The sequence below is a fragment of the Streptomyces sp. DG2A-72 genome, assembly GCF_030499575.1.
Taxonomy (GTDB): domain Bacteria; phylum Actinomycetota; class Actinomycetes; order Streptomycetales; family Streptomycetaceae; genus Streptomyces.
On record NZ_JASTLC010000001.1, the window covers coordinates 4,179,977 to 4,294,404 of the forward strand.

Genomic DNA, 114,428 nt, shown 5'->3' on the forward strand with positions numbered 1-114,428 from the left:
TGCCGTACCGGTTCGGACAACATGTTTGTGGCTCCTGTCACGATCGGGGACGGTGCCTATACGGCCGCCGGGTCCGTGATCACGAAGGATGTGCCGCCCGGTTCGCTCGCCGTGGCCCGCGGCCAGCAGCGGAATATCGAGGGTTGGGTGGCTCGCAAGCGTCCGGGGAGCGCGGCGGCGAAGGCGGCCGAGGCGGCGTCGCGGGAAGCCGGTGACGAGGGCTGACCGGAAACTGGCGCGTCAAACTCGGCGTACCGTGATAAGTGCACATCCGCACACCCCAGCTGAGACGTCGACCTCTCGCAGCCGGCCGAGGCGTCGTCTCGCAACCCAGCTGAGACACCTCTGAGGAGACAGTGCTGTGACCGGGATCAAGACGACCGGCGAGAAGAAGTTGATGTTCTTCTCCGGCCGCGCCCACCCCGAGCTTGCCGAGGAGGTCGCCCAGCAGTTGGGTGTCGGGGTTGTCCCGACGAAGGCCTTCGACTTCGCGAACGGTGAGATCTACGTCCGTTACGAGGAGTCGGCACGTGGTGCGGACTGCTTTGTGATCCAGAGCCACACGGCTCCGATCAATCAGTGGATCATGGAGCAGCTGATCATGATCGACGCTCTGAAGCGTGCGTCGGCCCGCTCCATCACCGTCATCGTGCCTTTCTACGGTTACGCGCGGCAGGACAAGAAGCACCGCGGACGTGAACCCATTTCGGCGCGTCTGATCGCGGACATGATGAAGACGGCCGGTGCGGACCGGATCCTCACGGTCGATCTGCACACCGACCAGATCCAGGGCTTCTTCGACGGTCCCGTCGACCATCTCTTCGCGCTGCCGCTGCTCGCGGACTATGTGGGCACCAAGGTCGACAAGGCGAAGCTGACCGTCGTGTCCCCGGACGCGGGGCGTGTGCGGGTGGCCGACCGCTGGTGCGACCGGCTCGGTGCGCCGCTCGCGATCGTGCACAAGCGGCGCGACAAGGACGTGGCGAACCAGGTGACCGTCCATGAGGTCGTGGGTGAGGTCAAGGGCCGCGTGTGTGTCCTGGTCGACGACATGATCGACACGGGCGGCACGATCTGTGGGGCTGCTGATGCCCTGTTCGCGCACGGCGCGGAGGACGTCATCGTGACGGCGACGCACGGTGTGCTGTCGGGTCCGGCGGCGGACCGGCTGAAGAACTCCCGGGTGAGCGAGTTCGTGTTCACCAACACACTGCCGACTCCGGCCGAGCTGGGCGGCCACCTCGACAAGATCACGGTGCTGTCGATCGCGCCGACGATCGCGAGCGCGGTGCGTGAGGTGTTCGAGGACGGTTCGGTGACGAGCCTGTTCGACGAGCAGTGAGGGCCGAGCAGTAAGGCTCCTCGAAGATCCTTTTGGGTACGGCCTCCCCTGCCGAGTAGACTGCTGAAGTTGCTCGGCGAGGGAGGCCGTACTCATCGCGGTACGGCTGTCCGTTATCGACGCGCTCTTCGTAGCAGGCCGTTCGTGGCCGGGTGACCTTGTCCGTTCTCACCCATACGAGGAGTGAAAAGCATGTCCGAGGTCAAGATCTCCGCCGAGACCCGCACCGAGTTCGGCAAGGGCGCTGCCCGCCGTATCCGTCGTGACTCGAAGGTTCCCGGTGTCCTGTACGGCCACGGTGGTGACCCGCTGCACCTGACCCTTCCGGGCCACGAGCTCCTGCTCGCGCTGCGTACGCCGAACGTCCTGATCGCCCTGGACATCGACGGCAAGACGAACGAGCTGGCGATCCCGAAGGCCGTGCAGCGTGACCCGCTGAAGGGCTTCCTCGAGCACGTCGACCTGCTGCTCGTGAAGCGGGGCGAGAAGGTCAACGTCGAGATCTACGTGCAGACCGAGGGTGAGCTGGCCCCCGGTGGCAACCTGCTGGAGCACGTCCTGAACGCGCTTCCGGTCGAGGCCGAGGCCACGCACATCCCCGAGTCCGTCACGGTGTCCGTCGAGGGCCTGACGGCCGGTGACTCCATCCTCGCCAAGGACATCCCCCTGCCGAGCGGCACGAAGCTGGCCGTCGAGGACGACACGGTCGTCCTGCAGGTGCTGGCCGCGCAGGCCGAGGAGGCCCCGGAGGGCGAAGAGGCCGGCGAAGCCGGCGCGGAGGCCTGACCGGCGGTTGAGCCGCAGCGCTCGTGCCGCTGATTAAATGGCACCCGGCACAGCCGTATGTATCGGCTCCAGCCGCTGCTCCCTCCCCCGGGAGCAGCGGCTGTTGCACTAGGAGACCCAGACGTGGCTACCGATCCCAACGCCCCTTGGCTGATCGCCGGACTCGGCAATCCCGGGCCCGAGTACGCCATGAACCGGCACAACGTCGGGTTCATGGTGGCGGATCTGCTGGCTGAGCGGATCGGGGGGAAGTTCAAGCGGGCCGGGAAGGCGCAGGCGCAGGTGGTCGAGGGGCGGATCGGGCCACCGGGGCCGGGGAGCCGGCGGGTGGTTCTGGTGAAGCCGATGTCGTACATGAATCTGTCCGGCGGGCCCCTGAACGCACTGCGGGACTTCTACAAGGTTCCGGTGGGCAACATCGTGGCCGTGCACGACGAACTCGACATCGACTACGGCATGTTGCGGCTGAAGCTCGGTGGTGGGGACAACGGGCACAACGGGCTGAAGTCGATGACGAAGGTGATGGGGTCGGAGTATCACCGGGTGCGGTTCGGGATCGGGCGGCCGCCGGGGCGGATGCAGGTCGCGGACTTCGTGCTGAAGGACTTCTCGGCGGCGGAGCGCAAGGAGCTGGACTACTTCGTGGACCGGGCGGCGGACGCGGTGGAGTGCCTGGTGATCGAGGGGCTGGAGCGGGCGCAGAGCACATACAACTCCTGAGGCCGGAGATACGTACGTACAACTCCTGACATTGCCCCCACGGGAGTTGACCGAGCGCCCGGGCATGGCCAATGATCCCCGCCATGCCTTCTGCCGTCATTTCCCACCGGGGCACGGAGACCGCGCTGCGGTTCGGCCGGCTCGCGGCGATGGGTACGGTCGCCGCGCTGATTCTGATCGCCGGTGTGTGGGCGTCGTGGGGGACGGCGCAGTACGTGATGCTGACGAAGGGCCGGGAGCGCGGCACGGTCGAGGTGACGCGGTGCGGTGCGGACACGTGTACCGGGCCGTATACGCCGGTCTCACCGGGGTCGCAGCCCCGGAAGAGTGTGGTCATCGAGAAGACGGTCGCCGTGCGGAAGGGGCAGACGTACACGGTCGTCATGAAGCCCGGCGGCAGTGATGCCGTGCGCTCCGGGCCCGGCGGTGTCCTGTACTCCTGGGCTCCGATGGGTGGTGCGTTGCTGCTCGCCTCGGTGGTGGTGGCGGGCGGGCTGGGGCGGGCGCGGGCGGCGTGGGTCATGGCGGGGAGTGGGATCGCGCTGCTCACGGCCGCTTTTGTGGTGATCTGAGGGGTCGGGGGCGGCTGCGTTCTGTCGGAAAACTGTTCGTTGTCTGTTCGTGATTGACCCGGGGTCAGTCGTGGCTGGATGCTGAGCCGCCCCCTCCACATCTTCCCGCTCACTTCTCGAAGATGGACTGCCCATGCGTACCCTCACGGTCGTGGCCGCGGCCACCGCCTCGCTGTTGCTCGCCCCTTCGGCCCAGGCCACGGACACCTACACCGTCGAGCTGCGGCAGCAACTGCCGCGTACCGCCACCACCCAGGACGGCGGGGCCCCGCAGGAGGACGGCTGCCCCGGGATTCCCGAGGACATGGACGGCTGGCACTTCGTCCTGCCCGGCAACTCCAGCACGTTCGTCAAGCTGACGGTGACCTTCCAGCCCGGTGGCGAACAGGTCGTCACCAGCTTCGGCCCGCCGTCCGCCAAGCACGCCTACGTGGCGTCGGAGCCGGGTGCCCTGCTGACCTCCGCGGTCGCCGAGGTCAAGGGCGGCAGCCTGGAGCTGTTCAACCTGTCGCACACCTGCCCGGCGGGCACGGCTCCCGATCAGCCGGGCGACGACAAGCCGGCCGATGAGCCGAGCGCCACGCCGTCGGCCTCCCCAGCCCCGTCCTCCACCGATGCGGGCACCCCCTCGCCGGGCCCGAGCTCGTCGTCCAGTGAAGGGGCGGCGCCGTCCTCGTCCCCCTCCGCGCAGGGCGGCAGCAGTGCGGGCGACCTCGCCGAGACCGGCAGCGGCGCCCCCGTCGGCCTGCTCTCCGGTGCCGCGGCGGCGCTGCTGGCGGCGGGCGGTTACCTGGTGTTCCGGCGTCGCAAGTCCGCCTGACGTCCCTGTACGACGGTGCCCCCGGCCTCTCCGCAGAGGCCGGGGGCACCGTCGTACCAGGAATGATCAGCCGGTGTTGCGCAGTCCCGCCGCCACGCCGTTCACCGTGAGCAGCAGGGCCCGCGACAGCAGCGGATCCGGCTGCTCGCCGGCCGCCGCGGCGTCCCGCTGGCGCTTGAGCAGGGTGACCTGGAGGTAGGAGATGGGGTCCAGGTAGGCGTCGCGGATGGTGAAGGTCTGCTTCAGGACCGGGGTGGCGTCGAGGAGTTCCTGTTCGCCGGTGATCTTCAGGACCTCGGTGACGGTCAGCTCGTGTTCGGCCTTGATGGTGTCGAAGACGTGCTTGAGGTCGTCGGGGACGAGGGTGTCGACGTAGTGGGCGGCGATCCGCAGGTCCGTCTTGGCGAGGGTCATCTCTACGTTGGAGATGAAGTTGCGGAAGAAGTGCCACTGCTCGTGCATCTCGGCGAGGACGGTGTCCAGGCCTGCTTCGCGCAGCGCCTTCAGGCCGGAGCCGACGCCGAACCAGCCCGGCACGATCTGCCGGGACTGGGTCCAGCCGAAGACCCACGGGATGGCGCGCAGGCCGTCGAGTCCGGCGCCGGAGTCGGGGCGGCGGGAGGGGCGTGAGCCGAGGTGGAGGTCGGCGAGCTGGTCGACGGGGGTGGAGGCGAAGAAGTACGCGGGGAGGTCCGGGTCCTCCACCAGCCTGCGGTAGGCGGCGTGCGCGGCGTCCGACACGACGTCCATCGCGGCGTCCCAGCGGGCCAGCGCCTCGACCGACTGACGCGGGGCCGTGTGCAGGGCGGACGCCTGGAGGGTGGCCGCGACGGTCAGCTCCAGGTTCTCCCTGGCCAGCGACGGCACGAGGTACTTGTCGGAGATGACCTCGCCCTGCTCGGTCACCTTGATCTCGCCCTCCAGGGTGCCCCAGGGCTGGGCGAGGATCGCGTCGTGGGAGGGGCCGCCGCCGCGGCCGACGGTGCCGCCGCGGCCGTGGAACAGCCTCAGACGCACCCCGTAGCGGTGCGCCACGTCACGCAGGCGGCGCTGGGCGCGGTGGATCTCCCACTGCGAGGTGGTGATGCCGCCGAACTTGGAGGAGTCGGAGTAGCCGAGCATGACCTCCTGGACGTCCCCGCGCAGGGCCACGAGCCTGCGGTACGACGGGTCGGAGAGCATGTCCTCCAGGATCGTGTCGGCGGCCTTGAGCTCGTCGGTGGTCTCCAGGAGCGGCACGATGCCGATCTTCGCCCAGCCGGCGTGCAGGTCGATGAGCCCCGCCTCGCGCGCCAGCACGGCGGCGGCGAAGACGTCGTCGGCGCCCTGGCACATGGAGATGATGTACGACTCGACGACCTCGGGTCCGAAGACCTCCAGGGCCCGCTTGACGGTCTCGAAGACGCCGAGGGTCTTCGCGCCGGCCGCGTCGACGGGCGCGGGGGTGGGGCCCAGCGGCCTGCGGGAGCGGAGCTCCTTCGCGAGCAGCTTGAGCCGGTACTCGCGGGGCATGTCCTCGTACCGCCAGGACTCCTCGCCGAGGCGGTCGAAGAGCTGGCCGAGGGCGTGGTGGTGGGCGTCGGCGTGCTCGCGGACGTCCATGGTGGCGAGCTGGAGGCCGAAGGCGGCGAGCGTACGGATCGTACGGTTCATCCGGCCTTCCGCGAACAGTCCGCCGCGGTGCTCCCTGAGCGAGGTCTGGATCAGGGTCAGGTCCTGCAGCAGCTCGGAGGTGCCGAGGTAGTCGCGGCCCGGCTCGTGCGGGGTGCCGGTGGCCAGGCGCTGCTTGGTGTTCTCCAGCTTCTGCCGGACGCAGGTGGACTTGAGCCGGTAGGGCTCCTCGGCGTTGAGCCGCTTGTAGCGGGGGCTGATCTCGGGCAGGCGTTCGATGTCGGCCTGCAACGACGTGAGCAGTTCTTCCGTCGCGCCGGTGTAGCGGATGGAGTTCGACAGGAAGCCGCGCAGCTCGTCGATCATCTCCAGGGCGTCGTTGATGCCGTGCTCGTGCTGGAGGATCAGCACCTCCCAGGTGACGTCGGGCGTCACATTGGGGTTGCCGTCGCGGTCGCCGCCGATCCAGGTGCCGAAGGTGAGCGGGCGGGTGTCGTCGGGGAGCTTCACACCGACGCGCTCCAGTTCGGCGGTCAGGTCCTCGAGTACGTCACCGACGGCGCCGGCGTGCAGTTCGTCGAGGTAGTAGATCGCGTTGCGGGCCTCGTCCGCGGGTTCGGGGCGTACGACGCGCAGCTCGTCCGTCTGCCAGACGAGGTCGATGTTCTCGGCCAGTCGGGTGTCGTAGCGGCGGCGGTCGGCCGCGATGACCGGGGTCTCCAGGAGCGCGGCGATGCGCCGGAGCTTGTTGAGCACCGAGCGGCGCGCGGCCTCGGTCGGGTGGGCCGTGAACACGGGACGAACGTTGAGGTGCTTGACCGTCTCGCGCAGGTGCCCGGGGTCGGCGTCCTTCAGCCGGTCGGCCGTACGGGCGAGGAGTCCGCCCTCGGCGGCACGCTTGGCGCGCAGCTCCCGGCCGCGGTGGACCTGCTCGGTGACGTTGGCCAGGTGGAAGTAGGTGGAGAAGGCGCGGACCAGCTTGGCCGCGGTGTCCAGTTCCGTGCCGCGCAGCAGTTCGGCGGCGGCCTCGCCGTCCTCACGGGTGAGGCGGCGGACCTTCTCGACGAGTTCCAGCAGCTCAGGGCCTTCCTGGCGGACGAGGGTCTCGCCGAGGAGATCGCCCAGCCGCCTGATGTCGGCGCGCAGCTCACTGCTGGTCGTGGTCTGTTCGTCGGCACTGCTCACAGGTGCGGCTCCTTGCAGTGTTGAAGCTCGTCCGGAGGGGGACCCGGAGTGTGGTCGCGCGGCGGGGGCCGCATACGGGCCGGGCATCCGGGAATCAATCAGAGCGGACCGCGCTGTCCGACCGATTCCTAAGGATAGGTGTCCGTGCGGACGCGCAGGCCCACGGGCTCTTGCCGACCGGCGACGCGCTGCCATACTTACGTCGCCGTAGGTTACGGAACCGTAGGGACTCCCGTCAGAGCCCTCGACGACCCTGGGTTCCCAGCCCGGGCACTAGCCTCAACCCACGAACCCCACAGGGGACGCCCCATGACCACGAGCTCCGATGTGATCGACGACGCCCCGAAGGCGCCCAACGACACCCCACTCCCGAAGGCCACGCTCGGCGGCGAGAAGAAGGGGCGCGTCGAGCAGCTCGCGCTCCTCCTCTTCATCGTCGTCCCCTTCCTCGCGCTCGCCGCGGCGGTGCCGCTGGCCTGGGGCTGGGGAGTGAGCTGGCTGGACCTCGGTCTGCTGGTCTTCTTCTACTTCTTCGCCTGTCACGGTGTCACGATCGGCTACCACCGCTACTTCACCCACGGCTCCTTCAAGGCGAAACGCCCGTTGCGCATCGCGCTCGCCATCGCCGGTTCGATGGCGGTGGAGGGCCCGCTGGTCCGATGGGTTGCGGACCACCGCAAGCACCACAAGTTCTCCGACGCGGAGGGCGACCCGCACTCTCCGTGGCGTTACGGGGAGACGCTCCCGGCGCTGATCAAGGGGCTGTGGTGGGCGCACATCGGCTGGATGTTCGACGAGGAGCGGACGCCGCAGGACAAGTACGCGCCGGATCTGATCAAGGACGACGCGATCCGGACGATCTCCCGTCAGTTCCTCTACTGGACGGTGCTCTCCCTCGCCCTGCCCGCGCTGATCGGCGGGCTGGTGACGATGTCCTGGTGGGGCGCGTTCACGGGCTTCTTCTGGGGATCGCTGGTCCGAGTGGCGCTGTTGCACCATGTGACCTGGTCGATCAACTCGATCTGCCACGCGGTCGGCAAGCGCCCCTTCAAGTCGCGTGACAAGTCCGGCAACGTGTGGTGGCTGGCTGTCCTGTCCTGCGGTGAGTCCTGGCACAACCTGCATCACGCCGATCCGACGTCCGCGCGGCACGGTGTGGAGCGCGGCCAGATCGACTCCTCGGCCCGGATCATCCGCTGGTGCGAGCAGTTCGGCTGGGCGTACGACGTGCGCTGGCCGTCACGCTCGCGTATCGATTCCCGCCGTAACACCGAGAACGACAGCTCCCAGCGGGGGAAGGCGACCGCCGAGGCGGCATGATTGACGGTGTGGCGACCGATCCCAGCACCTCCAGCAATGAGAAGCCGCGGCGAGCGCGCCGAACCCGGATGACCGGAGCGGAGCGCCGCCAGCAGCTGCTGGAGATCGGTCGCACCCTCTTCGCGGAGAGGGGTTTCGAGGCCACGTCGGTGGAGGAGATCGCTGCGAAGGCCGGGGTCTCCAAGCCGGTGGTGTACGAGCACTTCGGCGGCAAGGAGGGCCTGTACGCGGTGGTGGTGGACCGCGAGATGCGCCGCCTCCTGGACATGGTGACGAGCTCGCTCACGGCGGGCCACCCCAGAGAACTCTGCGAGCAGGCAGCCTTCGCCCTGCTCGACTACATCGAGGAGTACACGGACGGCTTCCGCATCCTCGTCCGCGACTCCCCCATCCCCCAGTCCACGGGTTCCTTCGCCTCCCTCATCTCGGACATCGCCACCCAGGTGGAGGACATCCTCGGCCGCGAGTTCAAGAGGCGCGGCTTCGACCCCAAGCTGGCCCCCCTCTACGCCCAGGCCCTGGTCGGCATGGTCGCCCTGACCGGCCAGTGGTGGCTCGACGTCCGCCGCCCGAAGAAGGCGGAGGTGGCGGCCCATCTGGTGAACCTGGCGTGGCACGGGCTGGACGGGCTGGAGGCGAAGCCGCGATTGATAGGGCGGCGGAAGAGCTGAATGAATGTTCCTCTAGATTAACCTTGTGGCACAATGCTGGCATGACTGAGATTGCGATCAGTGCAGCCCGCGCCCAGCTCGGCGACCTGGTCCGACGCGCCGCCCACGGCCGCGAGACCATCGCCCTCACCGACCACGGGCACGTCGCCGCCCTCCTCGTCTCCCCGCAGGTGATAGAGGATCTCGAAGACGCCCTCGCTGTCGCGGACTATCAGCGACGCAAGGCCGAGGGCACACTTGGTCCGGGCATCCCCATGGCCGAGGTGCGCAAGCGGCTGGGGCTCGAAAAGAAGTGACCTACGAGATCATCTTCGAGCCGCACGCCCTCGACTCCGCAGCCCGCTTCCTGGAGGAAGACCCGAAGGGCCTGTCCGCGACCCTGGACGCGATCGACGATCTGGCAGACAACCCGCGCCCCGTCGACTCCGTCCCCTACGGTCCCGACATCCGACGCCTGCGCGTGGGCGACTACCGCGTTCTGTACGTCATCGACGACGACGTGATACGCATCCTTGTCACCCACCTCGGCCGGACCTCGTAAACCCACCCTCGCCCTCCTCACATCTCCTTGCGGGCGACGGCGAAGATACGGCGGAACGGGAACGGGGTGCCGTACGGCGTGGCTGGGTAGGCCGTGCGCAGGGCGGTCCGGTACTCGTCCACGAAGGCGTCCCGCTCTCCGGGGTCGTCGGCGAGTGCGGTGAGGACGGGGCGCAGGCCGGTCCCCTTCACCCAGTCGAGCACCGCGTCTTCGCCTTGGAGGAGATGGACGTACGTCGTCTCCCAGACGTCGGCGGTGCAGCCCAGCGCGGTCAGGTGTGCCAGGTAGGTCTCGGGGGCGAGGACGGCGTCGTCGTGGCGGAGGGTGGCGGCGAGGCGGTCGCCGAAGCGCGGGGAGTGGGCGAGTTCGCGCATCAGGCGGTGGCTGGGGGCGTCGAAGTTGCCGGGCACCTGGAAGGCGAAGGTGCCGCCGGGAGTCAGCCCGGCGATCCAGTGCGCGAAACGGTCCACATGCCCGGGGACCCACTGCAGCGTGGCATTGCTGACGATCAGGTCGTACAGCCGTACGGGCTCCCAGGTGCGGACGTCGGCGGGGGCGAAGTCGAGGCCGCCGCCGCCCGGGGTGGGGCCCGCATGAGCCCCGGCTCGGAAAAGCATCTCGGGCGAGTTGTCGTAGCCGGTGATGTGCGCGGTGGGCCAGCGGTCGGCGAGGAGGGTGGTGACATTGCCGGGGCCGCAGCCGAGGTCGGCGATGCGGGGCGGGGCGCCGGGCAGGTCGGGGATACGGGCCAGGAGGTCGGTGAAGGGGCGGGCGCGGTGGTCGGCGTGGCGCAGGTACTGGGCGGGGTCCCAGGTGGGGGCGGACATGGTGGGCCTCCGGGAGGGGAACGACCGTGGCTGACGGGTACCCAGCCTGCCCCGATATTTAGCTTGAAGTCAAGAAGCTTGATGTCAAGAGACTTCACATCGACACAACCACTACACTGATCGTCATGGAGGACGAGGTCGATCGGCTGGTCGCAGCGTGGCGCCGGGAGCGCCCGGACCTCGACGTGGAACCGCTCGAGGTGCTCAGCCGGGTGAGCAGACTGGCCCGGCACCTGGACCGCGCACGTCGGCTGGCCTTCTCCGAACACAGCCTGGAGCCCTGGGAGTTCGACGTGCTGACGGCGCTGCGGCGCGCCGGGACGCCGTATCAGCTCTCGCCGGGGCAGTTGCTGACGCAGACCCTGGTCACCTCGGGGACGATGACGAACCGCATCGACCGCCTGGCCAAGAAGGGCCTGGTGGAGCGGCTGCCCGATCCGAGCGACCGGCGCGGCGTGCTGGTCCGGCTGACCGACGAGGGCCGCGACCGGGCCGACCAGGCACTCGCGGGTCTGCTCGACCAGGAGCGGGCGATCCTGGCGGAGCTGTCCCGCGCGCAGCGGGGTGAACTGGCCGCGTTGCTGCGCCAGCTGACGGCGCCGTTCGACAACATTCCCGGGTAGGAAGTGCGGCGATCGGTCGTCGGTTGTCTGCGGCGCCGTCGTGGCTGGTCGCGCAGTTTCCCCGCGCCCCTAGGGGGCGCCCTCGCTCACCGGCGTTGATCAGGCACTGCTGCTTTCCTCCACCCCGATCCGGCCGGCAGGGCCCAGGTCCACCGGACCGACCCCCGCCCGCCGCGCGAGTGCGACCGCGGCCAGTGTGGAGTGGACGCCGAGTTTGCCGAGGACGTTCTGCATGTGGGTGCGGACGGTGTGCGGGGAGAGGAACAGGCGCTCGGCCACCGCCTTGCGCCCCAGACCCGCGACCATGCAGCGCAGTACCTCCCGCTCGCGCGGGGTGAGGGACTCCACCAGCTGTTCGCTCTCGGTGCGGTGCTTGCGTGCGGCCGTCAGCTCGCGCAGGACGCCGGTGAGCAGGGCGGGCGGCAGATGGGTCTCGTCGCGCAGGACGCCCCGGATGACGGTGAGCAGCCGGGACAGCGAACAGTCCTTGGCTACCCAGCCCGACGCCCCGGCCTGCAGGGCGAGCGCGGCCCGGCGCGGGTCGTCCTTCTCGGCGAGGACGACGATCCGTACGCCCGGCTGTGCGATGCGGACCCCGGCGACCAGGGAGATCCCGTCGACGAGCCCGTCCTCGTTCCCTTCCTGTACGGGTGCGGGACGCACGCCCGGCACATTTCCGCCCAGATCGGCGTCGACGAGCAGCACGTCGAAGCGGCGCCCCTCGGCGACGGGGCGCTCCAGACTGCGCATGGCGGCCGGGCCGCTGCCCGCCGCGGACACGTCGACGTCCGGCTCGGCGGCCAGTGCGGCGGCGAGCGACTCGGCGAAGATGCGGTGGTCGTCGACGACTAGGACTCGGATACGAACCACTGAAAACCCCCACTGGTCCGGGAAAACGACGACCTGTGCGGGTACGACGCCCAGGAATGGTCGCAGTCGCACGGCCGCCGCCGTGCAGAGACTGCTACCCCCACTGCGGGCGTCGTACCCGACTTGTCTCGCCCCCTGATCAGCACCGGCCCCCACCGGTGCTGTTCATCAGAGTACGGGCGGGGGCCGACAGCGGAAGGTAATTTGCAGAACTGGTTGTCCAGCGCGTTTATGGTGAGCCGCATGTTTCGTATCGAGACAGAAGTCGACAAAGAGCGGCGCGACTTGCTTCGTTCCCGCCTCCGCGCCGCCAATACGACGGCCTCACCGATCTTGCGCGGACTGCGCGGAACCCCTGGTGAACGGGAACTTCCGCTCCATGTCTGGGCGTTGGATCACCACGACCGCCTGGCGGGCGGCCTCGTCGGCCACACCTGGACCACCTGGCTGCACGTGACCTATCTGTGGGTGGACGAGCGCCTTCGGGGCGGAGGGCTGGGCTCCCGATTGCTGGCGCAAGCGGAGCACGTTGCGCGCACGGAGCGCGGCTGCCTCAACGCGCGCCTGGAGACCTGGGACTTCCAGGCGCCGGAGTTCTACAAGAAGCAGGGCTACGACGTGGTGTGCGTGATCCCCGACTATCCGCCGGGGATCACGGAGTACACGCTGACCAAGCGGCTCAGCTGAGCCGCCGCGCCCCCGCCGAAGGCACCGCCTCGAAGACACGCGGTGCCGTGAAGCCGGCCGCCGCGAAGGCCTCCCGCACCGCCTTGGTGATGGTGTCGACGTCGGTCGTCTCGGCCAGCACGATCGCGGAGCCGCCGAAGCCGCCGCCGGTCATGCGGGCGCCGATCGCCCCGGCGGAGAGCGCCGTGTCGACGACCAGGTCCAGTTCGGGGCAGGAGATACGGAAGTCGTCGCGCAGGGAGGCGTGGCCCTCGACGAGCACCGGGCCGATCGCGCGGGTCTCGCCGGCCTCCAGCAGGGCGACCGTCTGCTCCACCCGGTGGTTCTCGGTGACGATGTGGCGCACCAGCCGGCGCACCTCCTCCTCGTTGCCGAGCCGGGCGAGCGCCGCGTCCAGGCCGTCGTACGGCACGTCCCGCAGCGCTTCGACGCCCAGCAGCGCGGCGCCCTTCTCGCAGCCGGCGCGGCGCTTGCCGTACTCGCCGGTCGAGTGCTCGTGCTTGACCTGGGTGTCGACGACGAGCAGGCGCATGCCCTCGGCAGCCAGGTCGAAGGGGATCTGCTGCTGGGAGAGGTCGCGGGTGTCGAGGAACAGGGCGTGGCCCGCGGTGCAGCAGGCGGACGCGGTCTGGTCCATGATGCCGACGGGGGCGCCGACGTAGACGTTCTCGGCGCGCTGGCACAGGCGGGCCAACTGCCAGCCCTTGAGGCCGAGTTCGTACAGGTCGTTCAGGGCCAGGGCGACCGCGACCTCCAGCGCCGCCGAGGAGGACAGGCCCGCGCCGGACGGGACGGTCGAGGTCAGGTGGATGTCGGCGCCGGTGACCGGGTGGCCCGCGTCGCGCAGGGCCCAGGCGACGCCCGCCGGGTAGGCCGTCCAGTTCTTGTCCGACCCCGGGTTCAGTTCGTCGACGCGCAGTTCGACGACTCCGCCCTCGACGTCCTCCGAGTGCAGGCGCAGAACGCCGTCCTCGCGTCGGGACACCGCCACGACCGTGACGTGCGGCAGCGCGAACGGCATGACGAAGCCGTCGTTGTAGTCGGTGTGCTCGCCGATCAGGTTGACCCGGCCCGGCGCCGCCCACACTCCCTCCGGCTCGGCCCCGTACAGCTCCTTGAACCGCTCGGCGACACCACCGACGACAGGCTCGCTCATCCCCTGACCCCTGACCTTTCGTACACCGGAAACCCGGCCCTCAACTTACTTGCCGCGCGACTGCGCGAATTCCCACGCGTCCGCGACGATCCCGGCGAGGTCCGCTCGGGACGGGTTCCAGCCGAGCCGCTCCCGGGCGGTGGAGGCGGACGCGACCAGCACCGCCGGGTCGCCGCCGCGGCGCGGGGCCGTGACCTCGGGGATCGGGTGCCCGGTGACCCGGCGGACGGTCTCGATGACCTCGCGGACGGAGAAGCCGTTGCCGTTGCCGAGGTTGCAGATCAGGTGCTCGCCGGGCTGCGCGGCCTCGACGGCCAGCAGGTGGGCCTCGGCCAGGTCGGCGACGTGGATGTAGTCGCGGACGCAGGTGCCGTCCGGCGTCGGGTAGTCGTCGCCGAAGACGGAGATCGCGTCGCGCTTGCCCTGCGCGACCTGGAGGACCAGCGGGATCAGATGCGACTCGGGGTCGTGGCGCTCGCCGTACGCGCCATAGGCACCGGCCACGTTGAAGTAGCGCAGGGAGACCGCGGCCAGGCCGTGCGCCGCCGCCTCGCCGGTGATCATGTGGTCGACGGCGAGCTTCGAGGCGCCGTACGGCGAGGTGGGCGCCGTCGGGTCGGTCTCGGTGATCGGCGTGTTCACCGGCTCGCCGTACGTGGCCGCCGTAGAGGAGAAGACCAGCTTGCGGACGCCGGCCTCGCGCATAGCGCCCAGCAGCGCCATCGTGCCGCCGACGTTGTTGTCCCAGTACTTCTCGGGCTTCACGACCGACTCGCCGACCTGCGAGAACGCGGCGAAGTGCAGGACGGCGTCGAAGGAGGCGTCCAGCCACTTGGCGGCGTCGCGGATGTCGCCCTCGATGAAGGTGGCGCCGGTGGGCACGCCCTCGCGGAAGCCGGTGGTGAGGTTGTCGAGGACGACGACCTCGTGGCCCGCCTCCAGCAGATGCTGGGCGACCACGCTGCCGACGTATCCCGCGCCACCGGTCACCAGGTACTTACCGCTCATGAACTCGCTACCTCTCGCAGTCGCTCGGCCGCGCGCTCCGGCGGCACGTCGTTGATGAACACGTTCATGCCGGACTCGGAACCCGCGAGGAACTTCAGCTTGCCGGACGTGCGGCGGATGGTGAAAAGCTCGAGGTGAAGGGCGAAATCGTCCCTGCTCACACCGTCGAACTCGTCCAGCGCGCCGAACGGGGCCTGATGCCAGGCCGCGATGTACGGCGTGGGCGGTTCGCCCTCGCCGAAGATCCGGTCGAAGCGCCTCAAGAGTTCCAGATAGAGCTGGGGGAATTCTGTGCGCGCCGCCTCGTCGAGCCCGAGCAGATCGGGCACGCGGCGCTTGGGGTACAGATGGACCTCATACGGCCAGTGCGCGGCGTACGGCACGAAGGCGACCCAGTGTTCACCCTCCAGGACGACCCGCTCACCGGCGAGTTCACGCTCCAGGACGGCGTCGAAGAGGTTCTCACCTCCGGTCGCTTCCTTATGAGTTGCGAGAGAACGCAGCATGAGCGTGGTGCGCGGCGTGGTGAAGGGGTACGCGTAGATCTGGCCGTGCGGGTGGCCCAGGGTCACGCCGATCTCGGCACCGCGGTTCTCGAAGCAGAACACCTGGTCTACGGAGGGCAGATGGGACAGCTCCGAGGTCCGGTCGGTCCAGGCGTCGAGCACCAGTCCCGCCTGTTCCTCGGTCAGTTCGGCGAAGGACACGTTGTGGTCGGAGGTGAAGCAGACGACCTCGCAGCGGCCGGAGTCGCCGGCGAGGGAGGGGAAGCGGTTCTCGAAGACCACGACGTCGTACGACGAGTCCGGGATCTCGCTCAGCCGCTCGCCCTCGGAGGGGCACAGGGGGCACTCGTTGGCCGGCGGGTGGTAGGTGCGGCCCTGGCGGTGCGAGGCGATCGCGACGGAGTCGCCGAGCAGGGGGTCCTGCCGGATCTCGGACGTGGTGACGGTCCGCTCCAGCGGACGGCGGTCCACGGCGTCCCGGACCGTGTCGTCGCGCAGGTCGTAGTAGACCAGCTCGCGACCGTCGGCCAGCCGGGTCGAGGTCTTCTTCACTGCGGACTCCCTATCAGGGCCACTCAACCAACCAACATAAGTCAACATATCGAAACACGAGATACCACCACAGTCAACATCACAATCAAACAAAGAGCACCATACGAACTGTCCAATCACTGAACACAGAGGCGTAGGTTCCGCTCTGGATCAGTTCGCGCAACGAAGCGAGTGCTTATGCAAACCCCCACATATCTGGCCGCTGAGCTCCGACTCCCCACCAACTGGCTCGACTACACGATCCTCGGCATCTACTTCGTCGTCGTCCTCGGCATCGGCTTCGCCGCTCGCCGCTCGGTGAAGACGAGCCTCGACTTCTTCCTCTCGGGCCGGTCGTTGCCGGCCTGGATCACAGGTCTCGCGTTCATCTCGGCGAACCTGGCCGCCACCGAGATCCTCGGCATGGCCGCCAACAGCGCGCAGTACGGCGCGTACACCGTGCACTGGTACTGGATCGGCGCCATCCCGGCCATGGTCTTCCTCGGCCTGGTGATGATGCCGTTCTACTACGGGAGCAAAGTGCGCTCGGTTCCCGAGATGCTGCTGCTGCGCTTCGACAAGTGGGCACATCTGCTCAGTTCGGCTCTGTTCGCCTTTGCCGCCGTTCTGATCGCCGGTGTGAACCTCTACGCCCTGGCGATCGTCGTCGAGGCCCTGCTCGGCTGGCCGCAGTGGGTGGCGATCGTGGTCGCGGGCGCGTTCGTGCTGGCGTACATCACCCTCGGCGGTCTGTCGTCCGCGATCTACAACGAGGTGCTGCAGTTCTTCGTGATCCTCGCGGCCCTCATCCCGGTCGTCGTGCTGGGCCTGAAGAAGGTCGGCGGCTGGGACGGTCTGACGGACTCGCTGACGAAGACGCACGGCGCCGACTTCACGACAGCGTGGGGCGGCACCGGCATCGGAAGCGACAACCCACTCGGCGCGAACTGGCTGACGATCGTGCTCGGCCTGGGCTTCGTGCTGTCCTTCGGTTACTGGACGACGAACTTCGCGGAGGTCCAGCGCGCCCTGTCCGCGAAGAACCTGAGCGCCGCCCAGCGCACCCCGCTCATCGCCGCGTTCCCGAAGATCTTCATCGTGTTCCTGGTGATGATCCCGGGGCTGACGGTCGCGGCCCTGATCCCCGGCTTCGGCACCGCCGACTCGGGCTACCAGTACAACGACGCCATCCCGTATCTGATGGAGCAGTTGCTGCCCAACGGTGTCCTCGGCATCGCCGTGACCGGTCTGCTCGCGGCGTTCATGGCGGGCATGGCGGCCAACATTTCGTCCTTCAACACCGTGTTCACCAACGACATCTGGGCCCGGTACGTGGTCAAGGGCCGTCAGGACGAGTACTACGTCGGGTTCGGCCGCCTGATCACGGTGATCGGCGTGTGCGCCTCGATCGGCACGGCGTTCCTGGCGTCGTCGTTCTCGAACATCATGAGCTACCTCCAGACGCTGTTCTCCTTCTTCAACGTGCCGATGTTCGTCGTCTTCATCGTCGGCATGTTCTGGAAGCGCGCCTCCGCGGTGTCCGGCTTCTGGGGACTGCTCGCCGGCACCGTGGCCGCGATGGTGAACTACTTCTGGATCTACAAGGAGGGGATCATCGACATCCCCTCCGACCAGGGCGCCAACTTCGTCTCCGCGATCGTGGGCTTCGTCGCCGGCGCGGTCGTCATGGTCGCCGTGTCGCTGTTCACCAAGCCGAAGCCGGCCGAGGAGCTCCAGGGCCTGGTCTACGGCACCGTCTCGCCCGGCATGTCGGAGGCACCGGCCGTCGGCGACGACGCCTGGTACCGCAAGCCGGCCCTGCTGGGCTGGGGTGCGATCATCCTGGCCGCCGCCTGCTACATCCCGTTCTCGTTCTGACGGCATCCTGGCAAGGGAGTTTGAGAAACCATGTCTGAGCACTCCGGACACTCCGAATACTCCGAGAAGGACGTCCTGCGGGAAGTCAGCGAGTTGCAGGCCAAGTCCGCCACCGCGGCCCGCATCTTCGACCTGCGCCGCATCATCGGCGGCCTGTTCGTGATCTACGGCGTGATCGTCACGATCGCGGGCATCTCCCCGTCCGACGCCGACCTGGACAAGGCCGAGGGCGTCAACATCAACCTCTGGACCGGGCTGGGCATGCTGGCGCTGGGGCTGTTCTTCCTGGCCTGGCTGTGGCTGCGGCCGACGCCTCCGCCGCCGCCGGACGTCCTGCCGGACGAGTCGGCCGAGTGACCTCGCCGGTGAGATCGGGGCCGGAGTCCTTTACGGGCTCCGGCCCCGTTTCTGATCCACTCGGCGCCGTTTCTGACTCGGGCCTCGCTCTGACCTACTCCAGTCCCGTCCCCGTCCCCGTCTCCGGAGCCGAGTGCGGTACCGGACCCGCTCGGTCCAGCAGCCCGGTCCTGGCCGCCAGGGCCGCCGCCTCCAGCCGCGACCCCACGCCCAGCTTCATCAGCACCCGCTGCACATGCGTGCGGGCGGTCGACGGGGCGATGCCCATGCCCGCCGCGATCAGCCGGGTGTCCTCGCCGTCGGCGACCCTGACCAGGACCTCGACTTCTCTGGGCGTCAGCATCTGCAGCAGGCGCTGGCCCTCGTCGTCCGGCTGAACCGCCGGGTTGAGGAGTTCGCTGAAGGCGCCTTGCAGGAGCTGCGGCGCCACGGCCGCCTCGCCCGCCCTGGCCTTCATGATCGCTCGCTCCACGCCTTCGATGCGCTCGTCATGCCGTACATAGCCCGAGGCGCCCGCGGCGAACGCGGCGGCTATGCCGCGCGGTGACGGCACGGGCCCGAGAACCAGCACCGCGACCTGCGGGCGCTCCCGTTTGATCTTCAGCACCGGGTCGAACGTCCCCGGCTCGGCCGGTGCCGCCGTGCCGAGCAGGCACACCTCAGGTGCGCGCGTGATCACCAGTTCCGCCGCGCCCGCGGCCGGTGCCGCCGCGGCGAGCACGCGATGGCCCCGCAGTTTCAGCGCCGAGGCCAGTGCCTCGGCCAGCAGTCGGTGGTCGTCGACCACCATGAGCCGCACTCCCATCGAGCAACCCCCCAGTCCCCCCAATGGATGCCCCACTATGCATGCCCACTGGTCCGCGCGGCCAGAAGCCCCCACCCGGCTCCCCCGCTCTTCATGCCCCCGGAAGCTACACGCTTGTTCGACGTTGCGCTCCCCTACCGGTGAGAAGTGCCCCGGATCGACGGAACTTCTCGCTTTCCGCTCGTTCGAGGGTGATGGGGCGGTACGCGCACGGCCCCGCCTCTGAGCAGGGACGGGGCCGTCAACGCGGGCGAGTGGTTCAGCCGTTCGTGCCGAACGCGATCACCAGGTACCTCTTGTCGTCCGGATTTCCGAGTTCACTCGCGTACACGGAAGACATGTACAGATGCCCCTGCGAGTAGAGGAGTTCGGAGTACTGCGGAGACATACGGGTCTCCACATCCCGCACCGTCTTCACGGCCGGGTTCTCCAGCAGCTTCGTCTCCTTGAAGCTGCCACCGTCGATGCTGACGATCTGTCCGCCCTTGTCGTACGGCGGACGCTTGTACGCGATGATGTTGCCGCCGTCCATACGCAGCGGCGTGATCGTGTACCGGTCGCCCGCGTCCGCGCGCTGCCCGGTCTGCTTGCCGGTGGCCAGGTCGAAGGCGACGATCTCGTTGGTACGGCCGTACTCGCCGCCGCCGTCGTGCTCCTGGGTCTCCACATAGAGCCGGTCGTTGCCCACCACGACGCCCGTGCAGGACTCGATCCTGGTGACGCCGGAGCAGCGGGCCTCGAACTGGTCGCCCGGCACGGAGATGCGGATGCGCAGCTTGCCGGTGCTGTTGTCGATCGAGAAGACGTCCGTGATGCCGATGGCGTCCTTGGAGTCGCCGACCTCGGCGGCCACGACGAGCGGCTGGGTGGACACGACGCTGGCGTACTCGACCCCCTCGGCCAGCTTGTACTCGGAGTTCACCTTCCCGGACTTCGGATCGATGGTCTGGATGTGCAGCTGGGGATTGTCGTAGGAGCCGCACCTGCGGACCGCGACCAGCTTCTCGCCGCCGGCGTACCCGGCGTCGTGGCAGTCCTCGTTGGCCTTGGGGATCCACAGCGGCTTGCCGGACTCGAGGTCGAACGCGGCGCCGCCGCCGGAGCCGCCGGCGGCGACCGTGCCGCCGCTGACGGTGATGTTGTCGAACCGGATCGGCTGGCCGCCGACCTCGGCGGTCTTCGTCCACAGCTTTTTGCCGGCGTCGAGGTCGAGCGCGGCGATCTGGGTGCAGCCGTTCGAGGGCTTCGCCTTGGTCGGCATCGCGGGCTCGAAGGCGACGGCCGTCAGGTTGTCCTCGGTGACGTGCTTGCTGGCCTGGCAGACCGGGCCCGGCAGCGGGATCTTCCACAGCTCGGTGCCCTTGTCGGGGTCGTAGCCGACGATCTCGGCGACGCCGCTCTTCACGTACGCCTTGTCGGTCAGCCACGAGCCGGACACGACGACGGTGGTGTCGTCCGCGACCTTGGGTGACGGGACCTGGAAGAGGACCTGCGAGGAGGCGTCGGCGGGCGCCTTCTCCGTGCCGGCGGGGACGCTGCCGCCGCCTCCCGTGCCGTCGTCGTCCCCGCCGCCGGTGCCGCCGCTGGAGCCGGCGGTGTCGTCCTTGCCGCCCTCGTCACCGGACTGCGAGTACCACACGCCGCCGACGATCAGCGCGATCACCACGACGGCCGCCACGATCACGGCCAGCGTCGTGTTGGACTTCCGCCCGCCGCCGTTCGGCACGGTGGGGTGGGGGTGCTGCGGCATGCCCGGCTGCGGATAGCCGTAGCCGGAGGGCTGGCCGTACGGGTTCTGCGGCTGTGCGTACGGGTTGGGCTGCTGGCCCGGGTAGCCGTATCCGGGCGGGGGCGACTGGGGGTGGCCGAAGCCGGGCTGCGGCGGTGGGGCGGCGGGTGGCATGCCCTGGGGGGCGTGCGGTGGGTGCGCGGGGGGCTGCGGTGCGCCGAAACCGCCGGGGCCCGACTGCTGGGGCGGTTGCGGCTGGGGCGGCTGGTCCTGGGGTGGGCCGAACCCTCCCCCCTGCGGGGGCTGGTGGGGCGGCGGTGGGGGCGGCGGCTGGGTCATGGCGTGGGTACCTCAGGGGAGGGGGACGGCGGGTGCGGCGGGTACTCAGGGGACGGCGGTCAAGGTCATGCCTGGTGCGCGCCTCACTTGCCGAAGGCGAGCATCAGCTTCTCCTTGCTCTCGTCGTTGCCGCTCAGCCGGGTGCTCGCGAGGTAGAAACGCCCGTCGACCCAGTCGAACACGCTGGAGAAGAAGCCGTTTTCGACGTTCGCCGTGCCCGCCGGGTTCTGCAGCAGCTTCGTCGGCGTGTGGCTGCTGCCGGTCACCGGGATCGACACGACCTGGCCGCCCGCGTCGTACGACGGCTGGACGTACGCGATGAGCTTGCCGTCCTCGACCTTGATCGGCAGCATCGGCTCCTCCACCGGGGACTTGACGCGCCACTTCTCCTTGCCGTTGGCGAGGTTGATCGCGACGATCTCGTTGGCGGTGGTGGTGGCGTCGGTGGGCAGGTAGAGCGTGTCGGCGTCGGCGGCCGAACCGGTGCAGCCCTGCAGATCACGCTGGAGGATGGCCCATCCGCACTTGGCGCCGATGTTGAGGTCGACGCCGACCTGCGAGCGGAACTTGCCGCCGGCGCCGAAGGTGGAGATGTTCCACGCCTTCTTGTCCTCGTTGGTGCTGTAGATGACCAACGGGTCGAGGGAGTAGACGCGCGCGACCTTCCAGCCCGTCTGGAACTTCCGGGTCCACTTGGCCTTGCCGGTCGCCGGGTCGAGCTCCTGCACCTCGTCGTGCTCATTGGTGCCGGTGGCATCGCAGGACGCCACGGCGATCAGCTTCTCACCGCCCGCGAACGCGTCCGGGAAGCACTTGTCGCCGTACCTCGTCTTGTCCCACAGCTTGTCGCCGCTGTCGATGTCGTACGCCGTACCGGACTGCGAGCGGCCCACCATCAGCGTCTTGCCGGTGATGGACAACTCGACGTCGAGCGTGCTGTCGAACAGCGCGCCGTCGCCGACCGTGCCCTTCCAGCCCTGTTCGCCGGTGTTGAGGTCGATCTGCTGGAGCTGGTTGCACTTGGCGCGGTCGCTGCTGCCGTTCATGTACGCCACGACGATCTTGTCGCCGGACGACTTCTGCGGCGTGACCGCGCAGATCTTCTGCGGGAAGGTGATCGGGTCCCAGGTCTCGCTGCCGTCGCCGACGTTGTAGGCGAAGAGCTGCTTGTACGCCGCCTTCACCGCCGCCTTGTCGGTGATCCACAGGCCGGGGGCGTCGGCGCCGCTGCCGGGCGCGTCCGGTGCCTCCTTGTACCAGAGCACCTTCGACTCGCCCGCCTGGCGACCCTCGTTGAGGTCCTCCGGGTCGGAGCCGCCGTCACCGCCGCCGCCGTCACCGGAGCCGGTCGGGGCATCGGAGCCCTTCGGGTCGTCGCTCTGCTGGGCGACCGGCTTCTTGTCCTTGTCGTTGCCGCCACTGGTCACCGCGAACACGGTGCCGCCGATGACGACCAGCGCCGCGACCGCGGCGCCGATGACGAGAGCGGGCTTTCCCTTGAAGGGGTTGCGCGAGCCGGGGCCAGGCGCGCCCGGGTACTGCGGCGGCGGGTAGCCGTAACCCTGGGCGGGCTGCTGGCCGTAGGGCCCGGGCTGCTGCTGGCCGTACGGTCCCGGCTGCTGCGGCGGCTGGGCGTACGGACCGGAGGCGTAGGGCCCCGGCTGCTGGCCGTACGGGCCTGGCTGCCCCGGCTGCTGCGGGTAGCCGTACCCCGGCTGCGGGGTGCCCGACGGCGGGCCCTGCGGGGGCGGCGGTGCCTGGGGCGGGCCCTGGGGCGGAGGGGGTGTCTGAGGGGGGCCCTGCGGCGGGGGCGGGGGCTGCGGAGCGCCACCCTGCTGCGGGGGCTGCGGTGCTCCGAAGCCGCCCTGGCGTGGGTCCTGTGGTGCTCCGAAGCCGCCTTGCGGCGGCTGGTTGGGCGGCTGGCTCATGAGCGGTTCCCCCTTCGACCGGTGTGGTGCCACGTTCTGTGCCGTCGCGTCTCGGCCACACCAGCCGTCTCTCAGACTTTTCTCAGACGAGCCTTTCTATCACCCGCCGCCGACAGCGCACCGGCGCTCATCGGCCCCTGTTCCCAAGGGAGGACCGGCCTGTGATGCCCTCGTTATGACCCTTCACGCCCCCTTCACGCACCAGCGCGCCGGGCCCCAAGTGCTACGCGTCCTCGGCGAGTTCCAGCCAGCGCAGTTCCAGTTCCTCCCGCTCGCCGGTCAACTGCCGCAGCTCGGCGTCCAGTTCGGCCACCTTTGCGAAGTCCGTGGCGTTGTCGGCGATCCGGTCGTGCAGCTTGGTCTCCTTCTCGGAGATCTTGTCGAGCTGCCGCTCGATCTTCTGCAGCTCCTTCTTGGCGGCGCGCTGGTCGGCGGCGCTCGGCCCGGCGGCGGACTTCACCGCGACGGGCGCCGAAGCGGCCACCGCCTCCTCCATGCGCCGGCGCCGCTCCAGGTACTCGTCGATGCCGCGCGGCAGCATCCGCAGGGTGGCGTCGCCGAGGAGGGCGAAGACCCGGTCCGTCGTCCGCTCGATGAAGAACCGGTCGTGGGAGATGACGATCATCGAGCCGGGCCAGCCGTCGAGGACGTCCTCGAGCTGGGTGAGGGTCTCGATGTCGAGGTCGTTGGTGGGCTCGTCGAGGAAGAGGACATTGGGCTCGTCCATGAGGAGCCGGAGGATCTGGAGCCTGCGCCGCTCACCACCGGACAGATCACCGACCGGCGTCCACTGCTTCTCCTTGTTGAAGCCGAACGTCTCGCACAGCTGCCCGGCGGTCATCTCGCGTCCCTTGCCGAGATCGACGCGCTCCCGCACCTGCTGCACGGCTTCCAGCACCCGCAGGCCGGGGTCGAGTTCGCCGACCTCCTGGGAGAGATAGGCGAGCTTGACGGTCTTTCCTACGGCGATCCGCCCGCCGGCCGGCTGCGCCTCGCCCTCGGTCCGTGCCGCCTCGGCCATGGCGCGCAGCAGGGAGGTCTTGCCGGCGCCGTTGACGCCGACGAGACCGATGCGGTCGCCGGGGCCGAGCTGCCACGTCAGATGCTTGAGCAGCACCTTCGGCCCGGCCTGGACGGTCACGTCCTCCAGGTCGAAGACCGTCTTGCCGAGCCGCGAGGACGCGAACTTCATCAGCTCGCTGCTGTCCCGGGGCGGCGGTACGTCCGCGATCAGCTCGTTGGCGGCCTCGACGCGGAAGCGGGGCTTCGACGTACGGGCGGGGGCGCCGCGCCGCAGCCAGGCCAGCTCCTTGCGGACCAGGTTCTGCCGCTTGGTCTCCTCGGTGGCGGCGATGCGCTCGCGTTCGGCGCGCGCGAAGACGTAGTTGGAGTAGCCGCCCTCGTACTCGTAGACCGAGCCCTTCTGCACGTCCCACATGCGCGTGCAGACCTGGTCCAGGAACCAGCGGTCGTGGGTGACGCACACGAGCGCGGACCGGCGCTCGCGCAGGTGCTGGGCGAGCCAGGCGATGCCCTCCACGTCGAGGTGGTTGGTGGGCTCGTCCAGGACGATCAGGTCCTGCTCGTCGATGAGCAGCTTGGCGAGCGCGATACGGCGGCGCTCACCGCCGGAGAGGGGGCCGATGACGGTGTCCAGCCCCTGCGGGAACCCGGGCAGGTCAAGCCCTCCGAACAGCCCGGTGAGCACATCCCTGATCTTGGCGTTGCCCGCCCACTCATGGTCGGCCAGATCCCGGATGACCTCGTGGCGCACGGTGGCTGCCGGGTCGAGGGAGTCGTGCTGGGTCAGCACACCCAGCCGCAGCCCGCCGGAGTGCGTGACGCGTCCGGTGTCGGCCTGCTCCAGCTTGGCGAGCATCCGGATGAGGGTCGTCTTGCCGTCGCCATTACGGCCCACGACGCCGATGCGTTCCCCCTCGGAGACGCCGAGGGAGATCCCGTCGAGCAGGGCACGGGTGCCGTACACCTTGCTGACGTTCTCGACATTGACCAGATTGACGGCCATTACTCTCCTGACACGGGGGTCGATCGACCCTCCAGGGTAGTCGGCGGGGCGGGGTGCGGTCCGTCCGGCGGGGTTTCCCGGGCGGCATCGGCCGCTGGACCACCGGCGGCTCCGTCCGCTGGACCACCGGTCGGCCTGGCCGAAACGCGGAGGCTGGGTCCTTTCTGGATTCCTCTGGACTCAGCGGCCTAGCATGATCGTTCGCTTGTGCGATGAGCGGTGATGTCTGCGACCGGGGGTGGCCAACGTGAGCGCTGAGGCGTTGCGGCTGCGGCTGGCGGACCTGGCGGCGACCGGGCAGGGCGACCTGCGTGAGGTCGTGGGGGAGTTCCGGCGGGGTGAGGTGCTGGTGCCGGTGGTGGACGGTGCGCTGCTGTCGGTGGAGGCGGGTGGTGTCCGCTGGTTGCTGGTGTTCACGGATGATGCGGCGCTGGAACGTTTCGCTGGGGCGCGGGGTGAGGCTGTGCCCGAGCGCGTGCCGGTGTATGGGGCGCGGCTGCTGGATCAGGTGATCCCGGAGGCGGCGCGGGTGAGCGGGCCGGTGGGGATCGCGGTGGATGCGGGGAGCGCGGCGGGGATGGTGCTGCCTCCGGTGATGGGGATCGTGGCGGACGCGGTGGCGGTGGACGCGGAGGGGGCGAACCTGTGAGTGGGGGTCACGGGGGCGGGTACCGGGTCGATCCGGAGGCGCTGGCGCGGATCACCCGGGGCATCAACCAGGCGATGGACGAGCTGAAGGAGCTGGGCTTCGACATCGAGGCGAACCTGGGGCGCGGCTTCGACGAGCTGGAGCTGGCGGGCCTGGAGGTGGGGGATGCGAATCTGCGGCAGGTGTTCGCCGACTTCTGCGAGCGGTGGGGCTGGGGTGTGCGCTCGCTGATGCAGGACGCGAATGAGTTCGCGGGGCGGCTGAATCTGTCGGCGGGGATCTATCACGAGCAGGAGGAGTACGTCTCCAGCACCCTGAAGACGGCGTGGACGGCGGCTGCGGGCAACCCCTACCTGACGGCGGAGGAGGCCGGGCAGCGCTCCTGGTCGGACACCTTGAAGGACAACACCGTCTCGCACGTCGCCGGCGCGGACTACAGCGCGGAGTCCTTCGCGGCGGGCGGGGAGGCGGCCCAGCAGGCCTGGGCGCAGGCCGGGCAGGACGTGGAGAGTTCGACGGTGACCCCGGACGCGCTGCTGGACCCGGACACGGACTGGCAGTGGAGCGGCCTGCCCGAGGCCCAGGCGTCCGGGGAGGGTGAGCGCTGATGGGCCTGGGGGATGCGCTCAACAGCCTCGGGGACGGCCTGGAGAGCGCCGTCGACGGCGCGAAGGAGGGCGTCGGGGAGGCCGTCAACTGGGGTGCGGACCGGGCGGCGGACGGGCTGTCGGCGGTCGGCGCGGACGGCATGGCAGAGGGGGTGCGCGACTTCGGCGAGGGCGTGAACAACCGGCTGGGCGGCGGGGTCGCCGAGCGCCAGCTGGGAGAGAGCGAGGACCCGAAGGAGCTGGTTCATGGCAGTCCGGAGGCGTTGGAGGCGCGGGCGAGGCATCTGCGGGACTTTGCCCGGGCGTTTGAGAACGTCGGCAAGGGGATGCGGTCGCTGGATGGCGGGGATGGCTGGCAGGGGCAGGCGGCGGTTGCCTTTCGTGCGAAGTTCGACATGCAGCCCAAGCAGTGGCTGACGGCGGCCGACGCCTGTGCGGAGGCGGCCGGCGCTTTGGAGGCGTATGCGGACACGGTGCGCTGGGCGCAGCAGCAGGCGCAGGTCGCGATCGACGCCTTCCGGAGCGCGCAGGAGGCTTACCGGCGGGCGGCGGACGCGCACAACGCCCGGGTGGAGGCGTACAACCAGGCGGCCGAGCGGTACAACACCGCGCTTGCGGCAGGCCGGGATCCGGGGCAGAGGCCGACCGAGCCCGGCGTGTTCACCGACCCGGGGGTGGCGGGTCGGCGGGAGGCCGGGGAGATCCTGGCCGAGGCGCGCCGCCAGCGCACGGACGTGGCCCGGGACGCACAGCGCCGGATCGCCACCGCCCTGGCGACGGCCCCGCCGAAGCCGGAGTTCACCGACCGGCTCGGCGCGAACGCCGCGGATGCCTTCGTCGGCACCCAGCTGAACTCGGTCCATGTGATGGGCGGCCTGCTCAGGGGCGGCGCGGACATGGTGAAGCTGGCCCGCACGGTCAACCCGATGGACCCCTACAACCTCACCCACCCCGGCGAGTGGCTGGGCCAGTCCAACATGCTGCTGGCCGGGCTGGTGGGGACGGCCGCCCACCCCGAACGGCTGCCGATGTCGGTGCTGGGCAGCGGCTGGCGCAGCGACCCGGGCGATGCGATGGGGTACCTGGCTTCGAACCTGATCGGCGGCAAGGGAGCGGGGGCCGCGGGGAAGGGGGCGCTGCGCGGGGCCGCCAAAGGGGCGGCGACGGGAGGAGCCCGGGAGGGTGTCCGTGCCGGACTGCGGGACGCCGCCCGGAAGCTGTGGTGCAAGACCTTCGGCGGCGACCCCATCGACATGGCCACCGGCCGCATGTCGCTGCCCCAGACGGACGTCTCCCTGCCCGCCAAGCTGCCCCTGGTCTTCACCCGTCAGTTCGAGTCGTCCTACCGGGCCGGCCGCTGGTTCGGCCCCGCCTGGACCTCCACCGCGGACCAGCGCCTGGAGATCGACGCCGAGGGCGTCATCTTCGTCCGCGAGGACGGCTCCCTGCTGGCGTATCCGCACCCCGCACCCGGGGTGCCGGTACTGCCCGTGGACGGCGACCACCACCCGCTGACCGTGGACGGCTACGGCGACTACACGGTCACCGACCCCGAATCCGGCCGCACCTGGTACTTCGCGGCCCCGGGCGGGGACGGCAACGGCATCGCCCTGCTGGAGCAGCTCACCGACCGCTCCGGCAGCCAGTGGCTCACCTTCGAATACGACAACCAGGGCGCCCCCACGGCGATCGTCCACTCGGCCGGCTACCACCTGAAGATCACCACCGAGGGCGGGCGCATCACCGCCCTGCACCTGACTGGCACCGACCACGCCATCGAGCTGGTCCGCTTCGGCTACGACGAGCGCGGCCACCTCGCCACGGTGACCAACTCCTCCGGCATACCGACCCAGTTCACCAACGACGAATCCGGCCGGATCACCGCCTGGACCGACACGAACAACTCGTCGTACCACTACAGCTACGACGAGCAGGACCGCTGCACCTTCCAGTCGGGCGACGCGGGGCACCTGCGCAACACCTACACCTACGACGAGACCGACCCGGAGACCGGCCACCGGGTCACCACCCGTACCGACTCACTGGGCCACACAACCCGTTACCTGATCAACGACCGTTTGCAGGTGGTGGCGGAGACCGCCCCGGACGGCGCGACGACCCGCACGACCTACGACCGCCACGACCGCCCGCTGACCATCACCGACCCACTCGGCCACACCACCAGCTACGCCTACGACCAGGTTGGCCGCCCGATCATGGTCGTCCGCCCCGACGGCCTCTACAGCAGCGTCGGCCACAACGACCAGGGCCTGCCGGTCTCCATGTCCGGCGCGGACGGCACGCATGTCACCCAGCAGTTCGACGAGTTCGGCAATCGCACGACGGCGACCGACGCCTCCGGCGCCACGACCCGCTTCACGTACGACGACCTCGGCCACTTGGCGGCGATAACGGACGCGACGGGCGCGACGACGACGGTCCGCTGCAACACCGCGGGCCTGCCGTTGGAGATCACCGACCCCCTCGGCGCCGTGACCCGCTACGAACGCGACGCCTTCGGCCGCCCAACGAAGGTCACGAACCCCACGGGCTCAGTGACCTGCCTGGAATGGACGATCGAGGGCCGCCTGTCCCGCCGTATCGCCGCAGACGGCACCACGGAGTCCTGGACGTACGACGGCGAGGGCAATTGCACCAGCCACACCGACCCGATGGGCGCCGTCACCCGCTACGAGTACACGCATTTCGACCTGCTGTCGGCCCGCACGGGCCCGGACGGCGTCCGTTACACCTTCGACCACGACACCGAACTACGCCTGACGAACGTCACCAACCCACAGGGCTTGACCTGGAGTTACGAGTACGACCCGGCCGGGCGCCTCGTCACGGAGACGGACTTCGACGACCGCAGGCTGACGTACTCGCACGACGCAGCAGGCCAACTCACCACCAGCACCACCGCCTCCGGCCAGACCATCCGCTACGAGCGGGACGTGCTGGGTCGCGTGCTGCGCAAGGACGCGGCCGGAACGGTCACGACGTACGCGTACGACGCGACGGGCGGCCTGGCCAAGGCAACGAACGCGGACGCGGTCCTGGAGTTGCAGCGGGACGAGATGGGCCGCTTGATATCCGAGACAGTCAACGGCCGCACACTCACGTACACGTACGACACGTTGGGCCGCCGCACCAGCCGCACCACGCCAACCGGCGCCACCAGCACATGGAGCTACGACGCGGCCGGCAACCGCACCGCGCTGACCACCTCCGGCAACACCCTCACCTTCACCCACGACGCGGCAGGCCGCGAACTGACCCGCCACATCGGCGAAACCCTCACCCTCACCCACACCTTCGACCCCCTGGGCCGCCTGACCAAGCAGCAACTCACCGGACCAGCCGACAGACGCCTCCAGCAGCGCGCCTACACCTATCGCGCCGACGGCCACCTGATCGGCATCGACGACCTACTGAACGGCACCCGCCGCTTCGACCTGGACCCGGCGGGCCGAGTCACGGCGGTCCACGCCGCGAACTGGACAGAGCGGTACGCATATGACGAGGCAGGCAACCAGACCTACGCCGCTTGGCCGCAGCCGATGCCGGGCCAGGAAGCAACCGGCGACCGCATTTACACAGGCACCCGCATCACCCGCGCAGGCAACGTCCGCTACGAACACGACGCAGCAGGCCGCGTCACCCTGCGCCAGAAGACCCGCCTGTCCCGCAAACCGGACACCTGGCGCTACACCTGGGACACCGAGAACCGCCTCACGTCGACGGTCACCCCCGACGGCACAACATGGCGCTACCGCTACGACCCTCTCGGCCGCCGCATCGCCAAGCAACGCCTCGCTGCAGACGGCGAAACGGTCCTGGAGCAGGTGGACTTCACCTGGGACGGCACCGCCCTGTGCGAACAAACCACGCACACCCCCGGCACCACCCAGCCGCACATTACCCTCACGTGGGACCACCACGGCCCCAACCCGATCGCCCAGACCGAACGCAAGGTCCTTGCTGATGCGCAACAGGAGGAGATCGACCAGAGTTTCTACGCCATCGTCACCGACCTGATCGGCACCCCCACCGAACTCGTAGACGAACAGGGTGAGATCGCCTGGCGCACACGCACCACCCTGTGGGGCACCACGGCATGGACGGCGAACAGCACGGCGTACACACCCCTACGCTTCCCCGGCCAGTACCACGACCCCGAAACCGGCCTGCACTACAACTACTTCCGCCACTACGACCCCGAAACCGCTCGTTACACCACCCCCGACCCCCTCGGACTCGCCCCCGCACCCAACCCCGCCACCTACGTCCACAACCCACACACCTGGACCGACCCCCTCGGACTCACACCGTGCGGGGTGGGGCATGTCCTGGGCGACACCTCCAAGCTCCAGGGCTGGATTCCCACCGAGGTGCCCGCGGAATCCAAGGCGGTGCTTCAGGACATTCGACAGTTCGGTGTTGAAGCGCAGGGTGCCGGACCACAGCATATGGGACCATCAATACCCCGGCCGTTCGAGAACAGCGGAAAGAACGGCGGATACAAGCTTCCCGAGTTTGACAGCGCCGGGCAACCCATTCGCTATACAGAATGGGGAACCGTCCAGTCGGCGTTGAACCCGAAGCCCGGCGGGGAACGGATCATCACCGGTTCCGATGGCTCGGCATACTACACTCCGACCCACTATCAGACCTATATAGTCATGGAGGTTGGTCGATGAGTGAATTCCCTTGGTGGGCGGAGTCGCCCCCCTGGGTCCACATCGCCGCAAACGATTCACCGGTACCAGCGAGGCAGGCCCTGCCACCGAGCGGATCCATCTTTGTCGCCAGAATGCAAGGACGGGAGATGTCCGATGTCGACAGCGTTTTTACACAGTTCTATGAGAACCTCCGACTTCCGGACTACTTCGGCTGGAACTGGAATGCGCTTTACGACTGCTTGTCTGACCTGAACTGGCTCGCCACTACGCATTTTCTACTGATCGTGGATGACGCTGAAAGCGTTCTCTCCGAGAGCCCTGAGGAGCGCCCAGTTTTCTTCCGAATCCTCCTCAGGTCGGCTGAGCACTGGGCGAATAAGCCCAATTTCCCGCATCGCACGAAGAGTACGTTTCGCGTAATTCTCCTGTGCGACCCTGTAGTGCGCGGCAAATTGAGCGGAGAGGTCGCACGGGCTCAGGAGCTGCTGTGACCAGAGCTTCGGCGTGGGTCACGTCCGCTGACGTGGTGCTGTGACAGCCGCCAGAACCGTCATCATTGACCGGTGACCACATGGATGCGCTGCTACTGGGACGAGGAAGACACCTGGTTCTACTTCGAGGTCAATGCCGAAGGGTGGGTGACTCGGCAGATCGAACTCGAAGGGCCTGAGCTGACCCCGATCGCGGCAGCCTGCCTCGGGGAGTACGACAGCAGGTTCGGGATCACCGCCGAACTCCCCGTCTCCGAGTGGGAAGGCCATGATCCGGAGCAGTTGACCTTCCAGGAGTTCGAGGAGATCTGGGAGACCGCTCGCCGACAGATCGCCCGCCCGGTCGTCATGACTCCAGAAGTGGCGTGAGGAAATGCCATACGACCTGAGACACAAGTAAGCGGCCACCCGATGAGTTAGCCCAAGAATCCGCTGGTCAGTGCAACGACCTGTGTCACGGGCCGCGAGTCCCTACACGGACCATGCCGATCACCGTTCTCAACAGAGCCACCAGAGGTACCTTCAAGGTGTCGAGACTGAAGGACTCCACGATGCCCTACTCGGAGGAAACGGCGGGCGGGCGGATCGGGCAGCGCATCGCCGCAGCGCGCAAGGCGCGTGGCCTGACACAGCTCCAGCTTGCGCAGCGCATCCCGTGCTCGAAGTCCTTGATCGCTCAGGTCGAGCGGGGCCACAAACCGGCCACGCCCGCACTCACCGCCGGTGCCGCACGCGCCCTCGGGGTCCGGCTGGAGCAGTTGACCGGACAGCCTTACGAGGATCCACAGCGAGGCCGGGTGTACGCCACAGTCCCGGACATCCAGACGGCCATGCTTGGCTGGGATCTTCCCGACGAGAACCTGCCCGTGCGGTCGTACGACGGCTTGGCCGCCGACGTCGCGTACGCCTCCGCGCTCGGACGCAAGGCGACGTACGCCAAGCTCGGCCGGATGCTGCCGCCGCTTCTCGATGAGCTGTCGACCGCTTGCCATGCCGCCGAGGGAGCCGACCGGGAGCGGCTGTTCGGGCTGTTGGCGGAGGCGTACTCCGGGGTCACGGCGATCGCGTACACGCTGGGGCTGTTCGACCTGCGCTCCCAGGCCATGGACCGGGTGCAGTGGGCCGCCCGCGAGTCTGCCGATCCGCTGCGCATCGGCCGGACGCAGTGGCAGCGTGCGACGCTGTTCCTCCAGGCGGCCGCGTACGACCGCGGCATTCTTCTGCTGGACCGCGTGCGGCGCGACCTGGGGGAGGACATCGGCCGCATGGACGATCCCACGCTCAGTGTGCACGGCGCTGTACACCTGCGGTCCGCGATGTTCGCCGCGCGGGCCGGCAACCGGCCGACCGCCCATGCGCACCTGGACGCCGCAGCGGAGGCCGCAAAGCGCCTCGGACGGGACGCCAACCACTACGGCCTGGAGTTCGGGCCGACCAACGTGGCCATGCACCGGCTCGGGGTGGCCGTGGAGATGTACGACGGGCCTGAAGTCGTACGCCGGACCCGTCGCACCCGACTGCCCGCCAACGTGGCGCCCGTCCGGGCCGGCCGCTGGTACATGGACGCCGCGAAGGGCTGGCTCGACTACGGGAATCGCGAGAAGGCGTTCGCCGCGCTCCAGGCAGCGCGCCGCGTCGCACCCGAGCAGACCCGGAACCATCCCCAAGTGCGGGAGACCGTACAGACGTTGATCCACCTGGAGCGCTACAGCAAGGAGTCGCTTTCTGGGTTCGCCTCATGGATCGGCATCACGTGATGTTTCACAAGTCGTGAAACTCGCTGTGCGCGCACCACAGCAGCATGAAGAGGTCAGTCCCCGACGAGGTGGTGAGACCTCGCCGGGGTGCCAACGCTGCTGAGGAGCGTCGACAATTGCACCTTGTACCACGGGCTCTCGAACGGGTGAGAACACTCCTGTCCGGTCCCCGCAAGCCCAAGAGACCCAGCCGTGCCCGCACGGCGCACGGCACCCCCGACCAGTGCCCGCAGGCGCCCGCGCCCTCGTTCCGGCCGACGCCGGAGATGTGGGGCGCCGTACTCGAACTCGCACGGATGCGCCGCGCCGGACGCACCCGCGCGCCGCTGGACAATCGCCACGGCCAGGTCGAGACACCCGCCCTCGTACGCGTCTACGTGCTGCCGCCAGGAGAACGCCAGCACACCCTGCGTGCATGGCAGTTGACAGAGGCAGGCCGATGAGTGGAAACAGGGTCGAGTCACATGCACAGTCTGTCGAGCTGCCCATGTTGCGGGCCTACCGTCAGTGGTTCGAACACGTCCTCAAATGCGACGGCTGCAAGAGCGTCAGCCGGGCGCAGGACGGCTGTGAGACCGGACGGGAACTGTGGGGCGCGTACCGCCTCGCGCGGATCGGGGAGAGGTCATGACATGGGGCCGGACGCCGAACTGACGCTCACCCCAGTCGACGCCGAGCACCTGCACGCTGCCCTGTGCCGCGCCCTCGACGCACACCCGGCACCCGCGAACGCGCCCGGCTGCCGTACGCGGGCCGCGCCCGCCGACCCGAATCCGGGCCCCGGGTGGGCGCTGTGACAGCGCTCGATCATCAGCGGATAGCTGCCGCTTCCCGGGCGCTGCCCGGCGCAAGGGCGGCAAACATGGCACCCGTGCGTACGGGCTGCTGCGCCCTGTGAGGCAGTTGGCAGTTGGCCTGCATACCGATGCAGGCCAACTGCCAGCGGAAACGATCAGGAACCCGTGCCCGCGACCGCCGCACGGACCTCGCCAAGGAGGTCGTACATCGTCTGGCCGGGGCAGGTGGTGTCCAGCCAGTTGCGGTGCCCGCTGATCGTGTTCGCGTCCTTCTTGACGCCGTTGACCGGGTTGACGAAGGTGACCTGCGCCTGCGGGTCCAGGCCCTTGAAGCGGGTGATCACCTTGATGAGGCGGATCAGTGAAGCCTTGGCGGCATCCGTGGGCGGCTGGCCGGCCAGGTTGCCGAGGAGGGCGATGCCGAGGTTGCCGGAGTTGAAGCCGGCCGTGTGGAAGGCGGTGACGAGGTTGCCCTTCGCGTCGAAGGCCGGGATGCCGTCGTCGCCGGAGTAGCGGCCCTCGTAGACGGTGCCGGCCTCGTCGATGAGGAAGTGGTAGCCGATGTCGCCCCAGTCGTTGGTTATCGCGTGGTACTCGTAGATGCTACGCACGGTCGCCGCCGGGTCGGGGTCGGCGTTCGAGGTGTCCGTGTGGTGGACGGTGATCGTCTGCAACGGGTAGTACGTCTCGGGCGAGTTGACCTTCCCGTCCTTGTACCGCTTCGACTCGTCGGCGCCCCACGCCGGCCGCGACAGGTACCGCACCCCACGCACGCGGGTCGGCTCGGTCGGCACCCGGAAGGTCTTGCCGGCCCCGCCCGTCGTGTCGATCGCCAGCGAGCGCACCCCGCTCACCCCCTGCGGCGCCTTCAGCTCGTACGCGGTGGCGTCCCCCGCCGCCACCAGCGCCGTGCCGCCGTTCTCGACGGTCGCGCAACCGCCGCCCAGCTCCTGCCACTTGCCGTCCGCGAACCGGATCCCGGCACCGGCCTCCGCGCCGGTCCAGCGGACACCGACGTACGAGATGGCGAAGGGGGCGGTGGTCGCGGCGGTGCCGGTGGCCGCCTCGGTGCGGGTTGCCGGGAATTTCTGGGGCTCGGTGCCGGGCGTACCGGACGCGGTGTCCGAAGTGCCGTCGTCCGAGCCGGAGTCCGTGGCCGCGAAGACGACCGGGGTCAGGGCTGCTCCGGCGGCCACGGCACTGCCGGCGGCGATCACGCCGCGCCGGGAGAGCGAGCGCTTCCTGCGGTGGTCGGGAGTGGGAGATGCAGACACAGGTGTGCCTCCAGGGTCAGTTCACTTGGGGGACGCACGACGCGCGCACTCTGCGATTTGCTACGGCGAGTGCTTGAAGTTGAAAGAACCCTACGCGTCACATCCGCCCCACCTGTATCAACCCAGGCCAAGGAACGGTGAATTCACTGTGCCCGTCGGACAAATGGGGTGCGTTTTGATCCTGGGGAGGTTTCAGATCCTGGGGAGGTTTCAGATCCTGGGGACGCTTCAGATCTCCGGGATGCTTCAGATCAGCACGGTGGCGCCCGGCGCCGGACCCGACGCCTGCCGTACGGTCCGGCACGTGCCGGACGCGAGCAGCGCCTCCGCGACCTTCGACGCCGACTCCCGGTCCCGGGCGGGGAACGCCGTCGTCGGTCCCGACCCCGAGACCAGCGCCGTCAGCGCACCGGCGGCGCGGCCCGCGGCGAGAGTGTCGGCCAGCTCCGGGAAGAGCGAAAGCGCGGCGGGCTGAAGGTCGTTGGAGACGGCGGCGGCGAGCGCGTCGGGGTCGCCCTTCGCGAGCGCGTCGAGGAGTTCCCGGGAGGCGACGGGCTCGGGGATGTCCAGGCCCTCGCCGAGCCGGTCGAACTCACGGAAGACAGCCGGCGTCGACAGCCCGCGCTCCGCCATCGCGAACACCCAGTGGAAGGTGCCGCCGACCTCGAGCGCCGTCAGCTTCTCACCCCGCCCGGTCCCGAGCGCGGCCCCGCCGACCAGACTGAACGGCACGTCGCTGCCCAACTCGGCGCAGATGTCGAGCAGTTCGTCGCGGGAGGCGTTGGTGCCCCACAGCGCGTCACAGGCGAGCAGCGCCCCGGCGCCGTCCGCACTCCCGCCCGCCATACCGCCGGCCACGGGGATGTCCTTGACGATGTGGAGATGGACGTTCGGGGTACGGCCGTACCGCGCGGCCAGCGCTTCCGCCGCGCGCGCCGCCAAGTTCGTACGGTCCAGGGGGACTTGGCCGACGTCCTGACCCTCGCAGGTGACGCGGAGTTCGTCGGCCGGCGTGACGGTGATCTCGTCGTAGAGGCCCACCGCGAGGAACACATTGGCCAGATCGTGGAACCCGTCGGGCCGGGCGGCGCCCACAGCCAACTGGACATTGACCTTGGCGGGAACGCGAACGGTGACGCTCACTGCTGACCGGGCTCCTTGTTGTCGGCGGCGCTCTTGCCGTGCTCGGCGATACGGGCGAACTCCTCGACGGTCAGCGACTCGCCGCGGGCCTGGGGCGAGACACCGGCGGCGACGAGGGCGACCTCCGCGGCAGCGGCCGACCCGGCCCACCCGGCGAGCGCGGCACGCAGCGTCTTGCGGCGCTGGGCGAAGGCCGCGTCGACGACGGCGAACACCTCGCGCCTGGTGGCCGTCGTCTTGATCGGCTCGACGCGCCGGGTGAGGGACACGAGCCCGCTGTCGACGTTGGGCGCGGGCCAGAAGACGTTGCGCCCGATGGCGCCGGCCCGCTTGACCTCGGCGTACCAGTTGGCCTTCACGGACGGGACGCCGTACACCTTCGAGCCGGGCGGGGCGGCCAGCCGGTCGGCGACCTCCGACTGCACCATCACCAGCGTGCGCTCGATGCTGGGGAAGGTCTCGAGCATGTGCAGCAGCACCGGCACGGCCACGTTGTACGGCAGATTCGCCACCAGCGCGGTCGGCGCGGGGCCCGGCAGCTCGGTCACGTGCATGGCGTCGGAGTGCACGAGCGCGAACCGCTCGGCCCGCTCCGGCATCCGGGCGGCGACAGTGGCGGGCAGCGCGCCGGCGAGCACGTCGTCGATCTCGACGGCGATGACGCGGTCGGCGGCCTCCAGCAGCGCGAGGGTGAGGGAGCCGAGCCCCGGGCCCACCTCGACGACCACGTCATCGGGCCGTACCCCTGCGGTACGGACGATCCGGCGGACCGTGTTCGCGTCGATCACGAAGTTCTGGCCGCGCTGCTTGGTGGGACGCACACCGAGGGCTGCCGCCAGCTCGCGGATGTCGGCGGGGCCCAGGAGGGCGTCGGGGGGAGGGCTGCTGCTCACGGCGACAAGGGTACGGGTCGCTGGCCGCGGGCATTCGGGGCGCTCTGGGGAGGGTATGCATGCTGCGGGCCGGTGGGGGCTGGTCGCGCCCACGCGGCGGAGCCGCATATCGATACAGCCCCGCGCCCCTGCGGGGCGCGCTTCACTGCCGCACGATCCACCACGCGCCCAGCGACCGCTCACCTGTGCAAGCGCGACCCACAATGCGGCCACGGACTCGCCCCCCGCCGGACATACAGCCTCTTCGCCCGCTGTGTCTGTTCCGCCGCCGACGCCTCCTGCGGCCGGCCGGTGCCGCCGAGGCTGTGCCAGGTCTCTGTGTCGACCTGGTACAGCCCGCCGTACGTCCCGGAGGGGTCGACCGCGTTCGCGCGCCCCCCGGATTCGCACGCCGCGAGGCCCTGCCAGTCCAGGTGGTCCGCCCCCTGCACGGAGGTGGGCATCGGCTTCGTCCCGACCTTCACGACCCGGTCCCGCGGCTCCCGCACCACCTCGGTCTTCACCCGCCGCGGCTTCTGCTTGACCCCGTTGACGGTCCGGAGCACGAACGTGACCCGCCGCAGCCCCACCTGCCCGGCACGTTCGACGACTTCCGTCCCCTGGAACAGCGAGGGATCGTCCACCCGTCGCACCTGGGCCGGAATCGCTTCCTCCCGGACCTCCTTGGTCCGGGTGATCCGCAGTACGGAGACGGTCTGCCCGTCCCGCGGGAAGCTCCCCGGCGCCACGGAGGTGGTGTCCTGCCCGCGCAGGGTGACCCCGGCCTCCTCGACGACCTCCCCCACGGTCGCCGCGTTCGTACGGACGGTCCGGGCCCGTCCGTCGGCCATGACCGTCACGGAGCGCTCGGTGCGGACGTCCAGCGCGAGCCCTTCACGCCCGATGTGCCGGGAGCGCGCGATGGACACGTACGCGCCCTCCGCACGCACCCCCAGCTGCTTGAGCGCCCCTTCCACCGTGCGCGCCGTCGTCCACACCTCGCGCCGCTGACCGTCGAGGGTGAGCCGCATGGGCCGCCCGTACCGCACGGCGACCTCGTCACCGTTGGCGAGCGCCGCACCGGGCGCGGGCGCCACCTCGTCGTGGACCCCCGTCTTCAGGCCCTGGTCCGCGAGCAGCTCGGTCACGTCATCGGCGAAGGTGTGCAGCGTGCGCGGCTCCCCGTCGACGGTGAGCTCGATCGCCTTGTCCTTGGCGACGAACGCGGAGGTGCCGCCCGCGAGGAAGGCGACGACCAGCGCCTGTGGCAGCAGACGGCGCATGGAGCCGTCCGCGCGCTCGGCGTACCGCGCCTTGCGCCGACGCGCGGACCGCCGATGTGCCCCGGAGCGCACAACGGGCGCGGGCGCCTCCTCATCCGCCCCCTCATCCGCATCCTCATCCGCGTCGTCATCCGCCTCCTCGTCCAACCCCACAGCACTCCCGGCCTGCCGCGGCACCACTGGCTCAAGCGCCTCGTAGGCCGGCGCGTAGGTGTCCCCGTACGCCCAGGCGGCCTCCCCCTGCGCCTCACCGGGCGCCATCCCGACCCCGTACCCCCATGTCTCGGCGCTGTACGGATCGAACGCGCCGCCCGAGGCGTCGTACGCCCCGTACGACACGTACGGCCCGTACGCCGCGTCCACTCCGTACGGCGACTCCCCCGCGTACTGCGAGTCCTGCACGTTCTGCGCGTACTGCGAATTCCGCGCGTACTGCGAGTTGCTCACGCCGACACGCTCCAGAAGGCCAGAGGGGTCCGGATCGGGCCCAGAACCTAGCGGAGCGCCGATCACTCTCCAAAGTCATGCAACTACGCAGAGTAGTAATGAAGCTGTGGTTGCACCTCGGGAGCGTTATCGAGTGGTTATGCGTCAGTAGCCGAAGGCAGTAGCCGTGTTCGAGCCGAGGGCCGCGGCCAGCGTGTCCTCGTCGATGCCCCGTATGGCGGCCATGGCGCGCACCGTGACCGGAATGAGATACGGCGCGTTGGGCCGTCCGCGGTACGGCACCGGCGTGAGGAAGGGCGCGTCGGTCTCCACGAGGACCAGCTCCAGCAGGGCCACGGCGAGGGCGTCGCGCAGGTTCTGGGCGTTCTTGAAGGTGACGTTCCCGGCGAAGGACATGTAGTAGCCGGCGCGGGCGCAGATCTCCGCCATCTCCGCGTCGCCCGAGTAGCAGTGGAACACCGTCCGCTCGGGCGCGCCCTCCTCCTTCAGCACGCGCAGTACGTCCGCGTGGGCGTCGCGGTCGTGGATGACCAGCGCCTTGCCGTGCCGCTTGGCGATCTCGATGTGGGCGCGGAAGGACCGCTCCTGTGCCGCCTTGCCCTCGGGGCCGGTGCGGAAGTAGTCGAGTCCCGTCTCGCCGACGGCCTTCACGTGGGGCAGCGCGGCCAGCCGGTCGATCTCGGCCAACGCCTCGTCCAGCCCCGCGTCCCCGCCGGGCTCGCGCGCTCCCTGCCGGGACCAGCCATCGGGGTCGCCGTGGACGATGCGCGGGGCCTCGTTGGGGTGCAGGGCGACGGCCGCGTGCACGGCGTCGTACGCCGCCGCCGTGTCCGCCGCCCACTGCGAGCCGCGTACGTCACAGCCGACCTGCACGACCGTCGTCACACCGACCAACGCGGCCTTCGCCACGCCCTCCTCCACCGTGCCGGACTGCATGTCGAGGTGGGTGTGCGAGTCGGCGACGGGCACCCGGAGCGGCTCGGGCAGCGGGGGTGCGGCGTTCTTGTCGGACGCGTTCGAAGGCATGCCCCGATCCTACGAAAGGGGCATGCCTTCTCAGCGGGGCCTCTCGGCGGGCCCTCTCGGCGGGCGCTCTCGGCGGGCGCTCGGATCAGCTCGCCTTGCGGTGGAAGACGTTCAGCAGATCGGAGAGGTGCCAGTGGTGGTGTTCCCTGGCGGCGGGCTCCGGCACGTCGACCGGCCCCGCCTGCGCCGGCACCGGACGCTGCCGATGCTCGGCGTCCCGCACGGACGACACCTGCCCCGCCCGCATGATCCGTACGACGTGGTTGTCGCAGTTCTGACACGTGGGCCGACTCAACGGGGACGGCACGATCCGCCCGTCGGCCACATACATGACGAACTCATGGCCGTCGGCGTCCGTGTGGTGCTCTATCTCGTACGACTGCTCCCAGCCGTGCCCGCACCGCATGCAGGCGAAGGAATAGGACTCGTTCACTACGGCGGTCGCCCCGTTGCGAAGGCCGGTCTGCCCTGCGATCTCACTCATGCCAGCTCCTGTTGTCCGCTGGAGAGGACGGGTTGCGTCCCGTCATCCAGTGGACTGCCGGGCCGGAGCGAAAGCACGGGACCTGTCCAGTGTTGGGGCTCATTTGGGCGTTCCTTGCCGAAACGGCCCGGGCGCTTTACCCGCCGATGGGGCGCTCGCTCAGGGGAGATGCGCCCTGCTCAGAGGGTGTTTACGCCTCTCTTACGCCCCTCACGCCCCCCGCGTTCTTCTCACGCCCCCGCGTTCTTCGCGGCCACCACCGCGTCGAAGACCTCCCGCTTCGGCACCCCCGCCGCCACGGCCACCGCGGCGATCGCCTCCTTGCGCCGCTCCCCCGCCTCCTCCCGCACCCGCACCCGCCGCACCAGCTCCTCGGCGTCCAGCTCCTCCGCCCCCGTGTCCGGCGCCCCCTCGACCACGACGGTGATCTCTCCGCGGACGCCCTCCGCCGCCCACGCGGCCAGCTCGCCGAGCCCGCCCCGCCGTACCTCCTCGTACGTCTTGGTCAGTTCGCGGCAGACGGCGGCCCGCCGGTCCGCGCCGAAGACCTCGGCCATCGCCGCGAGCGTCTCGTCGATCCGGTGAGTGGACTCGAAATAGACCAGCGTCCGCCGCTCCCCCGCTACCTCCCGCAGCCGCGACAGCCGCTCCCCCGCCTTCCGCGGCAGGAAGCCCTCGAAGCAGAAGCGGTCGACGGGCAGCCCGGACAGCGCGAGGGCGGTCAGCACGGCGGACGGCCCCGGCACCGCGGTCACCTTGATGTCCTGCTCGACGGCCGCGGCCACCAGCCGGTACCCGGGGTCGGACACCGACGGCATCCCCGCGTCCGTGACGAGCAGCACACGCGCGCCGCCGAGAAGTTCCTGGACCAGCTCGGGCGTACGGGCGGCCTCGTTGCCCTCGAAGTACGACACCACGCGCCCCTTGGGCGTCACCCCGAGCGCCTGGGTCAGGCGCCGCAGCCGCCGGGTGTCCTCGGCGGCGACGACATCGGCTCCCGTCAGCTCTTCCGCCAGCCGGGGCGGGGCGTCGGCGATGTCGCCGATGGGGGTACCGGCAAGGACCAGGGTTCCGGGCGCAACTGTCACGTTTCCATCCTCGCAGCCCTCATGCACGGGACTCCCACAGAACGGTTCCCTACGATGGCGCGGTGACCAGTACAGCGTCGTCGATGGACTCCACGGACCTCCGGCAGGGCCACGCCCTTCGCGACCAGCGGCCGTCGTGGCAGCAGCGGCTGCGCCGTTTCGGCTACACCGCGGGGCCCAGAACCGACATCCGGGACCGGCTGGTGCCGCCGTACACCCGGCCCAGCCCGCGTCTGTGGGCTGCCCTGGGACTGCCGCAGGCGCTGGTCGAGCGGCTGATCCGCTGGTCGGGCTGGGGCGGTCCGCTGCTGGTGACGCTGTTCGCGGGCGTGATCCGGTTCTGGAACCTGGGCAGCCCGAAGGCGGTGATATTCGACGAGACGTACTACGCCAAGGACGCGTGGGCGCTGATCCACCGCGGTTTCGAGGTCAACTGGGACAAGAACGTCAACAACCTCATCCTGTCCTCGAACGGCAACGTCCCGATCCCCACGGACGCGTCGTACGTCGTGCACCCGCCGGTCGGCAAGTACGTCATCGGGCTCGGCGAGCTGATGTTCGGCTTCAACCCGTTCGGCTGGCGGTTCATGACGGCGCTGCTCGGCACGCTGTCGGTGCTGCTGCTGTGCCGGATCGGCCGCAGGCTGTTCCGTTCGACCTTCCTCGGCTGCCTGGCGGGCGCGCTGATGGCGGTGGACGGGCTGCACTTCGTGATGAGCCGCACCGCACTGCTCGACGGCGTGCTGATGTTCTTCGTGCTCGCGGCCTTCGGCTGCCTGGTGATCGACCGCGACAAGACACGCGAGAAACTCGCCGCCGCGCTGCCCGGCGACTCCGAGGGCCGGGTCGGCCCCGATGTGCACACGGCGGAGAACACCAGGTTCGGCCTGCGTCCCTGGCGGCTGCTGGCCGGCCTGATGCTGGGCCTGGCCATCGGCACCAAGTGGAACGGCCTCTACATCCTCGCCGCGTTCTGCTTGCTGGCCGTGCTGTGGGACGCCGGCTCCCGCAAGGTGGCCGGTGCCCGCCACCCCTACCAGGCGGTGCTCCGGCGGGACCTGGGCTGGACGTTCCTGTCGACGGTGCCGGTCGCCGTGGTCACGTACCTCGGCTCCTGGCTCGGCTGGATCCTTTCCCCGACGGACGGCAGCGGCGGCCACTTCCGCAACTGGGCCGCGACCGACGGCAAGAACAGCGACTGGTCCTGGCTGTTCCCGGACTGGTGGCGCAGCCTGTGGCACTACGAGCACCAGGTGTACGAGTTCCATGTCGGCCTGACCTCCCCGCACACGTACCAGTCCAACCCGTGGAGCTGGATCGTCGACGGCCGCCCGGTGTCGTACTTCTACGAGTCCCTCACACCCGGCAAGGACGGCTGCCCGGTCGACGCACGCGAGAAGTGCGCGCGTGAGGTGCTGGCGATCGGAACGCCGCTGCTGTGGTGGGTGGCCGCCTTCGCGCTCCTGTACGTGCTGTGGCGCTGGTTCTTCCGCCGTGACTGGCGCGCGGGCGCGATCGCCTGCGGTGTCGCGGCGGGGTACCTGCCCTGGTTCATGTACCAGGAGCGCACGATCTTCTTCTTCTACGCCGTCGTCTTCCTGCCGTTCCTGTGCCTCGCCGTCGCGATGCTGCTCGGCGCGATCATCGGCCCACCGGGCTCCAGCGACACCCGCCGCGTGGCGGGCGCGACGGGCGCGGGCGTGCTGGTGCTGCTGATCGCCTGGAACTTCATCTACTTCTGGCCACTGCTCACCGGGACGCCGATCCCCATCGACGACTGGCGTTCACGTATGTGGCTCAATACCTGGGTTTAGACAACTCCTCGCACAGCTCCCTCTCCAGCCACTTACAGTGCAGGGACATCAGTACGGGGAGGGAGCGCGGCCATGCGCAAGGGGGTCAAGGCCACCGTCATCGGTGGGGTGTTCGTCGTGATGGTGGGAGGGGCCGGGTACGGCGCCTTCAACCTCGTGTCCGCGCTGAACGGTGACGGCGGGATCGGGGCGAGCGAGCCGGAGCCCGTGAGAACCGGGCCGCCGAGCGGCGACGAGGTCAAGGAGACGACGGGGAAGTTCTTCGCGGCCTGGGAGAAGGGGCAGGCGGCGACGGCCGCGGCGCTCACCAACAACGAGCTGGCGGCCGAGCCGCTGTTCACCGCCTACGGGCAGGACGCGCACATCACCGGCGTCAGTGTCACGCCCGGTGCGGGGACCGGCGCGACCGTGCCGTTCACGGTGAAGGCGACGGTGTCGTACGACGGGAAGTCCAAGCCGCTGACGTACAAGAGCACTCTCACCGTGGTGCGCGGGAAGACCACCGGCAAGGCGCTGGTCGACTGGAAGCCGTCCGTCGTCCACCCCGAACTGCAGCGGGACGACACCCTCGTCACCGGTGAAGCGGCGAGCCCGCCCATCGAGGCCGTGGACCGCGACGGGACCGTCCTGACCGAGGACAAGTTCCCGTCCCTCGGGCCGATCCTGGACGAGCTGCGCGACAAGTACGGCGAGCAGGCGGGCGGTACGCCCGGCGTCGAGCTGGCGATCCGGCACGCGTCCGCCGAGGCCGCCGACACCCCGCTGCTGACCCTCGCGGAAGGCAAGGCGGGCCGGCTGCCGACGACGCTCAGCGCGAGCGCGCAGGCGGCGGCCGAGCAGGCGGTGAAGGGCTACGACGAGTCGTCCGTGGTCGCCGTCAAGCCCAGCACCGGCGAGGTGCTCGCGGTGGCCAACAACCGTGAGGACGGCTTCAACGCGGCCTTCCTCGGACAGCTCGCGCCCGGCTCCACGATGAAGATCATGAGCGCGGCCACGCTCATCGACAACGGGATCACCGACATGAACGGCCCGGCTCCCTGCCCGAACGACGCGACGTGGCAGAGCCAGAAGTTCCACAACATCAAGGGCATGGACCCGAACCCCGACGCGACCCTCTCCGACAGCTTCGCCCGCTCCTGCAACACGGCCTTCGTGAAGTACGCGGACGAGGTCGAGGTGGACTCCCTGACCAAGGAGGCCGAGGAGCGGTTCGGGATCGGAAAGGACAACTGGAAGACCGGCATCCCGTCCTTCGACGGCCGGGTCCCCGCGTCCGGCGGACCGGACACCGCGGCCAACATGATCGGCCAGGGCCAGGTCCAGATGAGCCCGCTGAACATGGCGTCGGTCACAGCGACCGCGATCACGGGCACCTTCCGGCAGCCGGTGATCGTGCCGCAGAAGCTCGACGGCCGTGAACTGGCAAGCGCGCGCGGCCTGTCCGCGGACACCGTCGGCCAGCTGCGCGCCATGATGAACCGCACCGCGACCAGCGGCACCGCGGCCGAGGCGATGTCCGGGCTGGCCGGGAGCATCGGTGCGAAGACCGGCTCCGCCGAGGTCGACGGGCAGAAGACGTCCAACAGCTGGTTCACCGGGTACCGCGACGACATCGCGGCGGCGGCGATGACCGAAGAGGGCGGGCACGGCGGCGACGCGGCCGGGCCGATTGTCGCAGCTGTGCTACGGACCGGCGGCTGAACGGGCGGGGGAACTCACCCGGACAGGACGGGACTCTAGGGTGGTTGCCGTCGTTGATGAGGTGCATGAGGGCAACGGGGACCCTGGGGACTCGCGGAGGATTCGGAAGCTGTGGGAACGAGAAGGCGCGTCGCCGAGCGACGGAACACGAAGAAACCCGCCGTCATCGGCGCGACGATCGCCGTGGTCATCGCCGGCGCCGGAGTGGGCGTCTACGCGCTGTACGGCGCCGGGGCCGCGGCCGACGACCGTACGTCCCCGACGGCGGCGCGCGCCGAGAAGAAGACCGTCAAGACCGGCCCGCTGTCGGCGACCGAGGTCACCACGGCGGCCCGCACGTTCCTCACGTCCTGGCAGCAGGGCAAGGTGACGACGGCGGCGGCCGCCACGAACGACGCCACGGCGGCCACCACCCTGCTCACCGGCTACACCAAGGACGCCCACATCAAGGACGTCACCCTCACCGCGGGCACCCGCACCGGCGACAAGGTGCCGTTCACCGTCAAGGCGACGGTGTCGTACAAGGGCACCAGCAAGCCGCTGACGTACGACAGTTCGCTCACCGTCGTCCGTGACACAAAGGACGGCAAGCCCTACGTCGACTGGCACTCCGCCGTCGTCCACCCGGACCTCGCGGACGGGGACACCCTGGTCACCGGCGCGTCCGGCACCCCGCCGGTCAAGGCGCTGGACCGGGACGGCGGGGAGATCACGACCGCCAAGTACCCGTCGCTGGGCACGGTGCTGGACGGGCTGCGCGAGAAGTACGGCAAGACGGCGGGCGGCAAGGCGGGCATCGAACTGCGGGTGATCCGCGGCAAGGCGTCGAAGGCCAAGGAACTCTCCGACGAGACGGTCCTCGAACTCAGCAAGGGCACCCCGGGCACGGTCAAGACGACCCTGGACCCGGCCCTGCAGGCCGCCGCCGAGGCGCAGGTGGCCAAGAAGGCGAACTCATCGGTCGTGCTCATGCGCCCGTCGACCGGCGAGATCCTCGCCGCCGCCAACGCCTCGCACGGCTTCAACACGGCCTTCCAGGGCTCACTCGCCCCCGGCTCCACGATGAAGGTCATCACCTCGTCGCTGCTGATCGAGAAGGGGCTCGCGTCGGAGGACAAGGCGCATCCGTGCCCGAAGTACTTCACGTACGGCGGCTGGAAGTTCCAGAACGACGACAAGTTCCAGATCAAGGGCGGCACCTTCAAGGCGAGCTTCGCCCGCTCCTGCAACACGGCCTTCATCAGCCAGGCCCCCAAGCTGGACGACGACGACCTCACCCAGCAGGCCCAGCAGGTCTTCGGCCTGTCCCTGGACAACTGGGCGATCGGTGTCCCCTCCATGGACGGCTCCGTGCCGGTCCAGTCGGACGCCCAGATGGCGGCCTCGCTGATCGGTCAGGGCGGCGTCCGCATGAACCCGCTCAACATGGCGTCGGTCTCGGCGACGGTCAAGACGGGCGTCTTCCACCAGCCCTACCTGGTCTCCCCGGACGTGGACAACCGCACCCTCGCCACCGCCTCCCGCACCATGTCCGCCTCCACCCTGTCCCAACTGCGCGACCTGATGGCCTACACGGCGGCCTACGGCACGGCGGCGGAGGCGATGTCCGGCGTCACCGGCGACGTAGGCGCGAAAACCGGCTCCGCCGAGGTCGACGGCCAGAAGAAGCCCAACGGCTGGTTCACCGCCTACCGCAACGACCTCGCGGGAGCGGGCGTGGTCCAGTCGGGCGGGCATGGAGGAGATACGGCGGGGCCGATCGTGGCGGCGCTGCTGAAGATGGGGAGCTGAAGCGCCCCGTAAGGGGCGCGGGGAACTGCGCGACCAACCACAACGAACCCGCAGACGCCACACGGCCTCCCGCGGCACCGCCTAGTGCGCAACCGGCGCCGCCAGGTACGTCCGCCGCAGGAACCGCATCAACGCTTTCGTCTCGAACTGCACCACCGACACCCCCTGCGCCGAGTGAAACTCGACAACCGCCTGCACCCGCCCGCACGGCCACACCCGCACATCCCCCGTGCCGGCCGGCGCCCGCAGCCCCTGTTCCAGCAGCGCCCGCGAGAACGTCCACTCGTGCGACGCCCCCGGCAGGCCGACCCGTACCGAACGCGGGTCGGCCTCGGGGTCGTAACGCAGGACGACAGGAATCGTTTCGCTGTCCTCGATGGGCGCGTCCGTGACGATGTGGGCTCGTGCGTACTGTTCGACTGCAGACATCGGACGGCCCCTTACGCTGCGTTACCCAAGTAAAATATGTGCATCCACTTCCCCTCTAATGTCCCATATTTCGCGGATTACGCCCGCTGACGTCGCACATCTCACGTAGCCGATGTACGAGCCACTCGCTCTTGCAAGAGGTTCGCAACAAGCCACTATCATCGAACGGTGCATGTACCTGACGGATTCATAGACGCCCCCACCTCCGCCGTGACCGGCGTCGTCGCCGCGGCAGCGGTGGCGGTGAGCCTGCGCGGCGCGCGCCGGGAACTCGACGAGCGCACCGCCCCGTTGGCCGGTCTGGTCGCCGCGTTCATCTTCGCCGTGCAGATGCTGAACTTCCCCGTCGCGGCGGGGACCAGCGGTCATCTCCTCGGCGGCGCGCTCGCCGCGATCCTCGTCGGTCCCTACACCGGCGTCCTGTGCGTCTCCGTCGTCCTGCTGATGCAGGGCATCCTCTTCGCCGACGGCGGCCTGACAGCGCTCGGCGTGAACATCACCGACATGGCGATCGTCACGACGGTCGTCGCCTACGGCGTCTTCCGCGGCCTGGTGAAGCTCCTGCCGCGCACCCGCCGCTCCGTGACCGCCGCCTCCTTCGTCGCCGCCCTCCTCTCGGTCCCGGCCTCGGCGCTCGCCTTCACGCTCCTGTACGCGATCGGCGGCACCACCGACGTCTCCCTCGGCAAGGTCGCCACCGCCATGGTCGGTGTGCACGTCCTGATCGGCATCGGCGAGGCCGCGATCACCGCCCTTACGGTGGGCGCCGTGATCGCCGTACGCCCGGATCTCGTGTACGGCGCGCGCGACCTGCGCCAGCGCCTCCAGCTGCGGGTGAACGGCGAACTCGTCGACGCGCCCGCCCCCGAGGTCGCCGTGGCCGCCCGCACCTCCCACCGCAAGGTGTGGATCGGCGGCCTCATCACCTCCCTCGTGCTCGCCGGTTTCGTCAGCTTCTACGCGTCCGCCGACCCGGACGGCCTGGAGAAGGTCGCCGCCGACAAGGGCATGGACCAGAAGGTCGAGGAGCACGACACCGCTGACTCGCCGCTCGCCGACTACGGCGTCAAGGACGTCGAGAACGCCCGCCTGTCCGGGGGGCTGGCGGGCGTGATCGGCGTGGGCGTGACGGTGGTCGCCGGCACCGGCATCTTCTGGGCGGTGCGCAGGCGTCGTACCAGCGAAGACGCTGCCTCTCCTGGTCCCGTCAGTACGAGCGTCTGACATGGGAGCGGGGCACGCGCACCGGCTCTACCGGCACGGGCACTCGCCCGTGCACGCCCTGCCGCCGCACACCAAGCTCGCGGCGGTGTTCGCCTTCGTGGTCGTCGTGGTGTCGACGCCGCGGGAGGCGATGTGGGCGTTCGGGCTGTACGCCGTCCTGCTCGCGACGGTCGCGTGCGTCGCGCGCGTGCCCGCCGGGTTTCTGCTGAAGCGGCTGCTGATCGAGGTGCCGTTCGTCGCGTTCGCGGTGCTGCTGCCGTTCGTGGCGGAGGGCGAGCGGGTCGACGTACTCGGGCTCTCGCTGAGCGTCAACGGGCTGTGGGGCGCGTGGAACGTGCTCGCCAAGGGCACCCTGGGTGTCGCCTCCTCCGTACTGCTCGCCTCCACCACCGAACTGCGCGAACTGCTGCTGGGGTTGCAGCGGCTCAAACTGCCGCCACTGCTCGTGCAGATCGCGTCCTTCATGATCCGGTACGGCGATGTCATCGCCGACGAGATGCGGCGGATGCGGATCGCCCGGGAGTCGCGGGGCTTCGAGGCGCGCGGGGTCAGGCACTGGGGCGTGCTGGCCAAGAGCGCGGGCGCGTTGTTCATCCGCTCCTACGAACGCGGTGAGCGGGTGCATCTCGCCATGGTGAGCCGTGGGTATGCCGGTTCGATGCCGGTGATCGACGAGGTGACCGCGTCCCGGGCGCAGTGGTCGTACGCTCTCGCCCTGCCCGCCGCCGCCCTTGTCGTCTGCGTGTTGGGATGGGCCCTGTGAGTACTGCTTCCCTGGAGGTCTCCGGCCTCGCCTTCGCCTACCCCGACGGCCACCAGGCCCTGTTCGGCGTGGACTTCTCCATCGCGCGCGGCGAGCGGGTCGCGCTGCTCGGGCCGAACGGCGCCGGCAAGACGACGCTCGTCCTGCACCTCAACGGCATCCTGACCGGCGGTACCGGCACCGTGCACGTCGCCGGGCTGCCCGTCGGCAAGCAGCACATGGCCGAGATCCGGCGGCGGGTCGGCATCGTCTTCCAGGATCCGGACGACCAGCTCTTCATGCCGACCGTGCGGGAGGACGTGGCGTTCGGGCCCGCGGCGGCCGGGCTGAAGGGGGCCGAGCTGGAGGCGCGCGTCGACCATGCGCTGGAGCTGGTCGGCATGGCGGAGTTCAAGGAACGGCCGCCGCACCACCTCTCCTTCGGCCAGCGTCGCCGGGTCGCCGTCGCGACGGTGCTCGCGATGGAACCGGAGATCCTCGTCCTCGACGAGCCCTCCTCCAACCTCGACCCCGCCTCCCGCCGCGAACTGGCCGACATCCTGCGCTCGTTGGACGTGACCCTGCTCATGGTCACGCACGACCTGCCGTACGCCCTGGAGCTGTGCGCCCGCTCGCTGATCCTGAGTGAGGGCGTGATCGCCGCGGACGGCAAGACGGGCGAGCTGCTCGCGGACGAGGAGCTGATGCGGGCGCACCGCCTGGAGCTGCCGTTCGGCTTCGACCCGCGGTCGGTGGCCACGGCGCCCGAAGGGCCGTGACGCGTTTCCGTGACGGCCGTCCTCGGGCGTCCGTGACAATGGACGCGTGACGAACCAAGAGGATGCCGGATCGCTGCTGCTGGACGAGCAGCTGTGCTTCGCGCTGTACGCCGCCCAGCGCGCGGTGACGGCCATGTACCGTCCGCTCCTCGACGAGCTGGGGCTCACCTACCCGCAGTACCTGGTGCTGCTGGTGCTGTGGGAGCGCGGCGAGAGCACGGTGAAGGAGCTGGCGGCGGCGCTGCGGCTCGACTACGGCACGCTGTCGCCGTTGCTCAAGCGGCTGGAGAGCGCGGGCGTGGTGCGCCGGGAGCGCGCGGCACACGACGAGCGCTCGGTGGTCATCGCGTGCACGGGGCGCGGAGAGGAACTCCGGGAACGCGCGGTGCGCATACCCGGCGCGCTCCTCACCGCCACCCAGCTCGCCGGCGCGGATGCCACCCGGCTCCGCGCGGAGTTGTGGCAGCTCGCACAACGGGCGCAGGCCGCGGCCGAGCGCTCCCGCTGAGCTCCGGTTGCCGCGGGTTTCCTCCCCCTCCTGCCCACACCCGCCGTTACCGGCAAGTACCTTGTGCGCGATGCACTTGCACACTCCTGTGTTGCCTGCTGCCCCGTCCCATCAGGGGGAGGTCCTGCCATGATCGACGGCACCGAAGCCGACATCCGTCCCGACAGCCGTACCGACACACGCCCCACGAAGATCGTGTACGTCGCCGAGGCCACCGCCCACGGCGGCCGGGACGGCTATGTCACCAGCCAGGACGGCCAGATCGAGCTGAAGGTCGCGATGCCGCCCGAGCTGAGCGGCGACGGCAACGGCACCAACCCGGAGCAGCTGTTCGCGGCCGGCTACAGCTCCTGCTTCCACAACGCGCTGGTCCTCGTCGGCCGCCGCGAGGGCTACGACCTGACCGGCTCGACGGTCGCCGCCAAGGTCGGCCTCGGCCCCAACAGACGGCGTGGTTACGGTCTCGCGGTCGCCCTCAGCGTCTCGCTCCCGGTCCTCGACGCGGACATCGCGGCGAAGCTGGTGGACGCCGCCCACGAGGTGTGCCCGTACTCCAACGCGACCCGCGGGAACATCGACGTGACGATCCTGCTTGGCTGAGGTGAGGGGGAGACCCCGGAGCGAGACGAACCCGGCGAGACGAGGAGTACGCACGTGGACGTGAACGGCACTGTCGCCGAAGGCTTCGAGCCGGTCAGGGACGCGTTCGCAGCGAACTTCGAGGCGCTCGGCGACCGGGGTGCGGCGGTCGCCGTGTACCGGGACGGGCGCAGGGTCGTCGACCTGTGGGCCGGTACCAGGGACATCGACGGCACCGAGCCCTGGCTGCGCGGCACCGCGCAGATCGTGCGCTCGGCGACCAAGGGCGTCGCCACCGCCGTACCGCTGCTGCTGCACCAGCGCGGACTGCTCGACCTGGACGCGCCGGTGGGCGAGTACTGGCCGGAGTTCAAGGCGCGCGGCAAGGAGCGGGTACTGGTCAGGCACATCCTGAACCACCGGTCCGGCCTGCCGGTCCTCGACCGCCCGCTCACACCCGAGGAGGCCCTGGACCCGGCACGGGGCGCCACGGCGGTCGCCGCACAGGCCCCGGTCTGGGAGCCCGGCACCGACCACGGCTACCACGCGCTGACCTACGGCTGGATGCTCGACGGACTCGTCCGGCGCGTGACGGGCCTGTGGGCCGGCGAATGGATCGCCGCGGAGATCGCCGGACCGCTGGGCGCGGACCTGTGGCTGGGCCTGCCGGAAGCCGAGGAAGCAGCCGGCCGGACGGGCCGGGTGGGCCGTATCGAGACCCCCGAACCCGCCACCGGGGCAGGCCCGCGCGTCCGCCCGAAGCGTGCGGTGACCGAGGCGTACGACGACCCGGCCTCCCTCACCCGCCGCGCCTTCGCCGCAGTCACCCCCTTCCCCGACCAGAACGACCCTGCGTACCGCGCAGCCGCCCTGCCCGCGACCAACGGCATCGCGACCGCCGACGGACTGGCCCGCTTCTACGCGGCGCTGATCGGCGAGGTCGACGGCGCTGCACGGCTGTTCACGCCTCAGACGCTCAAGTCGGCCCGCGCCGAGGAGTCGGCGGGCCCCGACCGCGTCCTGGTGGTCAGCACCCGCTTCGGCCTCGGCTACATGCTGCACGGCAGCGCGTCACCACTCCTCGGCCCGGGTTCCTTCGGCCACCCGGGCCGGGGCGGCTCCCTGGGCTTCGCCGACCCGGAGACCGGCATCGCCCTCGGCTATGTGACGAACGGCTTCCGCAAGACCGTGACGGCGGATCCGCGGGCACAGGCGCTGGTACGGGCGGTGCGGCGGGCGACGGCTGCATAGCCCTCAACGGGAGGACAGCGATTCAACGGGAGGACAGCGAGGTCGCGCGGAACTGCCAGATCTGGGCCGGGTCCCGCGAGCGCAGGGCGGTCAGGTCGATGTGCGGCGGGTGGATCCGCAGCGGGCTGCCGTCCAGGGCGAGCGCGGTGCCGGGGGCCCTGAGGTGATGGCCGTTCGTGGCCGTGACGAGGGACCACTCGACGGGGACGGCGTGTCCCACGACCCGCTTGCGGACGCCCCGGGTGCGCGCATAGCCGAGGTAGGTGCCTTCCTTGACGTTACGGATGGTCCTGTTGCCGTTGGCCAGGGGCTGGACCTCCCACACCTGGCCGCCGTCGGCGCCCTCCGGCAGAAGCACGACAGCCCCCTCCGCTTCTGTGAGCGTGAGGAACTGCCAGTGAAAGCGGGAGATCGTGTAGAGCCCGCTGCGCAGAGGCGCGGCGGCGCGGGCGGGACTCGCGGCCGGGAAGAGGGCGGCCAGTCCCACGGCCGCCACGGCGCCGAGCGCACCGCGCCGGCTGATGGATCGCTCTGTCATGCCGCGATCGTGACGCCCGGCCGCCTCCTCGATCCGCCCGGACCCGCTCGGGCGGGCCGATTTCCCTCAGCCGTGTGAGCCCGCCCGGACCGGTGTACCTCCCTGATCAGACGTGAATCGGATGCCTGATCAGACGTGAATCGGATGCGAACTGCGCCCGGACGCCGCGTCGATCTCGGTGTGCGCCTTGGTCAGCATCTGCATGGCGAGTTCGTTCAGTGCGCGAGCCGCGGCGATCTCCTCGCCGACCCGTGGCTGATTCGGGTCCGTGTGGTGGCGCGTGGCGTGCCCATGGGCCCGTACTTCGCTGCCGTCGGGCAAGCGCACCAGCGCCGCCGCCCGGGTGTGGGTGTCGTCCTCCAGGAACTCGAGCTCGACATGCCATCCCACTGTGGTGTGCATCATGACGATCACCTCCGGAACACTTGCTTCCAGGGTGCTCCATCCGGCCTACGGACGCATCCATGAGGCGTGTCCGAAGTCACGCGGACACGCCGCGAGTGACGGATGTCGCACGCCGGACCGCATGACGCCGCCGACAAAACCGCCGCAGTTAACGTCAACAGGGCACAAACTGCAGTATGCGCTGCTGCCTCTCCGCTCCACTGGCGGTCCTGGCCGCCCTCCCCAGTCCCTGCGACATCATGCGCTCCGGCGCACTGCTGGCGCCCGCTCTGCTGCGCGGTGCCCTCACGCGCGCCCAGCGGGCACGCCACGCCTTCCCCCACCACCCCGACGCTCTGGCCGCCGTACACCTCGAACTGGTCACCCTCACCGAGGACCGCGCGATCATCACCTGGTTCACCGGCGTCCCCGGCACCGACGACGGCTGGGGCCATATGCTGCCCGCCTTCACCGAGGGCGAGGTCGTCTACGGCACGCACCCCGGCCGCCTGACCCGCACCGCGTCCGAAGGCCGCCTGACCGCGCACCACCAGGTGGAGATCACCGGCCTGGAACCGGGCCAGACGTACTACTACCAGGCCCGCTCCCGCGGTACGGCCGCCACACCCACGCCCCTGCACCTCGTGCGCGGCAACGCGGTCGGCACCAATCTGCACGGCATCGGCTCGCGCGGCGGACCGTACTCCTTCACCACGCCCCAGCCGCCGCCCGGCCGCCACCTGATGTCCATCGCCCTCTGCAACGACCTGCACCTCGGCGAGACCACCGCCGGCCGGGTGGCCGGAATGCCGATGCTGCGCGGCATCTCGCAGCAGCCCGGGCTCGCCCCGTACCCGGAGATCATGGGCCGGGCCCTGGTCGAGGAGGCGCGGCGGCGCGGCGCGGACGTGCTGCTGGCCGCCGGGGACATCTCGGCGGGCGGCGCGCCGCGGGACCTGGCCGAGGCGAGACAGATCCTGGACGGTTTCGGCGTCCACGGGCGGGACTACTTCGTCGTACGCGGAAACCACGACCGCCCCGGGCCCGCCGGGGACACCTTCCGCGACGGCTTCCTGGGCGGCACGGGCCCCGGCTACCTCACCCACGACCTGGGCGGACTGCGGCTGATCGGGCTCGACACCTACGAGAAGAAGGGCAACGGCGGGGACGCGGGCGGGCTCGGGGACGAGCAGTTGTCGTGGTTCCGGGCGCGGCTGCGGGAGCAGCGGGAGCAGCCCACGCTCGTCTTCGGCCATCACCCGCTGACCGTGCGGGACTCGGTCTTCCCGATGGGGCGCGGACAGCGGCTCGACCGCCGCCAGGCCCGGGCGATCGTCGACGCGTACGCCGCCACGCCGGGCGTCTTCCTCCACCACGCGGGCCACACCCACCGCAACAAGCGCACGGTCCTGATGCGCGCACCGCACGTCACCCAGCAGGAAGTCAGCGCGGTCAAGGACTACCCGGGCGGCTTCTCCCTCCTGCGCATCCACACCGGCGGCTACGCCCTCAACTACTACAAGTGCGGCACCGACCCGGCCCGCGAGTGGAGCGAACGCAGCCGCCGCGTCGCCGGAGGCCTCTGGCCCCACCACGCCCTCGGCCGCTCCCCCGCCGACCGCAACAGCGTGCGCACCCACGACCTGTCCGGGGTCGCCGTCCCGCGCCAACGGACCGCTCCGATGGCTGCACCGCGCGCGGCGGGGCTGTAGCTGTGAGGCCTCACGACGGTCTCACCCCGCGTGCAGCATCAACCCGATCCCCACGACCAGCACCCCCGCCGCCACGATCCGCGAAACCCCGAACCGCTCCTTGAAGAACACCGCTCCGATGGCCGCGCCGACGATGATCGACGATTCCCGGAGAGCGGCGATCGGTGCGAGGGCAGCCCTGGTCTGTGCCCACAGGACCAGGGCGTACGCCGATACGGACAGTGCGGGGGGGCGATGCCGACGGCGGCCCAGGCGTCCGGCACCTCATGGGCGAAGACGGCGGCGAGCACGGTGACGACAAGGGGCGCGCTGCCGCGGGCGATGGGGTAGGCCTGCCCGAAGTCGCCCAGCCGGAAGGACTTCATCAGCAGCGCGTAGTACGCGATGTGAATGGCCGCGGAGAGGAGGAGGTACGGCCATGCGCCCGCCGCCGGTATCGCCACGAACGGGATGATGGCCAGCCCGATCAGCACGCCGCCGCCCGCGATCAGCGTGAATCCGACGAGCTTGTCGGTGATCCGATGGGCGATGGCGTTCCAGCCGGTGTGGGTGACGGCCGCGAGGAGGACGGCGGCGAGGAGGACGGCGGCGAGGAGGACGGCGGCGGTGACCAGGGGGGTCACGGGGTGGGATCGGGTGCGTCCTGGTTGCGGGGGCCTGGTCGGGTGCGTCCTGGTCGCGGGTGTGCTGATCGCGGGTGTCCTTGTGGCGGGTTTCCTTGTGGCGGGTTTCCTGCTCGCGTGCGTCCTGCTCTCGTACGTCCACGAGGGTGCCGCCGGCGTGGGTGATCAGGGTCTTGGGGTTCATGGGGAAGACGGTGTGCGGGGTTCCGGCGGCGGCCCACACGATGTCGTGGTCGAGCAGGGAACGGTCGGCGAGCACCCGGGTCTTCGTGCGGTGCCCGAAGGGCGGCACGCCTCCGATCGCGTACCCGGTCGTCTCCCGTACGACGTCCGCCTTCGCGCGCGTCACCTTCTCGGCCCCGAGTTCCCTCAGCACCAGCTCCACGTCGACCCGCGAGGCTCCGTCCATCAGCACCAGCACCGGCACGCCGTCCGCCGCGAAGATCAGCGACTTGCAGATCTGGCTCAGCTCACACCCGATGGCAGCGGCGGCCTCGGCGGCGGTGCGGGTGGCGTCCGGGAACCGGCGAATGCGGCTGTCGAGTTCACCGAGCCCTAGCTGTTGGAGTGCCTCGGCGAATCGGGGGTGGCTCCGGAGTCTTCGGTGGCGGGGGGTCGTCATGAACGGCACGCTAACTCACAACACCCTTGCTCTTCGCGTTCGTTTTCATCGGTGTCACCGCGCCCCGCGCAGAGCTCGCAGAGGGAGAAACCCCATGTCCCGCTACCTGTTCGACAACACCGACGCCCGCACCCCGGCCCGCTTCTCGACCCTGGAGTCGTGCTACGACCCCGTGTCCCGCCGCCAGTTGGAACTGACCGGCCTGGCCGCCGGCTTCCGGTGCCTGGAAGTCGGCGGGGGCGGCGGCTCGTTGGGGGCGTGGATGGGGGAACGGGTCGGTGCGGAGGGGGAGGTCACGGTGACCGACCTCGACCCCCGCTGGGCCGAGTCCCGGCCCCGGCCGCCGCAGGTGCGCCTGCTGCGCCACGACATCGTCAACGACCCGTTGCCGGGCGGCGACTACGACGTGATCCACGCCCGGCTGGTCCTGCTGCACCTGCCGGAGCGGATCGCCGTACTGGAACGGCTCGTGGCAGCCCTGCGGCCGGGCGGATGGCTCCTGCTGGAGGAGTTCGACTGCACCTGGATCCCCGTCCTCGCGACCCCGGATGAGGATTCCACCGCCCTGTTCACCCACGTCCAGGCCGCGCTGCTGGCCCAGTTGGAGAAGGCGGGCGCCGATGTGGCGTGGGGGCGCCGGGTGCCTGCGGCGATGACACGGGCGGGGCTCACGGACGTCACGGCGACGACGTATGCGGAGTCCTGGGCGGGCGGCGGCGCGGGTATCGATCTGCACCGCGTGAATATGGAGCAGGCGGAGGTGGGGCTTCGGGGGGATGGCGTTACGGAGGGGGAACTGCGCCGGTTCTACGCCCTGCTGAAGAACCCGGGGTTTGTGATCAACTCCTATCCGTTGATCAGCACGCGGGGGCGGCGGCCGGAGTCTGGTGAGGGGGTGGTCGGGTAGGGGAGGGGCGACGACGGGGAGGGCGAATTCCGGTGACCGTGGGGCCGCCCACTTCTTGGCCAGTGTCGTGCTTCCGCGACCCGAGTAAAGGGCGCTCCCTTCGGTCGCGTCGGCTGCGCCGATGGCCCTCCGGGCCACCCTTGACTCGGCTCGCTCCAGCACGGGTGAGAAGCGAGCGAGCGGCCCGGAGAGGTGGGTGGCCGACGTGGGTTTGCGGCGAGGTGGGCTGGGATGCGGGCCGGGGTGGCGAGCGCGTCGGCGGGGTAAGGGCACGCCGGGTGGGCTTGGCGGCGAGCGGCCGGTGAGGGCGGGGCCCCCGGCCCGGTGGGGGCACGCCGCGTGCGCTTGGCTGCGACCGGCCGGTGGGTGGGGCGCAGTCGCGTCTCGCCTGCACGCCGGGCGGACATAGCGACTTGCGGTGCGTGGGTGGTGCCCGGCGCGTCAGCGAAGTGGCGGCACACCAGGCAGGCTCAGCGACGAACGGCCGCTGGGTAGGGCGCGTCAGCGAAGTGGCGGCACACCAGGCAGGCTCAGCGACGAACGGCCGCTGGGTAGGGCGCGTCAGCGAAGTGGCGGCACACCAGGCAGGCTCAGCGACGAACGGCCGCTGGGTAGGGCGCGTCAGCGGAGTGGCGGCACACCAGGCAGGCTCAGCGACGAACGGCCGGTGGGTGGGACGCGTCAGCGGAGTGGCGGCACACCAGGCAGGCTCAGCGACGAACGGCCGGTGGGTGGGACGCGTCAGCGAAGTGGCGGCACACCAGGCAGGCTCAGCGACGAACGGCCGGTGGGTGGGACGCGTCAGCGAAGTGGCGGCACACCAGGCAGGCTCAGCGACGAACGGCCGGTGGGTGGGACGCGTCAGCGGAGTGGCGGCACACCAGGCAGGCTCAGCGACGAACGGCCGGTGGGTGGGACGCCCCGGCCGGGTGGGGACACGCCGGGTGGGCTTGGCGGCTTGCGGCCGGGCGTGGGGCGCGGGCTACCTCACGCGTCACACGGGCCTCGCTAGCCCCGGGTCAGCCGGTAATTGGCAGATTTGGGCCAACCTCTGTGCTGCCGACCCGAGGGCTCGTGGCTCAGGGGTGGCCCAAACGTTCCAATTGCTGCCTGCCGGCGGGCCGGGGAGCGCCGGGTGGGACTAGGCCGGCGCTGCGGTGTCGGTCAGGGGGGCGAGGTCGAACTCGATTCGGACCTCGTCCGCCAGTCGTAGGGCGCCGGCGAATGCCTTGTACGGCTTGATGCCCCAGGTGCTCTGTACGACGGTGGCGGCGCCATGCACGCCCGCCTCGGCGTCCAGGCCCGCCTCGAGGGTGATCGGATGGGTCGTGCCCATGATCGTGAGGTCCCCGGTCACGGTGAAGGCGTGCGGGGTGCCTGCGATCTCGGTCGACGTGAAGGTGATGCGTGGATGCTCCGCGGAACGGAGGATCTTCTCTCTGATCGTCTGCTTGATGTCCGCCCGGTCGTCGTCCGTGAGCGGCTTGAGGCCTCCGACTCCCTCCCGGACCTCCAGGGAGTCGACCTCGATCGAGGCGACCACGGACGACTGCCCGGGATCGGCGACATCGACCGCGACGTCCCCGGACCACCGGGTGACCTCGATCGTCAGGTCATGGCCGGCCTTGCGGCCCAGCCCGGTGCGGCTGGTCTTGATCCGTAGCTGCCCTGTGTCCGAGCCGATGTGGTGCTTTCCGCTTGCAGGGTCCATACGGCCAACATACGTCCGGCCCCTTGCCAGCGCCGCCTGGCGTGCGTCACGAAGACTGCATTGTGGGAGCGCCAGCGGACGGGCAGCATGCGGTGATGACCTCGACGCCCGCCGGGATACATGACGTCACATCCGCCGCCGTACGCCCCTACCGCCCCGCCGATCGCGATCGCCTCGACGACATCTGTGTTCGCACCGCACACGTCGGCGGGGACAGCCGGCCCCACTACGCCGACCCCGGCATCTTTCCGGTGATCTTCGCGCAGCCTTACGTCCATCTGGAACCGGAGCTGGCGTTCGTGCTGGACGACGGGCACGGGCGGGCCGTGGGTTACATCCTGGGGACCGCGGACACCCCTCGCTTCGTCGAGGACTTCCGGGCGAAGTGGCTGCCGAGGGTGGCGGACCGGTATCCGGAGCCCGGCGGTCCGCCGCGCACGCTCGATGAGGAGATCGTCGCGCTGCTGCGCCGTCCCGAGCGGCTGCTGCTGCCCGAGGTCGCCGACTACCCCGCCCATCTGCACATCGACCTGCTCCCGGAGTGGCAAGGGCGCGGCTACGGGCGGGAGTTGATGCGGGCGTTCCTGCGGGCGCTGCGCAGCAGGCGTGTGCCGGCCGTGCATCTGTCGATGCTGACCGCCAACACGTCCGCGAGAGCCTTTTACCGTCGTCTGGGCTTCCATGAGATCGCGGTGCCCGATCCGGGGGCGGTCACGTATCTCGGGCGCAGCACTACAGAAGAGCGCAGCACCACAGAAGAAGGCCGGTGAAGGCCGCCGCCGTCCCCACGGAGCCCTCACCGGCCGGTCCTGGTCAGACGCTGTGCGTCAGACGCTTACCAGCTCCCGTTCCTCGTCCGGATCCGCGTTCTTGCGGTCCTCCGCCGTCCTCAGCCCCTCGCCCTCGACATCCACGTTGGGCAGCGCACGGTCCAGCCACTTCGGCAGCCACCAGGCCTTGCGGCCGAGCAGTGCCAGCACCGCCGGGACGATCGCCATCCGCACGACGAACGCGTCGAAGAAGACCGCGATCGCGAGACCGAAGCCGATCATCTTGATCATGGACTCGCTCGAGCCGATGAAGCCCGCGAAGACCGCCATCATGATCACCGCAGCGGCGGTCACCACACGAGCGCCGTGCTTGAAGCCCGTGACGACCGCCTGGCTCGGCTTCTCGCCGTGGACGTACGCCTCGCGCATCCGGGTCACGAGGAACACCTCGTAGTCCATCGCCAGCCCGAAGACCACGCCGACCATGAAGATCGGCATCATCGACATGATCGGGCCGGTCTCCTCGACGCCCATCAGGCCGGCCAGCCAGCCCCACTGGAAGACCGCGACCACGGCACCCAGCGCCGCCAGCACGCTCAGCAGGAAGCCGAGGGCCGCCTTCAGGGGGACCAGGATCGAGCGGAAGACCGCGATCAACAACAAGAACGCGAGGCCTACCACCAGCGCCAGGTACGGGACCAGCGCGTCGTTCATCTTCTGGGAGAAGTCGATGTTCATCGCTGTGGTGCCGGTGACCAGCACGTCCGCGTCCGTGTCGGACTTGATCTGCGCGCCCTCGTCACGGATGGAGTGGACGAGGTCCTCGGTCTGTGCCGAGGAGGGCTTGGAGTCGGGGATCACGGTGATGGTGAAGGTGTCCCCGGCCTTGTCGAACGCCGCCGGGCTGACGGATACGACACCGTCCAGGCCCTTGATGTCATCGATCGTGGTCTGCGCGACCGCCTTCGGGTCGTCGCTGCCCTTCGCGTCACCGGCGATCATCAGCGGCCCGTTGAAGCCGGGCCCGAAGCCGTCGGAGAGGAGGTCGAACGCCCGTCGCTGTGTCGTGGACGTGGGCTGCGAGCCGTCGTCGGGAAGGCCCAGTTCCAGCGAGGCGACCGGAACCGCGGCGGCTCCGAGGCCGATGACGCCGAAGAGGAGGACGGCGACGGGACGGCGTACGACGAAGCTCGCCCAGCGCGTGCCCATGTTCGGCTTGGTCCGCGCCGCCGCGGACTTCCGGCGGCCGAACAGCTTGCTCTTCTCCCCCGCCGGCTGCACCTTGCGGCCCGCGTACCCGAGCAGCGCCGGGATCATCGTCAGGGCGATCAGTACGGCGATGACGACCGTGCCCGCCGCCGCGAAGCCCATCTTCGTCAGCATCGGGATGTTGACGACCGCGAGTCCGGCCAGCGCGATCACGACCGTGAGGCCTGCGAAGACCACCGCGGAGCCCGCCGTGCCGACCGCCCTGCCGACCGCTTCCTCGCGGTCGCGGCCCTCGGTGAGTTCGGCCCGGTAGCGGGAGACGATGAACAGCGCGTAGTCGATGCCGACCGCGAGGCCGATCATCGTGGCCAGCGTGGCCGTGGTGTCGCCGAGGTCGAGGGCGTTGGCCAGCGCCGTGATGCCCGAGATGCCGATGCCCACGCCGATGAGCGCCGTCAGCAGCGGCAGTCCGGCCGCGACGAGGGAACCCAGGGTGATGACGAGGACGACCGCGGCGACGGCTATACCGATGATCTCGGTGGAGCCGGTCTCGGGTGCCGCCTGGAGCGCGTCACCGCCGATGTCGACGGTCAGACCGGCATCCCGTGCGTCCTGCGCGGCGTCCTCCAGCGCCTCCTTGGAGGCGTCCTTCAGTTCCATGCCGGAGACGTCGTACGACACCGCCGCATACGCGACCGTCCCGTCCTTGCTGACCGCGTTCGCCTTGAACGGGTCGGCGACCGAGGTGACCTCGGAGCCGTCGGACAGGTCCTGGACGGTCTTCTCGACGGTCGCCTTGTTGGCGGCGTCGGTCATCTTCTCCCCGTCGGGCGCCTGGAAGACGACCCGCGCGGTCGCGCCGTCGGCGCTCATGCCGGGGAAGCGCTCCTCCAGCAGGTCGAAGGCCTTCTGGGCCTCGGTGCCGGGGATCGAGAAAGAGGAGGAACCCGCTGCGGGGGCGCTGGCCGCGCCCACACCCGCGAGCGTCAGCAGCGCCACCCATATCAGGGCGACGAAGTGGCGTCGCCTGAAGGCGAGCCGGCCGAGTTTGTAGAGAAACGTGGCCACGAGGGCGTACTCCCGGTCAGGTCGTGGGTGTAACAGGGCAGGGGTGATCAGCCCGATGGGTGGCAGGCGTGATCGGCCCGACGACATGAGCGGTTACGTCAGGTGGGGGCTTGCTGTGGGGAATTACCGGTTGGCAGACCGGTTCGCGGATACACCGAGGGCGGGGAGGACCACGGCGTCGATGTACGAGGTGAGGAAGGCCCGGGTCGGCGGCCGGTCCTCGATCAGGCCCCGGGCGATGAACGCACCGATCATCATGTGCATCACATAGCCCAGCGCCGGGTTGTCCGCCCGGATCTCGCCCCGGTCGACGGCCCGTTGCAGCACACGGCCGAACTCCGCCATTTCCGGCTCGATGAGCTTTTCCCGGAACTCCTGCAGGAGGTCGGGGTTGTTGTGCACGGCCATGGCCAGGCCTCGCATGAGCCCGGCGTTCTGCTCCATCTCGCAGTCGTCCGTCTGCTCCATGTGGGCATGCAGATCACCCCGGAGCGAGCCGGTGTCGACGCCTTCGAACGCACCGTGCTTGCTGTGCCGCACGGCCTTCACGACCAGTTCGGGCTTGCCGCCCCACTGGCGGTAGAGGGTGGCCTTGCTGGAACGGGTGCGGGCGGCCACGGCGTCCATGGTGAGGGCGTCGTAGCCGACTTCGCGGAGCAGGTCGAGCACGGCCTCGTACAGCTCGGCCTCGCGCTCGGGCGTGATCCGACTGCGACGCACCGTTGCGGCCTCAGCCATCCCACTCACCTCCTCCTGCTCCTCGCCGGAGCGACCCGGCTTCGAACGACCCGGCCTTGAACGACCCGGCTTCGAACGACACTGTTTCGTACGTCACGAATGTAACGCAGGCTCCCGCGAAACGAAACCGTTTCGTACGTGTGCTGGGTCACGTGTGTCGGCTCCGCATAAGTTGCCCGGCCCCATCGACGGGAAAAGCATGGGGAGGTGAGCTATCTGCGCCTGCCGCACCTCAGCGGCGACCTGCTGTGCTTCGTGACCGAGGACGACCTGTGGCTGGCCCCTCTCGACGGACCGGGCCGCGCCTGGCGGCTCACCGTCGACCGCACCAAGGCCGGCCACCCCCGCTTCTCGCCCGACGGCCGCCATATCGCGTACACGAGCTGGCGCAGCCTGGTCCCGGAGATCCATGTGGTGCCGGTGGACGGCGGAGCCGGACGGCAGCTGACGTACTGGGGCAGCGCGGACACCCGGGTGTGCGGCTGGACCCCGGACGGCGACATCCTCGCCGTTGCCTCCCACGGCGAGCCCTTCTCCTACTTCACCTGGGCCTACAAGGTGACCCCCGACGGCGACCCCGGCCGCAAACTCCCCTGGGGCCCGGTCTCCGACATCCAGGTCGCCGACCTCGACGGCGAGCGCAAGACCCTGCTCCTCACCGGCACCCCGCCCCACGAACCTGCCGCCTGGAAGCGCTACCGCGGCGGCGCCATGGGCCGCCTCTGGCTGCACGGCGACCGGCTCCTTGCGCACGTGGACGGCCACCTCGAATCCCCCATGTTCGTCGGGGGCCGCATCGTCTTCCTCTCCGACCACGAGGGCGTCGGCAACCTCTACTCGTGCGCCTACGACGGCTCCGGCCTGCGCCGCCACACCGACCACGACGCCTTCTACGCCCGGCACGCCGCCAGCGACGGCACACGCGTCGTCTACCAGTGCGCGGGCGACCTGTGGATCGTCGACGACCTGACCGCCGACTCGAAGCCGCGCAAGCTCGACGTACGCCTGAGCGGCCCCCGCGCGGGCCGCCGCCGGTATCAGGTGCCCGCCGCCCAGCACGTCGACGGCATCTCCGTCGATGAGACGGGCCGCGCGAGCGCGGTGATCGTACGAGGAAGTCTCTACTGGCTGACCCACCGCGACGGCCCGGCCCGCACGATCACCGACACTCCGGGCGTACGGGTCCGGCTCCCGGAGATGCTCGGCAAGGTCGGCCAGGTCGCGTACGTCACGGACGCGGAGGGCGAGGACGCCGTCGAGATCGCGTACCTGCCGCGCGCGACGGGCGACCGCGCCCCCCGCCGCCTCGCCTCAGGCGAACTGGGCCGCGTCCTGGAGCTGGTCTCCGACCCCCAGGGCGAGCGCCTGGCCATGGCCTCGCACGACGGACGCCTCCTGCTCATCGACGCGACGGAGGACGCGGGCGGCGAGGTCACCGAGCTGATCCGCTCGATCAACGGCCCGGTACGGGACCTGGCGTTCTCCCCCGACGGGGCATGGCTCACGTGGTCGCACCCGGGCATCGGCCGCTCGCTCCGCCAGATCAAGATGGCCCGGATCAAGGACCGTTTCATCGTCGACGTGACGAACGGCCGCTTCGAGGACGAGAACCCGGTCTTCACCCGAGACGGCCGCTACCTGGCCTTCCTGTCCTGGCGGGGCTTCGACCCGGTGTACGACGTCCACACCGGCGACCTCTCCTTCCCCCTCGGCTGCCGCCCCTACCTGGTCCCCTTGTCCTCCGCGACCCCCTCCCCCTTCGCCCTGAACCCCGAGGGCCGCCCGGCGGCGGGCGGACTGGACCCGGTGGAGGACGACGAGGGCGGCGACGGCGCGGTGACGGTCGAAGTGGAAGGCCTGGAAAGCAGAGTCACCCCTTTCCCGGTCGCCGCCTCCAAGTACTCGGCGCTGTATCCGGTGTCCGGCGGCGGCCTGGTCTGGCTGCGCTGGCCGATCTCGGGCGCGCTGGGCGAGACGTTCGCCAATCCCGACGACACGACCGGCCGCCCCACCCTCGAATACTTCAACATCACCAAGGCGAAGAAGTCCGAACTGGTCGAGCACCTGGACTGGTTCGCGGTGAGCGGAGACGGCACCCGCCTGGTCGTCGTCGACGAGGGCGACCTGCGAGCCGTCCCCTCCACCGAATCAGGAGACAGCGATACGACCGTCTGGATCGACCTCCGCCGCATCCTGCACGAGGTCGACCCGGCCGCCGAGTGGCGCCAGTCGTACGAGGAGGCGGGCCGCCTGATCCGCGCCTACTTCTGGGAACCCGGCATGTGCGGCATCGACTGGGACGCCGTGCTGGACCAGTACCGCCCCCTGCTCGAACGAGTGGCCTCCCCCGACGAGTTCGCCGACCTGCTCCGCGAGGTACTGGGCGAACTGGGCACCTCCCACGCCTACGTCTCCGCCGCCCGCCGCAACGAGGGCCCCCCGCACTACCAGCGCTGGCAGGGCCTCCTCGGCGCCAACTTCGTCCGCAGGGACGGCGGCTGGACGGTCAAGCGCATCCTGCCCGGCGAGTCGTCCGACTCCAAGGCCCGCTCGCCCCTCGCCGGCACCGGCATCCGCGAGGGCGCGGTCCTGACCCACGTGGACGGCCGCCCGGTCGACCCTGACACAGGCCCGTACCCGCTGCTTGCGGGAGCAGGCGGTACGACGGTGGAGCTGACGTTCACCCCGGCGGAGGGCGAAGGCCGCTCCCGCAGGGTCGCCGTGGTCCCTCTCATCGACGAACGCCCCCTCCGCTATCAGGACTGGGTGGCCAAACGCCGCGCAGTCGTACGCGAGTTGAGCGGCGGCCGCTGCGGCTACCTCCACATCCCCGACATGGGCGGCTCCGGCTGGGCCCAGTTCAACCGCGACCTGCGCATGGAGGTCTCCCGGCCGGCCCTCATCGTCGACGTACGCGGCAACGCCGGCGGCCACATCAGCGAACTCGTCGTCGAAAAACTCACCCGCACCGTCCTCGGCTGGGACCTGACGAGAAACGCCCAGCCGGTGTCGTACGCCTCGAACGCCCCCAGGGGCCCGGTGGTAGCCCTGGCCGACGAGGCGACCTCCTCGGACGGCGACATGATCACGGCAGCCTTCAAGCTCCTCAAGCTGGGCCCGGTCGTCGGCCAGCGCACCTGGGGCGGAGTGGTCGGCATGACCGGCCGCCACCGCCTCGGCGACGGCACCGTCATCACGGTCCCCATGAACGCGGCCTGGTTCGACGCCTACGGCTGGTCCATCGAAAACCACGGCGTCACCCCCGACTTGGAAATCCTCCGCACACCACTGGACTGGGCAGAGGGGAGGCATGCACAGCTGGACGACGCGGTACAACTGGCCCTGGACCTACTCCAGACGTCGCCTCCGGCAACACCCCCGGACTACTCACACGTACCGGACCGCTCAAGGCCAAAATTGCCGCCGCGGTCTTGAGAAGGGGCTGTCAGTGCCGAATGCAAGACTTCCGCGGCATGACAGAGGCGAACCCGAAAGCGGACCTGGTCCACTACCTGCAACTCGCTCGAGAAGCCCTGCACCAACCTGTTGGGGCTGGTCAAACATGTCGCCAGTGTGGAGCTGGGGTATTTCGGCGACACGTTCGGGCGGCCGTTCTTCGACAAGGAACCACCGCCCTGGTGGTACACGGAGGACTTCGAGCCCAATGCGGACATGTGGGCGACCGCCGACGAGTCACGCGAAGAGATCGTTCGGGCTGTACCACCGCGCATGGGAGCACTCGGGCAGCACGATCGAGTCGCCGGCGCTCGACGCGATCGGTCACGTCCCGTGGTGGCCGGAGGAGCGACGGCAGACCACACTGCACCACATCCTGGCGCGCATGATCGCCGAAACCCATCGGCATGCCGGACACGCCGATATCGTGCGAGAACTCATCGACGGGACCGTCGGGTGGGTGAAGGGGAAGGACAACATGCCGCCGGGCGATCAGGACTGGTGGGAAACCCACCGGCGTCGACTCGAGCACGTGGCACGGGAAGCCGGTAGCAGTTGATCCCGACCGGTTACGGCTGCTTCCGCATCCGCCGGTCCATCGCCAGCGAAAGTTCCGCCTCCACCACGCTCCGGGCCAGTGGGCGCAGGCGTTGCAGGTCGTCCTCTGTGGCGTGGCGGAGGACGACGTCGGCGAAGAGTTCGGCGAGGGCGTCGACGTGTTCGCGTACCTGTTTGCCGGCTGCCAGGACTTCTGCCAAGGGGATGCCTTCGCGGACGAGGGCGGCTGATACGTCCAGGAGTCGGCGGCTGACGTGGACGATCTCGTCGCCGTCGGTGCCGAGGTAGCCGAGGTCCATCGCGGCGGCGAGGTTTTCCGGGGTGACCTCGCCCTCGAAGCGGGCGGCGAGTTCCTCGGGGGTGAGGTGGACCGGCTCCTCTTCGGTCGGGGTGTCGACGCCGAGTACGTCGGCGACGTCGCGGCCGTGTTCGAGGGCCTCCGCCAGTTCCGCGATGCCGTTGAGGGTGTGGCCGCGTTCCAGTAGTGCCGCGATCGTGCGCAGGCGGGCCAGGTGGTGGTCGTCGTACCAGGCGATGCGGCCTTCACGGCGGGGTGGCCGGATCAGCTTGCGTTCGCGGTAGAAGCGCAGGGTGCGGACTGTGATGCCGGCCAGGCGGGCCAGCTCCTCCATGCGGTACTCGCGTCGTCCTCCGTCTTCTGCCACGTCGGAAGCCTATGTTGTACCGCCGGTAACTTTCCCATGCGCGACCCCTACCCATCAGTACGGTCCTGCCCTACTCTCCCATTGCGCCAGTGTTCACTGGCGGAGTCGCGAGCGGGTGCGTGGAGGCGGGATGGCCCAGCAGGAGCATGAGCATGTGCGGGTGGCGGTGGTCGGGTCCGGGTTCGGCGGGCTGGGAGCCGCCGTACGGCTGCGGCGCGAGGGTGTCACCGACTTCGTCGTACTGGAGCGGGCCGACAGCGTCGGCGGCACCTGGCGGGACAACAGTTATCCCGGGTGCGCGTGCGATGTGCCGTCCCATCTCTACTCGTTCTCCTTCGCGCCCAACCCCGACTGGCCCCGCACCTTCTCCGGGCAGAGGCACATCCGCGCCTACCTGGAGCACGTCGCCGACGTCTTCCGAATCCGGCCCCACATCCGCTTCAACTCCGAGGTCCAGCGCATGACCTGGAGCGGCGAGCGGCTCTGCTGGGACATCGAGACGAGCAGTGGCTCGCTCTCGGCGGACATCGTCGTCTCCGCCACCGGGCCGCTGTCCGACCCCAAGATCCCGGACATCCCGGGGCTGGACTCCTTCCCCGGCAAGGTCTTCCACTCGGCCCGCTGGGACCACGACTACGACCTGCGCGGCAAGCGGATCGCCATGATCGGGACGGGCGCCTCCGCCATCCAGATCGTGCCGGCCGTCCAGCCCCTCGCCGAGAGGCTCACCCTCTTCCAGCGCACGCCGCCATGGGTGATGCCCCGCGTCGACCGGGCGATCAGCGGCGCGGAGCGCGCGCTGCACAGGGCCCTGCCCTTCACCGCCAAGGCCCGCCGTGGACTGCTGTGGGGCATACGGGAGTTGCAGGTCCAGGCCTTCACCAGGCACCCCAATGAGCTGGGTATGGTGGAGCAGTTGGCCAAGCGCAACATGGCCCGGTCCATCAAGGACCCGGCCCTGCGCGCGAAGTTGACCCCCGACTACCGCATCGGCTGCAAGCGGATCCTGCTCTCCAGCGACTACTATCCGGCGCTCGCCCGGCCCAACGTCGACGTGGTCGCGAGCGGGCTGAGCGAGGTCCGCGGGTCGACCCTCGTCGCCGCCGACGGCAGCGAGGCCGAGGTCGACGCGATCATCTTCGGGACCGGCTTCCACGTCACCGACATGCCCATCGCCGAGAGGGTGGTGGGCGCGGACGGGCGGACGCTCGCCGAGGTCTGGAAGACCGGGATGCAGTCGCTGCGCGGAGCCTCGGCGGTCGGGTTCCCCAACTGGATGACGATCATCGGGCCCAATACGGGGCTGGGGAACTCCTCGATGATCCTGATGATCGAGTCCCAGCTGAACTACCTGGCCGACTTCGTACGGCAGTTGAACGTCCTGGGCGGCCGTATCGCCCTCGACGCCCGGCCGGGCGCCGTGCAGGCATGGAACGACAAGGTCCAGGAACGCATGAAGCGCACCGTGTGGAACACCGGCGGCTGCACCAGCTGGTACCTGGACGCCAGCGGCCGCAACACCACCATCTGGCCGGGCACGACGACCGAGTTCCGGCGGGCTACGCGGCGGGTGGATCTGTCGGAGTACGACGTCCTGCGGGTGCCCGCAGAGAAGAAGGCCGAGGTGGACGCGTGAGCCGTCTGATGCACGTGGCCTCAGGCCCGTACGCCCCACCCGTCCCCGCCCGCGAGCTCACCGCCGTCTCCGCCGACGGCGCCCGGCTGCACGTCGAGGTGCACGGCCCCGAGAACGCCCCCGCCGTCGTCCTCGCCCACGGCTGGACCTGCTCCACCGCCTTCTGGGCGGCCCAGATACGCGAACTGGCCGTCGATCACCGGGTCATCGCCTACGACCAGCGCGGCCACGGACGCAGTCCCGCGAGCCGCGCCTGCAGTACGGACGCACTCGCGGACGACCTTGAGGCCGTACTGAAAGCGGCTCTCGCGCCGGGCGAGAAGGCCGTGCTCGCCGGGCACTCCATGGGCGGGATGACGGTCATGGCCGCCTCCACGCGGGCCGGGTTCCGGCAGCATGCGGCGGCGGTGCTGCTGTGCAGCACGGGGGCGTCGCGGCTGGTCGCCGAGTCGACGGTCGTACCGATGCGGGCCGGGCGGCTGCGGACCGCGCTGACCCGGCGGATTCTCGGCTCCCGGGCACCCCTCGGACCGGTCACGCCGCTGGCCCGGCGGATCCTCAAGTACGGGACGATGGGCCCGGGTTCGGCCCCGCACATGGTCGAGGCGTGCGCGCGGATCGTGCACGCGTGTCCGCGCAAGGTGCGGTACGCCTGGTCTCAGGTGCTCAACCTGCTCGATGTCGCCCACGGCGTACGGGAGTTGACGGTGCCGACGGCCGTCGTCGTCGGCACGGCGGACCGGTTGACGCCGGTCGTGCACGCCCGCTCGCTGGTCGCCGCGCTGCCGAACTGCGTCGGGATCACCGAGCTGCCGGGGCTCGGCCACATGACGCCGATCGAGGCGCCCGAGCTGGTCACCGGGAAGATACGGGAACTCGTCACGACGTACGCACAGGTCAAGGAGGGCGCATGAGCAGGGTCAGCCTGGAGGGGCAGGTCGCGGTCGTCACCGGGGCCGCGCGCGGCGTCGGTGAACTGCTCGCCCGGAAGCTGTCCGCGCGCGGCGCGAAGATCGCGCTGGTCGGCCTGGAGCCGGACGCGCTCAAGCAGGTCGCCGAGCGGCTGCACGGCGACAGTGACCACTGGCACGCCGACGTCACCGACCACGAGGCGATGGCCCGGGTGGCGTGCGAAGTGAAGGAGCGGTTCGGGAAGGCCGACATCGTGGTCGCCAACGCGGGTGTGGCGAGCGGCGGTCCGTTCGCTGACTCCGATCCGGATGCCTGGCGGCGGGTGATCGAGGTCAACCTGATCGGGTCGGCGGTGACGGGGCGTGCGTTCCTGCCGCTGCTGCGGGAGAGCCGGGGCTATCTGCTCCAGATCGCCTCCCTTGCGGCCATCACGCCGGCGCCGATGATGACCGCGTACTGCGCGTCCAAGTCGGGCGTCGAGGCGTACGCGCACAGTCTGCGGGCCGAAGTCGGATACCAGGGCGTGAAGGTCGGGGTCGGGTATCTGTCGTGGACCGACACGGACATGGTGCGCGGGGCCGACCAGGACGATGTGATGCGGGAGTTGCGGCAGCGGTTGCCCTGGCCCGCCAACAAGACGTACCCGCTGGGTCCCGCGGTGGACCGGATCGTCGCCGGGATCGAGCGGCGGTCCAGCCATGTGTACGGGCAGTGGTGGCTGCGCGGGATGCAGGGCGTGCGGGGGTATCTGCCGGGGGTCATCGGAGCGGTCGGGCAGCGCGAGGTGAAGCGGTTCGCTCATCGGCTGGGGGGCATGCGGACGGGGCTGGTCGGTGCGGGGGGCTCCGCCGATGAGCAGGAGCGGGTTACGCGGCGTAACTGATCGACATGCGGAGCGTCACACCGCGTGTGAGGCTGGTCGAGCCCGATCCCCCTCACCCATTTCGGGAGTGAAACCACATGGGCATGAAGGACAAGTTCCAGGACCAGTCCGAGCAGTGGCAGCAGCAGGCCAAGGAGAAGGCGCGTGGGCGCCAGCGTGAGGAGCAGGGGCAGGAGCAGGAGCAGGAGCCTCAGCGGAGTGGCCGGCCGCGCGATGAGGAGACGGAACGCCTCCGGCGGGAGGAAGAGGACCGCTTCAACCAGGACTATGACGCGTAGCCGCGGCGCTCGGCTTTAGCCGTTGACGTGGGGTGCCCTGTTCTTGGGGCGCCCCACGTTGGCGTTTCCCCTTGAAACGGCTAACACGGCTAAGCCGTAAACACAGCCCACGATGCGAACGTAGGTTTGCACTGCCGAAAGTGAGACCGAAAGGCGCCGGCGACTGTCCTACTCCCCGGGCAGGCAGCGCGCCTCGATCCAGTTGTGCACCGAGCAACTGGGCTTCGCGCTGATCGCCGAAGCAACCGATCTCGGAGTATCTGCACGCAGGATGTCTCCCTTCGAGAGGCCGTCCCTCTCGTCCTGGCTGCAGCGTCCGGACGAGTACGACGCCATCGCATGGTCACATGTGGACCGCGCCGTGCGCTCAGTTGCCCATATGTCCGAGCTCACGGAACACGAGCTCCAGATCCTCCAGGACGTTCTCCTGGCACGTTCGAACGGCACTCGGCGTGAGCGCCGTACAACGACAGCCCTGCTCACCGGGGTGGCGGTCGGTGCGGGATGCGATGGGCGCATGTACTTCGCCGTGCGGAAGCGTTATCCCTACGGCGCCTACGCCTGCCGCGCCACCGCCCGAGGCGAGGTCTGCCCGACGCCCGCCGCCATTCGCTCCGACCGGCTCGAGGACTACGTGGTCGGTCGCTACCGCCAGACGGTCTCTGCAGACACCGAGGTGACCCGGGAGGACCTCCTTCGCAGCGGTGTCCGCGTCATCGTCGCCAAAGGCCGCCCCGGAGGAGGGCCTGCCCGCCTGACCGGGCCTGACGCCTCACGCCTGGCCTTCAGCATCGAGGAACCCACCGATGCACGGCAGACCGGCTAACCCCTCTGCGGGGCGGTCTGTGTCGATCGGGCCGCCCCACACCCGTCAGGTCTCGAAGACCACAGTCACAGGAGCGTGGTCCGACCACCGCTCCTCATGGCTGGCGGCCCGCTCCACGAACCCCTTCACCGCCCGCTTCGCAAGGCCGGCCGTCGCCACGGCGAGGTCGATCCTCCATCCTGCGTCGTTGTCGAAGGCCCGCCCCCGATACGACCACCACGTGTACGGCCCCGCCGCATCCGGATGCAGCGCCCGCACCACATCGACGTACTCGTCGAAGACCCGGGACAGCCACTCCCGTTCCTCCGGCAGGAAGCCGGAGTTCTTGGTGTTGCCGCGCCAGTTCTTGAGGTCGGCCTGCTGGTGGGCGATGTTCCAGTCGCCGCAGACCAGGACTTCGCGCCCGTCGGCGGCGGCGCGTTCGCGCAGGCCCTTCAGGTAGGCGAGGAACTCGCCCATGAAGCGGACCTTCTCGTCCTGCCGCTCGGTGCCGACCTCGCCGGAGGGGAGGTAGAGGGAGGCGACCGTGACGCCGGGCAGGTCGGCCTCGACGTAGCGGCCGCTGGTGTCGAACTCGGCCGAGCCGAAGCCGACCTGGATGCGGTCGGGCTCGCGGCGCGAGTAGAGGGAGACGCCGGCGCGGCCCTTGGCGGCGGCGGGGGCGTGTACGACATGCCAGCCATCGGGCTTGCGCACATGCTCCGGCAGTTGCTGCGGCTCGGCGCGCACCTCCTGCAGGCACAGCACGTCGGCTTCGGTCTCCGCGAGCCACTCCACGAAGCCCTTCTTCGCGGCGGCGCGCAACCCGTTCACATTCACAGAGGTCACAGTGAGCACCCGGGCACCCTACCGGCACACTGGACAGAGTCTAGATTTCCATCGCCTCACAAATATACGGTTGTTAGCATGCATATACGTCGCGTCCCGTTCGACCACCCCGACGCCGTCAAGCTCGACGACGAGGTCCAGGCCGAGTACCACGAGCGCTACGGCGACGGCGGCGACGCCACCTCCCTCGCCCCGTCCGACTTCGAGCCGCCGAACGGCGTGTACCTCATCGCGTACGACGACCAGGACCGCCCCGTGGCCACCGGCGGCTGGCGCAGCCAGGACGCGAACGCCGAGGGCAACCAGGACGGGGACGCGGAGCTCAAGCGGATGTACGTCGTCGCGGAGATGCGCGGGCGAGGGCTGGCGCGGCGCATGCTCACCGCCCTCGAGGACGACGCGCGTGCGGCGGGCCGTGTGCGCATGGTCCTGGAGACCGGGCTCCAGCAGCCGGAGGCGATAGGCCTGTACACGTCCAGCGGCTATGAGCCGTGCGAGAAGTTCGGTTACTACCGCCTCTACGAGTCCAGCCGCTGCTTTGCGAAGCAGCTCAACTCCTGAGGAAGGCGAGGACCGCCAGGACCCGCCGGTGGACGTCGTCGGCCGGCGGCAGGTCCAGCTTGGTGAGGATGGAGCCGATGTGCTTGCCGACGGCCGCCTCGGACACCACCAGCGCCTTGGCGATCGCGCCGTTGGAGCGGCCCTCGGCGATCAGCGCCAGCACCTCCCGCTCGCGCGGGGTGAGACGGGCGAGCGGATCCCGGCGCCGGCGCAGCAGTTGTCGTACGACTTCCGGGTCGACGACCGTGCCGCCGGACGCCACCTCGGCGAGCGCGTCCACGAACTCCTCGACCTGGCCCACCCGGTCCTTGAGCAGATAGCCGACGCCGGATCCGTCGCCGGAGTCGAGCAGTTCGGCCGCATAGGCCCGCTGCACGTACTGGCTGAGCACCAGCACCGGCAACCCGGGCCGCTCCTCGCGCAGTTGGACGGCCGCGTGCAGACCCTCGTCCTGGAAGCCGGGCGGCATCCGTACGTCCGTGACGACGACGTCGGGTTCGTGTTCGGCGACCGCCGCCCGCAGGGCGTCCGCGTCGCCGACGGCGGCGACCACCTCGTGCCCGAAGCGGGTGAGCAGCCCGGTCAGCCCTTCGCGCAGCAGCACGCTGTCCTCGGCGAGGACTATGCGGAGGGTTCTCGTGCGGGGCGGCTCGGACGGCAAGGAATCTCCATGCGCAGCAGGGTCGGTCCGCCCGGCGGGCTGGACAGGGTGAGTCTGCCATCGAGGACCGACACCCGGTCGGCGAGGCCGGTGAGTCCGGTGCCCTGTGACATATCGGCTCCGCCGCATCCGTCGTCCTCGATACGGAGCACCAGGCGCCCGCCGTCGTACCGCCCGTGTATCCCGGCCGTCTGCGCCCCGCTGTGCTTGGCGACATTGGCGAGGGCCTCGCGGGCGACGAAGTACGCGGCTGTCTCGACGGGCCGGGGCAGTCGGCCGGGCAGGTCGAGGTCCAGGTCCACCGGCACCGGGCTGCGGTCGGCCGCGTCGGTGAGGGCGGCTTCGAGGCCGTAGTCGGCGAGGACTTTCGGGTGGATGCCGTGGATCAGCTCCCGCAGTTCGGCGAGCGCTCCGTCGGCGTCCGCGTGGGCCTTGGCGAGCTGGTCGGCGAGCGGGCCCGGCGGCGCGTCGAGGCGGGCGAGGCCCAGGGTCAGGGTGAGGGCGACGAGGCGCTGTTGGGCTCCGTCGTGCAGATCGCGTTCGATACGGCGGCGCTCCGCCTCGAAGGCATCCACCAACCGCACGCGGGAGCGGACCAGTTCGGTGACCCGTTCGCTGTCCTCGGCCTTCGTGGTGAGCAGCGCACGCGCCAGCTCGGCGCGCGCCCCGGCGGCGCACCCGAGGGCGTACGCGCCGGGCGCGAGGAGCACCAGCCCGAGCACGGCGACCCCGAAGGCGCCGGGCCAGCTGTCGACGGTCCACAACTTGACCACCTTCGCCTCGCCGTCGACGGCGACGACCAGGGGTGCGCAGGCCATGGACAGCGGAACGCCCGCCAAGAGTACGACGGCCAGCGCGTCCAGCGGCCACAGCACCAGCCCGAACAGCACGGCGTACGCCAGCTCCCGCCAGGTCGCCGCTTCCTTGAGCCGCGTCGACAGCCACGCCCGCAGCCCCGGCACGGCAGGCACCCGATGCTGACCGGCGGCCACCTGCTGCCCGGCGATCCGCAGCCGCCACCGCTCCACGCCCGCCACGGGTATCCCGGCCAGCGCGGTGAGCAGCAGCAGCGGCAGCCCGACGACCACGACGGACAGGGCGGCCCCGACCACCACCCCACTGACGATCACCACCAGGACGACCGCCCCGCACACCGCCCCGCTCGCCAGATAGGCAACGGCCCGCCAGGGCCACGGGGACAGCAGGTACCCGCGGCTGCCCAGCGCCCGCCAGATGTTTCGCATGGGGATCACCGTAGGAGCCCGGAGCGCCCTGGGCGATCGGGCTGCACGGAGAGTGAGAGGTATGCCTGGCCCTACCCCAAGTCTCGGTCCTGCCGCACTGATTCGGACGGCGATCGGGCGGTTTCGTGGACACCACGAAACCGAACGACCATGACTGCGGGGAGAGATGAGACCCAACGCGATCGAATTGCGGGACATCAGCAGGCAGTACGGTGGCGGCGACGGCGGGGTGACGGCGCTGAACCGGGTCTCGCTGGCGTTCCCGCCGGGCACCTTCACCGCCGTCATGGGCCCGTCGGGGTCGGGCAAGTCGACGCTGTTGCAGTGCGCGGCCGGGCTCGACCGGCCCACGTCCGGCTCGGTCAGGATCGGCGACACGGAGCTGACCGGGCTGAGCGAGCGCAGGCTGACCTTGCTCCGCCGGCAGCGGATCGGCTTCGTGTTCCAGTCGTTCAACCTGCTGCCGTCCCTCACCGCCGAGCAGAACGTGGCCCTGCCCCTGCGCCTGGCCGGACGGCGCGTGGCCAGGGCCGCGGTGCGCGAGGCGCTCCACCGGGTCGGCCTCGGCGACCGGGCCCGGCATCGGCCCTCGGAGCTGTCCGGCGGGCAGCAGCAGCGCGTCGCCATCGCCCGCGCCCTGATCACCCGCCCCGAGGTCCTCTTCGGCGACGAGCCGACGGGCGCCCTGGACACGCGGACCGGGCGGGAGGTGCTGGATCTGCTGCGCGGCCTGGTCGACGCCGAGGGCCGCACGGTGGTGATGGTGACCCACGATCCGGTGGCCGCGTCGTATGCGGACCGGGTGGTCTTCCTGGTGGACGGGCGTGTGCACGGGGAGCTGTGCGGGGCGTCGAAGGGGAAGATCGCCGCGCACATGACGGAGCTGGAGGCCCTGCCGTGCTGACCACCACCCTGCACGCGCTGCGCACCCGCTGGACCACCTTCGCCGGCAGCTTCGTCGCGCTCTCGCTCGGCGTCGCGCTGATGACGGTCATGGGGCTGACCCTGGCCTCCTCCCTGGACGCGCCCGGGCAACCGCCGGAACGGTTCGCCGCGGCCCCGGTCGTGGTGCAGGGCCAGGACACCCTGCGCGTCGGCGACCGCACCCAGAAGCTGGCGCAGCCACGTCCAGTCCCCGCGCAGACGGTCGCCGCGCTGCGCACCCTCGGCAAGGTCACCGAGGACTGCGCGTTCGCCGTACGAGCGGAGCGCGCGCCCGGTGATCTGGTGGGTCACCCGTGGTCGACGGCCGCCTTCGCCCCGTACGAACTGAGCGCGGGCCGTGCGCCCCGGGCCGCGGACGAGGTGGTGGCGACCGACGACTGGACCGCCGTAGGGCAGAAGCTGCGCACGGACCACGGGACGGTGCGGGTGGTCGGGACGGTGCGTGCACGTGGCTTCGAGGACGCACTGTTCTACCCGGATGCCCGGGCCGCCGCGCTGTCTCCGCCGGTCATGCGACTCGTCGTGGACGCGCAGGCGTCGGAGGTACGACGGCTGGTGGCTCCCGGCGTGCGCGTCCTCACCGGGGACGAACGGCGGCTGGCGGACGCCGATCCCGACCGTGACGCCGAGGCGCTCACCGCGCTGAACGCCCTGTTCGGCACGGCGGGCGGCGTCACCGCGTTCGTGTCGGTGTTCGTCGTGGCGTCCACGTTCGCCTTCGCGGTCGCCCAGCGGCGCCGCGAGTTCGGGCTGCTGCGCATGGTGGGGGCCACTCCGGGCCGGCTGCGCCGCATGGTCGTCGCGGAGGCGCTGACGGTCGGCGCGCTCGCGTCGACGGCGGGCTGCGTGCTGGGGGCGTACGGCGCCCCGCACCTCGCCGGCCTGGTCGTCGACGGCGGCCTCGCACCGGCCTGGTTCACGATCGGCGACCACAGCTGGCCGTACCATCTGGCGTTCTGGACGGGCCTGTCGGCCGCCCTGTGCGGGTCGGTCGCCGCGTCCTGGCGGGCCGGGCGAACCGGTCCGACGCAGGCGCTGCGGGAGGCGTCGGTGGACAGCGGGGCGAGCGGGATGCGCCCATGGGGCCGTCTCCTGTGCGGGACAGCCCTGCTGGTCACGGCCGCCGTGACCCTGGTCCTGGCGCTGCTGACCGAGCCGGGCGACCTACTGCACCGCAAGACGTACATCAGCCGCCCGATGCTCCTGATCACCGCGGTCGCCCTGCTGTCCCCGGTGCTGGTGGGTCCGCTGACCCGGCTGATCGTCCGGCTGCCCGGCGCGATCGGCCTGCTGGTCCGGGAGAACGCCGCGGCCGGCGTCGGACGTACGGCCGCCGTGGCCGCCCCGGTTCTGGTCACGGTCGCTCTCACGGGCTCCCTGCTGGGCGCCACGGCGACCTTGAACGAGGCACGGGCGACCGAGGCACGGGAGCAGACCGCCGCGGACTTCGTGGTGACGTCCCGGGTGGGGTCTGGGGTGGAGTCTGGGATGACGCCTTTGGACGCGGCGACCGTGCGGCGACTTCGGGAGGTGCCCGGGGCCGAGGTGTCTCCGGTCGCGTCGAGCGCGGTGTACGTCCTCGAGGACGGCGTCGCCCTCATCAAGTCCGAGGCCCACGCCGTCGATCCACACCGACTCGCCGCCACCGCACGCCTGCCGCTCACCGACGGCCGCGTCACCGACCTCGACGACGACTCGATCATCGTCAACGAGGAGTGGTCCCGGCACCGGGTCGGCGAGCACGTGACGGTCTGGCTCGGCGACGGCACCCGACGGTCCCTGCGGATCGCCGGGGTGATGCCGGTGGGAACCGGGGACAACGGGGTGTACATCACGGCGGCGAACGCGCCGGGGGCGGTGGTGGAACGGGTGGATGTGCGGGTGCGGGAGGGGGCGGACAGGGCGGGTGTGGTGAGGGCGTTGCGGCAGGCGGTGGGGTTGCGGGAGGCAGTGGGCGGCCGAGGGCATGCGGCGCACGCTGACGTCGTCACCTCCGACAAGTGGCTCCGGACGGCCTTCCCCACGACCGGCTTCGCCGACACCGACCGAACGACCCGCCTCGGCATCCTGCTCGTCCTCGGCATCGCCCTCCTCTACACCGGCATCTCCCTCGCCAACACCCAGATCATGGCGGCCTCCGACCGCGCACGAGAGCTGACAGCACTACGCCTGGCCGGCGCCACCCGCACCCAGGTGCTGCGCCTGGTCGCCGCCGAAGCCCTGACCGTCGTAGTGATCGGCGCTCTCCTGGGCCTCCTGGTGACCGTCCTCAACCTCCTCGGCATGTGGGGCGCCCTCACCCTGCAGTCCGTGTGGTCACCGATCCGACTCCCCTGGGCGGAACTCGGCGCGGCAACGGGCGCGTGCGCGCTGCTGGCTGTGGCATCCGCGGTGCTCCCGACCGCGGTGGCACTGCGCCTGCGCACATAAGAAATCCCGCCCGAGGACTCGTGAAGATCGTTTCCCGTGGTGTTGAGGCTCCGGTGATAGTGATCCGGTGGGTCGGCCGACGCGGGTGGTGTCAGTGTCCCGGGACTCCGAGCTGACGCGCGGCGGCGTCCACGGTCTGCGCGAGCAGGACTGCGATGGTCATCGGCCCGACGCCGCCGGGGACGGGAGTGATCAGGCGGGCGCGGGTGCGGGCGGTGTCGAAGTCGACGTCGCCGACGTTGCCCGGGTTGTACCCGGCATCGATCACCACCGCGCCCGGTTTGACGTCCTCGCCGCGGATCAGCCGGGGCCGTCCCACGGCCGCCACGACGATGTCCGCTTCCCGGACGAGCGCGGGCAGGCCAGTGGTGCGGGAGTGGCAGTACGTCACCGTGGCGTCGCGTGCGAGCAGGAGCATCCCCACGGGCTTGCCGAGGATGGCGCTGCGGCCGACGACCACGGCGTGCTTGCCGGCTATTTCGATGTCGTATTCGTCCAGGAGTCGCAGGATCCCGCCGGGTGTGCACGACTGGAAGCCGGGCAGTCCAAAGCTCATGGCGGCGAAGGAGTGCATGGTGACGCCGTCGACGTCCTTCTCCGGAGCGATGGCCTCGAACGCCGCCCGTTCGTCGATGTGCGGGCCGGCCGGGTGCTGCAGCAGGATGCCGTGCACCTCGGGGTCGCTGGAGAGGGCGGCGAGTGTGTCGATGAGTTCGGCGGTCGTGGTGGTGGCGGGCAGTGGGATGTGACGGGAGTGGATGCCGGCCTTCGCACAGCGGGTGCGCTTCATGCGGACGTACGTGACCGACGCGGGGTCTTCGCCCACCAGCACTGTCGCCAGGCATGGTGCGACACCTGCGCGCCGTGAGATCTCCGCTGCCTTGGCGGCGGTTTGTGCGGTGATGCGGCGGGCGAGGCCGGTGCCGTCCATGAGCTGGGCCATCTGGGTCGGGGGCATGTCGTCTCCCAGGCGTCGTTGCTGCTCGCCCAGGCGCACGGCATTGACGGTTTCGTCAGGCCGCTCCCCGGTGGTACTCCACCCCAGCGCCAGTCACGGCCCATGCCGCACTGTAGTGGACGGTGGGCAGCCGATACCCCTGATACTTCGCCACCTCGCTGATGGATCACAGACCACGGACAGGGCAGGGTTGCCTCGTGGTGTGGCATCAAGTGCCAGGAGGCTGCCGCGAGTTGTCCTCTGGGGGTGTCGGCGGGAGCCGGGGGAATCATGGCGTCGCACTTCGAGCGTTTGGACCAGGGCGAGTCGGCCGCGCGTGACCAGTTGTCCGGGCTGCACGAGGAACTTGAGCGGATCCACAAGCAGATCGCGGATGCCGAGGACCGGCTGCGCCGATTGGCGATCACGCGGGAGACGCTGAAGTCCCTGCCGGCAGACCCGCCGCCGGCGGCACCTGAACAGACCTCTACAGCGCATCAATCGGCTCCTGCAGAACAGGAGTTGGCCAAGCAAGCGGCCGGTGAGCTGTGGACGGATTCCGACTTCGTGTTCACCACGCGCTGCGGCACACCGTTCGAACCCCGCAACTTCAACCACCGGTTCGTCGACCGGTCGGCCAGGGCGGGCGTCCGCCGGATTCGCCTGCACGACACTCGGCGCGCACTACGCGAGCTCGGCAAGCACCCTGGGAAGCAAGATCGAAAGTAGTTGCTCTACTTCGCTGCTGTACGGCATGACAAAGCCCCTACCGGTGATCACCAGTAGGGGCTTTGAGCTGCGGTGGACCTGTGGGGATTTGAACCCCAGACCCCCTCGATGCGAACGAGGTGCGCTACCGGACTGCGCCACAGGCCCTTGCAACGAGTGAAACCTTAGCACCCCGATCCGGATGCTTGGAAATCCGTTCCTTTGCCGGTCGAGGGGACAGGGCTGGTGGGGCGGGTGGGAGGTGCTGACGCCGGGCGGCGGCGCGTGGCCTACTCGTTCGCCGCGCGCGGCCGGTCCCCGTCCTCGTACTGGTCGAACAGCGGCGTGCGCCCCCGCTCCCGCGCCCGGCGGGCGGAAGCGGCGCGGCGGGCGTCGCTGCGGCCGCCTCCCTCTTCCCTGTCGTCCGCGCGGGCGCCCGTCTCGTCGTGCTCGGCGGCCTCGCGTACGGCGGCGGAGTCGGCGCTGTCGCCACGCTCCCGCGTCCCGGCTCCGGCCTCGCCGTCCCGGGCGACCGAGCTGGAGCGTGCGGAGCTCCATGCGTCCGGTGCGCCGAGGTCCACGTCGGCGGTGGCTCGCGGGGCCACCGGCGCTGTCACATAGGTGGGCAGCGGCACCGGTACCGGGTCCCAGCTGTCGCCCTGGCCCGGCCGCCGTTGCCGCTCGCGCTGCTGGTCGACCCACTCGGCGTGGTCGGTCTGCTCGACGAGGGCGCGGCGGTCGGCGGCGAGGGCCGAGAGGCCGGCGTCCTGCTCCGGCTTGGGCCTTTCGTCGTGCTCGTCGGTTTCCGTGCCCGCGCCGGCTTCGGCGGAAGTACGCCGACGCGGCTGGCGGCTGCGCTCGCGCAGCCGCTGCGCCGCGGCCTCGGCTCGGCGCCGGTCCATCTGATAGGCGAAGCGACGGCGTTCCTGGGCGCGGAGGTACACGATGTACGCGCTGAGCATCACGGCGGGCACGCCGGGCGCCCAGAGGAACGCGAGCCCGCCGACCGCGGCGACGATCGCGCCGAGGGTGAAGGCGAGGAAGAGGACCACCGTGGTGCGCCGGCGGCGCGCGAGGACCTTCGAGCGCCGAGCCCGTGCTTCGGCCGCCTCCGCGTCGGGGGTGCGCCGGGCGGCAGGCACCCGCTTGCGCGTCGACGCGACGGCGGGTTCGGGCGCGGGCTTGGCTTCCGGCGTTGATGCGTGCGTGGATTTGGGCTCAGGCGCGGGCGCCTGCTCGCGCGCCGGTTCCGAGCGCCCTTGGGCCGGCGGTTGAACCGCCGCGCGCGCCTGCGGGCGGGCCGGGGGCATGGCGAAGGCCCGGACGTCCACCGAATCGGTGACCGCGCCCGGGTCGTCGGCGCTGGGCTCCCCCTCGTCGGCGGAGCGCGCCCGCAGGTCCTTGGCGTATCGGCGCTCCATCGCCGCCCGTCCGGACAGCAGCCGGATGGCGGTGCTGAAGCGTTCCGTCGGACGGGCCTCGTTCAGCTCGTCCTGCCTACGGAGCCACATCGGCACCAAGTAGGCGGCCCAGGCCCCGACAATGACTGCGTAGATGAGGCCGCTGCTGCTCACGCCTCACACGGTAGAGGGGTTTGCGTGAGGCCATCTGCCAATTGAGCCGGTGTGTCGCACGATCTGGCTGATATTTCGAACTTTTTTTGTGACCGATGCGATCAGCAGGCCGCTGAGGGTGCGAATTTATTGGCTTGAGCCGGTCATCGGGCGAACAATTTCGAACACTTATTCAATTTCCGGGCTAGGCGGGATTCCCCTGGGTGTTCTGCGGGTTCGTACGCGGCGCTTTCTGCGAGCGCGACCGGCGCCAGCGGCTCAGCAGCCCTTCGGGCACCTCTTCCGCGGTGAGCGCGAAGACGAGGTGGTCGCGCCAGGCTCCGTCGATGTGCAGATAACGCGGACGCAGCCCCTCCTCGCGGAATCCGAGTTTCTCCACGACCCGGCGGCTGGGCCCGTTCTCGGGGCGAATGCAGACCTCGATGCGGTGCAGACCAACGGTGCGGAAACAGTGGTCCACGACAAGCGCCACAGCCGTCGGCATCACCCCTCGTCCGGCCACGGCCTCGTCCACCCAGTAGCCGATGTGCCCCGAGCACATCGAACCCCAAGTGATCCCGGCGACCGTCAACTGCCCCACCAGCCGCCCCTGGTACTCGATCACGAACGGCAGCATCCGGCCCGCGTTCGCCTCGGACCGCAGATGGCGCACCATCTGGCGGTAGGTCGGCCGGTGCGCCATCGGCCCGCTCGGCGTGGGCGGCGGGATCGTCGCCTCCCAGGGCCGCAGCCAGTCGCGGTTGCGCCGGTTGACCTCACGCCAGGCGCGCTGGTCGCGCAGCTTTATCGGCCGGAGGACGACATCGCCGTCCACCAGCACGGCCGGCCAGGATGGGCTGTTCAGCTCGCACCCCCGCTACCGGCGCCGGGTCTGGGGTGGTCCCCGCCGCGGATCTGGTCGACGGCGTGTGCCAAAAGGGGTTCCAGGACAGCCAGTCCGTCCTTCACCCCGCCGGTGGATCCGGGCAGATTCACGATCAGCGTCCGCCCCGCCACCCCGGCCAGACCGCGGGAGAGCGCCGCCGTAGGCACCTTCTCCCGTCCGAACCCGCGGATGGCCTCCGCGATGCCCGGCACCTCGTGGTCGATCACCCTGCGGGTCGCCTCGGGTGTGCGGTCGGTGGGCGAGATGCCGGTGCCGCCGGTGGTGACGATGGCGTCATAGCCCGCATCGACGCCCGCGCGCAGAGCGGCCTCCACGGGGTCGCCGTCGGGGACGACCTGCGGGCCGTCGACCGCGAAGCCGAAGCCCTTGAGGCCCTCGGCGATCAGCGGACCGCCCTTGTCCTCGTAGACCCCGGCGGCTGCCCTGTTGGAGGCGGTGACCACAAGAGCGCGATACGTCATGCTCGGCTCCAGTCGCCCGACTTGCCGCCCGTCTTCTCCTCCACCCGCACGTCCGTGATGACCGCTCCCTTGTCGACCGCCTTGACCATGTCGATCACGGTGAGCGCGGCGACGGAGACCGCGGTGAGCGCCTCCATCTCGACGCCCGTGCGGTCCGTCGTCTTCACGGTGGCCAGGATCTCCACGGCGTCGTCCGCGACCGACAGATCCAGTTTCACACCCGACACCGACAACGGGTGGCACAGCGGGATCAGATCCGGCGTGCGCTTGGCGCCCATGATGCCCGCGATTCGCGCGGTGGCCAGGGCGTCCCCCTTGGGAACTCCCTCGCCGCGCAGCAGCTCGACCACGCGGGGTGAGACGAGGACGCGGCCGCTGGCACGGGCGGTGCGCGCGGTCACGTCCTTCCCGGACACGTCGACCATGCGCGCGGCGCCCGCGTCGTCAATGTGCGTCAGTCGGTCCTGCACAGAGGGTCCGGGGGTCTCCCCCGGGAAGGCACAGTCATGGCGTGTGGCGCTCCCGGTCCGGGCCCGTCGCGGTACGGCGCCGGGCCAGTTGTGCGCGACACGGTACCCCCAACCTGGAGCGCTCAGCGGAGCAGGACCACCTCGACCTCGGTGCCGGGCTCGACGGACTCCATGTCCTCGGGGACCACGATCAGCGCGTCCGCGTGCGCGAGGGCCGCGACCAGGTGGGATCCGGCGCCGCCGACGGGGGTCACCTCGCCGTCGGCGTACGTCCCGCGCAGGAACTGTCTGCGCCCCTTCGGCGAGGTCAGCGCCTCGTCCGCGGTGAGCGTGGCCCGGGTGGTGGGCCGGTGGACGTCGTCGAGGCCCATGAGGGTGCGGATCGCGGGGCGGACGAACAGCTCGAAGGAGACGTACGACGACACCGGGTTGCCGGGGAGCGCCAGCAGCGGTGTGTGATCGGGGCCGATGGAGCCGAAGCCCTGGGGCTTGCCGGGCTGCATGGCGAGCTTGCGGAAGTCGATTCCGCTGCCCGCCTCGTCCTCGTCCCCCACGTGCGAAAGCGCCTCCTTGACGACGTCGTACGCGCCGACGCTCACCCCGCCCGTGGTGACCATGAGGTCGGCGCGGACGAGCTGGTCCTCGATGGTGGACCGGAGCGTCTCGGCCTCGTCGGCGACGGCGCCCACCCGGTAGGCGATGGCGCCGGCGTCGCGGGCGCAGGCGGTGAGGGCGAAGCTGTTGGAGTCGTAGATCTGGCCGCTGCCGAGCTCCTCGTCGGGCTGGACGAGTTCGCTGCCGGTGGACAGGACGACGACGCGCGGGCGCGGGCGCACGCGTACCGAGCCGCGCCCGATGGCGGCGAGCAGCGCGATCTGCGGCGGACCGAGGACGGTGCCGGCTTCCAGGGCGCGGTCGCCGGCCTTCACATCGCTGCCCATCGCGCGTACGTGCGCGCGTGCCTCGGCCGGCCGATACACCTGCACATGCCCGTCGGCGCCCGCGGGGGCCAGGCTGCGTGCGCGCATCCCGGTCACCGGGCCCTCGCCGAGGCCTCCGTCGGTCCACTCCACGGGGACGACGGTCTCGGCGCCGGGCGGCAGGGGGGCGCCGGTCATGATCCGGGCGGCCTGGCCGGGCCCCACCTGGAGCAGGTCGGCCTGGCCCGCCGCGACGTCCCCGACGACCTCCAGGACCGCCGGGAACTCCTCGCTCGCGCCCGCGACATCCGCGACCCGCACCGCGTACCCGTCCATGGAGCTGTTGTCGAACGGCGGCAGGGACACCGGCACCGTGACGTCCTCGACCAGGACGCAGCCCTGGGCGTCGAGGAGTTGCAGCTCGATGGGTTCGAGGGGGCGGACGGTGGCGAGGATGTCCTCCAAGTGCTCGTCCACCGACCAGAGGCGGTCCTGACCGGCGGTGCGGGGCGCGGCGCTGCTCAACGTTGCTACATCTCCTCGGCTACGTAACTGCGAAGCCAGGTCCGGAAGTCCGGGCCCAGGTCTTCACGTTCGCACGCGAGTCTGACAATGGCACGCAGATAGTCACCGCGGTCCCCGGTGTCATAGCGGCGGCCCTTGAAGACGACGCCGTGCACCGGGCCGCCGACCTTCTCGTCCTGCGAGAGCTGCTGGAGGGCGTCGGTGAGCTGGATCTCGCCGCCGCGACCCGGCTCGGTCTCGCGCAGTATGTCGAAGACGTGCGGGTCGAGGACATAGCGGCCGATGATGGCGTAGTTCGACGGGGCGTCGGCCGCGGCCGGCTTCTCGACCAGGTCGTGGACCTTGACGACGTCGCTGTCCTCGGTGGGGTCGACGGCCGCGCAGCCGTAGAGGTGGATCTGCTCGGGCGCGACCTCCATGAGCGCGATGACGCTGCCGCCGCGCTGTTCCTGCACCTCGACCATCCGCTTGAGCAGCGGGTCGCGCGGGTCGATCAGGTCGTCGCCGAGGAGGACGGCGAAGGGCTCCTGGCCCACGTGCGGGGCCGCGCAGAGCACCGCGTGGCCGAGGCCCTTGGGGTCGCCCTGGCGCACGTAGTGCATGGTGGCGAGGTCGCTGGACTCCTGCACCTTGGCGAGCCGGCCGGCGTCGCCCTTCTTCTGAAGGGCCGATTCCAGCTCGTAGTTGCGGTCGAAGTGGTCCTCGAGGGGGCGCTTGTTGCGGCCCGTGATCATGAGGACGTCATCGAGGCCCGCGGAGGCGGCCTCCTCGACCACGTACTGGATCGCCGGCTTGTCGACGACCGGCAGCATCTCCTTGGGAGTGGCTTTGGTGGCCGGCAGGAACCGGGTACCGAGGCCCGCTGCGGGAATGACAGCCTTGCTGATCCTTGGGTGCGACTGAGTCATGCCCGCAACCTTATCCGGTGCCTTTGTGGAGAATCTGTGGCTCCGGTTAATTGGCTCTCATATGAGCGCAATAGAAGGGTACGGGTGGGACCTTTGAGTCACATCGGACGTCCGGCTGAGCCTGACAAGCGAATGTTGCGGCGAGGGTTCATCACGGTGAGAAGCAGTTTGACTGCGGATGACCTGCGGGAAGCCGCCGAGGCTCTGGGCGAGCGCGCGCTCGAGCTGCCCGAGCTGGCACAGGCCCGCACGGTGGCGGCGTACGTCTCCGTCGGAAGCGAACCCGGAACGCTCGCGCTGCTGGACGCGCTGCGCGCGCGGGGCGCGCGTGTGCTGCTCCCGGCGCTCCTGCCGGACAACGACCTGGACTGGGGCTCGTATTCCGGAGCGGACTCCCTCGCGCGCGTCCAACACGGCGGCAGAATGGCCCTCTTCGAGCCCACCGGGGAACGCCTGGGCCCGGACGCGGTGACCGGCGCCGACGTCGTCCTGCTGCCCGGCCTGGCCGTTGACGCGCGCGGCATGCGGCTGGGGCGCGGCGGGGGCTCGTACGACCGGGTACTCGCCCGCCTGGAGCGCGCGGGCGCGCATCCGGCGCTGGTGGTGCTCCTGTACGACTCGGAGGTCGTCGAGCGGGTTCCCGCTCAGGCTCACGACCGGCCGGTGCACGCGGTGGTGACGCCGTCGGGCGTACGTCGCTTCAGTCGGCCATGAACGGATCGCCCATGAACAGGAAATGCCCCTCCACGCGCGCGTGGAGGGGCATTTCAGTGCCTCAGGGCTTCAGCACCAGCGTGTCACTGGTGTTCTCCTCGACTGCCTTGTCCGAGAAGGACCAGTCCAGCAGTTCGCCCTTGGCCCATTTGTTCGTCTGGTCGGTGTAGTGGGAGCTGTAGGCATGCCCTGACGCGCCGGTGAGGTTGATCCACTTCGACTTGTCGAGGTCGCCGAGGTTGACCACCATGCGCATCGACGGCACCCAGATGACACCGTAGCCGCCGGCGGCGTTCCAGCCGGTCGCGTTGACCGTCGCCTCGCCGCCGCTGAGCCTCCAGGGGCCGCGGTTGAGGGCGTACTGCAGGAAGCCGGGGCCTGCGGTGCCCAGGGTCTGGTTCTTGAGGAACAGGCGGTGCAGCCGGCCCCAGTTCCAGGTGTCGATGTCCTTGCCGAGCTTGGCGGTCAGCTCCCAGCGGGCGTCGATCATGGCGCGCTTGAACAGCTCGTCGCGGTTGCCGGCGGCCGGGCGGGTGCCCGAGCGAGGCGTCTTCCACCAGTCGCTGTCCGGGTCGTTCATGAGGCCCCGTACGACCTCGAACCAGCGGTCACCGCCGTCCGGCTGTGCCTGGTCGGCTCCGCGCTGACCGCACTCGCGCACCTTCTGGGTCTCGTCCGCGGGCCCGGTGGTGTTGACCGGGTCGACCCACAGGCACTGGCCCTCGACCCGCAGTTCCTTGGGCAGCTTGTTGCCGAAGGCGAGCTTGAGGATGTTGCGCCAGACCGAGTTGAAGTACGCGGCCGCCGCCGAGTCGGCGTCCTGGGTGTAGTCCCAGCCCTCGAGGAGCTTCTGGGCCTCGCGGACGTCCTTGTCGGCGATGTCGATCTTCAACAGCTGGGGCACGAGCAGCTTGGCGATCTCGCTGCTGTTGTCGAGCTGCATCTGGCGCATGTCGTCGGTGGAGATCTTGCCGCCGTCGTCGATCTTCGACTGGATCAGGTCGGTGATCCGCTGGCTGCGGGCGCCGTAACCCCAGTCCGTGGTCAGCGTGTAGGGGTACTTGTCCTGGTCGATGACGGCCTGGTTGGCGGTGACGATGTAGCCGCGCTTCGGGTTGAGTTCAAAGGGCAGTTCGTCCTGGTCGATGTAGCCGGTCCACTCGTACTTGGAGTCCCAGCCCGGCGCCGGGATCGAGCCGCTGTCGTCCTTCGCGCGCGTGGGGATCTTGCCAGGCAGCGTGTAGCCGATGTTGCCCTGGGTGTCGGCGTAGACCAGGTTCTGCGAGGGCACCTCGAACAGCGCCGCCGCCTCGCGGAAGTCGTTCCAGTCGGCCGCCTTGTCCATGGCGAAGACGGCGTCCATGGTGGTGCCCGCGTCCAGGGCTGTCCAGCGCAGTGCGATGCCGTAGCCGTCCCCGCGGTCGGGGGCGGCGGCGTCGACGGTGGCCTTTCTGCCGACCTTCACCAGCTCGTCGTCGCGGTCGGACAGCAGGGGCATCCCTTGCAAGGTCTCCCCGCCCTCGGTCTTCTCGTCCTGGGTCTCCCGGACGATGATCTTCTTGGAGGTGCCGTCGGCGACCTTGATGGTCTCCTCGCGCGAGGTGAACGGCTTGACCTTGCCGTCGTACAGGTAGCCGTCGCCGGTGAGCTTCTCCAGGTAGAGGTCGGTGACGTCGACGCCGGAGTTGGTCATGCCCCAGGAGATGTTCTGGTTGTGGCCGATGACGACGCCGGGCATGCCCGCGAAGGTGTAGCCGCTGACGTCGTACTGGCACTTGCTGGAGACGGTGCGGCAGTGCAGGCCCATCTGGTACCAGACGGACGGCAGCGAGGCCGACAGGTGCGGGTCGTTGGCCAGCAGCGGCTTGCCGGTGATGGTGTGCTTGCCGGAGACGACCCAGGCGTTGGAGCCGATGCCGTTGCCGTTCACGCCGACGGCCGTGGGGAGGTCGTCCAGGACGTCGTAGAGGCCCGTCAGCTGGGTCTGGAGGGCCGAGGAGGCCGTGCCCGAGGAGGACTGGCCCGTCGTGCCGCCCGAGGACGTTCCTGACGTGCCGCTCTCGCTGTCGCTCTGCTCGAAGGTCTTCGTGAGGTCGTCGTACTGGCCGTCCTGGACGATCGCCTTGTTCCGGCCGTACGGGTAGTCCGGGTACAGGTCATCGATCTGCTTGGGGCCCAGGCGGCTGGTCATCAGGGCGCGGTCGATCTCGTCCTCCATGTTGCCGCGCAGGTCCCAGGCCATCGCCTTCAGCCAGGCCACCGAGTCGACCGGGGTCCACTTCTCGGGCTTGTAGTCGTTGCTGAACCCGAGAGCCGCGTACTCCAGGGAGATCTCCTTGCCTTCCTTGCCCTCCAGGTAGGCGTTGACTCCCTTGGCGTACGCCTGGAGGTACTTCTTCGTGGCGGGCGACAGCTTGGTGTCGTACTCCTTCTTCGCCACGCGGTCCCAGCCCAGGGTCCGCAGGAACGCGTCGTTGTCGACCTGGCCCTTGCCGAACATCTCCGACAGGCGCCCGGAGGTCATGTGCCGGCGCACGTCCATCTCGTAGAACCGGTCCTGCGCCTGGACGTAGCCCTGCGCCATGAACAGGTCCTCGTCGGAAGAGGCGTAGATCTGCGGGATGCCGTTGCCGTCACGCTTGACGTCGACGGGTGCCGACAGGCCGTCGAGCGAGATGGAACCCTTGGTCTGCGGGAAGGAGGCACGGACGGTGCTGATCGACCAGTACCCCCCGTAGGCAACCCCTCCGACGAGGGCCAGCACGAGGACGAGGACGATCAGACGGGCTCTGGGCCCCTTCTTCCTCCGAGACTTGCCGGGCTGCTGACCCGATGAGGCGGTGGTATTGGGGGGCATCGCTGTCCTTGCTGTCCTTACGCGAGCGGCAGGGCCGGCTGTCCTTTTGAATGAGCGCTGGAGCAACCATAGGCGCAGGGCCCGTAGCCCCTTGACGCGGAGTGGGGAACTGGGACGGACGGGCGTTCGATCTCACCCTCGGAACGTCAAGGAATCGTCAAGAGTTAGGTAAGGTAACGAAGTACTTGGGTGCGGAGCACTGCGCCTTCGTGTCCGATGTACATGAGCCCACGCGCGCGTGCCGTGTGAGCCAGGAAAGGGAACGGCCGCTGACAGTCCACGATCTCAACGAACTTCTGCTCGTCTGCTCGCTCGTCCTGCTCGTCGCCGTCGCAGCGGTCCGGATCTCCTCGCGCAGCGGGCTCCCCGGCCTGCTCGTCTACCTGGGCATCGGCGTCCTCATGGGCCAGGACGGCATCGGTGACATCCACTTCAACGATGCCGAACTGACGCAGGTGATCGGCTATGCGGCGCTGGTCGTGATCCTCGCCGAGGGCGGTCTCGGCACGAAGTGGAAAGAGGTCAAGCCCGCCCTGCCGGCCGCCTCCATGCTGGCGCTCGTCGGGGTCGCGGTCAGCGTCGGGATCACGGCGACGGCCGCGCACCATCTCATCGGGCTGGAGTGGCGTCAGGCACTGATCATCGGCGCGGTGGTGTCGTCGACGGATGCCGCGGCCGTCTTCTCGGTGCTGCGGAGAATCCCCCTCCCCGCGCGCGTGACAGGCACGCTGGAGGCCGAGTCCGGCTTCAACGACGCCCCCGTGGTCATCCTGGTGCTCGCCTTCTCCACGGCGGGACCGATCGAGCACTGGTATGTGCTGGTGGGCGAGATACTCCTGGAGCTGGCCATCGGCGCCGCCATCGGTCTCGCGGTGGGCTGGCTGGGCTCCTGGGGGCTCAGGCATGTGGCACTGCCCGCCTCCGGCCTCTACCCGATCGCCGTCATGGCCATCGCCGTCACCGCGTACGCGGCGGGCGCGATGGTCCACGGCAGCGGCTTCCTCGGTGTGTATCTCGCCTCGATGGTCATGGGCAACGCGAAGCTGCCGCACTGGCCCGCCACACGCGGTTTCGCCGACGGGCTCGGCTGGATCGCGCAGATCGGCATGTTCGTCCTGCTCGGCCTGCTGGTCACCCCGCACGAGCTGGGCGACGACATCGTGCCCGCGCTGGTCATCGGGCTGGTGCTGACCATGGTGGCGCGTCCGCTGAGCGTGGTGCTGTGCCTGGTGCCGTTCCGGGTGCCATGGACGGAGCAGGCGCTGATGTCCTGGGCCGGGCTGCGCGGCGCCGTGCCCATCATCCTGGCGACGATCCCCATGGTGGAGGGCGTCGAAGCCAGCCGCCGTATCTTCAACATCGTCTTCGTGCTGGTCGTCGTCTACACCCTGATCCAGGGGCCGACACTGCCGTGGCTGGCCCGCAAGCTGCAGCTGGGCGAGGAGACCGAGGCCTCCGACCTCGGCATCGAGTCGGCGCCGCTGGAGCGGCTGCGCGGGCATCTGCTGTCCCTGTCGATCCCCGAGGGGTCGAAGATGCACGGCGTGGAGATCAACGAACTGCGACTGCCGGCCGGGGCCGCCGTCACGCTTGTCGTACGCGACGGGAAATCGTTCGTTCCGCTGCCGACGACCGTGCTGCGACGCGGGGACGAACTGCTCGTGGTCGCCACGGATCCCGTCCGGGACGCGGCGGAGCGGCGACTGCGGGCGGTGGGGCACGGCGGCAAGCTGGCTGGATGGCTGGGGACCAACGGCGACAACAATCACAGGTGAACGCCACCATGGTGGTCACTTTCACAGGCGCGTCAGTCACCGATCCCTGTACGATGAAGGCGCACTTTGATCGAACCAACTCTGTCTGACGCAGAGCTGGCGCGACCGTATGGCGGCCGGGACGCCCCCGCAGTGGGCCCCGGTATCTACCGCAGTTCCGCGCAAGAGGACAGCTCTCGGCGCCGCCCCCTGAGGGGGCGCGCTACCAGGCGGCAGAAAGGCACGGACCGTGGCATCCACGGTCACCACCGAGCCGTCGAAGAACTCGCCGGCCTCCTCCCGCCCGGGCTACGGGCAACTGCTGCGCACCCGCGGCGCCTGGACGTTCCTGCTCCCCGGTTTCGCGGCACGCCAGCCGTTCGCGATGCTCACCCTCTCCATCGTGCTGCTCGTGCAGCACACCACCGGCTCGTACGGCGCCGCGGGCGCCGTCGCGGCGGCCACCGGTGTCTCCATGGCTGTGTTCGCGCCCTACAGCGGGCGCCTCGCGGACCGCTACGGACAGCGCGCCGTGCTGGTCCCCGGCGTGCTGGTGCACACGCTGTCGGGCCTGACCCTGACGGCCCTCGCGCTCACGGACGCGCCCCTGTGGGCGCTGTTCGCGGCGGCGGTGCCCACCGGCGCCTCCGTGCCGCAGATCGGGCCCATGGTGCGGGCCCGCTGGGGCGTGAAGCTCCAGGACTCCCCCCTGATGACGACCGCGGCGGCCTTCGAGTCCGTCACCGACGAGCTGACCTTCGTCGTCGGCCCGTTGCTGGCGACCGCCCTGTGCACCGCCGTCGACCCGGCCGCGGGCCTGGTGACCGAGGCGGCGCTGACGCTCATCGGCGGTCTGCTGTTCGCGGCGCAGAAGAACACACAGCCCCGCGTCACGGTGAGCGGGCACGCGCGCGTGGAGCACGTTTCCGCGCTGCGCATCCCTGGAGTGCGCATTCTGATCGTGACGTTCCTCGGCATCGGCGCCGTCTTCGGCGGGATGCAGGTCTCGCTGGCCGCGTTCAGCGAGTCGATCGGCGAACCCGGACTGAACGGCGTCCTGTACGGCGTCTTCGCCGCGGGCAACATGCTCTCCGGCCTCGTCTGCGGCGCGATCGCCTGGAAGGTCGCCCCGCAGCGCCGCCTCCTGGTGGCGTACGGTGCGCTCGCCCTGACGGCCTCCGGCCTGTGGGCCGCGCACTCCGTCCTGGTCCTCGCGGGCCTCGGCCTGCTCGTGGGCATGTGCATCGCGCCCGCACTGATCACCGGCTACACGCTGGTCGAGGGCCTGGTCCCGGCCGGCGCCCGCACCGAGGCCTTCACCTGGCTCACCGGCGCGGTGGCCCTCGGACAGGCGGCGGCCGTCACGGTCGCCGGGCAACTCGAGGACCGCTTCTGGGGCGGTGCCGGATTCCTCGTGCCGATGGGCGGCACCGTGCTCGCCCTGGGGACGCTTCTGGCACTGCGCTCGAGGCTGGCGCCGCCGCGCGCGACCAAAGTGGTCGCGCGCGGCGCGGCCTATCGCGAGCCTGTCGCGATCGGTGAGATGTGACGGTGAATTCCCAATTCCCGAGGAATACGTCACTGTGACTCCGCCGCTACGCGGCTTCCCACTTGGGCACAAGTGCCCTCACGGCGGTCAAGCCCTGACCGCTGCCTGGCGGCAGGTGACGCACGTTACTCCATTTGCTGGCGGCGCGGGTTAGTATGGACGATCGTTAGCACTCATCGAGTGAGAGTGCCAGGAGGAAGACAGTGCCCACCTACCAGTACCAGTGCACCGAGTGCGGCGAGGGCCTCGAGGCGGTGCAGAAGTTCACCGACGACGCCCTGACCGATTGCCCCAGTTGCCAGGGCCGCCTCAAGAAGGTGTTCTCCGCGGTCGGCATCGTCTTCAAGGGCTCCGGCTTCTACCGCAACGACAGCCGCGGCTCCTCGTCGAGCAGCTCTCCGGCGTCGAAGCCGTCGACGTCCACCTCGGACTCCTCGACCACGTCGTCGTCCTCGGACACGAAGTCGTCGAGCACCGGCACCTCGTCGAGTTCCGGCACCTCGTCCAGCAGCAGCTCCGCCGCGTAGGACGCGCAAGCCTCGCTCACCGGACCCTGTCGTCGTACGACGGCAGGGTTCCCGGCATTTCCGGAGCCCCTCTCTGCGCCCGGCCGGGGCCAGCTAGTGTGCTGGTCATGGCCAACGCAGAGATCGGTGTAATCGGGGGCTCCGGCTTCTATTCGTTCCTCGACGACGTGACCGAGATCCAGGTGGACACCCCGTACGGTGCGCCCAGTGACTCGCTCTTCCTCGGCGAGATCGCCGGGCGGCGGGTCGCCTTCCTGCCCCGGCACGGACGCGGCCACCATCTGCCGCCGCACCGCATCAACTACCGCGCCAACCTGTGGGCACTGCGGTCGGTCGGCGTGCGTCAGGTCCTCGGCCCGTGCGCGGTGGGCGGCCTGCGCCCGGAGTACGGACCCGGCACGCTGCTCGTGCCCGATCAGCTGGTCGACCGTACGAAGTCCCGGGCGGGGTCGTACTTCGACGGGCTTCCGCTGCCCGACGGCATCCTGCCGAACGTGGTGCATGTGTCCCTGGCCGACCCCTACTGCCCCACCGGGCGGGCGGCTGCGCTGAAGGCGGCGCGGGGGCGCGACTGGGAGGCGGTGGACGGCGGCACGCTGGTGGTGATCGAGGGGCCGCGCTTCTCGACCCGTGCGGAATCGTTGTGGCACCGGGCGCAGGGCTGGTCCGTGGTGGGGATGACCGGGCACCCCGAGGCCGCGCTGGCCCGTGAACTCGAGCTCTGCTACTCGTCGTTGACCCTGGTCACCGACCTCGACGCGGGCGCCGAGACCGGCGAGGGCGTCTCCCACGACGAGGTTCTGCAGGTGTTCGCGGCCAATGTGGACCGGCTGCGGGGCGTGCTGTTCGACGCCGTCGCCGCGCTGCCCGCCACCGAGGAGCGGGACTGCCTGTGCACGACGGCGCTGGGCGGGATGGATCCGGGGTTCGAGCTGCCGTAGCGGAGGGGGCAGCGTGCTCAAGAGGACGGGCTGAAGGGCGGAACTTCCCGTTCGGGTGAGGGAGTTGTCCACAACCGGCCAGTAGCGCACGGGCGTCAGCGAGCGGCGGCGCGAAGCGTCATCGTGGCGTGGAAAGCCGAATTCCTCGTCACGCACAGGTGGTGGTCCGCATGTCCTTCACGCCTTCTCCCTCTCCCTCTTCCTCGTCCTCTCCCTCTTCCTCCTCTCTGATTTCGCCTCTTCCGCTCGGCACCGACGCTCCCGCCACATGCGAGGTGCCGCACTTCGCTCCCGTCCGGGTGCGCGGCGGTCGCTGTCAACTGCGCCGTCTTGTACGGCACCGGAGGCGGGCCGTGGCAGCCGGGCTCGCCGTCACCGCGGCGGCGCTCGTGGCGGCGGGCCCGCGGGAGGCCGACCGGGCGCGCGGGCACCCGGTGGCCGAGCCGGTACGCCAACACCGCACCGACGAGCGGGTGTCCGCGCCGGTGCGGATCGCCGACGGAGAGACGGTCCGGCTGCTGCGGCCCGGCGACCGGGTCGACGTCATCGCCGCCGAGGAGACCGCGACGGGCGGTGATGCGCGCGTGGTCGCTCGCGGGGCGCGGGTGACGAAGGTGCCCGAGCCTGTGGACTTTGCCGGTGAGAGCGGGGCATTGGTCGTCCTGTCGGTGCCGCGCTCCACGGCGGCGGGTCTCGCCGGTGCCAGTGCGACGGCGCGGCTGGCGGTGACGCTGTGCTGAGCCGGGCGGTTCGCCTTCTGCGCACGCTGGTGTCAAGTCGCTCGTTCAAGCTACCCAGTTGTACGTGGCGACCAAGGGCTGACGTAGGTTGCGGAGCGTTTGGTTCCACAGCCTGTGTGTGCGAGGAGAGGCTCCGCGGTGAGCGAGAAGAAGGATCCGAGCATCTGGGAGGGCTTCAAGGCCTTCCTGATGCGCGGGAACGTGGTCGACCTGGCGGTTGCGGTGGTCATCGGTGCCGCCTTCACCAACATCGTCAACGCGGTGGTGAAGGGGATCATCAACCCGCTGGTCGGAGCGATCGGCACGAAGAACCTCGACAACTACAGCTCTTGTCTGAGCGACAACTGCCAGGGCGATCACGGCATCCGGCTGCTGTGGGGCTCGGTCCTCGGCGCGACCCTGAGCTTTGTGATCACCGCGGCGGTCGTCTACTTCCTGATGGTGCTGCCGATGGCGAAGTACCTGGCCCGCCTGGAGGCCCGCCGGAAGGCGAAGGAGGGCGCGCACGAGGTCATGGAGGTGACCGAGCTGGAGGTGCTCAAGGAGATCCGCGACGCCCTGGTCGCACAGCGCGGCTCGGGGCACAACGAGCCGTAGCGGCAGCGGTCGGGGCACAACAAGCAGTAACCGCGGAGGTTCGGGAGGTCCGGCGGGCGAGAGCCTGCCGGACCCGCCGGGCTCAGAGGTGGTGCGGCGGCTTCTCGTCCAGGAAGCGCTTGAGGTCGGCCGCGCTGCTGCCGTCGGCGCCGGGCCGCTCGCCCCAGCCGCGGTCCGTGTCGTCCGAGGACTGCTGGTCCAGCGGGTCGTCGAAGATCAACGCGGGCTTCGGGGCGGGCTGCTCGGGGTCGGGGCCGGTACTCATGCCTTCAGGGTACGGCCGCAGGCGGCCGTACCCGCCCGCGCCTCGTCTGACCTGGTCTTTCGCGGGCTCTCCGGGGCCCCCGGTTCTTGTGAAGCCTTCACAGGAATTTCGGCGGGTTATCTGCTGTGCTTGGACTCATGACATCCAGTCCGACTCCGGCGCCCACCTCCCCCGGCCCATCAGAACGCCGACGACCGCTGCGCAGGCTCACCGCCCGCGGTCGCGACGAGGCGCACCGGGCCGCCACGCCGCTGGAGCTCTTCTTCGACCTGTGCTTCGTCGTCGCCATCGCGCAGGCGGGCCTCCAGCTGGTGCACGCCGTCGCCGAGGGACATGCGGGCGAGGGGATCCTCTACTACGCGATGTCCTTCTTCGCCATCTGGTGGGCGTGGATGAACTTCACCTGGTTCGCCTCGGCGTACGACAACGACGACGTGTTCTACCGGGTCGTCACCCTGATCCAGATCGCGGGAGTCCTGGTCCTGGCGGCCGGGGTCTCCCGGGCCTTCGAGGACCACGACTTCCTGGTCGTCACCCTGGGCTACGTGATCATGCGGCTGGCCCTGGTGACACAGTGGCTGCGCGCGGCGCAGTCGGCCGACGGCCCGGAGAGAACGACGGCCCGGCGGTACGCCGGTGGCGTGCTGGCCTGTCAGACCGGCTGGCTGGTGCTGCTTGCGCTGCCCGACGACGCCCTGCCCTGGGGCTTCCTCGTGATGGCGATCCTGGAGATGTGCGTACCGCTGTACGCGGAGAAGGACTTCACCACGTCATGGCATCCGCACCACATCTCCGAGCGGTACGGGCTGTTCACGATCATCGTGCTGGGAGAGACGATCGCGGCGGCCACGATCGGGGTGAAGACCGGCATCGACGAGAACGACGCACTGGGTGAGCTGCTGCCGATCGCCGCGGGCGGGCTGCTGATCATCTTCGCCGCCTGGTGGATCTACTTCGTGGTGCCGATCCACGGCCATCTGCGGTCCAACGGGCAGGCGTTCCTGTGGGGGTACGGGCACTACCTGATCTTCGCGTCGGCGGCGGCGATCGGCGCCGGTCTGGAGGTGGCGGTCGAACAGTCCGTCGGCAAGGCGCATATCTCCACGCTGGCGGCGTCGGCCGCGGTGACGCTGCCGGCGGCGCTGTATCTGCTGACGGTCTGGGCGCTGCATTCCCGTCACTTCAAGGTGGGCATCGTCCAGCAGTTGGTGCTGCCGACGGCGGCCCTGCTGGTGATCCTCTGCACCTTCCTGGGTGACTGGGCGGTCCTCGCCGCAGGCGTCGTGCTGGCGCTCACGGTGGCGACCGGGGAGACACTGACGGCGCGCACGACCTCGCGGGAGAGCGGAGAACGCGCGACGGCGCCGACGGCGTGAACCGGCCGCGGGGGCGGGCGCACGGGCGAGACTGGGGCCCATGACAGTTGACGCATTGACGGACGTGGCCGGTGTGCGGGTGGGCCACGCGACGCGTACCGGCGGCGGTTGGCTCACCGGCACCACGGTCGTGCTGGCCCCGGAGGGCGGGGCCGTCGCCGCGGTGGACGTGCGCGGTGGCGGGCCCGGCACCAAGGAGACCGACGCGCTGGACCCGCGCAACCTGGTGCGGAAGGTCGAGGCGATCGTGCTGACCGGGGGCAGCGCGTACGGGCTGGACGCGGCGTCCGGCGTGATGGCCTGGCTGGAGGAGCGGGGACGCGGGGTACGCGTGGGCGCCGATCCCGCGCATGTCGTGCCGGTGGTGCCCGCCGCCTGTGTCTTCGATCTGGGGCGGGGCGGCGACTTCCGGGCCAGGCCGGACGCGGCCACCGGCCGGGCCGCGGTCGAGGCTGCCGCGGCGAGCGAGCTCGGCGCGCGGGTGGAGGAAGGGTGCGTGGGCGCCGGTACGGGCGCCACGGTCGGTCCGGTCAAGGGTGGCATCGGCACCGCGAGCGCCGTCCTCGACTCCGGGATCACGGTCGCGGCGCTGGTGGTCGCGAACGCGGCGGGTTCGGCGACGGATCCGGAAACGGGGGTGCTGTACGGGGAGTTGTTCCAGGGGCGGGTGAGCTACCCGGAGGCGCGGGTTCACGAGGCCGCGCGTCGGCGGCTCGCCGAGATCGCGGCCAAGAACGCACCGGTGCCGCTCAACACCACGCTCGCGGTGGTGGCCACGGACGCGGACCTGTCGAAGGCGCAGGCCCAGAAACTGGCCGGCACGGCGCACGACGGCATCGCGCGCGCCGTACGGCCGGTGCATCTGCTCAACGACGGGGACACGGTGTTCGCGCTGGCGACAGGAGAGCGCGCCCTGGACGCCGAGCACCCGCTCGCCCTGAACGAGGTGCTCGCGGCGGGCGCGGACACGGTGACGCGGGCCATCGTGCGGGCCGTGCATGCCGCCGAGTCGGTGGACGGGCCGGGCGGGGCGTGGCCGTCGTACCGGGAGCTGTACGAGCGGTGACTCCGAGGGCCGTCCAAGAGGCGACTACGACAACTGACTGAAAGGTAACTCACAGGGCAGTACGCGCAATTGTCCCGGTTCTGTCACGTGATGGGCTTCACGGCGCTCGGCGGGAACCCGACCGGGGGCCGATCCCCTCTTTCTCTACGGACTGGAGCGGATCACGCACATCACATGAACCTGGAGCAGCTAGTGACAACGCCGGACATAGCAGCACGACGCGCACTGGGGGCCAGTGCCGTCCTGATGGTCGGCGCCCTCGCTCTCACCGCGTGCGGCGGCAGCGCGAACGCCAGCAACGACGGCAAGGGCGGCGGGGACAAGCCGAAGACGTCCACCGCGAAGATCGTCATCTCGGCGAAGGACGGCTCGACGAGCGCGTCGATCAACACGACCGGCGTGAAGGTGAGCGGCGGCAAGCTGACCGGCGTGAAGATGACGGTCGCGGGAGCGGGGACGGCCGTACCGGGAGAGATGTCCGCGGACGGCTCCGTTTGGAAGCCGAAGGAGCAGCTGGAGCGGGGGACGAAGTACCAGATATCGGCGACTGCCAAGGATTCGAAGGGCAAGACGGCTGCCGCCAACTCCATCTTCACCACGGTCTCTTCGGCGAACAGCTTCATCGGGACGTACACGCCGGACGACGGGAAGACGGTCGGCGTCGGGATGCCGGTGTCGTTCAACTTCGACAAGGTGATCAGCGACAAGAAGGCCGTGCAGTCGCACATCACCGTGGCGTCGAGCAGCGGGCAGAAGGTGGTCGGGCACTGGTTCGGGGCGCAGCGGCTCGACTTCCGGCCCGAGGAGTACTGGAAGGCCGGTTCCAAGGTCACGATGAAGATCGACCTGGACGGCGTGGAGGGCGCGAACGGCGTCTACGGGGTGCAGAAGAAGACCGTCACGTTCACGATCGGCCGGTCGCAGGTCTCCACGGTCGACGTCAACACGCAGACCATGACGGTCGTACGGGACGGCAAGACGATCAAGTCCGTGCCGATCTCGGCGGGCAGCCCTCAGCACACCACGTACAACGGGCAGATGGTGATCTCGGAGAAGTTCACGCAGACGCGTATGAACGGCACGACGGTCGGCTTCGGCGGCGAGTACGACATCCCGGACGTGCCGCACGCGATGCGACTGACCACGTCGGGCACCTTCATCCACGGCAACTACTGGTACAACAAGGGCAATCCGCCCTTCGGGCGGGAGGGCACCAGTCACGGCTGTGTCGGTCTCGCGGATGTGCAGGGCGCACAGGGGGACACCCAGGCCAAGTGGTTCTACGACAACTCGCTGGTCGGGGACGTGGTGATCGTCAAGAACTCCCCCGACAAGACGGTGGCGCCGGACAACGGGCTCAACGGCTGGAACATGTCGTGGAGCCAGTGGCTCGCGGGAAGTTCAGGCTGAGTGCGGCGGGCGGCATAAGTTGTTGCTGACCAGCATGTTTTGACGGATCATCGGGCCGCGTGGGAACTTCCCACGCGGCCCACGCGTTTTCCGTGCGTACGTTTTCTCGGTTCCCGGACATGATGTCCGACCGAGGGGCTACGGTATGCACCCACAAGGTGACATGCAGCAACGCCGGGAGAAACCTTGAGCGTTCCGTACGAGACGGCAGCGTACGAACCACCCGAGTCGCCCGAGTCTCCGGAGGAGCACCTCGCGCGACTCCTCGGCCGTGCCCTGAACTCCTTCGAGCTGCCGGACGAGACGATACGGCGGCTCGACTGCGCGCTGGCGCACGACAGCTCGCTGCACTCCGCGCACCACAGCGCGGGACTGCACCGCGAGACGTACCGGCACACCTGGCTGCTCGCCGACGGCTCCGCGCTCACCCTCTGGGAACTCGTCCACAACACCGCCCCGGGCCGCGACCCGCAGCACGAGGTGTACGTCGACGAGGAGGAACTGGGCGCCGCCACCGCCCGGCTGCCGCTGCCTGCGGACGCCCCGGACTTCGAACTGCCGGTGACGGTGCAGCTGTCCACGATCCCGGTGCCCCGGCACGCGTACATGCACGACGACTCGGCGGACCACGCGCGCCGGCTGCTGCGCCGCGCGGAGAACCCGGACCGGCCGGGGGCGGACACGGCCACGCTGCTGACCACGGCCTTCGCCCACCAGATCACCCAGGCCTTCGGACGCCCGTGCCGCGCGGGCCGCGTCGGGCTGTGCTTCTCGCTCTACGAACACGCCTTCCTGCTGCGCGACGGTGAGGAGATCTCCCTCTGGGAGGTCGAGCACACGGCGACACCCGACAGGCGTCATATGTGCGAGGTCTACGTCACCGAGGACGCGGCCAGGGACGCGATGGAGCGGCGGGCAGCGCGGGTCTCCTATGGCGCATGAGGTGTGGCGCGTGACGTGTGGCGCGTCACACGTGAAATAGCACTGTCCTGCGCCGCCCCATTCGGACGGCTCACCGCCCCACACCACAAGCGGAAATGCGGTCGGCCGCGGAGCCTCCGGAGAGGACCGCGGCCGACCGCACCGTGCCGTGTGCGCCGCTACACCGCCGCTAGGCCGCCGCTACACCGCCACCGGCTGCTTCGCCTCCGCCGGTGCCGTGGGCGAGCCCGTCGTCTCGGCGGGCACCGTGCCCGGCGCCGTCTTGCGCAGGCCCTTGAGGATGATCACCAGGGCCGTCGTGACGCCCACGCCCGCGGCGATGGCGACCAGGAAGAGGAACGGGTTGCCGATCAGCGGGACCACGAAGATGCCGCCGTGCGGGGCGCGCAGCGTGGCATCGAAGGCCATCGACAGGGAGCCGGTGACCGCGCCGCCCACCATCGACGCGGGGATCACGCGCAGCGGGTCGGCCGCGGCGAACGGGATCGCGCCCTCGGAGATGAAGGAGGCGCCCAGGACCCAGGCGGCCTTGCCGTTCTCACGCTCGGCCGGGGTGAAGAGCTTCGCGCGCACGGTCGTCGCCAGGGCCATGGCCAGCGGCGGAACCATACCGGCCGCCATCACGGCCGCCATGATCTTCATCGCCGAGTCGCTGGGGCTCGCGACCGCGATGCCGGCCGTGGCGAAGGTGTACGCGACCTTGTTGACGGGGCCGCCGAGGTCGAAGCACATCATCAGGCCGAGCAGAGCGCCGAGCAGGATGGCGTTGGCGCCGGAGAGACCGTTCAGCCAGTCGGTCATGCCCTTCTGGGCCTCGGCGATGGGCTTGCCGATCACCACGAACATCAGGAAGCCGACGATCGCCGAGGAGATCAGCGGGATCACCACGACCGGCATGATGCCGCGGACCGCCGCGGGGATCTTGACCTTCTGGATGGCCATCACCACGCCACCGGCGATCAGACCGGCGGCCAGACCGCCGAGGAAGCCCGCGTTGATGGTGAGGGAGATCGCACCGCCGACGAAACCGGGCACCAGGCCTGGCCGGTCGGCCATGCCGTAGGCGATATAGCCGGCCAGGACCGGGACGAGGAACTGGAAGGCCACGCCGCCGATCTGGAAGAGCAGCGCGCCCCAGCTGTCCACCTGGGTCCACGTGAAGTGCTCCATGACCGACGGCGCCTTGTTGACCTCCCAGCCGCCGATCGCGAAGCCGAGGGCGATCAGCAGACCGCCCGCGGCGACGAACGGGACCATGTAACTCACGCCGGACATCAGCCACTTGCGCAGCTTGGTGCCGTAGCCCTCGCCGGAGTCACCGGCGCGATCCACCGGCGTGCCCGCGCCGGCGGGCGCCCCTGCCGTCGTCTCACCGCGCGCCGCCTTCCCGCGCACCTCGGTGATCAGCTCGCCGGGCCGGTTGATGCCGGCCTTCACGCCGACGTCGACGGTCGGCTTGCCGGCGAAGCGGTCCTTCTCCCGTACGGGCAGGTCGTGGGCGAAGATCACGCCGTCAGCCGCCGCGATGACGGCCGGGTCGAGCCGCGTGAACCCGGCCGAGCCCTGTGTCTCGACGACGACCTCGACGCCCGCCTCGCGGCCCGCGTTCTCCAGCGACTCGGCCGCCATGTAGGTGTGCGCGATGCCGGTGGGGCAGGAGGTGACGGCGACGATACGGAAGGGGCGCTCGCCGGAGTCGGACGGGGCGTGCGCGCCCGGCGTCTCCTCCGCCGTACTGACCGCTGCGGCGCCGACGGAGGCCGCCCCCGGCGCCGCAGCGGTGTCTTCGGGGGCGCTCTCAGCGCCCTGCTCGCCCTGCGCACCCCGCACGCCCTCGGACGCGCCCTCCGCGCCACTCGCCACCGCCGACACCTCGTCCCCACGGATCAGCGCCGCCGCGGACCCCGCGTCGCCCACCGACCGCAGCGCGTCCGTGAACTCGGTGTTCATCAGCTGCCGGGCCAGCGACGACAGGATCGTCAGGTGGGCGTCGTCGGCGCCGGCGGGCGCGGCGATCAGGAAGATCAGGTCGGCCGGGCCGTCCGCCGCACCGAAGTCGATGCCGTCGGCGCTGCGCCCGAAGGCGAGCGTCGGCTCGGTGACGTGCTCGCTGCGGCAGTGCGGGATGCCGATGCCGCCGTCGAGGCCGGTCGGCATCTGCGCCTCGCGGGCGGCCACGTCGGCGAGGAAGCCCTCGAGGTCGGTCACCCGGCCCTGGGCGACCATGCGCTCGGCGAGGGCTCGGGCCGCCGCTTCCTTGGTGTCGGCGGACAGGTCGAGATCGACCAGGTCCGCGGTGATCATGTCGCTCATCGCGGGCTCCTTCGCACGCGTATCGCCCGGGAACTGCGGTGGGCGCTTCGGGGGACGGGGGTGCTGTGGGGGGCTTCGGGGGGTGCGGGGGGTGCGGAGGCGGGGCCGGGGAAACCCCGCCTCCGCCGGTCGGCAGGGCGGCTCAGGGTGCCCTGCCGGCCGTCGGCCGCGGCGAGTAACGGGGTGCCCCGCCGCTTCAAGGCCGGTCCATACGGTGTCGCCGATGGCGTCAGTGCCGTAGCGGCCATCCTCGTAAAAGTCATCAATGCCGCAAAAGCTGTGAGTGGCATGAAAGACATCACATCGGTCATGACACCGGCTCCTTCAGTACGCGGTCCACCGGCACCTCGGCCGTGACCGTCACCGCGGCCGGGTCCAGGTCGCCCGGTGTCGGCATCACGCTGCCGGGCAGCTGGACGGCGGCAGCACCATGTGCGACGGCGGATGCTAGGGCCTCCGGGCCGCTGCCGCCGGCGATCAGGAACCCGGCGAGCGAGGAGTCACCGGCGCCAACGTTGGAGCGCACGGCGTCCACGTGCGCGCTGCCGAACCAGGCGCCCGCGCTGTCCACGAGCAGTTGCCCGTCCGCGCCCAGGCTCGCCAGCACGGCCCGCGCGCCCATCTCGCGCAGTTCCTCGGCCGCCTTCACCGCGTCGCCCACCGTCGCCAGCGGGCGTCCGACGGCCTCCGCGAGTTCCTCGGCGTTCGGCTTCACCACGTCGGGCCGCTCACGCAGCGCCTCCAGCAACGCGGGCCCGGAGGTGTCCAGCGCGATCCGTACGCCCATGGCGTGCGCCCGCGCGACCAGCTCGGCGTACCACGACGGCGCGAGCCCCCGCGGCAGGCTCCCGCAGCAGGCGATCCACGCGGCGTTCAGCGACTGCCTGCGCACCGTCTCGAAGAGCAGCTCCCGCTCCTCGGCCGACAGCTCCGGACCCGGCGCGTTGATCTTCGTGAGCACCCCGTCCGCCTCCGCGAGCGCGATGTTCGAGCGGGTGGCCCCGGCGACCGGGACCGGCGCGACCTCGATGCCCTGCGCGTCCAGCAGATCCGCCACGAGCGCGCCCGGCGCACCACCCAGGGGCAGCACCGCCACCGTGCGCTGCCCGGCTGCCGTGACGGCGCGCGAGACGTTCACGCCCTTGCCGCCGGGGTCCATGCGCTCGCCGGTGGCGCGGATGACCTCGCCGCGCTCCAGGGAGGGGACCTCGTAGGTGCGGTCGAGGGACGGGTTGGGGGTGACGGTGAGGATCATGCGCGCACTACTTCCGTGCCGCCGCGCTCGATCGCGGTGGCGTCTTCGGGGCTCAGCCCGCTGTCGGTGATCAGCAGGTCCACATCGCTCAGGTCGCCGAACCGGGCGAAGTGCTCCTGGCCGTGCTTGGAGGAGTCGGCGAGCAGCACCACGCGGCGGGCGGCGGCGAGGGCCGCGCGCTTGACCGCGGCCTCGGCGAGGTCGGGGGTGGTCAGGCCGTGGTCGGCGGAGAAGCCGTTGGCCGCCACGAAGAGGACGTCCGCCCGGATCTCGCCGTATGCGCGCAGCGCCCAAGCGTCCACGGCGGCGCGCGTACGGTGCCGTACGCGCCCCCCGACGAGATGGAGCTGGATGCCCGGGTGGTCGGCGAGGCGGGCCGCGATCGGCAGGCTGTGCGTGACGACGGTGAGGGAGGCCTCCAGCGGGATGGCCGCGGCGAGCCGCGCCACCGTCGTACCGGCGTCGAGGATCATCGTGCCCTCGGTCGGCAGCTCGGCGAGGGCCGCCTTGGCGATGTGGTCCTTCTCGTCGGCGGCGGTGGTCTCGCGTTCGGCGAGGTCCGGCTCGAAGTCGAGGCGTCCGGCCGGGATGGCCCCGCCGTGCACCCGGCGGACCAGGCCGGCGCGGTCGAGGGCCTTCAGATCGCGCCGGATCGTCTCGGCCGTGACCTGGAACTCCTCGGCCAGCGACACCACGTCCACGCGCCCGCCGTCACGGGCGAGGCGGAGGATCTCCTGCTGCCGCTCCGGTGCGTACATGCCCGTTCACCTCCGACTCATGCCCGAACTTGTGGTTTCACCGGGGAGGCTACGCCCGCATTTCCGGAAAGTAAACAGGGTCGGACCTCATTCGGGCATGAACGGACTTTCAGGCATGGCGGAAGGGCCCGGCGCCACCAGCAGCACCGAGCCCTTCCGACCGGATCCCCCAGCTCAGGACACGAGCTCAGGCTCCCGCTCCTCCACCCGCACCTCGGCCTCCGCCCCCTCCACATGCTGAGCCGGCCGCTTCGGCAGCGCGAACATCAGCAGGAAGATCGCGCCCATCACCGCGGCCACCCACCCCAGCGCGTACTGGAAGGCGTCCACGAACGCCGGGCCGACCTCGGCCGGCGCCAGCCGCTCGCTGATCCGGCCGAAGAACACGACCGACACCAGCCCGAGCCCCAGCGCGTTCCCCATCTGCATCACGGTGTTGATCAGCCCTGACGCGGAACCGGCGTGCTCGCGCGGCACCTCCGACAGCACGGCGTCGGTCAGCGGGGCGAAGATCAGGCCCATGCCCGCGCCCATCACGATCAGGGGCAGCGCCATCTGCCAGGAGGCGATACCGAGGCCGTACCGCTCGGACTCCCACAGGTAGAGCAGGACACCCGCCGCCATCGTCAGCGCGCCCGCCTGAAGCACCTTGCGCCCGAAGCGCGGGACCAGCTTCTGCACCGACATCCCGGCCGCCACCGACACCGCGATCGAGAACGGCACGCCCGTCAGCCCCGCCCGCAGCGGGCTCCAGTCCAGCCCGATCTGCATGTACAGCGTCCACACCAGGAAGAAGACACCGAGCCCGATCCCGAACACCGTCTGCACCGCGATACCGGCCGCGAAGCTCTTCACCTTGAACAGCGACAGCTCGACCAGCGGGGAGCCGTCCCGCGCGGCCTTCCGCTTCTCGTACGCCACCAGCGCCGCGAACACGACGAGCGCGCCCGCCATCGACACGTACCCCCACAGCGGCCAGCCCAGCTCACGGCCGCGGGTCAGCGGGTAGAGCAGCATCAGCAGACCCAGCGTCACCAGGCCGACGCCGACGAGGTCGAGCTTCAGCGCCCGCGGCGCCTTGGACTCGGTGATGAAGCGGCTGCCGAGGATCAGACCGATGATGCCGACCGGCAGGTTGATCAGGAAGATGGGCCGCCATTCGAGCCCGAACAGGTTCCACTCGGTCAGCAGCGCACCCAGCAGCGGACCGGAGACGGCCCCCAGCCCCACGATCGCGCCGAACAGCCCGAACACCTTGCCCCGCTCGTGTGCCGGGAACGTCGCGTGCACGATCGACAGCACCTGCGGCACCATCAGCGCCGCCATCGCGCCCTGCAGTATCCGCGCGGCGACCAGCATCTCCGGGTTCACCGCGAAGCCGCACAGCGCCGACGCGACGGTGAAGCCGCCGATGCCGACGAGGAACACCCGCTTGCGGCCGTGAATGTCGCCGAGCCGTCCGCCGGTGATCAGACCCGCGGCGAAGGCGAGCGCGTAACCGGCCGTTATCCACTGGATCTGGCTGAAGGACGCACCGGCCTCCTGCTGGATCGAGGGGATGGCGATGTTGACGATCGTGACGTCGACGAGGTCCATGAAGGCCGCGGTCATCACGATCGCGAGGGCGAACCAACGGCGACGGTCTGCCGGAGCGGCCGGCACGTGCGGTGAGGTCTCGGTGGAAGTCATGTCCTCAAGTTAGAACCCCACTAGGACAGATCGTGTCCTAGTGCTGCGGCATCCTCGAACTCATGACGACAGACACTCCGGCCCGGCTCCTCCAGCTGCTCTCCCTGCTCCAGACGCCCCGCGAATGGCCAGGCGGCGAGCTCGCCGACCGGCTCGGCGTCTCCCGCCGCACGGTCCGCAGGGACGTCGACCGGCTGCGCGAACTGGGTTATCCGGTACAGGCGACCATGGGCGCCGACGGCGGCTACCGACTGGTCGCGGGCAAGGCGATGCCGCCGCTCGTCCTCGACGACGAGGAGGCGGTGGCGATCGCGGTCGGGCTGCGGGCCGGCGCGGGGCACGCGGTGGAAGGAGTCGACGAGGCCTCCGTACGGGCCCTGGCCAAGCTGGAGCAGGTGCTGCCGTCTCGGCTACGGCACCGCGTCTCCACCCTCCAGGCCGCGACCACACCGCTGACCAGCGGAGACGGGGCGAGCATCGCGCCCGAGACGCTCACCGTGATGGCGTCGACCGTGGCCGGGCGGGAGCGGCTGCGGTTCGCCTACCGGGCGAAGGACGGGACCGAGTCGCGACGGCTGACCGAGCCGTATCGGCTGGTGTCGACGGGACGCCGCTGGTACCTCGTCGCATACGACCTCGATCGCGCCGACTGGCGTACGTTCCGCGTCGACCGCGTGAGCGAGCCCTTCGCCACCGGCGCGCGGTTCGCTCCGCGGGAGCTGCCGACGGGGAGTGCGGCGGAGTATCTGCGGCAGTCGATCCAGCGGCAGCAGGACACCTACGCATTCATGGTCACGTTCGCCGACTCCGCCGAGGCGGTGGGCGCACGGTTGCCGGGCTGGCTCGGGGCACCCGAGCCGCTGGGCCCGGACCGATGCCGGCTGCGGGCCACCACGAGCGATCCGGTGGAGTGGCTGGCGGTACGGCTCGCGATGCTCGGAGTCGACTTCACGGTGCAGGCACCGACAGAACTCGTGGAGTGCGTACGGGAGTTGGGCGGGCGGTTGAGCCGGGCGGGCGGGGAGTAACCAGCGCCCCCGAAGGGGCGCGGGGAACTGCGCGACCAGCCACAACGGACCCGCGGACGAACGACGGCCTATCGCTGCCCCCCGCGGAGCGCTTCGCCCCAAAACCCCCGCACCGCCTCCAAGTTCCGCAACGCCAACGCGGCCGGCCCCTCCGGTCCCGTCGCCGGTGCCTCGCCCGACGCCCAGGACTCGACCGCCACACGCACCGCGGCGCCGGCGACGGCAGCGGCGTAACGGAGTTCGGGGGACACCACAGAGCGCTCGGCAACGATGTCGTCACCCTCCGCGATCACCGACCCCTCTGCAACCCCACCCCGCTCCCCCAACACCACAGCCAGCGACGTCTCGGACGCCAGACACACCTCGCCCCACACCTTCCGCAGTGCGGGGCTGGTCATGGCCAGGCGGACCAGCGTGCGCACCCACTCCCAGGACGCCGCGGAGACCCCTGTTCCCGGCGTCAGGGTGTGCCGTACGGCGTGTTCCAGGGCCTCGGGGAGCGGCAGTTCGGCAGGGGCCTCCCGTACCGCCTCGGCCCAGCGCTGGGCGCCCGTGGTGTAGAGCGGGGCGACCGCCTCCTCCTTGGTCGCGAAGTAGCGGCAGAAGACCACCAGTCGGATTAGCGTTCCGTAGCGATACCGTGGCACACTGTCACGCGCACGCCCGGAGCCCAGGCGACGTCGGGCACTCTCCTCGGTCAGGGCCTGCGCCCTGACCGACCAGCGTCCGGAGGGACGTGCCACGCGGGCTGACGGCTCTTGCCGTTCAGCACCAGGGCACGAAGGCGATTGGCTCACACCCTGCGCAACACTCAGGGTCACTGATCCAGTCAGAGACGCTATGCCCATGTGACACAATCTGCCGTTCGGCGGGCCGCCCCGTGGTTCAGGTACGGGGTGGCCCGCCGAACGGCATGCCGGGCACACGCCACAGGCAGAGCCGGGCCCCGGCGCCCGGGGGGAAGGGCACCGGAACCCGGCTCGGGGAGAGTCCCGGCGCCGGGGGGAGGGCGTCGGGACTTGGTTCAAAGGGGGTCGCTGGTCTTGTTCCCGCGACCCCGCGGGTTGAAGCGGCGTTAAACACGCCATGTTTGCGCGGTCTTTCGCCACCAGCGCACGCGCCTCCGGAGGCCGTACGCCGCCCAGCGCACGCAGCGTCCCACGCGCGCCGGACCGAAACAGTCTGTCCTGCAGCTCTCTTACAGGTCTCTTACGCTGCCGCGTCGAACCCGGTGTCCCGGGCCAGCTTCTTCAGCTCCAGCAGGGCGTGCTTCTCGATCTGCCGGATCCGCTCACGCGTGAGACCGTGCTCCTTGCCGACCTCCGTCAGCGTGCGCTCCCGGCCGTCCTCGATGCCGTACCGCATCTTGATGATCGAGGCGGTGCGCTGGTCGAGGCGGCTGATCAGCTCTTCCAGTCCCTCGCTGCGCAGCAGCGTCAGCACCGACTGCTCGGGCGAGACCGCGGAGGTGTCCTCGAGCAGGTCGCCGAACTGGGTGTCGCCGTCGTCGTCCACCGACATGTTGAGCGAGACCGGGTCGCGGGCCCAGTCCAGGACGTCCGTCACGCGCTCCGGCGTCGAGTCGAGCTCGGCGGCGATCTCGGCGGGCTCCGGCTCGCGGCCGTTCTCCCGGTTGAACTCGCGCTGGATGCGGCGGATCCGGCCCAGCTCCTCCACCAGGTGGACGGGCAGCCGGATGGTGCGGGACTGGTCGGCTATCGAGCGGGTGATGGCCTGGCGGATCCACCAGGTCGCGTACGTCGAGAACTTGAAGCCCTTGCGGTAGTCGAACTTCTCCACCGCGCGCACCAGACCGGCGTTGCCCTCCTGGATGAGGTCCAGCAGGGGCAGGCCGCTGCGGGGGTAGCGGCGGGCCACGGCAACGACCAGGCGGAGGTTGGAGCGGATGAAGACGTCCTTGGCCCGCTCACCCTCGGCGACCAGTGCCTCGAGCTCCTCGCGGGCGGCGTCCACCTGGGACTCCGCCTCGCCGGCGAGGACCTGTCGCGCGAACACACCCGCCTCGATGGTCTGAGACAGCTCGACCTCCTTGGCGGCGTCGAGCAGCGGTGTGCGCGCGATCTCGTCGAGGTACATGCCGACCAGGTCGCGGTCAGCGATCTCGCCGCCGTGGGCGCGAACACTGCGTGCCGCGTCGGTCCCGCCCTTGGCGGACTGACGACGGGCGACGGCACCGGTTGCCATGCGTGCTCCCTTGCGATGGTGAGGTCAGCGGGTGGTCCTTCGGATGCCCGGTTCTACGCCTCGGGTGGCTCTTCTGTTCACTCCTCGGGTGCCCTGCATCCGATGGAAACAACGACTGGAATCAGGACAGAATTCCCAACCCGCCCCTCTATTTTTCTGATCATGCAGTACCCTGTGCCGCCACATAGGAGGCGTGATGTCGTCGGAGCGTACAGAGGTGCAGGTCAGGCCGGGAGTCGAGAGCGACCTCGAAGCCCTCACCGATCTCTACAACCACTATGTACGTGAGACGCCCATCACATTTGACACGGCCGCCTTCGTTCCGGAAGAGCGCCGCCCTTGGCTGCTCTCCCACCCTGAAGACGGCCCGTACCGGCTGATGGTTGCCACGGAGGTGGACTCACAGGAAATTCTGGGCTACGCCACATCCAGCCCTTACCGCGCGAAGCCCGCCTACGCGACCTCCGTCGAGGTCACGGTGTACGTCGCCCCCGGCGCGGGCCGCCGCGGCATCGGCACGCTCCTCTACAAGGCCCTCTTCGAGGCGCTGGCCGACGAGGACCTGCACCGGGCCTACGCGGGCATCGCCCAGCCCAACGAAGCGTCCACGCGGCTGCATGAACGCTTCGGATTCCGCTACGTCGGCACGTACCGGGAGGTGGGCCGGAAGTTCGGCCGCTACTGGGACGTCGCCTGGTACGAGAAGGATCTGTAGGCCGCTCGAACCGAGGTCACCCGAACTGAACGGACCGCTTCGCCATTCCCATCCAGAACCCGTCGATCACCGACTTCTGCGCGTCCAGCTCACCGGCCGCGTCCGCCGCGCCCAGCGTCACGAACAGCGGGGCGAAGTGCTCGGTGCGCGGATGGGCGTAGCGGCCGGCCGGGGCCTTGTTCAGGAAGTCCAGCAGGGAGTCCACGTCACGGGACTCCAGCGCGCTCCGGCCCCAGTCGTCGAACTCGGACGACCAGCGCGGCACTCCCCCGCCCGTGTGCCGCAGCGCGGCCAGGTTGTGGGTGAAGAAGCCGGAACCGACGATCAGTACGCCCTCGTCGCGCAGCGGCGCGAGCTTGCGGCCGATCTCCATGAGCCGGACCGGGTCGAGGGTCGGCATGGAGACCTGCAGGACCGGGATGTCGGCCTCGGGGAACATCTCCACCAGCGGGACATAGGCGCCGTGGTCGAGGCCGCGGTCCGGGACGTCCTGCACGGGCGTGCCCGGCGCCCGCAGCAACTTCCGTACGGACTCGGCGAGTTCGGGGGCGCCCGGGGCGTCGTACCGCACCTGGTAGTAGTGCTCGGGGAAGCCCCAGAAGTCGTAGACGAGCGGGACCGGCTCGGTGGCGCCGAGGGCGAGCGGGGCCTCTTCCCAGTGGGCGGAGACCATCAGGATCGCCTTGGGGCGCGGCAGGTCGGCGGACCAGGCGGCGAGTTCGCCGGGCCAGATCGGGTCGTCCGCGAGTGGTGGGGCGCCGTGGCTGAGATACAGGGCGGGCATGCGCTCCTGAGTGGCGGCGGACATGACGGCGACTCCCTCCGGGGAACTGGTGCTCGAAGCTATTGCTTGAAGCTGTTGCTTGAACTCTAAAACACCCCTTCTGAATCCTACGCATCGTTTGTTTAACCTTCAAGGAGGGCCCTCGTACAGTGGAGTACATGAACACGGCACCCGCATCCTCCGAAGAAGCGTCCACAGCCGAGGAGCCCCGCTGGCTCACCGCCGACGAGCAGCGCACCTGGCGCTTCTACCTGCACGCCAGCACGCTCCTCGAGGACCACCTGGACCGCCAGCTCCAGCGTGACGCGGGCATGCCGCACATCTACTACGGCCTTCTGGTCGCCCTTGCCGAGTCCCCCGGCCGCCGGCTGAGAATGACCGAGCTGGCCATGCACGCGAAGATCACCCGGTCCCGGCTCTCCCACGCCATCGCGCGCCTGGAGAAGAACGGGTGGGTACGGCGTGAGGACTGCCCATCCGACAAGCGGGGCCAGTTCGCGGTGCTGACGGAGGAGGGCGCGGAGGTGCTGCGCCGCACCGCGCCCGGCCATGTCGAGGCCGTACGCCAGGCCTTGTTCGACCGGCTCACCCCCGACCAGCAGAAGTCCCTCGGCGAGATCATGCAGATCATCGCGGAGGGGCTCCAGCCGAGCGAGGCGGGCGCGGATCTGCCCTGGCTGCGGTGACGCTCCGCTGGAAGTGCCGCGATCTGTAGGCGATTGTCTGCGGCGCCGTCGTGGCTGGTCGCGCAGTTCCCCGCGCCCCTTCGGGGCGCTGCCACAAGGGGCGTTGACATAAAAGGGTGCGGACCTGCCCCCGGCTCCGGTGCGCGGAGTCGGGGGCAGGTCCTGGGAGTCGTACGTACGAGAGCGTCCCCTCCCCCGTACGTACGAGTCGGTCCCGAAGGGGTGTCGTCGGCTCAGTGGGCGACGACGGGTACCGCCACCTCATCCTCGACGCCTTCGGCCGATCCGGCCACCGCAGAGGTGTCGGGCTTCCCGGCGTTGACGAGGACCATGACGAGGACCGCGGCGAGCACCAGCATGCCGACGGCGAACCAGATCGCGTTGGTGTAGCCGTGCACCTGGCCCTGGAGCTGGACCAGCCGCTGCTGGGAGCTGGAGGTCGCGGAGCCGATGTGGTCCGCGATGTAGGTGGTCGTGGCCGACGCGGCGATCGTGTTCAGCAGGGCCGTACCGATCGCGCCGCCCACCTGCTGCGAGGTGTTGACCATCGCGGAGGCGACACCGGAGTCCCGGGGCTCGACGCCCAGGGTGGCCAGGGACATGGCCGGCATGAAGGCCGTACCCATGCCGAGACCGAGCAGGAGCATCGCCGGCAGGATGATCGAGGCGTACGACGAACCGATCTCCAGCTGGGTCATCAGGAGCATGCCGATCGCGGCGACCAGGAAGCCGGGGCCCATCAGCATCCGCGCCGGGACGCGGGTCATCAGACGGGTACCGATCTGGGTCGAGCCGACCATCATGCCGACGATCATCGGCATGAAGGCGAAGCCGGTCTTGATCGGCGTGTAGCCCTTCACGATCTGCAGGTAGTAGGTGAGGAACAGGAACGTGCCGAACATCGCGATGATCGCGATGCCGAGCGAGAGGTAGATCCCGCCGCGGTTGCGGTCGGTGATGACGCGCAGCGGCAGCAGCGGGGCCTTGACCTTGGCCTCGGTGATGACGAACGCGATCAGCAGCACCACCGACGCGACGAACATGCCGACGGTCACCGAGTCGCCCCAGCCGTCGGACTCGGCGCGGGTGAAGCCGTAGACCAGCGCGACCAGGCCGAGGGTGGAGAGCAGGACGCCGGGGATGTCGAGCGGGTTGCGGTTGCGGCCGCCCTCCGGCTCACGGATGACGAAGTACGCGCCGAGCGCGGCCACGATCGCGAACGGGATGTTCACGAAGAACGTCCAGCGCCAGTCCATGTACTCGGTCAGCACACCACCGAGGATGAAGCCCACGGCACCGCCACCACCGGCGATCGCGCCGTAGATGCCGAACGCCTTGGCGCGCTCCTTGGCGTCCGTGAACATCACGGCGAGCAGGGAGAGCGCGGCGGGCGCGAGCAGTGCGCCGAACACGCCCTGAAGGGCACGGGCGCCGAACATCATGGCCTCGTTGGTGGCCGCACCGCCGAGCGCGGAGGCCCCGGCGAAGCCGATCAGGCCGACCACGAAGGCGCGCTTCCGGCCCCACAGGTCGGCGACCCGGCCGCCGAACAGCAGCAGTCCGCCGAAGGCGAGGGCGTAGGCCGTGACGACCCACTGCCGGTTGCCGTCGGATATGCCCAGGTCCTGCTGGGCGGAGGGCAGCGCGATGTTCACGATGGTCGCGTCGAGCACGACCATCAGCTGGGCGAGCGCTATGAAGACGAGCGCTTTCCAGCGGTTGGCGTCGCCGGACGAGGCCGGGGCGCCGGGAGCCTTTGAGGCTGTTTCAGACATGGAGGTACCCACTTCGGGACTTCGGGACGGAAAAACGGTGAGGTAGGTGAGGTAAGGGAACGACTGGGCAAGGGAACGGCTCGTCGTCACTGACGGCCGGAAGCTGTGTGTCGTGACTGACTGGCGTGGCGCTCTGAACTAATCGGTCAGGCTTGGCTCCGCAGGTCCTCCATCGTTGAGGCCACCCCCGGCAGGACCGAGCGGGCCGGGGCCCGCAGTCCGTCCAGGAAGAGCTGCAGGTGCCGGTGGACGAAGCGGTCGAGGCTCATACAGCCGACACCGGCCGGGGGCCGGCTGAGCTGGGCCACGGCGAGCATCACGTCGCCGACGGCCACATCGGAGCGGAGCTGGCCCGCCTTCTGGGCACGCTCCATGACCTCTTCGATGAGCTGCTCGACCCGTTCCCGCGCCGCCTCCAGGTCGGGGTGGTGCCGGTCGAAGGTGCTGGCGACCATCGGGCACAGCGCGCTGATCCGCTCGTCGGCGGCGGCGTGCACAAAGCGCTCCAGCGCCTCGAAGGCGTCCCCGGTCTCCGCCAGCGCCTGGTGCGCGGCCTCGGCCGTTCGGTCCATGACCGAGCAGACGACCTCGCGGACCAGCGCTTCGCGGTCGGGGAAGTTGCGGTACACCGTGGCATTGCCGACGCCGGCCCGGCGGGCGATCTCATCGAG

Annotated in this window: 103 protein-coding genes, 1 tRNA gene, 3 pseudogenes and 1 riboswitch (2 of these 108 running past the window's edge); of the genes and pseudogenes, 59 read left to right on the forward strand and 48 right to left on the reverse strand. The window is 70.1% G+C overall.

The window, feature by feature from the left end:
- The 6 genes from glmU to QQY66_RS19680 all read left to right on the forward strand — a co-directional run.
- Positions 1-225: the end of a bifunctional UDP-N-acetylglucosamine diphosphorylase/glucosamine-1-phosphate N-acetyltransferase GlmU gene (gene glmU / locus QQY66_RS19655; protein ID WP_301981648.1), read on the forward strand. Its footprint begins 1,224 nt before the window's first position; only the last 225 of its 1,449 coding nucleotides appear in the window; the start codon falls outside the window, past its left edge; its stop codon occupies positions 223-225.
- 136 nt (positions 226-361) lie between these two features.
- Positions 362-1,342 carry a ribose-phosphate diphosphokinase gene (locus tag QQY66_RS19660; RefSeq protein ID WP_301981649.1) on the forward strand — a complete coding sequence of 327 codons (981 nt, stop codon included), beginning with the start codon at positions 362-364 and terminating at the stop codon, positions 1,340-1,342.
- A gap of 192 nt (positions 1,343-1,534) precedes the next feature.
- Complete coding sequence (locus QQY66_RS19665) at positions 1,535-2,128, forward strand: 50S ribosomal protein L25/general stress protein Ctc (RefSeq protein ID WP_301981650.1); 594 nt, start codon at positions 1,535-1,537, stop codon at positions 2,126-2,128.
- Positions 2,129-2,251: 123 nt separating this feature from the next.
- Complete coding sequence (pth, locus tag QQY66_RS19670; RefSeq protein ID WP_301981651.1) at positions 2,252-2,848, forward strand: aminoacyl-tRNA hydrolase; 597 nt, start codon at positions 2,252-2,254, stop codon at positions 2,846-2,848.
- Positions 2,849-2,931: 83 nt separating this feature from the next.
- Entirely contained in the window at positions 2,932-3,420 is a 489-nt protein-coding gene (locus QQY66_RS19675) for a hypothetical protein (protein WP_301981652.1), read from the forward strand.
- Between the two features lie 133 nt (positions 3,421-3,553).
- A complete protein-coding gene (locus QQY66_RS19680) occupies positions 3,554-4,240 on the forward strand; it encodes an LPXTG cell wall anchor domain-containing protein (protein ID WP_301981653.1) in 687 nt (228 codons plus the stop codon).
- Between the two features lie 66 nt (positions 4,241-4,306).
- Here QQY66_RS19680 and ppc read toward each other — a convergent pair whose 3' ends face one another.
- A complete protein-coding gene (gene ppc / locus QQY66_RS19685) occupies positions 4,307-7,036 on the reverse strand; it encodes a phosphoenolpyruvate carboxylase (protein WP_301981654.1) in 2,730 nt (909 codons plus the stop codon).
- A 309-nt stretch (positions 7,037-7,345) separates the two neighbouring features.
- Between ppc and QQY66_RS19690 the strand changes: the two genes are divergently transcribed.
- From QQY66_RS19690 to QQY66_RS19705, 4 genes are read left to right on the forward strand one after another with little or no spacing between them, the layout of a single operon-like run.
- Positions 7,346-8,356, forward strand: a complete 1,011-nt coding sequence (locus QQY66_RS19690) for an acyl-CoA desaturase (RefSeq protein WP_301981655.1) — start codon at positions 7,346-7,348, stop codon at positions 8,354-8,356.
- Positions 8,353-9,027, forward strand: coding sequence for a TetR/AcrR family transcriptional regulator (locus tag QQY66_RS19695; RefSeq protein ID WP_210576453.1), 675 nt, complete (start codon positions 8,353-8,355; stop codon positions 9,025-9,027). The genes QQY66_RS19690 and QQY66_RS19695 overlap by 4 nt, the downstream gene beginning before the upstream one ends.
- 41 nt (positions 9,028-9,068) lie before the next feature.
- Positions 9,069-9,323, forward strand: a complete 255-nt coding sequence (locus QQY66_RS19700) for a type II toxin-antitoxin system Phd/YefM family antitoxin (RefSeq protein WP_301981656.1) — start codon at positions 9,069-9,071, stop codon at positions 9,321-9,323.
- Entirely contained in the window at positions 9,320-9,568 is a 249-nt protein-coding gene (locus QQY66_RS19705) for a type II toxin-antitoxin system RelE/ParE family toxin (RefSeq protein WP_301981657.1), read from the forward strand. Before QQY66_RS19700 ends, QQY66_RS19705 begins: the two co-directional genes overlap by 4 nt.
- A gap of 17 nt (positions 9,569-9,585) precedes the next feature.
- Here the strand turns inward: QQY66_RS19705 and QQY66_RS19710 are convergent, their stop codons facing one another.
- A complete protein-coding gene (locus tag QQY66_RS19710; protein WP_301981658.1) occupies positions 9,586-10,395 on the reverse strand; it encodes a trans-aconitate 2-methyltransferase in 810 nt (269 codons plus the stop codon).
- 125 nt (positions 10,396-10,520) lie between these two features.
- Here QQY66_RS19710 and tamR point away from each other — a divergent pair, with 125 nt between their 5' ends.
- A complete protein-coding gene (tamR, locus tag QQY66_RS19715) occupies positions 10,521-11,018 on the forward strand; it encodes a MarR family transcriptional regulator TamR (RefSeq protein ID WP_019753616.1) in 498 nt (165 codons plus the stop codon).
- 99 nt (positions 11,019-11,117) lie between these two features.
- Here tamR and QQY66_RS19720 read toward each other — a convergent pair whose 3' ends face one another.
- On the reverse strand, positions 11,118-11,888 hold the full coding sequence (locus QQY66_RS19720) for a response regulator transcription factor (RefSeq protein WP_301981659.1): 771 nt from the start codon (positions 11,886-11,888) through the stop codon (positions 11,118-11,120).
- A 231-nt stretch (positions 11,889-12,119) separates the two neighbouring features.
- Between QQY66_RS19720 and QQY66_RS19725 the strand changes: the two genes are divergently transcribed.
- Positions 12,120-12,575 (forward strand): N-acetyltransferase, encoded by a 456-nt coding sequence (locus QQY66_RS19725; protein ID WP_301987415.1) that lies wholly within the window; start codon positions 12,120-12,122, stop codon positions 12,573-12,575.
- Here QQY66_RS19725 and galK read toward each other — a convergent pair.
- From galK to galT, 3 genes are read right to left on the reverse strand one after another with little or no spacing between them, the layout of a single operon-like run.
- Positions 12,568-13,731: a galactokinase gene (galK, locus tag QQY66_RS19730; protein WP_301981660.1), complete on the reverse strand. Its 1,164-nt coding sequence runs from the start codon at positions 13,729-13,731 to the stop codon at positions 12,568-12,570. The genes QQY66_RS19725 and galK overlap by 8 nt on opposite strands.
- Before the next feature lie 45 nt (positions 13,732-13,776).
- Entirely contained in the window at positions 13,777-14,739 is a 963-nt protein-coding gene (gene galE, locus QQY66_RS19735) for a UDP-glucose 4-epimerase GalE (RefSeq protein ID WP_301981661.1), read from the reverse strand.
- Complete coding sequence (galT, locus tag QQY66_RS19740; RefSeq protein WP_301981662.1) at positions 14,736-15,797, reverse strand: galactose-1-phosphate uridylyltransferase; 1,062 nt, start codon at positions 15,795-15,797, stop codon at positions 14,736-14,738. Before galT ends, galE begins: the two co-directional genes overlap by 4 nt.
- Before the next feature lie 177 nt (positions 15,798-15,974).
- Between galT and QQY66_RS19745 the strand changes: the two genes are divergently transcribed.
- Both QQY66_RS19745 and QQY66_RS19750 read left to right on the forward strand, forming a co-directional pair.
- On the forward strand, positions 15,975-17,654 hold the full coding sequence (locus tag QQY66_RS19745) for a sodium:solute symporter family protein (protein WP_301981663.1): 1,680 nt from the start codon (positions 15,975-15,977) through the stop codon (positions 17,652-17,654).
- A 30-nt stretch (positions 17,655-17,684) separates the two neighbouring features.
- On the forward strand, positions 17,685-18,011 hold the full coding sequence (locus QQY66_RS19750; RefSeq protein ID WP_301981664.1) for a hypothetical protein: 327 nt from the start codon (positions 17,685-17,687) through the stop codon (positions 18,009-18,011).
- Between the two features lie 94 nt (positions 18,012-18,105).
- Here the strand turns inward: QQY66_RS19750 and QQY66_RS19755 are convergent, their stop codons facing one another.
- The 4 genes from QQY66_RS19755 to QQY66_RS19770 form a co-directional block, all read right to left on the reverse strand.
- Positions 18,106-18,816: a response regulator transcription factor gene (locus QQY66_RS19755; RefSeq protein ID WP_301981666.1), complete on the reverse strand. Its 711-nt coding sequence runs from the start codon at positions 18,814-18,816 to the stop codon at positions 18,106-18,108.
- A gap of 259 nt (positions 18,817-19,075) precedes the next feature.
- Positions 19,076-20,884 carry a PQQ-binding-like beta-propeller repeat protein gene (locus QQY66_RS19760; RefSeq protein ID WP_301981667.1) on the reverse strand — a complete coding sequence of 603 codons (1,809 nt, stop codon included), beginning with the start codon at positions 20,882-20,884 and terminating at the stop codon, positions 19,076-19,078.
- Between the two features lie 83 nt (positions 20,885-20,967).
- Positions 20,968-22,812: a PQQ-binding-like beta-propeller repeat protein gene (locus tag QQY66_RS19765; RefSeq protein WP_301981668.1), complete on the reverse strand. Its 1,845-nt coding sequence runs from the start codon at positions 22,810-22,812 to the stop codon at positions 20,968-20,970.
- 223 nt (positions 22,813-23,035) lie between these two features.
- Complete coding sequence (locus tag QQY66_RS19770) at positions 23,036-24,838, reverse strand: ABC-F family ATP-binding cassette domain-containing protein (protein ID WP_301981669.1); 1,803 nt, start codon at positions 24,836-24,838, stop codon at positions 23,036-23,038.
- Between the two features lie 247 nt (positions 24,839-25,085).
- Between QQY66_RS19770 and QQY66_RS19775 the strand changes: the two genes are divergently transcribed.
- The 8 genes from QQY66_RS19775 to QQY66_RS19810 all read left to right on the forward strand — a co-directional run bounded on the left by QQY66_RS19775 (position 25,086) and on the right by QQY66_RS19810 (position 33,822).
- Positions 25,086-25,487 (forward strand): SseB family protein, encoded by a 402-nt coding sequence (locus QQY66_RS19775; protein WP_301981670.1) that lies wholly within the window; start codon positions 25,086-25,088, stop codon positions 25,485-25,487.
- The gene (locus tag QQY66_RS19780; protein ID WP_301981671.1) at positions 25,484-26,095 is read left to right on the forward strand and encodes a hypothetical protein; all 612 of its coding nucleotides are present in this window, start codon (positions 25,484-25,486) and stop codon (positions 26,093-26,095) included. The genes QQY66_RS19775 and QQY66_RS19780 overlap by 4 nt, the downstream gene beginning before the upstream one ends.
- A complete protein-coding gene (locus QQY66_RS19785; protein ID WP_301981672.1) occupies positions 26,095-30,795 on the forward strand; it encodes a putative T7SS-secreted protein in 4,701 nt (1,566 codons plus the stop codon). Before QQY66_RS19780 ends, QQY66_RS19785 begins: the two co-directional genes overlap by 1 nt.
- Positions 30,796-30,908: 113 nt before the next feature.
- Positions 30,909-31,268 carry a barstar family protein gene (locus QQY66_RS19790; protein WP_301987417.1) on the forward strand — a complete coding sequence of 120 codons (360 nt, stop codon included), beginning with the start codon at positions 30,909-30,911 and terminating at the stop codon, positions 31,266-31,268.
- An 84-nt stretch (positions 31,269-31,352) separates the two neighbouring features.
- Positions 31,353-31,637 (forward strand): hypothetical protein, encoded by a 285-nt coding sequence (locus QQY66_RS19795; protein ID WP_301987419.1) that lies wholly within the window; start codon positions 31,353-31,355, stop codon positions 31,635-31,637.
- A gap of 158 nt (positions 31,638-31,795) precedes the next feature.
- Positions 31,796-33,025 (forward strand): helix-turn-helix domain-containing protein, encoded by a 1,230-nt coding sequence (locus tag QQY66_RS19800; protein WP_301981673.1) that lies wholly within the window; start codon positions 31,796-31,798, stop codon positions 33,023-33,025.
- A gap of 146 nt (positions 33,026-33,171) precedes the next feature.
- Positions 33,172-33,468: a hypothetical protein gene (locus QQY66_RS19805; RefSeq protein WP_301981674.1), complete on the forward strand. Its 297-nt coding sequence runs from the start codon at positions 33,172-33,174 to the stop codon at positions 33,466-33,468.
- Between the two features lie 189 nt (positions 33,469-33,657).
- A complete protein-coding gene (locus tag QQY66_RS19810) occupies positions 33,658-33,822 on the forward strand; it encodes a hypothetical protein (protein ID WP_301981675.1) in 165 nt (54 codons plus the stop codon).
- Between the two features lie 155 nt (positions 33,823-33,977).
- Here QQY66_RS19810 and QQY66_RS19815 read toward each other — a convergent pair whose 3' ends face one another.
- The 7 genes from QQY66_RS19815 to rsmI form a co-directional block, all read right to left on the reverse strand.
- Positions 33,978-35,096 carry an N-acetylmuramoyl-L-alanine amidase gene (locus QQY66_RS19815; protein ID WP_367666983.1) on the reverse strand — a complete coding sequence of 373 codons (1,119 nt, stop codon included), beginning with the start codon at positions 35,094-35,096 and terminating at the stop codon, positions 33,978-33,980.
- A gap of 246 nt (positions 35,097-35,342) precedes the next feature.
- Positions 35,343-36,239 (reverse strand): 4-(cytidine 5'-diphospho)-2-C-methyl-D-erythritol kinase, encoded by an 897-nt coding sequence (locus tag QQY66_RS19820; RefSeq protein WP_301981676.1) that lies wholly within the window; start codon positions 36,237-36,239, stop codon positions 35,343-35,345.
- Positions 36,236-37,132, reverse strand: a complete 897-nt coding sequence (rsmA, locus tag QQY66_RS19825) for a 16S rRNA (adenine(1518)-N(6)/adenine(1519)-N(6))-dimethyltransferase RsmA (protein WP_301981677.1) — start codon at positions 37,130-37,132, stop codon at positions 36,236-36,238. Before rsmA ends, QQY66_RS19820 begins: the two co-directional genes overlap by 4 nt.
- Before the next feature lie 179 nt (positions 37,133-37,311).
- The gene (locus tag QQY66_RS19830) at positions 37,312-38,655 is read right to left on the reverse strand and encodes a resuscitation-promoting factor (RefSeq protein WP_301987423.1); all 1,344 of its coding nucleotides are present in this window, start codon (positions 38,653-38,655) and stop codon (positions 37,312-37,314) included.
- 330 nt (positions 38,656-38,985) lie between these two features.
- On the reverse strand, positions 38,986-39,867 hold the full coding sequence (locus QQY66_RS19835) for a TatD family hydrolase (protein WP_301981678.1): 882 nt from the start codon (positions 39,865-39,867) through the stop codon (positions 38,986-38,988).
- An 85-nt stretch (positions 39,868-39,952) separates the two neighbouring features.
- Positions 39,953-40,351 carry a hypothetical protein gene (locus QQY66_RS19840; RefSeq protein WP_301981679.1) on the reverse strand — a complete coding sequence of 133 codons (399 nt, stop codon included), beginning with the start codon at positions 40,349-40,351 and terminating at the stop codon, positions 39,953-39,955.
- A gap of 230 nt (positions 40,352-40,581) precedes the next feature.
- On the reverse strand, positions 40,582-41,439 hold the full coding sequence (gene rsmI, locus QQY66_RS19845; RefSeq protein WP_301981680.1) for a 16S rRNA (cytidine(1402)-2'-O)-methyltransferase: 858 nt from the start codon (positions 41,437-41,439) through the stop codon (positions 40,582-40,584).
- A gap of 62 nt (positions 41,440-41,501) precedes the next feature.
- On the opposite strand from rsmI, the gene QQY66_RS19850 reads away from it, so the two are divergent.
- From QQY66_RS19850 to QQY66_RS19860, 3 genes are all read left to right on the forward strand, one after another.
- Entirely contained in the window at positions 41,502-43,253 is a 1,752-nt protein-coding gene (locus QQY66_RS19850) for a dolichyl-phosphate-mannose--protein mannosyltransferase (protein ID WP_301981681.1), read from the forward strand.
- A 72-nt stretch (positions 43,254-43,325) separates the two neighbouring features.
- The gene (locus QQY66_RS19855) at positions 43,326-44,954 is read left to right on the forward strand and encodes a penicillin-binding transpeptidase domain-containing protein (protein WP_301981682.1); all 1,629 of its coding nucleotides are present in this window, start codon (positions 43,326-43,328) and stop codon (positions 44,952-44,954) included.
- Between the two features lie 111 nt (positions 44,955-45,065).
- Positions 45,066-46,745, forward strand: coding sequence for a penicillin-binding transpeptidase domain-containing protein (locus tag QQY66_RS19860; RefSeq protein ID WP_301981683.1), 1,680 nt, complete (start codon positions 45,066-45,068; stop codon positions 46,743-46,745).
- An 81-nt stretch (positions 46,746-46,826) separates the two neighbouring features.
- Here QQY66_RS19860 and QQY66_RS19865 read toward each other — a convergent pair whose 3' ends face one another.
- On the reverse strand, positions 46,827-47,174 hold the full coding sequence (locus tag QQY66_RS19865) for an SsgA family sporulation/cell division regulator (RefSeq protein WP_301981684.1): 348 nt from the start codon (positions 47,172-47,174) through the stop codon (positions 46,827-46,829).
- Between the two features lie 168 nt (positions 47,175-47,342).
- Here QQY66_RS19865 and QQY66_RS19870 point away from each other — a divergent pair, with 168 nt between their 5' ends.
- The 6 genes from QQY66_RS19870 to QQY66_RS19895 all read left to right on the forward strand — a co-directional run bounded on the left by QQY66_RS19870 (position 47,343) and on the right by QQY66_RS19895 (position 52,257).
- Positions 47,343-48,398 (forward strand): energy-coupling factor ABC transporter permease, encoded by a 1,056-nt coding sequence (locus QQY66_RS19870; protein WP_301981685.1) that lies wholly within the window; start codon positions 47,343-47,345, stop codon positions 48,396-48,398.
- A 1-nt stretch (position 48,399) separates the two neighbouring features.
- Entirely contained in the window at positions 48,400-49,161 is a 762-nt protein-coding gene (gene cbiQ / locus QQY66_RS19875) for a cobalt ECF transporter T component CbiQ (protein ID WP_301981686.1), read from the forward strand.
- Positions 49,149-49,919, forward strand: coding sequence for an energy-coupling factor ABC transporter ATP-binding protein (locus tag QQY66_RS19880; RefSeq protein WP_301981687.1), 771 nt, complete (start codon positions 49,149-49,151; stop codon positions 49,917-49,919). The genes cbiQ and QQY66_RS19880 overlap by 13 nt, the downstream gene beginning before the upstream one ends.
- A gap of 46 nt (positions 49,920-49,965) precedes the next feature.
- Positions 49,966-50,427 (forward strand): MarR family winged helix-turn-helix transcriptional regulator, encoded by a 462-nt coding sequence (locus QQY66_RS19885; RefSeq protein ID WP_301981688.1) that lies wholly within the window; start codon positions 49,966-49,968, stop codon positions 50,425-50,427.
- Between the two features lie 129 nt (positions 50,428-50,556).
- The gene (locus QQY66_RS19890; protein ID WP_301981689.1) at positions 50,557-51,027 is read left to right on the forward strand and encodes an organic hydroperoxide resistance protein; all 471 of its coding nucleotides are present in this window, start codon (positions 50,557-50,559) and stop codon (positions 51,025-51,027) included.
- A gap of 54 nt (positions 51,028-51,081) precedes the next feature.
- Entirely contained in the window at positions 51,082-52,257 is a 1,176-nt protein-coding gene (locus QQY66_RS19895; RefSeq protein WP_301981690.1) for a serine hydrolase domain-containing protein, read from the forward strand.
- 22 nt (positions 52,258-52,279) lie between these two features.
- Here the strand turns inward: QQY66_RS19895 and QQY66_RS19900 are convergent, their stop codons facing one another.
- A complete protein-coding gene (locus QQY66_RS19900; RefSeq protein ID WP_301981691.1) occupies positions 52,280-52,795 on the reverse strand; it encodes a hypothetical protein in 516 nt (171 codons plus the stop codon).
- 129 nt (positions 52,796-52,924) lie between these two features.
- Entirely contained in the window at positions 52,925-53,200 is a 276-nt protein-coding gene (locus QQY66_RS19905; RefSeq protein WP_301981692.1) for a DUF1876 domain-containing protein, read from the reverse strand.
- Positions 53,201-53,376: 176 nt separating this feature from the next.
- Between QQY66_RS19905 and QQY66_RS19910 the strand changes: the two genes are divergently transcribed.
- Positions 53,377-54,891, forward strand: a complete 1,515-nt coding sequence (locus QQY66_RS19910) for a metallophosphoesterase family protein (protein WP_301981693.1) — start codon at positions 53,377-53,379, stop codon at positions 54,889-54,891.
- Between the two features lie 21 nt (positions 54,892-54,912).
- Here the strand turns inward: QQY66_RS19910 and QQY66_RS19915 are convergent.
- Both QQY66_RS19915 and QQY66_RS19920 read right to left on the reverse strand, forming a co-directional pair.
- A pseudogene (locus QQY66_RS19915) lies at positions 54,913-55,505 on the reverse strand (hypothetical protein).
- A gap of 127 nt (positions 55,506-55,632) precedes the next feature.
- A pseudogene (locus QQY66_RS19920) lies at positions 55,633-56,136 on the reverse strand (YbaK/EbsC family protein); the annotation flags it as partial.
- A gap of 94 nt (positions 56,137-56,230) precedes the next feature.
- On the opposite strand from QQY66_RS19920, the gene QQY66_RS19925 reads away from it, so the two are divergent.
- On the forward strand, positions 56,231-57,043 hold the full coding sequence (locus QQY66_RS19925) for a methyltransferase domain-containing protein (RefSeq protein ID WP_301981694.1): 813 nt from the start codon (positions 56,231-56,233) through the stop codon (positions 57,041-57,043).
- Between the two features lie 1,141 nt (positions 57,044-58,184).
- On the opposite strand, the gene QQY66_RS19930 is transcribed toward QQY66_RS19925, so the two are convergent.
- Entirely contained in the window at positions 58,185-58,754 is a 570-nt protein-coding gene (locus tag QQY66_RS19930; RefSeq protein WP_301981695.1) for a YceI family protein, read from the reverse strand.
- A 95-nt stretch (positions 58,755-58,849) separates the two neighbouring features.
- On the opposite strand from QQY66_RS19930, the gene QQY66_RS19935 reads away from it, so the two are divergent.
- Positions 58,850-59,524, forward strand: a complete 675-nt coding sequence (locus tag QQY66_RS19935) for an N-acetyltransferase (RefSeq protein WP_301981696.1) — start codon at positions 58,850-58,852, stop codon at positions 59,522-59,524.
- 57 nt (positions 59,525-59,581) lie between these two features.
- Here QQY66_RS19935 and QQY66_RS19940 read toward each other — a convergent pair whose 3' ends face one another.
- Together QQY66_RS19940 and QQY66_RS19945 are read right to left on the reverse strand one after the other, a co-directional pair.
- Positions 59,582-61,801, reverse strand: coding sequence for an MMPL family transporter (locus QQY66_RS19940; RefSeq protein WP_301981697.1), 2,220 nt, complete (start codon positions 61,799-61,801; stop codon positions 59,582-59,584).
- Positions 61,802-61,924: 123 nt separating this feature from the next.
- The gene (locus tag QQY66_RS19945; protein WP_301981698.1) at positions 61,925-62,539 is read right to left on the reverse strand and encodes a TetR/AcrR family transcriptional regulator; all 615 of its coding nucleotides are present in this window, start codon (positions 62,537-62,539) and stop codon (positions 61,925-61,927) included.
- Between the two features lie 207 nt (positions 62,540-62,746).
- Here QQY66_RS19945 and QQY66_RS19950 point away from each other — a divergent pair, with 207 nt between their 5' ends.
- On the forward strand, positions 62,747-65,974 hold the full coding sequence (locus QQY66_RS19950) for a S41 family peptidase (RefSeq protein ID WP_301981699.1): 3,228 nt from the start codon (positions 62,747-62,749) through the stop codon (positions 65,972-65,974).
- A 38-nt stretch (positions 65,975-66,012) separates the two neighbouring features.
- Positions 66,013-66,554: pseudogene (locus tag QQY66_RS19955) on the forward strand (DinB family protein).
- A 10-nt stretch (positions 66,555-66,564) separates the two neighbouring features.
- Here QQY66_RS19955 and QQY66_RS19960 read toward each other — a convergent pair.
- Entirely contained in the window at positions 66,565-67,185 is a 621-nt protein-coding gene (locus tag QQY66_RS19960) for a MerR family transcriptional regulator (protein WP_301987424.1), read from the reverse strand.
- Between the two features lie 163 nt (positions 67,186-67,348).
- On the opposite strand from QQY66_RS19960, the gene QQY66_RS19965 reads away from it, so the two are divergent.
- The 5 genes from QQY66_RS19965 to QQY66_RS19985 all read left to right on the forward strand — a co-directional run bounded on the left by QQY66_RS19965 (position 67,349) and on the right by QQY66_RS19985 (position 71,753).
- Entirely contained in the window at positions 67,349-68,854 is a 1,506-nt protein-coding gene (locus tag QQY66_RS19965) for an NAD(P)/FAD-dependent oxidoreductase (protein WP_301981700.1), read from the forward strand.
- Complete coding sequence (locus QQY66_RS19970) at positions 68,851-69,768, forward strand: alpha/beta fold hydrolase (RefSeq protein WP_301981701.1); 918 nt, start codon at positions 68,851-68,853, stop codon at positions 69,766-69,768. Before QQY66_RS19965 ends, QQY66_RS19970 begins: the two co-directional genes overlap by 4 nt.
- Positions 69,765-70,649 carry an SDR family oxidoreductase gene (locus QQY66_RS19975; protein WP_301981702.1) on the forward strand — a complete coding sequence of 295 codons (885 nt, stop codon included), beginning with the start codon at positions 69,765-69,767 and terminating at the stop codon, positions 70,647-70,649. The genes QQY66_RS19970 and QQY66_RS19975 overlap by 4 nt, the downstream gene beginning before the upstream one ends.
- Before the next feature lie 77 nt (positions 70,650-70,726).
- Positions 70,727-70,927: a hypothetical protein gene (locus tag QQY66_RS19980; protein ID WP_301981703.1), complete on the forward strand. Its 201-nt coding sequence runs from the start codon at positions 70,727-70,729 to the stop codon at positions 70,925-70,927.
- Between the two features lie 163 nt (positions 70,928-71,090).
- Positions 71,091-71,753 (forward strand): recombinase family protein, encoded by a 663-nt coding sequence (locus QQY66_RS19985; RefSeq protein ID WP_301987425.1) that lies wholly within the window; start codon positions 71,091-71,093, stop codon positions 71,751-71,753.
- A gap of 45 nt (positions 71,754-71,798) precedes the next feature.
- Here the strand turns inward: QQY66_RS19985 and QQY66_RS19990 are convergent, their stop codons facing one another.
- A complete protein-coding gene (locus QQY66_RS19990; RefSeq protein ID WP_301981704.1) occupies positions 71,799-72,590 on the reverse strand; it encodes an exodeoxyribonuclease III in 792 nt (263 codons plus the stop codon).
- Positions 72,591-72,659: 69 nt separating this feature from the next.
- Here QQY66_RS19990 and QQY66_RS19995 point away from each other — a divergent pair, with 69 nt between their 5' ends.
- Entirely contained in the window at positions 72,660-73,142 is a 483-nt protein-coding gene (locus QQY66_RS19995) for a GNAT family N-acetyltransferase (protein WP_301981706.1), read from the forward strand.
- On the opposite strand, the gene QQY66_RS20000 is transcribed toward QQY66_RS19995, so the two are convergent.
- A complete protein-coding gene (locus tag QQY66_RS20000) occupies positions 73,132-73,803 on the reverse strand; it encodes a response regulator transcription factor (RefSeq protein ID WP_301981707.1) in 672 nt (223 codons plus the stop codon). The genes QQY66_RS19995 and QQY66_RS20000 overlap by 11 nt on opposite strands.
- A complete protein-coding gene (locus QQY66_RS20005) occupies positions 73,764-75,047 on the reverse strand; it encodes a sensor histidine kinase (RefSeq protein WP_301981708.1) in 1,284 nt (427 codons plus the stop codon). Before QQY66_RS20005 ends, QQY66_RS20000 begins: the two co-directional genes overlap by 40 nt.
- Before the next feature lie 166 nt (positions 75,048-75,213).
- On the opposite strand from QQY66_RS20005, the gene QQY66_RS20010 reads away from it, so the two are divergent.
- Both QQY66_RS20010 and QQY66_RS20015 read left to right on the forward strand, forming a co-directional pair.
- The gene (locus QQY66_RS20010) at positions 75,214-75,951 is read left to right on the forward strand and encodes an ABC transporter ATP-binding protein (protein ID WP_301981709.1); all 738 of its coding nucleotides are present in this window, start codon (positions 75,214-75,216) and stop codon (positions 75,949-75,951) included.
- Positions 75,945-78,422: an ABC transporter permease gene (locus tag QQY66_RS20015; RefSeq protein ID WP_301981710.1), complete on the forward strand. Its 2,478-nt coding sequence runs from the start codon at positions 75,945-75,947 to the stop codon at positions 78,420-78,422. Before QQY66_RS20010 ends, QQY66_RS20015 begins: the two co-directional genes overlap by 7 nt.
- 91 nt (positions 78,423-78,513) lie before the next feature.
- On the opposite strand, the gene QQY66_RS20020 is transcribed toward QQY66_RS20015, so the two are convergent.
- A complete protein-coding gene (locus tag QQY66_RS20020; RefSeq protein ID WP_301981711.1) occupies positions 78,514-79,380 on the reverse strand; it encodes a bifunctional 5,10-methylenetetrahydrofolate dehydrogenase/5,10-methenyltetrahydrofolate cyclohydrolase in 867 nt (288 codons plus the stop codon).
- Positions 79,381-79,400: 20 nt separating this feature from the next.
- Positions 79,401-79,487: riboswitch (ZMP/ZTP riboswitch) on the reverse strand.
- Between the two features lie 163 nt (positions 79,488-79,650).
- Between QQY66_RS20020 and QQY66_RS20025 the strand changes: the two genes are divergently transcribed.
- Positions 79,651-80,088: a hypothetical protein gene (locus tag QQY66_RS20025; protein WP_301981712.1), complete on the forward strand. Its 438-nt coding sequence runs from the start codon at positions 79,651-79,653 to the stop codon at positions 80,086-80,088.
- 73 nt (positions 80,089-80,161) lie between these two features.
- Here the strand turns inward: QQY66_RS20025 and QQY66_RS20030 are convergent.
- The 7 genes from QQY66_RS20030 to galU all read right to left on the reverse strand — a co-directional run bounded on the left by QQY66_RS20030 (position 80,162) and on the right by galU (position 85,811).
- Positions 80,162-80,235, reverse strand: a tRNA-Ala gene (locus tag QQY66_RS20030).
- A gap of 122 nt (positions 80,236-80,357) precedes the next feature.
- Positions 80,358-81,641, reverse strand: coding sequence for a gephyrin-like molybdotransferase receptor GlpR (gene glpR / locus QQY66_RS20035; protein ID WP_301981713.1), 1,284 nt, complete (start codon positions 81,639-81,641; stop codon positions 80,358-80,360).
- Between the two features lie 184 nt (positions 81,642-81,825).
- Positions 81,826-82,461, reverse strand: a complete 636-nt coding sequence (locus QQY66_RS20040) for a GNAT family N-acetyltransferase (RefSeq protein ID WP_301981714.1) — start codon at positions 82,459-82,461, stop codon at positions 81,826-81,828.
- A gap of 20 nt (positions 82,462-82,481) precedes the next feature.
- Positions 82,482-82,988 carry a molybdenum cofactor biosynthesis protein B gene (locus tag QQY66_RS20045; RefSeq protein WP_301981715.1) on the reverse strand — a complete coding sequence of 169 codons (507 nt, stop codon included), beginning with the start codon at positions 82,986-82,988 and terminating at the stop codon, positions 82,482-82,484.
- Positions 82,985-83,413, reverse strand: coding sequence for a cyclic pyranopterin monophosphate synthase MoaC (gene moaC, locus QQY66_RS20050; RefSeq protein ID WP_301987426.1), 429 nt, complete (start codon positions 83,411-83,413; stop codon positions 82,985-82,987). Before moaC ends, QQY66_RS20045 begins: the two co-directional genes overlap by 4 nt.
- Before the next feature lie 167 nt (positions 83,414-83,580).
- Positions 83,581-84,903 carry a gephyrin-like molybdotransferase Glp gene (gene glp, locus QQY66_RS20055; RefSeq protein ID WP_301981716.1) on the reverse strand — a complete coding sequence of 441 codons (1,323 nt, stop codon included), beginning with the start codon at positions 84,901-84,903 and terminating at the stop codon, positions 83,581-83,583.
- Positions 84,904-84,908: 5 nt separating this feature from the next.
- On the reverse strand, positions 84,909-85,811 hold the full coding sequence (gene galU, locus QQY66_RS20060; RefSeq protein ID WP_301981717.1) for a UTP--glucose-1-phosphate uridylyltransferase GalU: 903 nt from the start codon (positions 85,809-85,811) through the stop codon (positions 84,909-84,911).
- A 132-nt stretch (positions 85,812-85,943) separates the two neighbouring features.
- Here galU and QQY66_RS20065 point away from each other — a divergent pair, with 132 nt between their 5' ends.
- On the forward strand, positions 85,944-86,525 hold the full coding sequence (locus QQY66_RS20065) for a 5-formyltetrahydrofolate cyclo-ligase (RefSeq protein ID WP_301981718.1): 582 nt from the start codon (positions 85,944-85,946) through the stop codon (positions 86,523-86,525).
- A 61-nt stretch (positions 86,526-86,586) separates the two neighbouring features.
- Here QQY66_RS20065 and QQY66_RS20070 read toward each other — a convergent pair whose 3' ends face one another.
- Positions 86,587-89,382, reverse strand: coding sequence for a penicillin acylase family protein (locus QQY66_RS20070; protein ID WP_301981719.1), 2,796 nt, complete (start codon positions 89,380-89,382; stop codon positions 86,587-86,589).
- Positions 89,383-89,591: 209 nt separating this feature from the next.
- On the opposite strand from QQY66_RS20070, the gene QQY66_RS20075 reads away from it, so the two are divergent.
- From QQY66_RS20075 to mscL, 6 genes are all read left to right on the forward strand, one after another.
- Positions 89,592-91,157, forward strand: coding sequence for a potassium/proton antiporter (locus tag QQY66_RS20075; protein WP_301981720.1), 1,566 nt, complete (start codon positions 89,592-89,594; stop codon positions 91,155-91,157).
- Between the two features lie 229 nt (positions 91,158-91,386).
- Positions 91,387-92,685: an MFS transporter gene (locus QQY66_RS20080; RefSeq protein ID WP_301981721.1), complete on the forward strand. Its 1,299-nt coding sequence runs from the start codon at positions 91,387-91,389 to the stop codon at positions 92,683-92,685.
- Between the two features lie 203 nt (positions 92,686-92,888).
- On the forward strand, positions 92,889-93,212 hold the full coding sequence (locus tag QQY66_RS20085; RefSeq protein ID WP_301981722.1) for an FmdB family zinc ribbon protein: 324 nt from the start codon (positions 92,889-92,891) through the stop codon (positions 93,210-93,212).
- A 107-nt stretch (positions 93,213-93,319) separates the two neighbouring features.
- Positions 93,320-94,153, forward strand: a complete 834-nt coding sequence (locus tag QQY66_RS20090; protein ID WP_301981723.1) for an S-methyl-5'-thioadenosine phosphorylase — start codon at positions 93,320-93,322, stop codon at positions 94,151-94,153.
- A 170-nt stretch (positions 94,154-94,323) separates the two neighbouring features.
- On the forward strand, positions 94,324-94,893 hold the full coding sequence (locus tag QQY66_RS20095; RefSeq protein WP_301981724.1) for a hypothetical protein: 570 nt from the start codon (positions 94,324-94,326) through the stop codon (positions 94,891-94,893).
- 138 nt (positions 94,894-95,031) lie between these two features.
- The gene (gene mscL, locus QQY66_RS20100) at positions 95,032-95,490 is read left to right on the forward strand and encodes a large conductance mechanosensitive channel protein MscL (RefSeq protein ID WP_301981725.1); all 459 of its coding nucleotides are present in this window, start codon (positions 95,032-95,034) and stop codon (positions 95,488-95,490) included.
- A gap of 82 nt (positions 95,491-95,572) precedes the next feature.
- Here mscL and QQY66_RS20105 read toward each other — a convergent pair whose 3' ends face one another.
- Positions 95,573-95,755 (reverse strand): hypothetical protein, encoded by a 183-nt coding sequence (locus QQY66_RS20105; protein WP_301981726.1) that lies wholly within the window; start codon positions 95,753-95,755, stop codon positions 95,573-95,575.
- Between the two features lie 137 nt (positions 95,756-95,892).
- On the opposite strand from QQY66_RS20105, the gene QQY66_RS20110 reads away from it, so the two are divergent.
- The 4 genes from QQY66_RS20110 to QQY66_RS20125 all read left to right on the forward strand — a co-directional run bounded on the left by QQY66_RS20110 (position 95,893) and on the right by QQY66_RS20125 (position 100,549).
- A complete protein-coding gene (locus tag QQY66_RS20110) occupies positions 95,893-97,131 on the forward strand; it encodes a low temperature requirement protein A (protein WP_301981727.1) in 1,239 nt (412 codons plus the stop codon).
- A 40-nt stretch (positions 97,132-97,171) separates the two neighbouring features.
- A complete protein-coding gene (locus tag QQY66_RS20115) occupies positions 97,172-98,197 on the forward strand; it encodes a P1 family peptidase (protein ID WP_301981728.1) in 1,026 nt (341 codons plus the stop codon).
- Positions 98,198-98,389: 192 nt separating this feature from the next.
- Positions 98,390-99,607 carry an Ig-like domain-containing protein gene (locus tag QQY66_RS20120; protein ID WP_301987427.1) on the forward strand — a complete coding sequence of 406 codons (1,218 nt, stop codon included), beginning with the start codon at positions 98,390-98,392 and terminating at the stop codon, positions 99,605-99,607.
- 186 nt (positions 99,608-99,793) lie between these two features.
- The gene (locus QQY66_RS20125; RefSeq protein WP_301981729.1) at positions 99,794-100,549 is read left to right on the forward strand and encodes a DUF6227 family protein; all 756 of its coding nucleotides are present in this window, start codon (positions 99,794-99,796) and stop codon (positions 100,547-100,549) included.
- Between the two features lie 180 nt (positions 100,550-100,729).
- Here the strand turns inward: QQY66_RS20125 and QQY66_RS20130 are convergent, their stop codons facing one another.
- The 4 genes from QQY66_RS20130 to QQY66_RS20145 form a co-directional block, all read right to left on the reverse strand.
- The gene (locus QQY66_RS20130) at positions 100,730-102,862 is read right to left on the reverse strand and encodes a fructose-specific PTS transporter subunit EIIC (protein WP_301981730.1); all 2,133 of its coding nucleotides are present in this window, start codon (positions 102,860-102,862) and stop codon (positions 100,730-100,732) included.
- Positions 102,863-103,169: 307 nt separating this feature from the next.
- Positions 103,170-104,117, reverse strand: coding sequence for a 1-phosphofructokinase (gene pfkB, locus QQY66_RS20135; protein WP_301981731.1), 948 nt, complete (start codon positions 104,115-104,117; stop codon positions 103,170-103,172).
- Positions 104,114-104,875 carry a DeoR/GlpR family DNA-binding transcription regulator gene (locus QQY66_RS20140; protein ID WP_301981732.1) on the reverse strand — a complete coding sequence of 254 codons (762 nt, stop codon included), beginning with the start codon at positions 104,873-104,875 and terminating at the stop codon, positions 104,114-104,116. The genes pfkB and QQY66_RS20140 overlap by 4 nt, the downstream gene beginning before the upstream one ends.
- 174 nt (positions 104,876-105,049) lie before the next feature.
- On the reverse strand, positions 105,050-106,564 hold the full coding sequence (locus QQY66_RS20145) for an MFS transporter (RefSeq protein WP_301981733.1): 1,515 nt from the start codon (positions 106,562-106,564) through the stop codon (positions 105,050-105,052).
- Between the two features lie 62 nt (positions 106,565-106,626).
- Here QQY66_RS20145 and QQY66_RS20150 point away from each other — a divergent pair, with 62 nt between their 5' ends.
- On the forward strand, positions 106,627-107,592 hold the full coding sequence (locus tag QQY66_RS20150) for a YafY family protein (RefSeq protein WP_301981734.1): 966 nt from the start codon (positions 106,627-106,629) through the stop codon (positions 107,590-107,592).
- Between the two features lie 68 nt (positions 107,593-107,660).
- Here the strand turns inward: QQY66_RS20150 and QQY66_RS20155 are convergent, their stop codons facing one another.
- Together QQY66_RS20155 and QQY66_RS20160 are read right to left on the reverse strand one after the other, a co-directional pair.
- Entirely contained in the window at positions 107,661-108,203 is a 543-nt protein-coding gene (locus QQY66_RS20155; RefSeq protein WP_367666984.1) for a TetR family transcriptional regulator, read from the reverse strand.
- A 598-nt stretch (positions 108,204-108,801) separates the two neighbouring features.
- Complete coding sequence (locus tag QQY66_RS20160) at positions 108,802-109,797, reverse strand: RNA polymerase sigma factor RpoD/SigA (protein ID WP_301981736.1); 996 nt, start codon at positions 109,795-109,797, stop codon at positions 108,802-108,804.
- A gap of 196 nt (positions 109,798-109,993) precedes the next feature.
- Here QQY66_RS20160 and QQY66_RS20165 point away from each other — a divergent pair, with 196 nt between their 5' ends.
- Entirely contained in the window at positions 109,994-110,512 is a 519-nt protein-coding gene (locus QQY66_RS20165; protein WP_301981737.1) for a GNAT family N-acetyltransferase, read from the forward strand.
- A 16-nt stretch (positions 110,513-110,528) separates the two neighbouring features.
- On the opposite strand, the gene QQY66_RS20170 is transcribed toward QQY66_RS20165, so the two are convergent.
- Positions 110,529-111,320 carry a dioxygenase gene (locus tag QQY66_RS20170; RefSeq protein ID WP_301981738.1) on the reverse strand — a complete coding sequence of 264 codons (792 nt, stop codon included), beginning with the start codon at positions 111,318-111,320 and terminating at the stop codon, positions 110,529-110,531.
- 134 nt (positions 111,321-111,454) lie between these two features.
- Between QQY66_RS20170 and QQY66_RS20175 the strand changes: the two genes are divergently transcribed.
- The gene (locus QQY66_RS20175; protein WP_301981739.1) at positions 111,455-111,982 is read left to right on the forward strand and encodes a MarR family winged helix-turn-helix transcriptional regulator; all 528 of its coding nucleotides are present in this window, start codon (positions 111,455-111,457) and stop codon (positions 111,980-111,982) included.
- Positions 111,983-112,215: 233 nt separating this feature from the next.
- On the opposite strand, the gene QQY66_RS20180 is transcribed toward QQY66_RS20175, so the two are convergent.
- Together QQY66_RS20180 and QQY66_RS20185 are read right to left on the reverse strand one after the other, a co-directional pair.
- On the reverse strand, positions 112,216-113,757 hold the full coding sequence (locus QQY66_RS20180) for an MFS transporter (protein ID WP_301981740.1): 1,542 nt from the start codon (positions 113,755-113,757) through the stop codon (positions 112,216-112,218).
- Between the two features lie 146 nt (positions 113,758-113,903).
- Positions 113,904-114,428 carry the 3' portion of a TetR/AcrR family transcriptional regulator gene (locus tag QQY66_RS20185; protein WP_301981741.1) on the reverse strand. The gene runs 123 nt beyond the window's last position, so 525 of the gene's 648 nt are visible here — the last part of the coding sequence; its start codon lies beyond the right edge, outside the window; its stop codon occupies positions 113,904-113,906.

Excerpts from the sequence above, each read along its gene's own strand:
- QQY66_RS19765 (WP_301981668.1), bottom strand. The coding sequence starts at position 22,812 with ATGAGCCAGCCGCCCAACCAGCCGCCGCAAGGCGGCTTCGGAGCACCA.
- QQY66_RS20170 (WP_301981738.1), bottom strand. The coding sequence starts at position 111,320 with ATGTCCGCCGCCACTCAGGAGCGCATGCCCGCCCTGTATCTCAGCCAC.
- galU (WP_301981717.1), bottom strand. The coding sequence starts at position 85,811 with ATGACTCAGTCGCACCCAAGGATCAGCAAGGCTGTCATTCCCGCAGCG.
- QQY66_RS20005 (WP_301981708.1), bottom strand. The coding sequence starts at position 75,047 with ATGCGAAACATCTGGCGGGCGCTGGGCAGCCGCGGGTACCTGCTGTCC.
- QQY66_RS19725 (WP_301987415.1), top strand. The coding sequence starts at position 12,120 with ATGGTGAGCCGCATGTTTCGTATCGAGACAGAAGTCGACAAAGAGCGG.
- QQY66_RS19785 (WP_301981672.1), top strand. The coding sequence starts at position 26,095 with ATGGGCCTGGGGGATGCGCTCAACAGCCTCGGGGACGGCCTGGAGAGC.
- QQY66_RS20165 (WP_301981737.1), top strand. The coding sequence starts at position 109,994 with ATGTCGTCGGAGCGTACAGAGGTGCAGGTCAGGCCGGGAGTCGAGAGC.
- QQY66_RS19855 (WP_301981682.1), top strand. The coding sequence starts at position 43,326 with ATGCGCAAGGGGGTCAAGGCCACCGTCATCGGTGGGGTGTTCGTCGTG.
- QQY66_RS19680 (WP_301981653.1), top strand. The coding sequence starts at position 3,554 with ATGCGTACCCTCACGGTCGTGGCCGCGGCCACCGCCTCGCTGTTGCTC.
- galE (WP_301981661.1), bottom strand. The coding sequence starts at position 14,739 with ATGAGCGGTAAGTACCTGGTGACCGGTGGCGCGGGATACGTCGGCAGC.
- QQY66_RS19935 (WP_301981696.1), top strand. The coding sequence starts at position 58,850 with ATGACCTCGACGCCCGCCGGGATACATGACGTCACATCCGCCGCCGTA.
- QQY66_RS19975 (WP_301981702.1), top strand. The coding sequence starts at position 69,765 with ATGAGCAGGGTCAGCCTGGAGGGGCAGGTCGCGGTCGTCACCGGGGCC.
- QQY66_RS20145 (WP_301981733.1), bottom strand. The coding sequence starts at position 106,564 with ATGACTTCCACCGAGACCTCACCGCACGTGCCGGCCGCTCCGGCAGAC.
- QQY66_RS20105 (WP_301981726.1), bottom strand. The coding sequence starts at position 95,755 with ATGAGTACCGGCCCCGACCCCGAGCAGCCCGCCCCGAAGCCCGCGTTG.
- QQY66_RS20045 (WP_301981715.1), bottom strand. The coding sequence starts at position 82,988 with ATGACGTATCGCGCTCTTGTGGTCACCGCCTCCAACAGGGCAGCCGCC.
- QQY66_RS19945 (WP_301981698.1), bottom strand. The coding sequence starts at position 62,539 with ATGGCTGAGGCCGCAACGGTGCGTCGCAGTCGGATCACGCCCGAGCGC.
- QQY66_RS19755 (WP_301981666.1), bottom strand. The coding sequence starts at position 18,816 with ATGGGAGTGCGGCTCATGGTGGTCGACGACCACCGACTGCTGGCCGAG.
- QQY66_RS19675 (WP_301981652.1), top strand. The coding sequence starts at position 2,932 with ATGCCTTCTGCCGTCATTTCCCACCGGGGCACGGAGACCGCGCTGCGG.
- QQY66_RS19835 (WP_301981678.1), bottom strand. The coding sequence starts at position 39,867 with ATGCCTTCGAACGCGTCCGACAAGAACGCCGCACCCCCGCTGCCCGAG.
- QQY66_RS19770 (WP_301981669.1), bottom strand. The coding sequence starts at position 24,838 with ATGGCCGTCAATCTGGTCAATGTCGAGAACGTCAGCAAGGTGTACGGC.
- QQY66_RS19810 (WP_301981675.1), top strand. The coding sequence starts at position 33,658 with ATGGGGCCGGACGCCGAACTGACGCTCACCCCAGTCGACGCCGAGCAC.
- cbiQ (WP_301981686.1), top strand. The coding sequence starts at position 48,400 with ATGGGAGCGGGGCACGCGCACCGGCTCTACCGGCACGGGCACTCGCCC.
- pfkB (WP_301981731.1), bottom strand. The coding sequence starts at position 104,117 with ATGATCCTCACCGTCACCCCCAACCCGTCCCTCGACCGCACCTACGAG.
- QQY66_RS19695 (WP_210576453.1), top strand. The coding sequence starts at position 8,353 with ATGATTGACGGTGTGGCGACCGATCCCAGCACCTCCAGCAATGAGAAG.
- QQY66_RS19930 (WP_301981695.1), bottom strand. The coding sequence starts at position 58,754 with ATGGACCCTGCAAGCGGAAAGCACCACATCGGCTCGGACACAGGGCAG.
- QQY66_RS19745 (WP_301981663.1), top strand. The coding sequence starts at position 15,975 with ATGCAAACCCCCACATATCTGGCCGCTGAGCTCCGACTCCCCACCAAC.
- QQY66_RS19760 (WP_301981667.1), bottom strand. The coding sequence starts at position 20,884 with ATGACCCAGCCGCCGCCCCCACCGCCGCCCCACCAGCCCCCGCAGGGG.
- QQY66_RS20160 (WP_301981736.1), bottom strand. The coding sequence starts at position 109,797 with ATGGCAACCGGTGCCGTCGCCCGTCGTCAGTCCGCCAAGGGCGGGACC.
- QQY66_RS19980 (WP_301981703.1), top strand. The coding sequence starts at position 70,727 with ATGGGCATGAAGGACAAGTTCCAGGACCAGTCCGAGCAGTGGCAGCAG.
- QQY66_RS19890 (WP_301981689.1), top strand. The coding sequence starts at position 50,557 with ATGATCGACGGCACCGAAGCCGACATCCGTCCCGACAGCCGTACCGAC.
- QQY66_RS20070 (WP_301981719.1), bottom strand. The coding sequence starts at position 89,382 with ATGCCCCCCAATACCACCGCCTCATCGGGTCAGCAGCCCGGCAAGTCT.
- QQY66_RS19905 (WP_301981692.1), bottom strand. The coding sequence starts at position 53,200 with ATGATGCACACCACAGTGGGATGGCATGTCGAGCTCGAGTTCCTGGAG.
- QQY66_RS19965 (WP_301981700.1), top strand. The coding sequence starts at position 67,349 with ATGGCCCAGCAGGAGCATGAGCATGTGCGGGTGGCGGTGGTCGGGTCC.
- QQY66_RS19995 (WP_301981706.1), top strand. The coding sequence starts at position 72,660 with ATGCATATACGTCGCGTCCCGTTCGACCACCCCGACGCCGTCAAGCTC.
- QQY66_RS19700 (WP_301981656.1), top strand. The coding sequence starts at position 9,069 with ATGACTGAGATTGCGATCAGTGCAGCCCGCGCCCAGCTCGGCGACCTG.
- QQY66_RS20180 (WP_301981740.1), bottom strand. The coding sequence starts at position 113,757 with ATGTCTGAAACAGCCTCAAAGGCTCCCGGCGCCCCGGCCTCGTCCGGC.
- QQY66_RS19865 (WP_301981684.1), bottom strand. The coding sequence starts at position 47,174 with ATGTCTGCAGTCGAACAGTACGCACGAGCCCACATCGTCACGGACGCG.
- QQY66_RS20025 (WP_301981712.1), top strand. The coding sequence starts at position 79,651 with ATGGCGTCGCACTTCGAGCGTTTGGACCAGGGCGAGTCGGCCGCGCGT.
- QQY66_RS19840 (WP_301981679.1), bottom strand. The coding sequence starts at position 40,351 with ATGAGTGAGATCGCAGGGCAGACCGGCCTTCGCAACGGGGCGACCGCC.
- QQY66_RS20065 (WP_301981718.1), top strand. The coding sequence starts at position 85,944 with ATGTTGCGGCGAGGGTTCATCACGGTGAGAAGCAGTTTGACTGCGGAT.
- QQY66_RS20010 (WP_301981709.1), top strand. The coding sequence starts at position 75,214 with ATGAGACCCAACGCGATCGAATTGCGGGACATCAGCAGGCAGTACGGT.
- QQY66_RS20110 (WP_301981727.1), top strand. The coding sequence starts at position 95,893 with ATGACATCCAGTCCGACTCCGGCGCCCACCTCCCCCGGCCCATCAGAA.
- QQY66_RS20090 (WP_301981723.1), top strand. The coding sequence starts at position 93,320 with ATGGCCAACGCAGAGATCGGTGTAATCGGGGGCTCCGGCTTCTATTCG.
- QQY66_RS20175 (WP_301981739.1), top strand. The coding sequence starts at position 111,455 with ATGAACACGGCACCCGCATCCTCCGAAGAAGCGTCCACAGCCGAGGAG.
- tamR (WP_019753616.1), top strand. The coding sequence starts at position 10,521 with ATGGAGGACGAGGTCGATCGGCTGGTCGCAGCGTGGCGCCGGGAGCGC.
- QQY66_RS19690 (WP_301981655.1), top strand. The coding sequence starts at position 7,346 with ATGACCACGAGCTCCGATGTGATCGACGACGCCCCGAAGGCGCCCAAC.
- QQY66_RS19960 (WP_301987424.1), bottom strand. The coding sequence starts at position 67,185 with ATGGAGGAGCTGGCCCGCCTGGCCGGCATCACAGTCCGCACCCTGCGC.
- QQY66_RS19790 (WP_301987417.1), top strand. The coding sequence starts at position 30,909 with ATGCAAGGACGGGAGATGTCCGATGTCGACAGCGTTTTTACACAGTTC.
- QQY66_RS20140 (WP_301981732.1), bottom strand. The coding sequence starts at position 104,875 with ATGTACGCACCGGAGCGGCAGCAGGAGATCCTCCGCCTCGCCCGTGAC.
- moaC (WP_301987426.1), bottom strand. The coding sequence starts at position 83,413 with ATGGTCGACGTGTCCGGGAAGGACGTGACCGCGCGCACCGCCCGTGCC.
- QQY66_RS19710 (WP_301981658.1), bottom strand. The coding sequence starts at position 10,395 with ATGTCCGCCCCCACCTGGGACCCCGCCCAGTACCTGCGCCACGCCGAC.
- QQY66_RS20150 (WP_301981734.1), top strand. The coding sequence starts at position 106,627 with ATGACGACAGACACTCCGGCCCGGCTCCTCCAGCTGCTCTCCCTGCTC.
- galK (WP_301981660.1), bottom strand. The coding sequence starts at position 13,731 with ATGAGCGAGCCTGTCGTCGGTGGTGTCGCCGAGCGGTTCAAGGAGCTG.
- QQY66_RS20130 (WP_301981730.1), bottom strand. The coding sequence starts at position 102,862 with ATGAGCGACATGATCACCGCGGACCTGGTCGATCTCGACCTGTCCGCC.
- QQY66_RS19750 (WP_301981664.1), top strand. The coding sequence starts at position 17,685 with ATGTCTGAGCACTCCGGACACTCCGAATACTCCGAGAAGGACGTCCTG.
- QQY66_RS19925 (WP_301981694.1), top strand. The coding sequence starts at position 56,231 with ATGTCCCGCTACCTGTTCGACAACACCGACGCCCGCACCCCGGCCCGC.
- QQY66_RS20095 (WP_301981724.1), top strand. The coding sequence starts at position 94,324 with ATGTCCTTCACGCCTTCTCCCTCTCCCTCTTCCTCGTCCTCTCCCTCT.
- QQY66_RS19880 (WP_301981687.1), top strand. The coding sequence starts at position 49,149 with ATGGGCCCTGTGAGTACTGCTTCCCTGGAGGTCTCCGGCCTCGCCTTC.
- QQY66_RS19665 (WP_301981650.1), top strand. The coding sequence starts at position 1,535 with ATGTCCGAGGTCAAGATCTCCGCCGAGACCCGCACCGAGTTCGGCAAG.
- QQY66_RS19830 (WP_301987423.1), bottom strand. The coding sequence starts at position 38,655 with ATGGCGCCCGGTGAGGCGCAGGGGGAGGCCGCCTGGGCGTACGGGGAC.
- QQY66_RS19910 (WP_301981693.1), top strand. The coding sequence starts at position 53,377 with ATGCGCTGCTGCCTCTCCGCTCCACTGGCGGTCCTGGCCGCCCTCCCC.
- QQY66_RS19795 (WP_301987419.1), top strand. The coding sequence starts at position 31,353 with ATGCGCTGCTACTGGGACGAGGAAGACACCTGGTTCTACTTCGAGGTC.
- QQY66_RS20115 (WP_301981728.1), top strand. The coding sequence starts at position 97,172 with ATGACAGTTGACGCATTGACGGACGTGGCCGGTGTGCGGGTGGGCCAC.
- QQY66_RS19900 (WP_301981691.1), bottom strand. The coding sequence starts at position 52,795 with ATGACAGAGCGATCCATCAGCCGGCGCGGTGCGCTCGGCGCCGTGGCG.
- QQY66_RS20020 (WP_301981711.1), bottom strand. The coding sequence starts at position 79,380 with ATGCCCCCGACCCAGATGGCCCAGCTCATGGACGGCACCGGCCTCGCC.